Raw genomic sequence first — 115343 nt, forward strand, 5'->3', positions numbered from 1 at the left:
ACCCTATAATCTTAGTAGTATTTTTTGAGCCGCTAATTTATTGAAATCAACCTGCTTATAAACAACTTTTTCAAAGAACTCTTATTTCAACGACATTGATTCACTATTCACTATTCACTATTCACTATTCACTATTCACTATTCACTATTCACTATTCACTATTCACTATTCACTATTCACCATTCCCTATCTTTACCAGTCTCACAAACTTACCGTGTTTGCATTAATTAAAATACATTAAACGATGAAACGAATCTGGCTGGCCTTAATTCTGTGTAATATATGGGTGATGACCTGTGCTCAGACTGTATCAGAAAAAACAAATTCGGCGGTACAAAGTTTGTTGAAAGACGAACAGATGAAGCACGCTTTGATGGCGCTTTACATTGTTGAGACAAAAACAGGCCGGCCAGTATATGCACTGAATGAAGAAACTGGTGTTGCTCCGGCCAGCACGCAAAAAGTAATTACATCAACTGCTGCATTGTCATTGTTAAGCGAGAATTATCAGTATAGTACAGAGGTATTTTATGACGGAAATATCGAACAGGGCATTTTAAACGGCAGTTTGCATATAGTTGGTCACGGCGACCCGACACTTGGCAGTTGGAGATTTAAGGGAAGGAAGGAAAATGATTTTATTGACACGGTAATAGCAACCCTGAAAGCTAAAGGTGTTAAAAGCGTAAGTGGTGGGATATATTGCCACAACGGAGATTTTGAAACACAAACCCTGCCCGGTGGATGGATATGGGATGATATTGGTAATTATTACGGGGCAGGCATTGCCGCCCTTAACTGGCACGAAAACCAGTATGATCTTTATTTAAAGCCGGGAAAAAATGTTGGAGATTCAGTTGGTATTATAAAAACTCAACCGGCATTGTACAATGTTCATCTTACAAGCGAAGCAACAACAGGCTCGGCCGGCAGCGGTGATAATGGGTTTATTTATTTGCCTCCTTATGCCAACGAAGGTTTTGTGCGGGGCACCGTTCCGGCGGGTTCATCGACGTTTACTATTTCCGGCTCAATACCTGATCCTGCGATGTGTTTGGCTTTATTTGTTGCTGAACAATTGAGGAAAAACAATATTGAAGTAAGCGGCGCCGCCCAGGTAACGAAAAGCCAATCACCTGGTAGCAGCATCGGTCAAAAATTACTATCATATTATTCTCCTTCTTTAGATAGCATTGTCTATCACTTCCTGCAAAAAAGCATTAATCTGTACGGGGAAGCTTTGTTGAAAACAATGGCATACATAAAAGATGGAAAGGGCTCTACGGAAAAAGGTATTGAATTACTACAGCAATTCTGGAAGGAAAGGGGCATAGATAAAGATGCGCTGAATATTTTGGACGGCAGTGGGCTGTCTCCACAAAACCGCGTATCAGCAAAAGCGTTGGTTAGTGTGTTGCAATATGCAAAAGATCAGTCCTGGTTTAAAAGTTTTTATGCAGGACTGCCATTGTACAACAATATGAAGATGAAAAGTGGCTCTATAGGTGGTTCACGGGCTTTTACCGGATACCATACTTCCAAACAGGGCACACAATATACCTTTGCGATTGTGATCAATAACTACAGCGGAAGTTCATCTGCAATTGTTCAGAAAATGTATAAGGTGTTAAACCAGATTTTATAAGGTTACATAATCTTGTGGCTTTTAGTTAATAGCTGTCATTTTCAAATAACCATAAACTATTACGATCAGATCCATACCCGGGAGACCTCTCCGATCGTGCGAATGACAGTTGAATTAATAATGTTCTTTTCATTGCCGTTCCGCTTTAGCGAACGGAAAATGGAAATTATGGAATATGGCTTTAGCCATAAATACCAGCATTTGTGGCTAAAGCCATATTTAAGATATCAATTACTATCCGTCAGCTGAAGCAGACGGCAATGAATTGAATCAATAGAGCTCGGCAGATTAAATCTATGCCATTCCGTTTTTGATTGCTCTACCCAATCCCCGTCGATGTTACTATTCCCGCTGTAGAGGTCTCCCAAAATTGACGATGCATGCTTGACTAAACCGCATTGATTGCGTAATCAATAAAGAATTACTGAGATTTAATTTGTTGCAATTGTTCCTTCAAAAATTATCCCGTTATAAATATCATTCAGCGCTAGTGTTACCGGAATGGTCGAAAGCGCTAGCTCCTGTTCAGGCTCTGTCAGTTCTTCCATTTCCCAGGTTCCACCGATTCTTCGTCTGCTAACCTTCACATTCATGCTGTTACTGTCAACAAAAGCCATTTCTTGCAATGAAGGAATCTGCATGTAGATAAATTGTTTCCGGCCCAAATCGTAGTCTGCAGTTCCTTTAGATAATACTTCAATAATGATCTGTGGGTTGAGTAATGTATCAAAAGTTTTATCCAGCATTTGTTCTTTCTGGCAGAGAATTACAAGATCAGGGTAGAAGTAACTTTTTGCGTTTTTTACAGAAAGGCGAAGATCATTGGTGAGAACTTCGCAGGCTTTGTCTTTGAGTTTTACAAAAAGTTCACCTTGTAATTTACTCACCAATCTTACATGTCTTAGCCTTGCTCCAGCCATTGCATACACACCTTCATATGCCCGGTTCATGGGCAACAACTCTCCGTTGATATACTCATGCTTCTCCGTAGCGTTGCGTTCAAATTCAAGATATTCTTCGGGTGTCATAGACTGTTTGTAATAGGCGAGGGCCGGTTCTTTAATTTCCATTGTTAAGGGGTTTATGGGTTAATTGTTATATCAATGTTGCTTTCTTAAGACGTTGTAAAAACTGAGCTTGTCATATCTGCGTGCTTCGTAAATCCTACCTAATTATAAATAAGCTATTGCTGAAAATACGGCGCTAGCTTTTCATGCAGCTTCGGCGGCATATGCGTTTTTTTCCATGTTTTTGTCTCGAGGAAATACAATTTTACATTGCCGGATGTGAGCATTTTTCCACTTTCATTATATACTTCCTGGTGGAATTCAATCTTATGATCAACAGGCATTTCGCGGATCTGCGTTTTGATCGTAATAAGATCATCATATGTAGCAGGGCGCAAATATTTAATGCTTAACTCAATCACCGGCATCATCACGCCTTCATTTTCCATATCCTTATACGTATAACCCAGTTGTCGTATGCTTTCAACCCTTCCCACTTCAAAATACTGCGCATAATTACCATAATAAACGACGTTCATCTGGTCTGTCTCCGCATAACGCACGCGCACCTGGGTAATTGATTCGTACATATAGCTATTAATTCGTGTTGTAAAGATATTTTCTACCTGTTGATCATGCCGTCCACGCTAACTCTGCCCGGTCCGCAAAACAGCAACGTGATCATTGCGGTTAAATAAACCAGCGCCAGCTCAGAATCCATCAACGGCTTGCCTTTATCATGCCCAAATATGATCACCAGGAACATAATGATCAGCGGAATAACCATCATACGGGTAAATAATCCGAGTATGATGAACATACTGCAGAATATTTCTGCAAACAAAACAAGAATAAGAGAAAACCTCGATCCTATTCCCATAAAATTATAAAACTGGTATTGTAATGTAGCAAAGCTCATTAGCTTCGGAAGTCCATGTTTAAGTAATAAACAAAGGCCAAAAGTGAGCCTTACCAACAGCATGCTAAAATTGAAGGCTGCGCTGCTATAGTTGATGCTAAAGAATTTTCTCATCTTACAACATTTGTTTTTCTGCCGGATATAAATTTTTCAAAACTAAAGTAAACTTTTTACTTAAGCTAAGTGGTTGTAACACAACATTTTTATTCTGTCTCAGCCCTTTTCTGCCATTTGTGGATACAAACACATATATAGTTTAACTTTCAAACGTAACAAAAAACATTGCAAACATCTTGCACATTACGAATTGTGCAAAAGTAAGTCATCTTTAAACTTTATCCACATATAAACATGTAATGGCCTTGCTGCCTGCATCCTTGCTACCTTTAGCGCGTTTTTTGCGTTTTATTAAGAATGCCCTTGAAATATTTCATAATCTAATTCGTTCCGTCAGAGTATGATCCAAAGTGTAAAAAAAATCTGTATTGGAAGTGCTTTTGTTGTGTGCGGCTTAACAACGCAGGCGCAATTTACAAAGGCCAACGACGATCCTGATGCCAACTTCAAGCTTGCTAAAGAGTTTTATCAGAAAGATCAGTTTAGTCTTGCGTACCCGTTATTCAAAATGTTGAATGAAAAGGCTGACGCAAACAGCAGCATTCCTGTTACTATCCAGCTCGAATCAAAATATTATTCGCTCGTTTGTGGCTTGCAGCTTAATGACGTTACTGCGGAAGAAAAAGCAAAAGAATTTATTGCAATAGAGCATAATACGCCGCGGATTGAAATGCTGTGCTATCATCTTGCAGAGTACTATTATCGCAAGAAAAAGTTTGCCGAAGCGCTGGATTATTATGAAAAAACAACGCCGGAAAACCTCAGCAACCGTGAGATTGCCAGCATGAAATTTCATAAGGGCTATGCCTATTTTACCATGCAGCGTTTTAACGATGCGAAGCCATTGTTTAATGCAATAAGACAGATCCCTTCCGATCCTAATTATTATGATGCCAATTATTATTATGGTTTTATCTGCTTTAACGAGAAAAACTACAAAGAGGCATTGAGTGCGTTTAAGTTGGTTGATGGTCAGCCGTCTTACCAAAATATTGTTCCATATTACGTTGCAGAGATCCATTACTTTAATGGAGATAGAGATAAAGCCATTGAGTACGGTGAGAAAGCAATTGCAAAGGGCGGCCAGTTTTACGACCTGCGCTTAAGGCAGTTGGTTGGTCACGCTTACTTCGAGAAAAAAGAATTTGCAAAAGCGCTTCCTTATCTTGAAAAATATGTAAGCAGTACTGAAAAAGTAAGCCGTGAGGATTTATATGAATTGTCTTACTGCTACTATGATGCGCAGCAATGGAAAAAATCCATCGCCGGGTTTAAAGAATTAGGTGGCAAAGAAGATTCACTTTCACAGAACAGCATGTATTTGCTGGCTGATGCCTATTTAAAAACAAACCAGAAGGCCAGTGCAAGAAATGCATTTTTGTTTTGCGAATTAAATAGCAGCAATCTTATCCAGAAAGAAATCTCCAAATTCAATTACGGAAAGCTTTCTTACGAACTGGGTTACCAGGATGTTGCGTTGAATGAATTAAGAGAATTTGTTACTACTTATCCTAAAGCTGACAATGCTCCTGAAGCCAAAGAATTATTAGTGAGCTTACTGGCAAATACAAACAATTACAAAGACGCGCTGGAATTGTTCGAAAGCCTGAGTGTGCAAAGCGAAGCAGTTAAGCGCCTGTATCCGCGGATCTTATGCGGAAGGGCAGTTGAACTGATCAATGACCAGCAATTGGCCCAGGCTGATGCGTTGCTGGATAAAGTGCTTACGCTTGCTCCCTACAACCAGAACCAGTTGCCTTTTGTGAATTTCTGGAAAGGCGAGATTGCATACAGAACAAACAAGTATGATGCGGCTATTAACTACATGGAAACATATCTGAACGCATCTTCAAGTTTGGGCGAAGTTACACCTGTAAACGCCCGGTATGTTTTAGGCTACAGCAATCTTAAACAGGAAAATTATTATAAAGCGCTGCAATATTTTCAGCAAATAACTACTTCCGTTTCTGCATCTTCGGATAACATTTCCCAGGATGCTTATGTGCGCAGCGCTGATTGCTATTTCATGGATAAGAAGTTCCCGAAAGCTTTGCAGATGTATGAAACAGTGCTGAACAACAATTTGCCTGCAGCAGACTACGCGCTGTATCAAAAGGCGATTATTTCCGGCGCTTCAAATAAGTATGCTGAAAAAATCAGCCTGATGCAATCACTTGCGCAGCGTTATCCTCAATCCTCCCTGATCGCGGATGCGAATATGGAGATTGCGAATGCGTATATGGCAAATGAAGATTTCCAAAGTGCAATAAGTCCATTGAACAATTTGCTAAAAAATGGCAACGATGCGTATAAACCGCAGGCATATCTGAAGCTGGGCGTGGTGTATTACAATCTGAATAATAGCACTGAAGCACTAAATAATTTCAAAAAGCTGGTTTCTGCTTATCCTAATTCTGATGAAAGTGACGAGGCTGTTGACTATATAAGAGGCATTTTTGTTGACCAGCAAAAGCCATCTGAATATGTTGCATTCATGCGTCAGAATGGAAAGAACGTAAGCTATAGCGAAGAGGATTCGTTAAACTACGTTACGGCTAATATCGCTTACGAAAACAAAAGCTACGAAACTGCTTTAAGCGGATTGACCGGGTACCTGAAACAGTATCCTGATGGGCGTTATGTAATTGACGCAAGTTTCCAGGTTGCAGAGATCTATAATGGCAAAAAGAGCTTTGACAATGCAATAAAATATTATGATGCAGTTGCTGCCAAAGCGCCAAACAGATATGCTGAAGCGAGTGCTTTGCAGGCTGCCCGCATTAGTTATTTTGAGCTGAAGGATTATGAGCGTGCTGAAAAATATTTTACACAACTAAAAGGCCTTGCTGTTACTCCTGAAAATAAACAGGAAAGCATGAAGGGATTGTTACGTTGCCAGTATAAATTATCCAAATGGACAGAAGCTGTTCCTAATGCAGAAGAGTTGTTGAAAGAGAAAGGTACTGCGACAGATGATAGGATGATGGCTAATATGATTCTTGCCAAGAATTACCAGAACAACAACAATCTTGAAGATGCTTCTATTGCTTACAAGCAGGTGATTCAACTGGGTAAATCAGAATATGCGGCAGAAGCCAGGTATCGTGTTGCTGAAATTCTGTTCGCCCAGAATAAATTTCCTGAAGCTGAAAAGGCCGGTTTTGAAGTGATCAATAAGGCGGGTTCGTACGACTACTGGATCACAAAGGCCTATATACTTTTGGGTGATGTGTACTTTAAGCAAAAGGATTACTTCAATGCAGAAGCTACGCTGAAAAGTGTGGCAGAAAACGCAACTGATGCTTCTCTGAAGAAAGAAGCAACCAAATTGCTTGATGATGTAATTGCAGAAAAAAATCAGAACAGTAAGGTAGATCCATCCTGATCATTGAATTTAAAACATTACAATTATTGGGATGAATCAGGTTAAGGTTCATCTGCCAAAAAATAAAAGACAAGGCATGAAAAAGTTTATTATAATCCTACTTCTTATATCAACTTCTGCAACGTTGTTTGCGCAGAAACCCAGGAAAAAATCTTCGAAAGGCAAGGCTCAGACGCATACCCAGGCAAAGAAGAAAACTTCTTCCCAAACCAGCCAGAAACCGGCTGCCCAGCCTGACGTAAAGGAGGACAATTCGCCAAAGAATGTGGTAGTAACTTCCTCTTTTAAACCAACATTGAAAACCGTTTCTAAAATAAATTTTACCGCGGCATCGCCAACGCCTGATACCTCAAGAAAAGTGGCGCCATACGATATTCCTGCGCAAAACTTATTCTTTGCTTATCAGCCTACTCCGCTGAAGCCGTTGGCTGCACATATTGATTCGACAATTGTGTGGGAGAATAAGAACTATATAAAAGCTGGCTACGGCAACTACACAACACCTTACCTGGAAGCCGGCGTTTCGTTGGGTGACGGAACACAATCTGTTGTTAACATACATGCGAAGCACGTTTCATCTAAAGGGAGTCTGCCTTTTCAGGATGCCAGTAAAACATCCGCTGATGTAACGGGTATTTTTAGTTCGGCAAATAACCAGAACGAATGGACAGGTAAGCTGTTTTTTGATAACAATACACAGTATCAGTATGGATTTCAGCCGGACAGCTTAAAATTTCAGAAAGATGATCTGCGCCAGCGGTTTACGCTTTTCGGAGCAAAGATCGGGCTGCGTAATAAAACCGAAAATGCGTACGGTGTTAGCTATAATCCTAATATCTATGCCGATTTCTTCCAGGATAATCATGGTGCAAATGAACAGAATTTTGTGTTGAATGCACCAATCGAAAAATCCATAGGAAAAATTGTTTCTCTGAAACTTGGATTTACCGCAGACTATACCGGTTATAAAAGAGACACTGCAGCCAAAATAAACAATAACCTGTTTTTATTAACTCCCGCGGTGCATTTTAAAACACCCGGTGTTAACATCGTTGCCGGTTTTAATCCAACATGGGATAATACCATATTCCACTGGTTGCCAAACTTTACTGCCGACATTAAGATCAAAGGTGAAAAATTCATTTTGCAGGGGGGATGGATCGGGTACTTTAATAAGACCAACTACCGTACACTTGCGGAAACCAATCCATGGCTGGCTCAGCCTACTTTCCTGAATAATGTGCGCATCAATGAACAATATGCCGGGTTCAAGGGATCGGCAGGCAGTCATTTTACTTACAACGCAAGAGTATCAGCGCTTAAATTCAATAACCAGCCTTTGTTTGTGAACGATTCTATAACCGGTAAAGCGTTTGAGGTGGTTAATGAATCAGAAATGAAGGCTTTACGCGTACATGGAGAAATTGGATATACCGTAGAAGAGAAATTTTCTTTATTGGGTGGTTTAACAATGACTCAGTACAGTAACCTGAAAGACAATGAAAAAGCATGGGGCCTTTTGCCGCTTGAAATAAACGGTGCGCTGCGCTGGCATATAACAAAAGATCTTCAGTTTAAAAGTGATGTATATTTCTGGGACGGAGCCCGATATCGCAATGCGCAGATGGGCGCCGGAAAGCTTGATCCTGCATTTGATTTAAACGCTGGTGTGGAATTTGCTGTAATACCCAAATTGAACGTGTGGTTACAGTTCAATAACATTTTTAACAACAAATATGAGCGTTGGCATCAATATGAAGTATTAGGCTTCAATGTTCTTGCAGGCGTTGTATATTCGTTCGGGCAAAAATAATTTCCATGCGCAACGTTTTGTATAACTATTTGATCTTGAATAACAGATTGGCAATTCCGGGAGTCGGTGTTTTCACGGTGGAACAAGTTCCTGCCAGGCTTGATTTTGTAAATAAAACACTGCTTGCCCCCCTATCAGTTATCAGATTCAGCCTGGAAAATATTAATTCAGCCGACAGGCAGTTTTATCAGTTCCTGGCGCGAACGCTCAGGGTAGATGAAACAACTGCCATTCGCCGTTTCAACGATTTTGCTTTCGATCTGAAAAATGACCTTGCTACAATGGGTGAGGCGGAATTACCAGGAATAGGCAAACTGATCAAAGCCTTTTCGAACACCTACACTTTTCATGCTGAAAATGTGGATGAAGAATTTTTTCCGGAAATAAGCGTTGAACGCGTGATCCGCGAAAAAGCTTCTCACACCATCCTGGTTGGAGAAGCCGAAAAAACTTCTGATGAAATGCTGGAAATTCTTTCAGACCGTTCTGCGAATAACCGTTGGTGGATTTATGCAATCATTCTTGGCGTGCTGGGTATCGGACTCATTACTTATTACTACCTCACGCACAGCGTGAATGTTTAGTTCAAAATTAAACCTATTATAAAAAGCCGGGAACGAAGTTTTCCGGCTTTTTTCTATTATAATTGTCATGCGTGAATGAAGTTATCGTCACTCACTGTTTACATCTGCCTCCGTCTGTAAAACAATAAATACAGTTACACAGAGCTTCACGGAGAACACATAGTTACACAGAGAATTTCATCCAAACATCTCCCAAAGATGGCAATACTTGCTAACTAAGTGAAACACATTGTCAACTGTCAATTTTCAATTGTCAATTAGTGCCCCTAACGTAAGGGTGAATTTTTTTTCAAAAAAATAGTCTATTAAATTGGTGGACTATTTATTTTGTCCTAACATTGCATTGAAATTGATTTAGACATGCCAACTTCTTCTTTTATAATAATGCGATGTTGTTGCGCCTTCCGAATGTGCACTATCTAATGTGCAGGGGGTTTTTCTAATTCCCACAAACCCGTTTATACTTCTGTTTCATCAATTAACACTAAGAAATTATGTCAACTATTATAGCCGGCAGGCAAAAACTACATCCTGTTGATTACGTATCTGCAAGAACCCGTCATTTTGGATATTATCCCTTAATTAAAGGAAACACCATCCCTGGGTTTTATTTACATGCTGAAGATGGTATCGCAAGACACCTGGCTTCAGGTTCACTGGCAAATGAATTGATTATTTCTGTCCAGGATTTCCTGGATTGCCAGCAACCACTGGTGCTTGTTTTTTACAATGCGCAACTGGGAAAAATTCCTGATATCAAAGCCCTGGAAAGTTTGCAGGCAGATGTACAGGTAATGGGGGGAAAGCTTGTAGTATTGACCAATACACCAGCACGTTATTTCAAAAAAGCAATCAGGCATAAAAATTCTCTTACTATTTTCTACGACCGTGATAACGCAATTGCAGAGCAGTTTGGTTTGTATGATGCGTTTAATCCGCTATGGCAATGGGTTTCCGGCGTAGAACACGACGATCTTGCTTTGCCTGCATATTATGTGGTTACACCAGACAGGCAAATAGCTTACCATCATATTGACTACAATCTCACTTCTTTTAAGGAAGGGATTTCGGGTCAGCCTTTTATAAGTGATCTGCTTACAGAAGTATATCGTTCAAGTCAGCAATTCAATTATCAGCCTGTACAGTACAGGTCTGTATCATAAAAGTGCGGCATTGCCGGTTGGCCATAGGAGCGTTTGATTCGCCGGCAATGCTTGTTCATCTGGTATTTGTTTTCAGCAGAATACAATTTTCATTGTCAGCCAGAAATCGAATGGCTGACATTAGCTTCAACATATTTCCAACAGCACAATAATTTCTAATGCACATGCAATTGGATAGTATGCTATTTCCCTATTATATAGTTGCTTCTTCGTTTTTTCGTGTTAATAAGTTTACCCTTAACATTCTTGCATTTGCAGTGCCTTTGTTTATTGGCCTTATGCTGATTGAATTTTTAGTCGCCACACATAAAAAGCTGGCTTATTTCAACCTGCACAATACAATTGCCAACGTTAGTGTTGGTATTGCCGAAAGGCTTTGTGATATATTGGTGACTGCGGGCTTTTTTTTTGTGTATGATTATGTTCAGAAGCATTATGGCCTGTTGAACATAAAACCGGGACTGTTACTTTGGATCTTGTTGCTTTTGTGTACTGATTTTCTCTGGTATTGGTATCACCGTTTGGCGCACGAAATAAATGTATTGTGGGCCGTGCATGTTGTTCATCATCAAAGTGAAGATTTTAATTACAGTGTCTCTGCGCGAATCACGGTTTTCCAGGCATTTGTCCGTACCGGGTTCTGGATCATTCTTCCATTGATTGGCTTTCCTGCCTCAATGATCACCACCATGTTGTTGATTCACGGCATTTATCCATTTTTTATTCATACGAGGTTAATCGGTAAACTTGGTATACTTGAGTATATCCTGGTAACTCCGTCGCATCACCGCGTGCACCATGCGAGTAATGATAAATACCTTGATAAGAACTACGGCGACGTATTTATCATATGGGACAAATTGTTCGGAACATTTCAGAAGGAGGAAGAAGAGCCCGTTTATGGATTAACCAAACCGTTGAATACTTACAGCTTTTTATGGCAGCATTTTCATTTTTATATTGAGCTATGGTTGGGAATGAAGGCGCAAAAAGGTTTTGTAAACAAAATGAAAGTGCTGTTTGGCCGCCCCGAACATTTCGACGCTTCACTAAGAGAGGAAGCGGAAGCAATCTTCCACATAAAGCAGAATACGGAACAAATCACCAGGCCACTCAATCGTTATGTAATATGGCAAATGATCATATTACTGACGAGTCTTTTTGTTTTCATTCTTTTTGAACAATATTTTCCAATCTCTCTTAAAATATTCTTTACCATTTCAGTTGTGCTAACCCTTATCAATTGCGGCGCCATTATGGAACAAAAGCATTGGATCTTTCACGTGGAATTACTAAGATTTACTGCATTGCTCCTCATTCCGCTTTTTTACAATCACTATTACATCGATCTCGTTGCTATGGTGTTATTAACTGCGGTTGTAGTCATTCTTCCCTTAAAATATTACAGCTCGCTGGAGAGCAGGTATTTGCAGATTGTTTATAAGACCGTAAGACCGTAAGACCAAAAAAAGACGTGTAAGATTGTAAGACAGTAAGATCGTAAGATAAGCGGAGTGCAAAAAAAAGAAAACCGCAGATCAATAGGTAGGGTAACCCAATGATCTGCGGTTTTGTTTTTGTGTAAAGTATCAGAACCGAAATAGTAATCACTGTCTCATTCTCAACAGCCCCTCTTACGTGTCTTACTGTCTTACTGTCTTACGGTCTTGATAGCGTCTTAATTGAAGACTTTCTTCAATAAATCTGTCGTCCTCGCTGCAGGATCTTTTCTGATGAGCTTTTCCTGGTCGCCGATTTCGTGGAAGATGCCGTCCATGGCTTTAGATGTAACGTAGGCGGATAGATCCGGATTTAATTTTTCGCCGCCGAAAAAGTTGACTTTGTTGTAAGCATTTACCACATCGGTCCAGTATTTAGTTGCGTCAACCTTACTTAAGGAATTTTCTATAACAGGTTTAAATGCCGCAGTAAGCGGATCTGTTGTTTTTGTTTTAAGATAATGTGTCGCGGAAGTATCACCACCTTTAAGAATACCCCAGGCATCCTGAATGGTCATTTGTTTAACCGCATTCAGGAAAATTGGTGCAGCACTCTTGGTTGCATCTTCTGCTGCACGGTTCATGGACAGGATTGCGTCGTCCACCAGTTTGCCCATCCCAACGCTCCTCAACGTTTTTTCCACTTTTTGTGCTTCAGGAGGTAGCAGAACCTTTATCGCTGCATTTTTAAAAAAGCCATCTGCGGCAGAAAGTTTGTTTGTGCCTGTTTCAATTCCTTTATTCAAGGCTTCTTTTAGACCATCGGATACATCCAGTGTGCTTAAAGAATCCTTACCGGAACCGGTTACTTTTCCCAAAATGGAACCAAGGGAGTTAGAAGAGCTTTTGTTAGTGTCAGAAGATGTTTTAAACAGATCTTTTAATTTTTGCGCCTGAACATTGCTTACAGCCAGGGCTAATAGTAGTACATAGAAAAAATTTCGCATAGAAATAAAATAAAAGCCAAATATAATCAGACAGTTAGCAAACAACTCGTTAATACTGCTGTTGGCAGCAATGCGAGAAAGTCATTTAAGCTTAACGGGCTGTTTTTGTCGCCGAAATGCTCGACCCGTACATTTTTTCATTCGTTAATCATGCTTATCTTTCCGCATGCAAATTTCTATTTGGGAAAAGGAAAGCTTTTTTGCAAACCGCGATATCCTCATTATTGGAGCCGGCCTGGTTGGTTTATGGACGGCTTATGAGATCAAAAAGAGAAATCCATCAATCAATATCCTCATTATTGAAAAAGGAATTGTGCCAACAGGGGCATCCACCCGCAATGCAGGATTTGCCTGCTTTGGCAGTCCGACTGAATTGCTGCATGACTTTGATACCCAGGGCAAGGACGACACTTTGAAAGTTGTTGAAATGCGGTTCAAAGGCATTGAAAAAATCAAACGTCTTTTTGTTCGCGGCGTTATCGACTATGATAATTGTGGTGGCTTTGAATGCCTGGACAATCAAAAAAATGATATTAGCGCCATTAAGAGCAGGCTGCCGGAGCTGAACCTGTTATTAAAAGATGTTACCGGTGCATCAGAAACATATACCTGGGCCGATGAAAAGCTTGATACATTTGGTCTTGCCGGGTTTGATGCCCTCATCGAAAATGGTTTTGAAAGCAGTTTACACAGCGGTAAGTTATTGATGGCATTTGTAAAGTTTGTGCAAAGCATGGGCGTGGATATTTTGCCGGGGGTAGAAGTTGCTGGCTGGACGGAAGTTTCAAAAGGCGTTGAGCTGGAAGCCTCTTATCAGATCAACAACCAAAAAGAGAAGCTTAAATTTTTTGGGCGTAACCTTATCGTATGTTGTAATGCCTTTACAAATAGCCTTTTGCCGGAACTGAAAGTGTCGCCGGAACGCGGACAGGTTATAGTTACCAGTCCAATTCCACATCTTCCGTTACACGGAACATTCCATTATGATGAAGGCTTTTATTATTTCAGAAATATTGGAAACCGCATATTGCTTGGGGGTGCCAGGAACTCTGCTTTTGAGGAAGAACACACGGATCGTTTAACCGAAACTCCCGGTATCCAGAAAAAACTGGAAGATTTTCTGCGGGATCATATCGCCGGCGATTACGAGTATACAATCGATTTCAGATGGAGCGGAATAATGGGCTTTACCCAAAACAAGCAGCCTGTAATTCACCATGTGAGCGATAGGGTACATGCTGTTGTTTCCTGCAATGGTATGGGGGTTGCTTTGTCTCCTGTTGTTGCCGAGAAAGTTGCAGAATCGCTTTTTAAGTAGCGTTGATCGCGCAAAATATATAGTGACCGTTAACATTTACACTTTCTTTTTCCGTATACATTTGTCCGGTGTTTTGGACAAAATTTGTCCGGAGTAAAAATAAATGGATGAAAAACTTAATCAGGTGCATTTTAGTTTCGGGAGTCATTGGTTTGGCCGCTTGCGGTAATGGCACGGAAAGTTCAGATACATCAAAAGACAGTGGAAGCGCTGCTACAAACCCTGTCTCATACGTTCCTCCTGCAATACAATATAATGTTATTAAAGTGTATCCGCATGATACATCTTCTTATACACAGGGGTTGATTTGGTATAATAATACGTTGTATGAAGGAACCGGCCTAAAGGAAAAAAGCAAGTTGCTGAAAGTAGATCTTAACACAGGAAAACAGAATCAGCAGGTAAAACTGGATAATGAATATTTTGGAGAAGGGATCACTATTTTAAATAATAAAATATACCAGCTAACCTGGCAGGAACATAAAGTGTTTGTGTACGATTTGAATACTTTTAAAAAAGTACAGGAGTTTGAATGGCCATATGACGGTTGGGGATTGACGAACAATGGCAAAGAGCTGATAATAAGTACAGGAGGCAATAATTTATATTTTGTAGATCCTGCTACGTTTAAAATACTAAAAACAGTTGGTGTTTCTAATAATTATGGGCCTGTTTCCGACATAAACGAGCTGGAATATGTGAACGGGTTTGTATATGCCAACATTTATGAGACTGACAATATTATAAAAATCAATCCGGAGACGGGTGCTGTGGTTGGGAAATTAGACCTCACTGACATATTAAGCAAAAACGGAGTGGTTTACAATCGTGAGCAGATTGGTCCTAATACAGGCAATGTATTAAACGGAATTGCTTTCGACAGCGCGAAGAACAGTTTTTATGTTACCGGTAAATGCTGGCCGGCATTGTTTGAGATAAAGCTTAACTAAGCTTAAAGCCTAAAGCGCAAAGCTTAAAACCGGCTGTTTATAGTTCAAAGCTGATGATTGTATACGAAAGTCGCAATCGTCAGCTTTTTTATTTTAGCTTAAAGCCCAAAGCGTAACCCCTAAAGCGTAAAGCCTAAAACTGCTGTTGAAAATATAAAGCTGATGACTGTTAGTGAAAGATACGACCATCAGCTTTTTTTATAGCCTAAAGCTCAGTACTTAAAATCGAGTTGAACGAATGAACTTTTTAATATTAACTATTAAGGAAGAAGCATCTGAACAATTAGGTTGTAACAAGTACGGCATCGAATCCAAAATTGAACAGTAGTTCTAAGCTTTAGGCTTTGGGCTTTGAGCTTTCTTAATAACATATATCACCGAACTGCATTTCTTCGCGTCAACCCATGCTTTCCTGTTGGATGCAAGTGCGGTAGAAACAGCGCCAACCATGTTGCTTTTCCCGTTTTTATACTGCTCGCTTAACATGCTCACATAGAAACTGTCGAACCACATGGGTATATAATTGGTGACAGTAAAACCGTGTGATTGCATCAGGCGCTGCATACAATCCGGCGAAAAATGGTACAAATGCCTGGGTACATCATAAGCTGCCCAGTATTGCCCGTATTTTTCCGCATCGTAGCTGGTATAATTGGGTACAGCTATTATTAATGTCCCGTTGGACTCTAAGATTCTGTGAAAGGTGTCAATGTAGCCGTGAAGATCATGAACATGTTCCAATACATGCCACATCGTGATCACATTAAAAGAATTCTCTGGTAAATTATATAGCGTGTCAGGTGTTTGAAGTTGCAAGCCATAATTTTTTAACGCATTCTCGCGCGCAACGTCGTCCGGTTCCAGCGCAGTTACCTGCCAGCCGTCCAATTTCATTGTATTGGCAAAAGCGCCGGTGCCTGCGCCGATATCCAAAAGCGCTCCTTTTGAATTGTTATTGACCTGGTTAAGCAGCTTTTTTTTAGACTGAAGCGTGTAATTTCGCACTATATGGTACAACCTGTTAATGAACCCTTTTTTCACATCCGAATGAGAGATGTAATCATTACTTTTATAGTATGCCCCAATGTCTTCCTGGCCAGGTATATGCTGTGTAAACCTGCCGGAACAGTTGTTGCAATGCCAGATATCAAAGTCTTTTTGGCTAACAGTATTATCTTTAGCAGTTAAAACTTTTATTATATTGTCGCTTTTACAAAAAGGACACGCCGTATATGTGATAATTTCACTCATCGGTGGCAAAGAAAGCAAAGTTTCAGTTAAAAAAAGACTGGCTTTCGGTATCAATTTTTAAACGAACGCATCTTTAGTTAATTTAACCCGGTTAAATGATGAGCAAGGCAAACGGAAATATCAATAGAGGACTTAAGAAGGTTGGATTTTTTCTGCCTTTTACGTGGTATGGTTTCCTGTTTATGGCCGCAGTTTATATCTGTTACCGCTGGCTTGGCACACAACAGCAACAACCGGATTCCTCTTTTGGGGACATTTTTGCACTTTTAATAAAGGTTGCTACCTGGTTTATTGTGGCGGTTCTAACGCTAGCGTTCCTTTCCGTTTTGTTATCCTACCTGTTCTTCCTGTTCAAAAAGAAAAAGCAGCAGGCGGAATTTTCTATTGAAACCGTAGCTGGTAAAACTTCGGGCAGAAGAAGATTGCAAATGCTTCGCATGGTTCTTGAGCCTGTATTAAAGCCGCTGCTCGGCTTTGTAAAATTGAGAATACAGTACGACGAAGAGCATTTTTCAGATAAGTTCTCCCTGGTTGAAAAAGCGTTCAATAAGCTCATCAATACAAGACTGGAGGGCACATACAATTGGCCACTTCCGGAAATAAAGGAATACAAGCTGAAAAATGTAATTATCTACTTTGAAGACTTTTTTCAATTCTTTTCACTGGCGGTTCAACTTCCGGCCAACAGCCGCTTTTATACCCAGCCATTTGAAAAGACTAAAGATATATTTGATGCATCTCCCCGTAAAACAGAGGAGACTAATACCAGAATTGAAGAGATCAAACGAATAGAAGGCGAATATCTTAATTACAAGAATTTTGAGGATAACGATGACGTAAGGCGCATTGTTTGGAAGATCTATGCAAAAAATAAAGAACTGGTAGTTCGTATTCCGGAAATTCTTGATCCTTATGCTTCGCATATGTATCTCTATGCATCCTTCTTCAGCAATTATGATATTGAAGGAAATGATGTAGTTAATATTCCTTTTTTAAACTATTACAAAACAGTATTGTGGAGCGTTTACCAGCAACTTGTTAAGAAAGGATTCGATGTAAAATATATACCGGACCAGGTTTTACCGTTGCATTATTCCACAGATGAGCAGCAAAATGTGCGGTATAATATTAGCACCAGCCGCTGGCAGACAGATAAGGACCTGCTTTCTTTTGTAAAAACGAACGAGGCAGCCATGGTTGTTGTATCATCTCTCAGTAACGCAGAAGAAGTGGCGCAGTTGGCTGAAAGTTATGGAGATGAAATAGTGATCGTCTTCGTAAGATTAAGCAATGGCCTGCGTAAACAATATGTTACGGACTGGTTACAATGGGTATTTATTCAGCAGGAAAAAAATGATCTTGCTGTTTACAGAACACGCTGGAGTGTTTCAACCCTGAAATCAAAAATGCTGAAGAACGAGAAAAAAATAAAGGCTATTCTCGAAAAATATAATAAGCCGGTAACTGTATAGGCATAATGCCTGCGCGGATCAGGTTTGTTAACGATGTAACCAAGGATATTGAATATGAAGGCAATTAAGAAATATAGCTGGAAGAAAGTATTTGCTCAATTATTGTTGCTGGGCCTGCCAACGGTAGCGCTTGCGGTGTATATGCTGTGGGACGTTAACCAGTTCTACAATATTCTTCGCAACGATTATATTAAACAAAGCATCTTTTTTGCTTCTGGCCTGGGCGCAGCCACCGTTTTTTACGGATACCGCTTTCGCTTTTTGCCAACGGCAGTTATTCTGTTTGCCGGTTTGTACTTTGCCTATCAGTATATTAACCGGACTGCTTTTGGTGAATTTGATACCTTCTTTATTACCATTCAATTCTTCATCTTCTGTATACTTTTCTCCATTGGATGGCTTGCCGGTTATGGATTTTCACGAAGCCGGTACTTTACTGTTTTCTGGGCAGTGTTTCTTTTATCGGCCCAGATTGTTATAGTCAGTAAGATAACAGATATCAAAGCCACCACACTTATTAATGCATTCATTCCTATCATGGCTTATGCGGTGTACATTATTTACACGGCTGAGCTGATCAGGAATATGAATGATGATGATAAGTTTTTCGGCTGGTTCCTCGTTAAAAGAATGCTTGGTTTTGCGGTTGTGCTGGCGCTAATGTTGCTTGGTGTGGTAAACATATTCCAACGCGATTTTGCCGGTATTGAAAAAGAATGGGGGAATGCAAAAGGCAACTACGACAAGAACAAGAGCAATAGTGAGAACATGACCAAGGAGAATAAGGATGGCACTATTGGCAATAAAGATCAAACCAAATTAACCGGAAATCTTAACAAGGGAAAGCGGCTTGTTTTTGTGGCGAGGCTGGATAATTTTTTCCGCGATGGAAAAACACCCAATCCATTATATTTTACAGCATACTATTATACAAGGTTTGATACGCTGACGCAGACTTTTGAAATAGATCCGCAAATGCCTGAAAACGACCTGTTCAGGCCCAATCCGTCAAAAATACCGTTATACTTTGCAAAGACAGATTCAACAGTCATCAAGAATACACGGGCAACAAAGAGCAGGAAAGTGGTTACGACAGATGTGTACAAGGTATTGTTGTCGCCGGATGAATACATCGCGCCGGCAACGGCATTTTTCTGCCAGCCGCTCCCGGTTCCTAATGAATATAAAGATCAGTTCAAGAGCGCATACAGAGCTAAAATGTGGGTGAGTGATCTGAACAGTGCATACTTTATTTATAATCCTGCAGGCAATCAAATGCTGGAAGAATTTCAGCAGCAACGTTTTGATGTGTTACGCAGCATAAAAACGCAGGACTATACGCCGTTGGATAAAAAGTTCATGCAGTACTACACTTACATGCCGAATGATGAAGAGTATGCAAAGATCAGGTCGCTGGCCGCGGAAATAACAAAAGATGCAAAGACTCCGGTTGATAAGATGATTGCTATTCGCAATTACTTTTTAGGTAAAGATGAATTCGGCCAACCACTTTTTAAATATTCGGATAATCCGGGTATTCCGGGCTTGCCGAGTGCCAATAAATTGACCTATTTCTTATTAGAAAACAGGAAAGGATACTGTGCATATTTTGCCGGAGCAACCTTGTTCCTGCTTCGCTCATTGGGTATTCCTTCACGTGTGGCTGCCGGTTTTTTAACTGTTGACAGAAGCAGTAAAAATCCGGGTTGGTATTGGTTCTACGAAGATCAGGCGCACGCATGGGTACAGGTGTATTTTCCCGGTTATGGTTGGGTAGATTTTGATACCACTGTTCCGGATGCAAATACACAGCAATCGCCTCAGCCGGATGGTACGCCGCCGCTCAATATGCAGCAGGCTTATCTTGTTGCTGACGGAAATGTGGTAAGTGTAGATACTGTTACCAAAAAAGTGGTGATGGATGTAAACCAGTTGTTGTATCATGACGAAAGCTATGCCGTTAAAAATCCTGAGCGTGTTGAGTTTGATGCCTCCGTTGCAACTGTATCAAGAGATACAGGCACTGTGCGTCTTTCTGCGTTAACGAAGGATATGCATATTACCGCGGCATCGTTTGCTGAAGCATTAAAAGAATTGAAACCGGGATCGAATGATAGTATGCGATCCATTCTCAAAAAAGTGCCGAATCCGGTTCCTGTCGATGAGATAAAGATCATAGATCCTGAAGCTGAAGCAAAACAGAAAAAGAAAGAACAGGCTATTCAAACACAGCCGGTGGACTGGATGAATGTTTTGTGGTTAACATTGATCGTTATTGGAGGTTTGGCTTTACTGGTAATTATAACTCCATACTTAATCTGGCAGTATTTATATGCAAAAGCTAAAGGTGCAAAAGATCCTTCTGCAAAAGCGTATAGTAGCTATCGTGCGGCGCTGTATTATACCAACCAGCTGGGGTACAGCAGAACCAATCAATCGCCTGAACAATTTGCAAGGCATATTGATCAGTCTTTCGGTACAGGCTTTGTGCCATTCAGCAGGATCTATCAGAAATTGAAATACAGTGGCATGCCGTTAACGGCAACTGAGCAGGAAACCGTGAACAGTTTCATTGTTCCGTTTGTAAAAAATGTGAGAGAGAAAATTCCGTTTAAAACAAGATTTAGCAGGTTCGTGAACATTTATAACACAATACAATACTTTCAGCAACCCAAAATAGGTTAAGCATGGAGCAAATCATACAAATAGATGAAGCGTTGGCCAATATTGATAAATTGGTGAACAATATTGAAAGAGTAATTCGTGGCAAGCACAGACAAATTCAGTTTGTACTTACTGCGCTGCTGGCAAAGGGGCATGTACTTATGGAGGACAATCCCGGTACCGGCAAAACCGTGATGGCAAAAACGCTTGCACAAAGTATTGCGAGCCGCCACAGTGAGCATGGCGTTAACTTCAAACGTATTCAGTTTACGCCTGACTTGTTGCCGATGGATCTCCTCGGTTCTCATATTTACGACGAAGATCAAAAGGAGTTTATCTTCAAAAAAGGTCCTTTGTTCTGTAATGTATTGCTGGCGGATGAGATCAACCGTGCTTCTCCCAAAGTGCAATCAGCATTGCTGGAGTGTATGGCTGAAAACCAGATCACCATCGGTGAAACGACTTTTCCTCTGGAAAAATTATTCTTTACGATAGCCACGCAGAACCCGGTTGAGATGGAAGGAACCTATCCATTGCCTGCCGCACAGCTCGATCGTTTTTACATCAAGCTGACGTTTGGCTATGTGGATGAGGATACCGAGCTGGACATCTACAAAGATTATTTAGGCATACAAAACAATCTGCAACATATTGAGCAGGTGTTAAGCATGGAAGAGATCCTGTTCCTGCAGGAAGAAGCTTCAAAAGTGTATGTTCATGATGAAATAATTGCAACAGCCCGCAATATTGTGTGGGATACAAGAAGACACCCGGATATTACTTTAGGTGCTTCTACGCGTAGTGGTATTACCTTGCTGAAATGCTTAAAAGCTTATGCACTGGTAAAGGGACGCACATTTGTAACAGAAGATGATCTGCAACAATTGGTTGGACCAGTTTTGGATCATCGCCTTATTTACAGAAACAGAGACGCAAAACATAAGGCCCTTCCTTCAATCCTTGACAAGGAACTGAGCCGGCTGAGTAAGTTGAAGTTGCAAGCGACGGTTTAATTATCAATTGAAAATTGATAATTGACAATTGAAAATGGGAAGTCGCTTATGCAGTGCTTAAGCCGATGGTTTATGCGATGTAATAGTTTGGGGGTAAATAGCTAATAGCTGAAAGCTGACTGCTGAAAGCTCATTAAAGATGCAACAAAAGATTAGAAATATAATGGTCCGAATAAAGGCTGGAAATGTTTGCATGATTTGTTGTTATGCGATGTTAACCTTATGCCTTGGCATTCAGTTTTCTTATGGGCAGGGTAATGATGCTGCACGTTATGAAATTGATGCGAAGCGTATTGGTGTGAGTATGACTGATAAAGACGCGTTGCCACGCAGCCGCGAGTTCATCCGGCTGGATAGCACTTATTATGTCGGCTGGATGTATGAAGGCGTTTACAAATATGACAGAAGTGCTGATTACGCTGGCTACAAAAACGCCATACCTGCTTTGCAAAAGGCGTTGCATTTAATGGATAAGGACTTTGGTAGTACACTGAAGAACATGTATTCCTCTATCGTATTCTTTGCATCCAATGTTCAGCGCTACCAGGATCTGTTCGCTATTACAAATGCATTACAGGCCTGCTACGACAACCTGGAAATGCCTGATTCTGTAATGGCACTTTTGGATAAGATCGATTCTTATCGTTTCCGTAAAGATTATTTTGGTGTGTATTACCACCGCGCCTGGACGTATCACCGCAATCGTTTTTATACTGCAAAAGATCATCCTTTTTTAGAAAACTCCATCGAAGCAAACGAGAAGAAAGCTTTTGACTGGTGTTACAGAGGCTTTGGATTTATAAGCCGGTATAAGGACGAGAATGATCAGTGGTTCGGTCCGATGCAGGCACAAAACGATAAGCAGGTAATTTATCACTATCTCGCTTTATTGCATTGCTATAATAAGAACTACGACAGCAGTGAATATTATTATCGTAAGCTGGAAGAGGGTGGGGGCATTAGCTATAATAACTACGCCAATATGCAGCATGAGATAGGAAAATTTGCAAACGCTATTCAGTATTTCAATATGGATCTGAATAAAAGCTACCTGCGAATGCTGCGTGAGCCTTATTATTATTTGCCCGAACTACACGTTTATGGCGGCCGCACAAAAGAAGCCATTGGCATGTGCCAACAAATTATTCAGAACGTTGGATCGACACCCGGATTCGGATGGTATAATATCGCTTTAGGAAGAAGTTATTTGTATGATGGCCAGTTAGACAGTTGTGAAATAGCACTGGATAAAGCAGCCAACTTTAAAGAAATGCATATTGGTACAACACTTACACAAAGCCAGTATGATTTTTCAATCAACTTGTTAAAAGTTGAGTTGATAGACAGAAAGATCTCCCAGATCAAATTTTTAGATAAAGGTTGGTGGTATTCTCCTGCTGCTTTGTATAAGATTGCTGCGTTGAAAGTTGAAAAGATGATGGCTGAGTATGTAGTGGTGAACGAACTGGCTTATAACCCTGAACGCAACAGGCTGGTATATGATCTGTTTTGCGGTGAAGCTACGACTAGTTACGATGAAGCCTGGTACCTGCTGAAAGAGTTTAGTCCTAAGTATTTTCAAAAGAAATATGAAACGTACCAGCAACAGGATCCAAGAGCGAATGTGCAACGTTACTTTAAATTGTTTACCGCCAACTTCAAATGGGAGGGAGGTAATAAGCAAGGCGCAAAAGACGATTACGAAAATTTACTGCGAACAACTGTCGCAGATACAGCCAACGAAAAGTTGTTTGTCGGGCGATTATATGAAGGTCTAAGCAAAGCCTTTAAGAAAGATGGCCGGGCAAGTACATATAGCCTGTACCGTAATGGCATGGTTGAGAATTATCCGCAACTGGTTCCATTTTCGGGTGTAACAATGAATATGATACTAAACACAAACGGGGAAAATGATGCGGTTACGCAACAAATAATAAAAGATATTAAGAATACTGATATCAATTGGGTAACCCAAAGCGATGGTTACACACCTTCAGCTACAGTTACCTTCAACAAGAAAGGAAACAAATATGAGGCTGTTATCAATGTTCGCAGTTCTTCCGGTAAAGCTGTTGTAACCAATGAACGATTGATCTTTGGAAAAGCTGACGGAGTGGGAAGTGAGCTTGCGCTTCGTTTTTTTGGCAAAGGAGGAAGCCTGGTATTTGAACCGCCTGTAATGCCGGAGAAAAAATCGTAATAATACTCACTGAACAGAAATACAATAAAAACCTGATGTTGCTATAAGGCAGCACCAGGTTTTTTAGTTGGTGCAATAAGGGTGATATTGATACTTGAATTGAAGAGGATGTCGAAATCTTTATTTAAACCGCTTTATTTCTGCTCAACCAAAGCGGTTGATTCTTGCAGGGCGTTACTCACCATCTCATGCAGCGTGCTGATGTCAAACGGCTTTTGTAAAAAATGATCGGCTGTCGCTTCCCTCGCAAGGTTTTCTATATTGTTGTTAGCACTAAAAAAGATCACGGGAATGTGCTTCGTCTCTTTATCGGCTTTAATCAATTGCGTTGCCTTGATGCCTCCAATGTCCGGAATCCAGTTATCCATAAGTATAACATCCGGTTGAAATGTTTTTACCTTCTGAAGTATATCTATACAATTTGTCTGGGTAATTATGTCAAACCCTTTGCTTTTCAATATGATGGCACAAACCTCCAGTATATCAGGATCGTCATCAAAAATTGCCACTCGTTTACGCATAAATGATCTAGTTTGTTACAGGAATACGATATATATGTGGTTTTTTTTCCACATAAGCAGTATTTTCTAAACCACATATTATGTATGAGCATCAGAGATTTGAGTTTTTAAAGCGCCGTGTGACGGTATATAAATACCTCTAATGTCTCTTTTTTTTAATGCTGCCAACTATAAAAGGGTGTTTAGTAATGTATATTCCACAAATATTATGCAGCATTCTCAGGTCAACTTTCGAACAGGTAAAAAATAGGTGAAAGAAATAGTATAGCCTGTGGTATTTTCTAAAGTACCCTGAAAGCGTATTCGCGGAAAGCAGTACGCTAAAATCCAGTATTTATAAGGACATTCCGCCATCAACCGTAATAACCTGGCCGGTAATAAACGTGTTGGTCATAAGCTGAATAATAATTTTCGCTATATCATTTGCCGTTCCAATCCGGCCAACCGGCGATGATTCCGCATATTGATTGAAGGTTGCGATTCTGACCTCTTCGGGCAAAAAGTTCCACCATGGCGTATCAATCACCCCGGGTGACACCGCATTTACTCTCGTCGGCTTCAGTTCTTTGGCAAGAATGGGAACAACAGCTTCCAGGGCAGCATTGATAGCCGCGAGGCCCGCGACTCCTGGCACACGTGCATGCGCACTTACTGCCGTAATAAAACATACACTGCCGCCTGGTACAAGGTGTGGCAAGGCAGCTTTTAGCGTTTGCAGTTGGGGAAATAGTTTTTCTTCAAAACCTGCACGTAACTGCGAAAGGTCAAGATCTTTAAAAAATCCGCCGCCTTTGGCTCCGCTTAATGCAAGCAAAAGGTGGTCGATGTTGCCCGTCGTTTCCATAAATGATTTCAATGAGTTCCCGTCAGAAGAATCTATAGCGCTTCCCTTTACAGTTTCCGGGAGTTGAGACAGCGCTGCTTTCAATTTTTCTTCATTACGACCTGTAATAATAACTTCAACATTGCCTTCCGCAAGCATCTTCGCGGTTGCAAATCCAATTCCGGATGTGCCGCCTGCAATAACTACTTTCATATTTATTTGATTTATAGCGTAAAACTAGCCGGCATGCTCCGGTAGGATTGTGCATTTCTTGCTGTTCGTTTTGCAATTCTTGCTATACAGGTTGAATGCCTATACAGATAGTCCGGTAATGTTGAGCATAGGGTTTGGAAGGAGTTATTCCGCTAAATTGCTCAAACCCGGGTATGCCTTGTATAATTTGATAGCCGCTGTCTTTCACCCACTTTTTCTTTACATACATGGCGTAGTCTGTTAACACCTTATAATTTCCCAATACGGGGATTTGTGCTATGGTGACTCCTCCAAGATTGTTGCAGACTTTGTCTTTTACCGGCCTGCTAACGCGGATGCCTGCCATATAGCGGCATTTGTCAAGCGGCGTTGAAAAAGGAGAGTCAAGAAAAACGCCGTAATATTCGGGATGCCTGTATGAAAGTTCGTTTGCAAAAGCCCAGTTATGTAATTGATGAAAAGTTTTGATAATACCTTCCTCGTCATTCAGAAGTATAATTTCACCTGCGATTGCGAGCGGCGGTAATCTTGTTATTGAAACGGGATATTGTTGAACGTCCGGAGCGTATTCGTTGGTTCTGTCCTGTATGATTTGCAATGCTTGCTTACGGTATTCTGCTGCGGATGTATTGTACTTTGATTTGAAGGAGCGTGCAAAAACAGATTGGGAACTAAAGCCGCAGTCTATTGCAATTGCATAAATGGACTTGTCCGGATAAAACAAAAGCTCTTTGGTAGATTGTTCAAGGCGCAGGCGGATCAAATATTGCAGGGGTGGCTCACCAACATGCTCTTTGAATAACCTGTGAAAATGATACGGTGAGTAATGGGCTTCGGCTGCAAGTTTTTCTAATGAAAGATTTTCTGTAAAGTGCTTGTGAATATAATGTAGTATATGTTTAATCGCTTCCACTAATAACAAATATAGGATGTTATTGGTGGAAGCGACTGGTATTGAACTGATCTTGTGTATTAACTTATCTGGCTGTTATTGAGAAACTTCTTTATACAAGCCAATCTCACTGATTGTTGGATTCAATCTTGCGCCGGTTATTTTGAAACGTAACTTTTGTGCAGACAGTGCATCAAATTTGATGATACGTTTATAACCGATAGTTGTTCCTTTTGCAACAGTTTTCCATTCGTTGTTAATAAATGCTTCCAGTTCGAATGATTCAACTCTTTGTCCTATTGCAATATTTTCCTGCAACTGTAGTAAGTTAAATTCTTTTGCAGCAGGAAGGCTGATTTCAAAAATTGCGGTTGATTGATTTTTGTCTGCCTGCCAGTAAGTATCATACTTACTATCAGTAATGCTTTTTACCTGTTTGCCATTAACGCTCACAGCAGCTCCCTTTAGAATATTATTGCCGAAGCTTTTATCTCTTAATGCTTTCCAGCCTTGAAGATTCTTGACATCGCTGTCGCTTAGCAATCCTCTTTTGTCAGGGGGAATATTCAGCAGCAATACGCCATTACGTCCAACAGATGCGTAATAGATATCCATCAGTTTTTCAGGTGACTTTACTTTGCTGTCTTCGTTTTCATGATAGAACCAACCTGGCCTGATCGAAACATCTGTTTCCGCAGGGTACCAAACCAATCCTTTTGCTTTGGTGATCTTGTCCCTGCCGCCAATGTCATCGCCGGTCATATCCCCGGAAGGTTTAAATGCAAGGTCTTTTTGAGAACCCGCACTAATGGCGCTTTGGTCGAGATTGTTAGCAGGCACTACGCTCCATTCTGTTTCACGACCGTAGCCGGATTCTGTGCCAACCCATCTTACATCCGGTCCCATAATAGCAATTACTGCTTGTGGCTGCAGTTTACGAATGAGGTTATACCATCTGTCAAAATCATATACCTGCTTTTTGCCGTTAGGACCTTCGCCATTTGCTCCATCAAACCAAACTTCGTCAACCCGCCCATAGTTAGTGAGTAATTCAGTGAGCTGGTTTACAAAATAAGTGTTGTACTCTTCAGTTCCATATTTGGGATTGTTTCTGTCCCATGGTGATAAATAAACACCGAAGCCAATGCCGTATTGTTTGCATGCATCGGAGACTTCTTTAACCACATCTCCCTTGCCATTTTTCCAGGGACTGCTTTTTACGGAGTGATCCGTGTATTTGCTTGGCCACAAGCAAAATCCATCATGATGTTTTGCAGTGATGATCACTTGTTTAATGCCGGCCTCTTTGCAAGTGCGAACCCATTGTTTGGCATCCAGTTGAGTAGGATTAAATATTGCCGGGTCTTCTTTTCCATCGCCCCATTCCCTTCCTGTAAATGTATTTACGCCGAAGTGGAAGAATGCTGTCAGTTCAAGTTGTTGCCAACGGAGCTGCCTTGCCGTAGGAATTACATTGGCAGCCTTTGATACGATTTGTTCTTCTGTGTCTGTGGGCTGAATGATGGCATAATTTGATTTTGATTGCGAAATAGCCGCAGTAGTCATTATACTACATAAAGCAATGCCCGTAATAATTTTACTTGTTTGCATTATTGTTTTTCTTTTTAAATCAGGTCTAAAATGCTGTTGCGACTTGCAGTTAAATTGCTTTATCACATGGCCGCGCGTTCGACAAAATAAGAAGAATAAAACATTCCCCAGTTGCTCGATTTTAGCAAAGAATTGGTGATAAGTGAGAATGTCGCAAATAAAAAGACCGCCTCAATTGCTGAGACGGTCATGTTTTTTCTCGCGGTAATGTTTCACGCAATTAGGTAAAAGTTTCACGCAACGAACGCCAAGAAGCAACGACGCAACGCCGGATATCCAAATGTTTAAAGTCTTATCGTCGCGCCGCCGCCCCGCCGCGCCCGCTGCGAGAAAAGAAAAAGGTTTCACGCAACGAACGCCAAGAAGCAGCGACGCAGCGATATTTATTAAGTTGAAACGTCTAAAAACTTATCGTCGCGCCGCCGCCCCGCCGCGCCCGCCGCGAGAAAAGAAAAGGTTTCACGCAACGACCGCAAAGGAGCAACGACGCAACGCCAACTATTTGAATTAATGCACTTAAAGTTTCGCTGCGCCGCCGCCCCGCCGCGAGAAAAGAAAAAGGTTTCACGCAACGAACGCAAAGGAGCAACGACGCAACGCCAACTATTTGAGTTGATGCACTTAAAGTTTCGCTGCGCCGCCGCCCCGCTGTGCCCGCCGCGAGAAAAGAAGAAGGTTTCACGCAACGATCGCCAAGGAGCAACGACGCAACGCCAACTATTTGAATTAATGCACTTAAAGTTTCGCTGCGCCGCCGCCCCGCCGCGCCCGCCGCGAGAAAAGAAGAAAATTTCACGCAACGATCGCTAAGAAGCAGCGACGCAACGATATTTATTAAGTTGAAACGTCTAAGAACTTATCGCTGCGCCGCCGCCCCGCCGTGCCAGTCGCGAGAAAAGAAAAAGGTTTCACTCAACGATCGCCAAGAAGCAGCGACGCAACGGTATTTATTAAGTTGAAACTTCTAAAAACTTATCGCCGCGCCGCCGCCTCGCCGTGCCCGCCGCGAGAAAAGAAGAAAATTTCACGCAACGATCGCCAAGAAGCAGCGACGCAATGGTATTTATTAAGTTGAAACGTCTAAGAACTTATCGCCGCGCCGCCGCCCTGCCGCGTCCGCTGCGTGAAACAACAGACGCCCAGGCGTGAAATACTAATGCAGTGTAGGGTCAAAGCTTCCGCCCCAGTCTACATTCTGTTGAAGGTTTTGGTTTTTTACCAAAACGCTCTGTGGAATAGGGAAGAAGTAATACTTATCTGGCAATGAATTCACTTTTACGCCGGCCTGTGGTGCCTGCAATATGGAATATTTGAAATTGCTTTCAGTAAGCGTGTTATTATCAGCCGCTGTCTTAGCCTCAGTTAATGGCATTTCAGCACCATTGGCCTCAATTGCAATCGCTTCAACACCGTGTTTGGTTCCATTGTCGAGCACACTGAACATGCGCCAGCGTCTCAGATCCCAAAAACGGAAGCCTTCAAAGCAAAGCTCAATATTGCGTTCATCCACAATCGCCTGGCGCATTTGCTGTCTGTTGGCTGCAGAAATGCCATAGTTGCCGTCTGCTCCGGGTTCAATGCCAGCCCTGCTTCTTATTTGTTTAAGAATATCCATTGCATCAGCCAAATGTCCTGTTTCATTTGCCGCTTCGGCATAGTTAAGCATCACTTCTGCAAAGCGCATTAGCACAAAATCCACATCATATTGCTGCACCTGTGCCTGCGTGAGCACTTGCTTGGAGCCCTTCAGAATAAAAAAGCCTGTATACCGGTCGTTATTGGTTGATTTGTCCGAAGAGTTTGGATTGATGCCATAATTGTCCAACGCATTGGCTATGCCAACCGAAGTATATTGTCTGTAACCGACAGTTGTGCCGGCTACGGGGTATTGTTTGGCGTTCCAAACGGCTGACTTTTCAAAACGGGGATCCCTGTTCTGCCAGTAAGATTGAAGCAGCTGGTCTTCTGACTTATAATATTTGCCGGATGGATCATTGAATTGTTTGCCATCTTTCATCGGAAATGCTCTTACGAGTTCCCATGTAGGACAGGTGGATGCATTGCCACGGCTTAAAGATCCCGGTCTTATCGTTTCATCCCATGCTGCTACTTTATTCGGATACAGATTGATCACAGAAAACACCACTTCGCTATTGCGCTCATTAAGAAAAATTCCCGAATAGTCGTCTGTAAGTTTATATCCCTGGGCAGTCAGATCATCGTATGCTTTTTTGTTTGCAGTATAGGCATTGGTCCAATAAGTGTTATCCCAGGGGTTGGAAGGGTTGAACTGTGGAGAGGCCATATACAATAATACTTTTGCCTTAAACGCAGTAGCAAAATTTCCGTCAATTTTACCCCAGTCTGCAGATGCCGGCAAAATGTGTTTTGGAAGCAATGCAATTGCTGAATCAATATCTTTCACCATCAGATCAAAACACTCTTTGGTAGAGTTACGGGGAACAGCAAGTGTATCAGTGTACCTGTCCTGGGGCTTTGTAAGATAAGGCACACCACCATAAGCTCTTACCATCCCAAAATAAGTATATGCACGCAGAAAATAAGCCTGGCCCATTATCTGGTCCTTTACATTTTTAGCTAAAGAACCGTTGGGTACATCAACGATCGCCTGGTTGATTAAACGCATGGTTGTATAATTCCAGCCGCTGTATGCATCACCTATTACCGAGCTGGCACTGTTGGTGATTGTAATGGCGTCCGGTGGAAAAACAATGCCGGATAACTGGTCGCTTGTTCTGTCAGCAGAAGCTCTCCAGTTACCAAATACCGGATAAATATTGGCAAGGTATGCATTGGCAAGATTGGCATCATTCCAAACCTGGTCCGGACTGTAGTTGTTAAGATCTTCTACATCCAGAACTTTGGAACAGCTTGTTGCTATTGCGATTGTATAAAGGAAGAAAATAATTTTTTTCATCGTAGAAATTTTAGTGTTATTCTTAACCGTACTTATCAAAACCTGATGTTTGCACCAATAGTGAATGTTTTCATGATCGGATAAGAATCATAGTTGTCCTGTTCGGGATCCTGGAACTCTTTCATTTTAGAGAACGTGAGCAGGTTGGTTCCGTTAATAAAGAATTGAGTCTGTAAAACTTTTATGCGTGAGAGCCATTTTGCCGGGAGGTTATACGCAATATTCAGGTTACGTAGCCTAAGATATCCGCCGTTCCTTATCCAAAAAGAAGAACCATCTCCACCGGCTTCAGCCCAGTTCTGGCCTACAACACGCGGGTATTTTCCGTTGGGATTTTCAGGTGTCCAAACATCCCCGGCCCAGATGGGGTAATATGTTCTGAAGTTGCCTCCCCATTGACGCATACCTGGTCCGTCAAGGTTGCTGATCATGCGATCATAAGCGCTTACACCCTGGAAGTGCGCATCAAATGAAAATCCTTTCCATGACACGTTAAAGCCCATCCCAAAGTTGATGCGTGGAGATCCATTCTTGCTGAGTAGTTGCACGTCATTTGCATCAACCTTTCCGTCTGCACCTGGTTTGTACGCGTCACCTCTCACGTCCTCGAAAAGTAATGCGCCCAAATAAGGTGTTCTTCCAAATTGTTTAAAGTCGCTGTGAAGAAGTTCATCTAACTGATCCTGCGTGCGTATAATGCCTTTGGCTTTATAACCAAAGATCCTGTTGGCGGGTTGACCAACTGCATTGCGGAAGGCCTGTGCGCCGCCGGGTTGATAGTCCGGGCTTTGATCTAATACATCCCAACGGTCAATTGCATAGCCAATGTTACCATAAACAGAATAATTGATTTTGCTTCCTGGAATCATGTCTCTCCATTCAGCAGAAAATTCACCACCACGGAATGATCTTGCAGCATAGTTTTCCGGGGCAAGAGTCTGACCATAGTTGTCCGGCAATGTAACGGTACGTGCACCAAGGATGTTCGTCATTTTGTTTACAAACACATCTACCTTACCCGAAAGCCTGTTTTGCAATGTGGCAAAATCAAGACCTATGTTGGCATTGGTGATGGTGGCCCATGTAAGGTTAGGGTTAGGCGTAGCCCCCGGGCCGATACCTGTATATAGGTTGTTGCCCCATATATAAGAGCCGGTGTTCTGATAAGTGTAGCGATAGGAGAATGGCGCAATTTTATTGTTGTTCACATCCAGGTCGTTACCCGTTGTTCCATATGATGCTCTCAGCTTCAACTCATCTACCCAGCTAACGCTATTCTTGAAGAAAGACTCCTGTGATATTCTCCATCCCACAGAAGCTGAAGGGAAGAAGCCCCAGCGTTTCTTTGGAGGGAAAAGCGTATTACCATCATAACGGAAAGAGAACTCGGCTATATAGCGTTTGTCAAAAGAATAGTTAAAGCGGCCAATCCACGATTGCCTTGCACCGTTTTGCTCGTAGCCTGTACCATAGCGATTGGTTGCGTCATTTGAATAAGCAAACATCTGGTCAATAGGTGCAATAGGTTGCTGTGCTTTTGCTGTTGCACTGGTTAGGCCGGTTTCAGCCTGCTCATACACCAATAACCCGTCAACTGAATGTTTCCGGAAATTGCGGTTATAAGTCAGGTAGCCGTCTATCTGATAGTTCCATCCATTCTGCATATTATACTGCATGAAAGGGCTGTTTTGACTAAACGTGAATATGTTTGTCTTATTCGGATCGGGCGGGCCAGGAATAAAACGGTTGCCATCAGGATCAGCAGAAATAAAAACATAGTTGGTCTGATAGGTTAAGAACCATTTACGCATGTAATCATTGGCTTCATAATTTGCCATCACTTTTGCAGCCAGTCCCGGAATTAATTTATGCAGTTTAATATCAAGTGTTGCAATGGTATTCAACTGTCTTCTTCTTGTTTTGATATAACGCTGTCCTTCAACCTGGTCAATTACGTTCCATGCCTGCCAGCTACCCATTGGCGTTTGTACAGGGTAACGGGTAATTTCATTTGCAGGAGAGCCATCTGCATTCAGATAAAATGGATATAACTTAGGCCAGTTGAAAGTAACCCTGTAAAAGTCTCCCACGTTATAATCGTCATCTCCGGTGAAGGGCCAGTAAAAACGATCAGGGTTTTGCTGAGCTGCTGAAACATTCAGGTTAAGCTTTATGTCATCAGAAATTTTTGCTGTAACGTTGGTCCTCAAATTATATTTACCATAATCAAGATTGATGTAAGATCCTTTGTCATTCGTATAGCTTAGCATGGAATAATAAGTGATCTTATCGCTACCGCCATTTACACTCAACATGTATTTCTGTGTTTGAGGATTGCGCCAGATCCAGTCATTTACATTGTAGTTCCGGTTTTTAAAATAGTCAAACTCAGCCTGGCCGTTCGGCAAGGTTGCACTGTTAAACTCAGCAACGCGGTTCTGATAGATCAGTTCATCTGTGGCAGTAGTTTTGTTGGACAACAATTCCTGCGTAGGTTTTCCCGTAGTATAAGAAGCCTGGAAGTTGAACACAGGTTTTCCAATAGTTCCGCTTTTAGTTGTAACCATAATTACACCATTACCTGCGCGTGAACCATATATTGAAGCAGTTGCCGCATCTTTAAGAATGCTCATCTGGTCAATTTCATTTGGATCGAGCGCATCAAAAGCTGTTTTATCTCTCAGTATACCATCAATAACATACAATGGGTCTCCAAAACTTCCCCTGATCCTGATGGCAGATGTTGCACCCGCGAGGCCTGAAGTATTGGTTACGTTAACACCGGGTGCGCGTCCAGCCAAAGCATTGGACAGATTGCTCACGGGAACATCAGTTAACTTACTCATGGTGACTGTTGAAATGGCTCCGGTCACATTTGTTTTTTTCTGAGTACCATAACCAACTACCACTACCTCACCTAATTCGGCACTGCTGCTTTTCAACGCAATGGTTAAGTTGGAGCGCTGAGCTACGATTGATTCTGAATAGCTTATATATCCAACTGACGAGAACAACAATACATCACCGTTATCAGCACTTATTTCGAACTTACCGGCCTCATCGGTAAATACACCACCTGGTTTGTTTTTCAGCGTTACACTAACACCGCTGAGTGGCTTATTGGTTTCATCCGTTACAATACCTTTTATTGTTCTTTCTTCCTTGTAAACAGCCTGAAGTTGCAGATTCGAAAGCCTTTCTGCAGATGTTTTGGTTTGATTTTTTGTCAGGACAATATAGCTGTCGACAACCTCAAAATCAATTTTTAACGGTTTGAACAATGCTGTGAATACTTCTCTAAGTTCTTTGTTTTCAGCACTGTACCATACTTTTTTCTCTTTGTCAAGGACATCGCCTGAATAGGAAAAACTTATGTCAGCAGATTTTTCCAGGATCTTCAGTGCGTCCGGGAGTTTTTCTCCTTTAAAATTTACGGTGATCTTTTGATCAAGAACAGATTGACCCTTTCCTTCCCTGGCAAGAGCAGTGTTTAAAATTGCCAGTATAAAAAAGGTTTTAATCGCTGTGATTCTCATAAGCAAAACGATTGAACAGTTTCGTTTTTTGTTCATACATTTAAGTGATTTTGCAGTGAATAATGGTTTACGCAAATCGGCTTAGACGGCTCCGTACCGCTAAGTAATTAAGGTGGCGAGTGCCGCGAACACCGCCATCTTCTCTTGTTAATTTTTGGTTTAATGAATGCTCATGAATCTTTGTTTTTTGAAGGATGAATAATTATTTGCTTTTGGTAAAAATGATCTTGTTGTCTTCAATTCTATAATTCGCATTCACTGTTTTACTGATAACATGAAGCATGCTTTCAAGACTTTGAGAGGTTAGCAGTGTAATAGTTATGTCGGTACCCTGAAAATCATTTGCTGTGTATTTGATCTCCACATCAAATCTGCGGGCAACAGCATCAAGTAGTGCCGGGACCGTTACCCTGTCAAAGTGCTGGTTTTTTTCTGTGATCGGTTTGATAACAGCATCGTCAGGCGTGGAAAGACTCCTGGTCTCAATTGTATCCAGTATTGCCAGGTAAGAGCATTGTTGCGACGGCAGCAATACTGCTATTGCTGATGGCTTTTGTTCATCTCCTTTTTTATATACCATCACTTTACCTGTTTTAACGCTAACGGTTATGTTCTTGCTGTCAGGCATTGTAACAATGCTAAAACTTGTGCCTACCACACGCGTAACAACAGAGCCGGTATAAACGTAAAAGGGTTTTGAAGCATCTTTAGCCACCTGGAAAAAAGCGTTACCCGTAAGCGTTACCTCGCGTTTATAGCCCGTGAATATTTTCTCAGCCGTGATCGTGCTCTGAGGTGCAAGATTGATTGCAGTGCCGTCACTCAGATGTATTAACCTGAAATGTGTACTTGTATTGGTTATGATTTGTTTTGACTGTATGTCAGCTTTTGTTTCGGCCAATACCGGCGCAGTATTGTTGACAGGGTCTTTTTTAGAAAGAAAGAAAATTGTTGTCGCAAAAATGACAACGGCAGCAGCGACAGCATAGCGATAAATATTAGTCTTGTGTTTGTATTTAATTGTGACCTCCTTTCCGGAGGTCTGTAATTCCTTTTCTATGTTCTGCCACGTAGATTGCAAAATATCTTGCCTTACAGGTGCGTAGTTCTCCTTTTCTGCTTCGTGCAATTCCTGTACAAGTATTGCAGCTTCGTCTGCAACAGGTTTTTCGTGCGGCGATTCCGCAAAATACTGTTTCCAGTATTCCGCATAAACGCCATTGGGATTCAATATCCACGAAACAAATTTTTCGTCTAGAACAAACTTTTCCAGTTCCGGGTTCATAAGCAATTTAGTATGGTCCGGTACATCAGAGCAAAAAAGTTGTAAAACATACTCAGTGTTTTGGAAGTTTTTTTGAAAAAGATGAAAAAGGTGTGAGGCGTAAGGTGTGAGGTATCAGCTGTCAGGTATCAGGTGTTCAAGAGCGTGATGAAGGGGTGAGGAGGGAAAGAATAAAGTTATTCTGACATGCTATTCTTGCTTAATCGTTGTTCGATATATGTTAAGCTGATGAGGAGAAAGAAATCAGACATCCTCAAATCCTACATCAGACATCAAATTCTGCATCAGGCATTCAGAAATATCAGGCAAAAAAAGCAATCAGTCCAATCAGTACCAAAAATGATATCGCTGGGAATTTCACAGCTTCCTGCCTTAATGTTTTCAACGCACGCTGCATAAGGTTAAGGATAGATTGATAATTCATGCCCATTAAAGCGGTCATTTCAACATAAGAAAAGTTATGATAGAAATGGAGGTGGATCGCTTCACGCTGCCTGGAGCTAAGCTTGCTTAACAGGTCCTGGATAATTTTTGTATTGAGGTTGTTCTGCTCCAATTGAATGGCAAGATGCTCGGGCGTTTCGTGACAGGGGTATTCAAAAATCGCCGGGTTGGAATAATTATCGAGAAATAACGGTACTGCATTGCTGTTGCGTAAAATTCTGTGACGAAGCGTTTTAAACAGGTAAAATTTGGGGTGTTTGGCAATGCCGATCGTTTCGCGATATTTCCAGATCTCAATAAATATGTCCTGGATGCTATCCTTTAAAAGGTTAGCATCGCTTGTCAGTTTACTGCCATAGTTGAACAGGTCCGCTGCGTACATCCGGTAAAGATGTTCGAAGGCAGCAGCATCGCTATGTTTGAGTTTTTTCCATAAAGCTTCACCTGGCTGTTGAAAGTTTTGGTTCATGGCAGTTATCCTCAACCCTTAAGGTAACAACATAAATGAAAGATAATTTAATCAAACGTTTGCGTAGTTAAATGGAAAAGAAAAGTAATATATTAACCCGGCTTTTTTTAAACCATATAAGGCATATAAGAAAATATAAGGCTTCGCTATTTTTTAATGCCTTATATACAACTAGTGAATAGTCAATGGTCAAGATCCGAGCTGGATAAGTAAATACATTCTTGTTGTAGTGTTATCATTATCCTGAGCAAAAGTTCTTATATTTTCTTATATGCCTTATATGGTTTAAAAAACTTCGCTTCGGTCAGCTTTAGCCTTTAGGCTTTATCAATTGTTTACAAAGAAACGTTGGCGTGGCCAACAACTTACTTATATGGTTTAAAATGTTTTTATGCCGTTTTCGGCATGGCTGCACAAATGTGCAAGCATGCTTCACGATTACAACCGAAGGTTTTGGTGAATTAATTCTTTGGTTTAAATTTTGGATCGATGAATTCCCATTCTCTGATTACTGCCGTCTGATGTTCTTTTTGTATGATGCTTTCGAATTGTGCAATGATGTCGGCATGATCTGATGCCAGGTTTGTTGTTTCTTTTTCATCATGCAGCATCTCAAACAGTTCCCAATGGCTCTGCTTGTTTTTGATATCACTCTTTACACCTTTCCAGTTTCCCATGCGGATGGCGATCTGTCCGCTCTTTTCAGGATATTCAAAATATAGGTACTCATGTTTTTTTTGTTTGGCCGGCTGCCCGAGTAGTGTTGGCAGAAAAGACAGGCCATCTGTGTGCCAGTTTGTTTTTGTTGACGTAAGCTCTGTGAGCGTGGCCATCAGATCATACTGAGCAGATATAAGATCGGAGACCTGGCCGGCTTTTATCTTGCCTGGCCATCTGGCTATAAATGGCATTCTGATGCCGCCTTCGTACAGGTCCATTTTTCTTCCTCTTAGTCCTGCTGTTAAATTAAAATATTCTGCATTAACTCCTCCTACATTAAAGGTAGTTCCGTTATCGCTGCTAAACATGACGATGGTGTTGTCGTCCAGATGTAATTCCTTTAGGAGCGCCATTATTTTGCCAACCTGCTTGTCTGTATAGCTGATCATTGCAGCGTAAGTAGAAAGAGGGTAACGGCATGGCGCATATCCGTTTTCTCCATAATAAGGTTGTTCATCAAATTGTCCGATATATTCTTTCACTGCATCATCCGGGGCCTGCAGCGATACATGCGGACCAGTATAAGGAAGGTACAAAAAGAACGGTTCATCCTTGTGGGCTTTTATGAAGGCGAATGTTTTTTCTGCCATTTTAGTACCGCTGTATTCATTACCCTTAAACCTATCAAAATCCTGCGGCGATGCATTTTTTGATAAAGGCTGATGAACGTAGATGTATTTGTTGTTGAGTGTATCTTTTTTTCCATTCTCCCATAAGTGTGTGGGATAAAAATTGTGTGCCTGCTTTTGATCAAGATAACCATAGAAATAATCGAAGCCCTGCTTATTCGGATCACCTGTTGAGTTATTCATTCCTAGTCCCCACTTGCCGATAGCGCCTGTTGCATAGCCTGCCTGTTTCATTAACTGCGCAATTGTGAAGGCTCCTTCAGGCAATGCCATTTGACCACCTTCATCTTCATCAGAGAAACCTCCGAACTCATAGTTGCCTCTTATAAAGCAATGGCCTGAATGCTTTCCCGTTAGCAGTCCGGTTCTGGCCGGCGCACATACCGGGAATGTTGTGTAATGCCGTGTAAAACGCATGCCTTCAGCTCCAAGTTGATCAATGTTCGGCGTTTTTATCTTTTGCTGACCATAGCAACCAAGCTCGCCATAGCCCATATCATCAAGGTAAATGAAGATGACGTTGGGTTTGCGTTGAGCTTGTGCTATTGCCGAAAATGAGATGCATGCAAAAAGAAGAATTGCATATATGGATGCAAAAATTGTATTAGAACTTTTAATTCTTAATTTGAAAATATAAAAGGAATTAAGCATATCGTCTTGTAATAGATAAATGCTAATTTCCTGTTTTGTATTTGATCAGGAGTTGATTTTATTCAGTCAAACGTTTGCGGAAGATTTTTGGTATAGGCTGAAGAATTTTTTTAAACCAGATAAGTTAGAGATCGGCCGCGCCAACGTTTCCTGGTAAATAACTGATTAAGCTTAAAGTCCAAAGCCCAAAGCCTAAAGCCCAAAGCCTAAAGCAGACCGAAGCGAAGTTTTTTAAACCATATAAGGCATATAAGAGCAAATAAGCGCTTTTGCTCAGGATAATGATAACACTTAAACGACAATGTATTTACTTAACCAGCTCGAACCTTCACCATTGACCATTCACTATTCACTAGTTGTATAGAAGAAATATAAGCGCAAATAAGCGCTTTTGCTCACGATAATAATAACAATTAAACGACAATGTATTTACTTAACCAGCTCGAGCCTTCACCATTGACCATTCACTATTCACTAGTTGTATAGAAGTAAGGTGTCGGCCACGCCAACGTTTCTTCGTTGACAACTGATAAAGCTTAAAGCCCAAAGCCTAAAGCTGACCGAAGCGAAGTTTTTTGAACCGTTAAAGGTATATAAGGGCGTACAAGAAGTTACACCGGAGGTCCATCATGGCTAGAGCTGCATACATTTACTCAGCCAGTTTGTATCCTTCACCATTGACCATTCACTATTCACTAGTTGTATAGAAGAAATATAAGCGCAAATAAGCGCTTTTGCTCAGGATAATAATAACACTCAAACGAAAATGTATTTACTTAACCAGCTCGAACCTTCACCATTGACCATTCACTATTCACTAGTTGCATAGAAGTATTGAACCTGCTACTCCCTTATATGCCTTATATGGTTTAAAAGAATTACAATTTATGTTCTATATACTCATTCTCCACACTTCCGTCTGCGTATAGTTTCAGTATTGCATATCCGGGCGCTGTTTCCTGGTAATAATAGGGTGCTGCAGATTTTGTGTCGCCCTTACCCCACCAGAAACCACTCATGGCACCATTACAGAAATAATGAACATCGTTATACCATGCCCTGTCGAGTAAATGCTGGTGTCCGCTCAGGCAGACTTTTACTTTGTCTTTATGCTTGTAAAAGAGTTGTTTTAATTGTTTGTGATCTCCGTGCTGACCACCTTCCCATGAACCTGTAACAGTAAGGATGGGGTAGTGGGACATTAATAAAACGGGTGTATTTGCAGCTAAACTATTGAGGTCATTTTCCAGCCATCTGAGTTGTTCTTCATCTAACGTAATACCCTTGTTGTTGCCGTCGAGAACAATAAAGTGCCATCCTTTTTTGGAGAAGCTGTAATAACGGTTAGGAATTTTCAAACGTTTGGTTACATAGTTAACGCCATACATTTCATCTTCTTTAGAAGGAGCCGCCCACCAAATATCGTGATTGCCGATGCAGCTATACATTTCATATTGCTGAATAGGTTTGCAGCAATCGTCCCACAAATCCCACAGTTCTGTTACCCGTTCTCTCTTTACATTGTCATATGATGCATCATGAATTGAGTCCCCACCGTTTAAAATAAAATCAGGCTTGTGTTTCTTAACTGCTTCTAAACACTTTTTGTAGCGTGCAGGCACATCTTCATCCGGACGTATATGCACATCCGTTATGTGTGCCACGGTTAATACTGGTGACGATTTTTTGAAAGATGCTGTCTCAGCAGCCTTGCTTATTTGTGCTGTTGTTATGGCCGCCGTTGTTAGCGACAGGTTCTGTATAAAATTTCTTCTTTTCATGATTACTAAGCATAAAGCTCAAAGCCTAAAGCTTAAAGCTAGAGCGTAGCCTTCATTGTTTGTTTCCAATGTTAGCCACGCTCATTAGTTTAGAAAATTAATTATTTGTGTTTATCCGGATTGTTACCGTTAATTATTAGCTCTAAAGTTTCAGCCACTGGTTCTAAGCTTTGGGCTTTAAGCTTTCAGCTGTTGATGTGTCAAATGATAAGCTTTAAAGTTTCAGCCACTAGTTCTAAGCTTTAGGCTTTGCGCTTTAAGCTTTCCATCTACCATCCATATGGTTGCTTCAACTGTGGATTTAACACCAACTGTGTTTGCGGAATAGGACGATAGTAGTACTTAGGTTCAATAAAATTACGGGGCTGATCCCTGTCAACAGTAAATGCGATATAGCCAGATGTGCCGTTTGTCAGATAAAAGTTATTGTCCTTTCCATTTGCATCTTTCAAATAGAATTTTGACAATTTCTTTTTTACATCATCCGGTAGATTGTTGATCGGACTTTCATCATTTGGTGAGGCAAGTATTGCAATGTCTGGCTGACCATCACCCGTAACATCAATTCCGCCCAATGCACTAACGTACATGCCTTGCTGTGCATCCTGGAGACGCTTGCCGGCATACCAGCGTTGCAGATCATCAAAGCGCTGACCTTCACATGCCAGTTCAACACGACGTTCTCTTCTTATTTCGAGAATTGCACCTTTATTCAGTCCGCTTACATTAGGGTAGTATTGTGCTAAAACAGGATCAATTTCAGCATTTGCTTTTGTCAGCAATAAATGTGGCATTTGAACACGATCCCTGATCAGGTTGATTGTTTTGTCTACGTCTTCTTGTGTAATAGTTCCGGATTCGGCTTTCGCTTCAGCATACACAAGCAGTGCTTCAGCGTAACGGAAGATAGGAAGAGAGGTATAGTCTAAAACCCAACCTTGTCTTTGTGCAGGATCACGAGGATAAAATTTTACCTGGTCATATTCTCCAAGATTTGGTTTGGCTATATAAGGATCTCCATTTGCGCCATTGGTTGAAAAGCCCGGAGGTGCAATGGTTTCAGCCAAACGTGGATCGCGGTTGACAAATACTTCAGTGAAGGTTTTTTTGTCATAGCCAGGAACTGAAGTAAATGGAGTGCCGTCTTTCATCAAAAATGATTCCATCAGGCTGCGGCTTAAGGACCATGTCCAGCCAAGCACAACGTGTGTGTTGTTTCCGCCCCCCAATGCTTTGTCGTAGCTGGCCCATTGAATCATTTCATTGTTTCCTGAAAGACTGGTACTCGCAAACAGATTGCGAAAATCCGTAGCTCCGTTTCCTGTAGAAGTGAGACTGAATTTACCGCTTTGCATCAGCTGCTGGCTTGCCCACACTGCTTTATCAAGGAAGCGTTGGTAATCGTTACTCAATCCTATTTCAGCATGATATTTTCTGTAAGTGCCTTCGTACAAACAGATGCGCGCCATCAATGCAAGTGCACTCCACTGCGTAACTCTTGTTCTATTGCCCTCAGTTGGTTTGATATAGGTTGTTGAGTATGTAAGATCATTCAGCATGGAATCTACAACAACTGCCCTTGGGGTGGCCGGCAGATATAAGCTGCTGTCGCCAGCGGGCATTGCGTGTGAAAACCATGGAACATCAGAATATCTTTTCACTTTGCTGAAATAGAACCAGGCCCGGAAAAACTTGGCAATGCCAATGTAATGGTTGATGGCAGCAGTGTCTCCCTGCGCTTTACCTGCATGATCTAACATGTAGTTGATATTACGCAAGCTGCCCCAATCGCTCCATCCGCCAACATTTGCGGGCGTTATAGAACCGCGCACCAATTGATCTGTTTCTCCGCCACCGCTGTAGCTGGAGATATTGTCAGAGTTCAGATCGTCATAGCCAAACTGCAATTGGCTATAAAAACTGTTGGAATAAGTTTCGAGATCCTGTGGAGTATTGAAAAAAGTTTCTGAAGTCACATTCGATTGTGGAGCCCGCTGCAGAAAATCTTTTTTGCAGGAAAAAAGCCCCGTAGTAACCGATAGTATCGCTGCTATATAAATTGTTTTCTTCATGATGTACGAGGTTAACAATTAGAAATTGAAGTTTAAACCCAATGAATATGTTTTCTGGAAAGGATATACAGTGCCGTCCAATCCTTCGGGATCGAGATTTGCTTTCAGATGTTTGATGGTAAACAAATTCTCTGCACTCACATAAAAGCGGAGCTTGTTTATTTTCCACTTCTGCGTTAATGAAAGCGGCAATGAATAACCAATGGTTAAATTCTTAAGGCGGAGATATGCTGCGTTTTGCAAGTATCTTGTTTGAGGAGCGCCAAGCTCGCTGGCATCTTCCGCTATGTAAGATTTAACTCTTGGGAAATATCCATTAGGTGTTTCCGGTGTCCAATGATCAAGGTTGTGTTCCTGTATGTTGGTCCATGGCTGGGCATAGATCCCCCAGAAATAGTGATTGCTTGGATTCGGATACCAGTCGCGCTTACCAATGCCTTGCGCAAACACGCGAAGATCAAATCCTTTATAGTCTGCGGTGAATTGGAAACTGTAATTATAGTGTGGCGCATTGTTGCCAATTATCTTTTTATCACCGGGGTTGCTTACGGTGTTATTGCCATAATCAACTTTTCCATCATTATTCAGGTCTTTAAACTTCAAGTCTCCCACATAAAATTTATACTGCTGATCATCAGAGCCAACCGCGGTCTGGTCCGCATGTTTCTGAATATCTTCATCATTTTGGAAAAAGCCTTCTGTTGTCAATCCCCAAATTTCACCAATTTGCATGCCTTCATAGTAATCACTTAGAATCTTGTTGGGATTGTCATACTTTGTAATGAAAGCTTTGCTATCACCAAGTGTAAAGCGCAGTGAATACAGGAATGGCGAAGATGCGAGTCTGAATTGATCTCTCCAGCTGGCAGTTAATTCCCATCCTTTGGTTTTTAAGTTAGCTGCATTTGTTTGTGGCTCAGATGCGCCGAAGGTTCCGGGCAGCGTTTTACTTTTAGTAAGCATGCCTTCAGTGTAGCGTGTGTACCAGTCAAAATTCAACTCAAGTTTGTTGTTAAGGAAGGCCATGTCAGTTCCGAAGTTTACCGTCTTTACAGTTTCCCATGTTAACGTTGGCGAAACAACTGCAGGCTGACTTACACCGATAGGTCGCTGTCCATCCAGTACACTTGCGATCTGGCCTGCCGGCATCGACGGAATATATGGATAAACGTAGGCTGGGTTATTGTATTGGTTGGCATTCAAAGCCTGGTTACCCAAAGATCCGTAAGAGGCGCGAAGCTTGAACAGATCCATACGGATAGAACGGCTAATATTACCAAAGAAGTTTTCCTTAGACACTACCCATGCTCCTGATGCTGACGGGAAGAATCCCCATCTGTCATTTGAAGGGAAGCGTGAGGTTCCGTCATAGCGACCATTCAGTTCAACTATATATTTATTGTCAAAGATATAATTGAGGCGATAGAAAAGACCTCTGACAGCCCAGTCGGTAATGGTGCTTCCCTGTGTAATTGTACCTGTAGCAACTTGTGTGTTGGGAATAGAAGTACTGATCAGGTTGTTGCGTTGTACCCAGAAATAATTGCGGTACCAGTATTCCTGGTTAAATCCTGCGAGCGCCTGTAAGAAATGTTTCTGCGCAAAGGTTTTATGAAAATCAGTATAAACGTTATAGACGTTATAGTTTATAGCGCCTTCTTCATTTTTTGCCCATGTTGTGTTACCTCCATCCGCGGAATAAATATAACCCAGCGGTTGGGTAGGTCCATTTCTGTAAGGCACCGGTACGTTAAATCCGTTTGTTGTTGCATTTGTTCTTCTGTAGGAAGCTTCTCCTTTAACGGTCCAGGTGTCTTTTATCAAAGAGATCTCAGCATTGATGTTTGCGAGAACATCATTTGTATTGGTGGTAGTTCTTCCTCCATCCTGCAATGTCCCCAGTAAAGAAGCGCCATCAGCAGTCCATGTACCATCCGGATTTTTAGGGACCGATAAAGAAGGTGTTCTGTTTACGTTGTGAAAATAAAGGTAAGATGAGTTGTAAGTAGGCATGTCGTACTTACTTACGGTGAATGTTGTGTTGGTACCCAGCTTGAACCATTTGGTAACCTGGTAAGTACCGTTTCCACGCAGGTTGTAACGGTTGTATATATCAGTGCCATATCTGAGCAAACCATCCTGTTGATAGTAGCCCGCAGACATGTAATAAGACAGCTTATTTGTTTTTTGTGAAAGACTTACATTACCTGTATAGGCTGGTGCAGACTTGCGGTATGCTTCATTCATCCAGTTGGTTGAACCGTAATAGGCCCATTTGTTGGGATCTGTCGGATCAACAATTACTGCAGGGAGGGAAGGGTCTTTTGATCTTTTAGCTGCATATTCCCTTACTGCATCAGGATACAAATCATACAGAGGTGTGGCTGCGTCATGTTTGTATTGCATCACCGTTAATGGATCTGTTACTATTTTAGGAAGACTACCGGCATCACGTACAGCATAATTGAAATCTGCGCTAACCTGGAGCTTTTCGGATTTAGCAGTTTTCGTCGTGATCAATACAACACCAAAGGCTGCGCGTGCTCCATAAATAGCTGAGGCCGCCGCATCTTTTAATACTGAAACGCTCTCTACATCAGCGGGGTTTAAACGGGTGAGTTCATCAGGTCTTACCGGAACGTTATCAACCAAAATAAATGCATCGCCACCTGTTAAAGATGTATATCCTCTCACATTAAATGCAGGTGCATCGGTAGGTCTTCCACTTACCGGAGTAATGTTCAGGTTGGGGATCAATCCTTCCAATCCTGCGCCAACGCTGTTGATAGGCCTGCTTTCCAACTCTTTGGATGATACAGATTGAACCGCACCACTCAGATTTACTTTTTTCTGCTTGCCGTAACCAACTACAACAATTTCAGAAAGATCGTTATTGGCTTCTTTCAGCTTTACAATGATTGAATTGGTAATGCCCTGCTTAAGTGCATAGTTTTTAATTGCTTTTAATTCATAACCAACATGTGTGAACTGCAGGTTGTACTTTAGCGAAGCATCCAGGTTTTCAAATATAAAAACACCATCTTCATTTGTCTGTGTTGCATGGCTTACATTACCGGCCTTCAATTCAACTGAAACACCATTTAGCGCTTCTCCTTTTTCGCTTTGTATTAAACCCTTTATGGTTGCAGCTTTGTTCTGCCCAAAAACGGGTAAGGTTAAATAACAACTAAGAAACAGAAGCAATAACATGGAAGACGCGCGACCAAGGTACGGCCTCTTCTTGCGCAGTTTGTCTTTTTTCATTTTGTTTTTGTTTTTGCAATGAGTTCGGTTGGCGTTAATTTTTGATAACGCCAAAAGCTAACGGGATTAATTAAGGGATTAGGGCATAGGTATCCTTTACACGTCAGGGCCCGTGCGTGTTTAAGTCTTTTTATGTATTTTGATTACTGATTTTTCTGAAACAGGAAACTGTTTGCGGTCCTGGTTATTGTAAATCCATTTAATAAAGCAATGTTCTGCAGAATGTTTTCCGGCGATTCATTTGGTTCTATCAATCCTGTAAAGTCAAGCGTGTCAATCTCTGCATCTTTATATTGAATAGAAATATTGTATACTTCTTCCAGTTTTTTGAATACGTTTTTCAATGGCTCGTTGGTGAAGTCCATTCCCGTGCTGGTGTTTTGTTGAACTTTGGCAGGTGGTACTTCTGCAACTTTTTCAGACACTATCTTTTCCGGTTCGTCTTTCATGTTTTGAAGAACAGTTTCAAAGGTCTGCATGTTTACTGTAATCTCCTGGCCCGGTACCAGGTAAACATCCTGCATTTGTTTGGCTGCATCTGTTTGTTTAACCACAACCTTACCTGTATATAGTGTCACAGTTACATTCTTATCCTTTCTGTATGCCTTTATTGTGAAGGATGTACCGAGCGCTGTTGTTGATATGTCCTTGCTATACACAATAAAAGGACGCTGTTTGTTTTTTGCAACAGTAAAGAACGCTTCACCTTCCAGGTAGATTTCGCGCTTTACATCATCAAATTTTTCCTTGTACCTGATCAGCGATCCGGGATTTATGTTCACAGCCGATCCATCTGGCAGCGCCACTTTTAAATTTTTTGTACCATCGTTCTTTACAACCTTTAGCTGCGCAATGGTTGGTAGTGTTGCTACTTTTTGAGTCTGCTTTGCTACTTCATGCTCGTGGTTGACCTTCGTGAATAACCAAAATACACCAATTACAAGAATAACTACCGCTGCAGCGGCAACGCGGAATAATATGCTCGGTATGTTGTTATTTTTTTTATATGTTGCCCTTTCAACAGCTTTCAGCATTTCCTCAGCTTCTTTCCCGCTGTGCGTGTTTTGCGGGATTGTTAGATTGTTCCACTCTTCACCTGAAAAATACACATCCATCAATGCCGGGTTTTCACTAAGCATTTTTGTTACATACTCAGCTTCTTCCCTGGTGCATTTGTTTGCAAGAAATTTTTCTATCAGTTCTTTAGACAAGTTCAATGGAATGTGGTGTTTATAATAATACGATTGAAGAAGGCCCTACCCGTAATGGAGGAAAAAATATTTTTTAAACCATATAAGGCCTATAAGAAAATATAAGGTTTTTTAGGAAATGATGAATAAGTCAAAAGTAAAAAGTAGAAAATGTAGAAAAGGCTTCAGTATGCGAAAGACTGCAAAGTGAAAGGCTCTTGGGTCGTTGCTTACATGCTCTTATATGCCTTCTATACAACTAGTGAATAGTGAATGGTCAATGGTGAAGGTCCGAGCTGGTTAAGTAAATATATTGTCGTTTAAGTGTTATTATTATCTTGAGTAAAAGCTCTTATTTGCTCTTATATGCCTTATATGGTTTAAAAAACTTCGCTTCGGTCAGCTTTAGGCTTTAGGCTTTGGGCTTTAAGCTTTATCAATTGTTTACAAAGAAACGTTGGCGCCCGACACCTTACTTATATGGTTCAAAAAATCCCTTATATGGTTCAAAAAAAAGCAGACAATACTTTCCTTAATTGTTTAAGCGCGAGGGAAATATGTTTTTCAACTGTGCGGTCTGAGATCTCCAGTTTACCCGCTATTTGTTTGTATGAAAATCCATGCAGCCTGCTAAGTACAAAGATCTGCTTGCGAACAGGAGGGAGGCTGTTTAGCGCATTTATAATGTTTTTTTCTGTATCAACTTCCGTAACAGGGTGAACAAACTCTTCCTTGCTTTCTTTCAATACATACAACTGCGCTTTTCGTTGCTGTGCTTTTGCACGGAGCGTGTCAATCAACGTAGTTCTGGCTATTCTGAACAATTGCGTTTCCAGTGAAAGGTCTTCGGAGAGTGTATGCCGGTAATCCCAAAGCTTGATAAAAGTGAGTTGTGTAAGCTCTTTGCTCAAAGCTTCGTCCTTTACCTTAAGCATAAAGTATTGGTACGCTTTCGGCTGCCATTGCAGAAAAGTTTCCCGGAATACAACATGATCCCCCGCTTTTATGTAATTAACAATACTCACTCTTTTCAAATAAAATCCAGCGCAATTTGCAACTATCTGTTTGTTCTATGGCATTAAATCATTGTAAACAAAAATCGTTCTGGTCTTTGCTAAAACGCGCCGGCATTGGTATTCAACAGTTAGATTCTGAAACAAATTAGTTGAATAAATCAGATTTTAAAATATCAAACGTTTGCGTAAGTTAATGTGTGCATTGGACACCAGGTAAGTCTCTCATGCATATAAAGTCGCTGTCTTTCTTAAGATCCTTTATAAGCTGATGCAGCCTCTCCTGCATGCATGTGCCCGAATGTCTCTTTATATAAAAAGGAATATTGTATTGCGTGATTTCTGTGAATTCCCACGGATGAAAATAAAGTGACAGGTATCCGTCTTTCTTCAACGTATGGATGGCCATTTTTTTATAAATAGCATAAGGAAGATTTTTGAATGCCAGCCAGAATAACGGGATCCGGAAATTGCTACTTACGGAAACCGGTACATTAACCACACCCAGTTGCTTGTATAGAGTTCTGGGTTTACTGAGGTTGTTATATCTGCCTGGTAGCCATGAAGGGTTTATGGATGAATTATATATGTAACCTGCCTGCTGTACCAGCTCTGGTGATACCGCCTGTAATCTCGGCATACGTAGTCCGATAACTTTTTTGCCTGTAATGTTTTCAAGTGTTATTCTGCTTTCAAGCAAATGCCGTTCTTCGAAGCTTGAATGAAAGAAAGTATGTGATCCTATTTCGTTACTTTCAGATAGCCTCCTGATTTCATCCGGGTATTGGCTGGCAAAATTAGCTGTCGTAAAGAATGTGTATGCCTGATTGTAGATATGTAGCACTTGTTGCAATTTCTTCAAGCCATCATAGCCGGTGTCCATCTGCTCGAGTACAGATATGGCACAACCATATTCAAGCGGAAGATCAAATTCTTCAACATCAAACGTGAGTAGGGTAAACCTGTTCAGTTGCTTCATGCCGGCGATAATTCTTTTTTCAATATTTCTTGCGCGTGTAGAAATTGCCTTTTATGTATCTGCACAATGATAGTAATCCATAGTATGCAGCAAGGCAAAGCTTTTAGCGCGTAGGGTCTTGCGATATGGGTTCTTACCCATGGCGTAAAAATATCGGAATATGAAAAACTTGTTAGCAATAACGCAAATACAAGCATTGCATTAGCCCAGGCGTTCTTCGGTTGCAGAATGTACCAGAGACAAACGGCCGGGAATGCAATAATATAAGTAGGCGATTCTGATCCTGTGCTAAATATTACCGTGAATAGCAATACGGAACACAATATGTATAGTCGCAATGATGTATTGTTAAAGAACCTGTATTGCATGTATTGCGTAGCAAATGCAATTAGCGCTGGAATAATCACAAATGAGTCTTTCAGTGCCGGGAAAAATATTCGCCTGATTAGCCCCATCATCGATATGTCCTGGTAGTCGTTGTGAATATCGAGTCTGATATTCTTTGCTGATTTTTGTATGAGCGCCTGTTTCCAATCACCATAGGATTGCAGGATAAAATCTGCACTCGATATTAGCATTGGAGCGGTAAAAAAAACAATACTCCAAACAATCAGCCACGCAATAAAACGAAGTGGCTTTCCTGAAAAGAAAAAAAATGCCAGCCCTACTATGCCGTATATCTTAATGAATGTTGCTAACAAAAGATAAAATGCAGCATAACCTTCTTTGCCTTTATGCAGCGATGTAAATGTTAGTATGATGCATGCAGCGGTTAATCCGTTTGATTGCAGCCACGATGAGGCAGTCATCATCTCGTGGGAGCTAAGAATGAGGATTGTATTCTGTGCCGTTTTTTCTACTGGAAGATCGCGAATGGCGTAATAAAGCGCACTAACGTTCAGCAATACCCATAATATTACACCAGCCTTATCCGGCAAAAAACTAAATGGAGCCATTACTATGCTGAAGAACGGGCCATAAAGATTGACGTCAGAATACTGCTGTGGGTACTCTATATATAAATTAGTCTGCTGAATGGTGTGCAGATAAACATGTTTGAAGATGATGAAGTTATTGAGTGTATTTCCGCGTACGTTTAGCATAACTGCAATAAGTGACAAACCAAACCATAATGCAATGGCCAGCCCGGTTTTTTTTAGAAATGCTCCCGAGCGAATCCATGCTAAAAACTTATTTATTGTTGTGCTCATCTGTATACTTCTTTAACTATTCAACTGTCTCGGTTTCGCGTGAATGCAAAGTGCTGTTGATATCATATTTTTTGCGATCAGAAATTGTTGTCAGTTTCCGGTTCCTGTTAAACAACAGGTATAAAAAATTTCTGATTTCTGTTTTAATCACACCTGCGTTCATATTTGAGAACTGGATGTTCTCACGCAATGTCAACGGTGCTGGCTTTATGTGCAGACCAAATCTGTACGCTAATTGAACGAATTCGGCGTCTACAAGAAACCTGTTTATGGTTGTGTTTAAAAAAATACTTCTGCCGACGTGATTAAATGCCTTAAGGCCCGATTGTGTGTCTGCAACGGGCAGTCGCAGTAGGAAGCGGTTAAGAAAATTACAGGCTTTGGATATAATGTATCGTTTGAGTGGCAATTTCTTAAAGTATGCCTTATCTCTTTTGCCTACAACAACGTCATATCCTTGCAATAACAGATGGTACATGTCTGCAAGATTGGAATGTACATAAGGAAAATCAAAATCGGTTACTATTACATATTTTCCTCTTGCTGACGCCACGCCTTTTCGCAGGGCATAGCCTTTACCCATGTTGGCGGCGTAAGAAATAAACGAAATATTGCTATGCGATTCTGTAAGTTCCCGGAACTTATATAACAATGATTTGTTCTCAAATCCGTCATTAACAACAATGAACTGAATGTTGAGGCCTGTTAGCTGCATTTTTACCTGCCGGATATTTTTGAGCAGATCATAATGCCAGCTCGACTTAGGTTTGCAGAGGGGTACTACTACACTAAGGTTACAATGTTTCAATTTAAGGGTATTTGCTGCAATTTCCTCAATTTGGATTGAATAGTAAAATTTATATATAAAATTAGCGGAAGAGAGAAAAAAAATAGGTAAAACAGAATAAAAATCAGGTTAGGCGATTATTTCGCTTTTCTTGAGTACCGCCGTGTGCATCAGTTGTAAAAAACGATGCATTTCGTTCATGCCATTCATGTCTTCTGCGATAAGCAGGAAGTTTTTACCGGCCTGCTTTAGACGAGCCCTGTTGGTGCCTGTTTGCAGATAGTGCAATATATTTTTAAAGATGTCTGACTCAAAGTATGGTGAATCATTCTTGTTGATAAAATAGCAACGAAGTGTGTTCTCTTTCAAAGCCATCTTTTCAAAGCCAAGATCTACTGCGAGCCAGCGGCAACGCACGGTAGTGAAAAGATCCTCCACCTGCGGAGGAATAGGGCCAAAACGATCTATCAGCTCATTATGGAAATCCTGCAGATCTTCTTCGTTCTCGCAACTATCCAGTCTTGTGTATAGAGAAAGACGTTCTGTAATGCTCTCTACATAGCTATCGGGAATAAGTATTTCCAGATCTGTATCAATGGTACAATCGCTCACATAATCATCCTGCTTACTGATCTCATCTTTAAAGAGGTCTTTAAATGATGTACGTTTCAATTCGCGGATGGCTTCATCAAGAATTTTCTGATACATTTCAAAACCAATCTCTGCCATAAAGCCGCTCTGATCACCGCCAAGCATATTTCCCGCACCGCGTATATCAAGATCACGCATCGCAATCTGGAAGCCACTTCCAAGATCGCTGAATTGTTCCAATGTCTGCAGGCGTTTACGTGAGTCGGATGGTAATGTACTCATCGGCGGTCCCAATAAATAACAGAACGCTTTCTTGTTGCTTCTGCCCACACGTCCGCGTAACTGGTGAAGATCACTCAATCCAAAATGGTGCGCATTGTTAACGATGATGGTATTAACGTTCGGAATATCCACGCCGCTTTCAACGATGTTTGTACAGATCAGTACGTCATATTTCCGGTCGATAAAATCAAGGATCTTTTCTTCCAGTTCATGGCCTTCCATTTGTCCGTGTGCATATGAAATGCTCAGGTCAGGACATTGCGCCTGGATCAACGCAGCCATCTCTTTCAAACCTTGTACACGGTTATGGATAAAGAAGACCTGTCCGCCGCGTTCTGTTTCATAATAGATCGCATCTCTTATGAATTCCGCGTTGAACACATGAACCTCAGTTTGAATAGGCTGCCTGTTAGGCGGAGGTGTATTGATAATACTTAAGTCACGCGCGCCCATTAATGAGAACTGTAAGGTTCTGGGGATCGGCGTTGCTGTAAGCGTTAAACAGTCAACATTGGTCTTCAGCGTTTTCAGCTTTTCCTTATGCGCCACACCAAACTTCTGCTCCTCATCTATTACCATCAGGCCGAGGTCCTTAAACTTCACTTCCTTGCCCAGCAAACCATGCGTACCTATGATAATATCGATCTTACCTTCTTCAAGTTTCTTTAGTGTTTCCTTTTTCTCTTTAGATGATTTAAAGCGATTGATATAATCCACCGTTACAGGAAAATCTTTCAACCTTTCTTTAAATGTTTTATAGTGCTGAAAAGCAAGGATGGTTGTCGGCACCAAAACGGCAGCCTGTTTGCCATCCACGCATGTTTTGAAAGCTGATCTTATTGCAACCTCAGTTTTACCAAAACCTACATCACCGCACACCAGGCGATCCATCGGTGCGGGCGATTCCATATCTTTCTTTACATCAGCTGTAGCCTTGCTTTGGTCGGGCGTATCTTCATAAATAAAGCTTGCTTCCAGCTCAGTTTGCATATAATTGTCCGGAGTATGTGCAAAGCCTGTCTGCGCCTTGCGCTGAGCGTACAATTTTATCAGGTCGAAGGCAATTTCTTTAACCTTCGTTTTGGTTTTTTCTTTCAGCCTGTTCCAAACGTCACTACCCAGTTTGTTGATCTTGGGCGTTGTGCCCTCTTTACCGGTATACTTGGAGATCTTGTGCAGCGAGTTGATATTCACATACAGAATATCGCCATCCTTATAAATAATGCGGACAGCCTCCTGTAACTTGCCATTCACCTCAAGTTTTTGTAGACCACTATAAGTGCCCACACCGTGATCAATATGCGTTACATAGTCTCCTGGCTGAAGCTCCCGTAATGTACGGATGGTAAGCGCCTTGTTCTTGTTATAAGCCTGCTTAACACGGTATTTGTGGTATCGTTGGAAGATCTGGTGATCCGTATAACAGACAACTTTCAGGTCCTCATCAATAAAGCCTTCGTGAATGCTGGTTGCCAACGGAGTAAATTGGATCTCAGTATTAAGATCAGTAAAAATCGTGTTCAGTCTTTCCAGCTGTTTGGCCTGTTCAGCAAATATGTAAATGCTATAACCTTTGCTTTCGTGATCTTTCAGGTCCTTGATCAGCAGATCAAATTGTCTGTTGAAAGCGGGCTGCGGCCTGGTGTTGAATTCAATTTCACTTGTAGACAACTGAGGCTTGTAGCCAAATTCAACGATGTGACGTTGTTGCACCTGTCTTTCAATAGTTGCAGCCGGAACAAAATCTTCCAGCCTTACTTCTTTGAGAATTTTTGTTTCATCCTCATCATCTTCATAAGTGGGTTTGGACTTATTGCCTACAGTGCTATCCTGCGACAATTTTTCAAGAAACTGTCCAAGATCCATTTCCTCTTCTTCCAACTGTTCCTTAATCACATCCCAATCTTTCAGCCACACGATCGTGTTCTCAGGCAGATATTCCAGCAGTGAAATTTTTTCATTGCTGTCAAACTGCGTTTCAATATTCGGGATGATAGAAACCTGCAACAATTTGCGTTCACTCAACTGTGTCTCGGGATCAAATATGCGGATGCTATCCACTTCATTGCCGAATAACTCAACACGGTATGGCTTCTCATTGCCGAAAGAATAGATATCAAGAATACCTCCGCGTAAAGCAAACTGGCCCGGCTCGTACACAAAATCCGTGCGCACAAAGCCATACATTACAAACAATTCCATGATGCCGTTCAGGTCAATGGTATCGTTTGCTTTTATATGAATGATGTTGCCACTAAGTGTTTTAGGAAGAACTACTTTTTCAAACAATGCTTCGGGATAGGTAACAATAATCTTCTTGTTACCGCCAGCGGAAAGTTTGGTCAGCGCTTCAGTACGAAGCATGACATGGGACGAATTTAGCAGCTTAAAGTTCTTCCTGTTTTTGAAGGAAGATGGAAAATAGAACAGATCGAGCGCGTTCGTCAGGTTTTCCAATGTGTTGTGGAAATAGGCTGCTTCTTCGGCGTCGTTCAGTACTACTAAGTGATTGAGCTGCTGTGTGGAAGCGTGTGTAAATACGCCGGTTACGATAAATTCGGCGCTGCTCCCCTGTAGGTTTTTAAGAAAGATATGCTGGGTATCGGCAAATGTCAGCCTGTCCGCCAATTGAAAAAGGCGGGGGTTCTGTTGATATTTCTCCAGTAACTCGCTTAAATTCATAAAACCGGCCGCAAAGATAATGGATTTGCCGCAAAGGCGCTAAGGCAGAAAGAAGCACAAAGGGATAAACCACGGAGACAATACGGCACAGGTGAAACACAACGATTTAGCCACGAACGCGCTAAGATGGAAGGAAGCACAAAGGGTAAACGACGGAGACAATACGGCACAAAGAGTCACGGCGTATAATTTACGCGGACGTTGCGTCGCCTCTTCTTTGCGTTCGCCGCGAGAAACTTCTCTTCCGCGAGAAAAAAGTTTTAAGCATTAGGCGTTAGGCTTTTCGCTTTCCTCCCTTTTTCTCGAATCAAAGTTTTGACTTTTAACTTTTTAATTTTGACTTTGAGTTTCTTCGCGTCGCCGCTTCTTTCCGTTTCGCCGCGAGAAATCTCTCCTCCGCGGAAAAAAGGTTTTGGGCTTTGAGCTTTAGGCTTTGGGCTTTAAGGTTTCCTCACTTGCTTCGTCAGCTTTAGCGTGAAAAATAAAAGAATTGCCAGTACAATCGCCAGCGTTACCCAAAGCACGCCTTTGTTTAAAAAAACAGAATTTTTCACATCGGATTTAGGCTGTTGAACAGATTTAATTTCTCCGATGGCTAAACGCTTTATTTGAGCGGGAATGCTGTCTTTAAAACTCTGCAGTTCGTATGATGGCGATTGTAGCACGGGATCTCCCATAAAGAGGGAATAGCTTTTCTTCGCATCGAGGTAAGCGATCAGTTCTTTCGCTGACTGATATGTGTGCAAACTTTTAATTACAAGGGGCGGATTGTCTTCGTTCTCAATTTTTATTATAAACTTTTTCGTGTTAAAGGCGGGAATTACAAAGCTGTTGTCGATATTTGATGAAAGCTCAAAGTATTCAGTTGAATTCACATTAGATATCGTAATTTTTCTTTTGAAGAACTTTGGTGCCTCAACCGCGAGCGCGACTTTTTCAATGTGATAAAAATTTTCGTTGGTTACGGTGATATAAGTGTTTTTATCGGAGCTATCTTTTTGAACAAAGGAAAGCTGCGGTGTGGCAATGTAAGCGCCGGTTGTCGGTGTAGCTTTCTCCAGGATCTGCGTTGTGGCTGAAAGTATTTGCAACGGTGCCTCTTTGCCGTTGTTGATGATCAGTTTAAAGTATGCGTATTGGTTTGCGGGGAAACTCAGATCCTGCAGATAGAAATCCTCTTTGCCGGCATTGTCTTTTTTGAAGTTGATATTCTCCAGAATGGTAAACCACTGCTTCTCATCATTACTTCCCCGGAGCGTTGCGTAACGCTGCACATCTGCATTCTTTATCTGAAGTGTCATTTCATTCAACAACGTCCCCGTTCTGTTTTGGATGATGATTTCTGATCTTCCGCTGTCCGTTGTCCTGTTTTGAACAATGGGCATTGGAACACCGGATACATGGGGTTGTTGGGCAAATGTATTCCTGATAAGAAAGGGCACCTGCGTATTGTGATCATCCATGATGCGTATATCACTGAAGTCATTTTTTATATGACTACTCAGTTCGGGCGTAATATTAATCGCGTAGAAGCCGCTGGAATCAATCTTCTGGACAGATGCTTCATATTTAAAATGTTGAGCACTGCTTTGTGCGAACGCAACAAGTGATGCTACAACAATCATAATCGCTTTGAAATGTCCTTTCAATAAATTATTAGACTTCATTTTCTGTTGGTCTGTCATCTAAAATAATTTTCTTTAAACGTTGGTACATAAATGATACTGAAAGAAGCAATATGCCCAGTAAAATAAACGCCGCGATTTTTCCGCCGGGTGAAATATTGCTGAGATCATTTACAAAAAGCTTTAAAATAGTAACACCAAAAATACTGAGCGCTATAACACGCAGCGTTTTGTTGTGATGGCGGAACCCCAGCCAGATAATTATAAAGGATGAAATGCCCAATAAAATGCTTAGTCCGGCTTTAGCAAAAATTCTTTCCGCCACATCTATGGATCCCGGTCCTCTGTAATACAACCACACATACAAATGTTGCATCTCAATGCTCAGAACCAGGATTATTGCAAGTGTTATGACCCAGGTAATAGCACGCATGCTCTTTTTATACGGTTCTTGATCAGCCGAGATATGCCGGATCAGGTTGTTTATAATCAGGCATAAAAAGACAACACTGATAATGTGTGCAACAAAATGTATTTTATGTTGATTTGCAGTTAGCGAGGTTTTCTCCAGATCATATACGCCGGGGATGTTAAAGAGATAAATAAACAGCAAAACGCCCGGAACAACAATGCGCAGGGTATTGGATGTGCTAATGTTAAACCTGCGGAACAAGATGTATAACACCACTGCAAATGCAAAAATATACAACGGAACATAAATGCTGGTTAGTGATACATCAGGGTATCTTTGCGTATACTGATCAACAACTTCAAAAAGACCTGCAAGGAATACAATAATGGATGCAGCTGTTACATAAAATAGCTGTGCAGTTTTATTGGTGACGGGCCGGATATAAAAAGTGTCTATCTGTTTTCTCAATAACAGAAATACGATGAATAATGCCGATGCTACAACTGTTCCGGTAATAAATGCCTTGTTGGTAATTACAGGAACTATGCGGCCGCTTCCATAAACATTCATCCAATCCATTACAAGGCTGATGATAGTAAGAACCGTTATGATGGCAGAAGCTATTTTAAACAGCGGGATCGCCGATCTTTGATGCAGCCAGTATAAAACAACAATTTCTGCTGACCAGAAGAGTGTGATATAGTTACCTTTTAACTGAACGGGGGCAGCAAGCGAAATGAAAGATAATGTGATGCCTATCAGCAGGTAAATAAAATTGCGGTCGGCATTCTGTCTTTTAAATATAGCGTATGATAGAGCGAGATTGATTAATCCCAAACCAGCGGTAAACAATCCCTTGTATTCACTTGTAGATGTCTTTCCTGCCAAAAGATACATGCCCGCTGCATAATAGGCGAGGTTAATGCTCAAGAGCATTATAAAATCAAACGCGTGCAACCTGCCTTTTTTTGCCACATGATAGATCAGGGTCATCACAATGAACATGCAATAGAAGATGGATGCAAAGATGAAGGCACCCACGCGCGGAAGCGTGGATGAGCTTTCATTGATCAGCCAGCCCGCATAAAGAATAACAGTGAAGAAGAATGCAATGAAGTTAAGTGGCCGCCATTGCTTGTAATTTGCCAGCACAATTAATCCGGCATTTAAAATAGCAATATAGGTGAACAGTACAATATAGTTGCCATGACCGGTACTAACCAGAAGCGGCGTAATAAATCCGCCAATTGTAGCGATAACAGCCAGCTCCAGGCGGTTGTAAAGAATGGATAAAATGACGGCAAAAACTGTGATCACCACCATGATTACAAAAGCAACCGTTTGAGAAAATAAATGGTATTGATGAAAGGCGAATGCAATTGTGAAATAGAAAACTGCTAAACCACCACCGGCAAGAACAGAGCTGAATGAGCGGTAATTTTTGCTGAGTTTATGTGCCAGTGCAATTAAAATTCCGCCGCACAAAAGCCCGATACAAACACGGCCGATCTCGTTGATCCAATCCTGGTCAATGGCATATTTTACAAAGAAGGCGATGCCCAGTACAAGAATGGCGATCCCTATTTTGTTGATCAGGTTTTCCCCGATGAATTTCTCAATGTCGGGATTTTTTGCCAGCCAGTTGCTGAAAAAGCCCGGGCGTTCTTCGGCATGTTGAACTGCAGCATGAACCCGAGGTGCAGGAGCACTTTCCCATTCAACAGGAGGAAAGTCAACAACGGACGATTCCGCTTCTGCCACTGGCTCTGGTATTATTGTAAGTGCGGGTGTTATTGGTTCTTCTATGATTGAAACCGGAGAAGGTGGAACCGTTGCTTCAGTCTCCGGTTGTACCGTTTGAGGAATATTGCTATCCTGCGCGGGGGCCGGAACAAACTTATCTTTCAGTTGTACGATTTCTTTCTCGAGAGATCTCAGATGTTGTTTCAGATCTGTTGTGAGATCTTTTTGTGCCGACACTTTTGATAATAAAATGCCGATCATTACGAGCAATACTATCAGGAGAAATATTTCCATTGGTTGTGGGTTTGTTTTTGGGCGCTAAATAAGGGTTCTCTTAAAACTTGAAAAGTAAGGGAAAAAATTGATGTTGTAAAACGATGAGATTTCCATAAGCGAGGCAGGTGGCCTTTCATTACTTAAGCCTCGCTGCGCCGCCGCTTCGTTGCATTCGCCGCGTGAAACCTCATCCCTCGCGCGAACAGTTTTAAGCTTTAGGCTTTGGGCTTTAAGCTTTAACCTTCCTCCATCCTTCTTATTTTTGCCGGGAAAAATGTAACTTAAGAAAAATTATAACTATGCTTGAACCATGGAGAACAGGCAAGGTCATCAGGATTGAAGATATTACTCCCATTACCAAAAGGTTCTGGATTGCAGTAGATGATCTGGAGCGTTTTGATTTTAAGCCCGGACAATTTGTAACACTTGATCTGCCAATTGATGAAAAACGCAATAAAAGATGGAGAAGCTATTCCATTGCTTCCTGGCCCGATGGTACGAATGTGATTGAACTGGTGATTGTATTGCTGGAAGGAGGACGCGGTACCCACTATTTGTTCAATGAAGTGAGCGAAGGGAGTGAGCTGACATTACGCGGTCCGCAGGGTGTTTTTACGTTGCCGGAATCGCTTGAAAAGGACATGTTTCTGATTTGCACCGGAACAGGCATTGCGCCGTTCAGATCCATGGTTAATTATATTCACCAGCATAATGTTCCGCACAGGGATATTCACCTCATTTTTGGCTGTCGCAGAACAATGGATTGTCTTTATGGTGTTGAAATGAAAGCGCTTGAAAAAGAACTGGAGGGCTTCTCCTACATCCCGACTTTTTCCCGCGAGCATGACAATCCCGCCGACATCCGCAAAGGGTACGTACATGCGGTTTACGAAGAAATTGTTACAAAGAATCAACTGGCTCCCGCATCATTCTATCTCTGCGGCTGGAAAGACATGATCGATCAGGCGAAGGAGAAGATCCTGAGTTTTGGGTATGATAAGCATGATATTCATTTGGAGTTGTATGGGTAGACAGCTGTCAGCTATTAGCTATCAGCTGTCAGCTGGTGTTGTCGCCAGAAAATGAATTGAAGCATATTGAATAAAGTAAAAGAGGAAACAATAATTTGTCTCCTCTTTTTTATACGTGTTATTTCGGCAGGCGTCAGGCTGGCAATTAATAGCTATCAGTAAGCGTTATCGCAGAATATCTAACTCTTGACACAGCTAAAAATAAAAAGAGGAAACAACGATCGGTTTCCTCTTTTTTATAAGCCAATATTTTCATCCGGCGTCATAGCTAAGCTAATAGCTCATAGCTGAAAGCTGACAGCTAAAGCGTAATCAGATCCAGCACCTTCGCCTTAATCTCACTAATATGTATCCTTTCCTGCTGCATGCTGTCGCGGTGGCGGATGGTAACGGTTTGATCTTCTTTTGTCTGGTGGTCTACAGTAATGCAGAATGGCGTACCGATTGCATCCTGTCTGCGGTAGCGTTTACCAATTGCATCTTTTTCTTCGTAGAAACAACGGAAATGAGGTTTGCAGGTATTCATAATTTCCCTTGCAATTTCCGGTAGGCCATCTTTCTTGGTTAATGGCATAATGCCCAGCTTAATTGGCGCGATAGCCGGAGGCAAATGCAATACAACACGGCTGTCTGGGCTACCATCTTCTTTGGTCCAGGTTTCTTCCTCATAAGCGTGAGAAAGGATCAGCAGGAACATCCTGTCAAGACCAATAGAAGTTTCAATTACATAAGGCACATAATGCTGGTTGATCTCGGTATCAAAATACGTCAGTTTTTTACCGCTGTATTTCTGGTGATTGCCCAGGTCAAAGTCAGTACGTGAGTGAATACCCTCCACTTCTTTAAAGCCGATCGGGAATTCATATTCAATATCAAGCGCCGCATCAGCGTAGTGCGCTAATTTAACGTGATCGTGAAAACGGTATTTGTCAGCCGGAATGCCCAGGCTTAAATGCCATTTCAAACGGGTTTCTTTCCAGTAGTCGTACCATTCCTTTTGCGTGCCAGGCTTAATGAAGAATTGCATTTCCATCTGCTCAAACTCACGCATACGGAAAATAAACTGGCGTGCAACGATCTCGTTACGGAAAGCCTTACCAATCTGTGCAATACCAAAAGGAATTTTCATCCTCGCAGTTTTCTGCACATTCAGAAAGTTTACGAAGATGCCCTGCGCTGTTTCTGGTCGCAGGTAAATGGTATCAGCTTCATCAGAAACAGAACCTATTTGGGTCGAGAACATCAGGTTAAACTGACGGATCTCTGTCCAGTTGCTGGTTTCGCTTACAGCACAAACAATTTTGTTGTCTTCTATCAATTTTTTCAGTCCGGCAAAATCATCATTTGCCAGCAGCTGATCCATGGTTGCCAGCAGTTCATCGGCCTGCTTTTCGCCATCAGCGCCTTTTTCTTTCAGTTTATCAGCATGAGCTTCAATCAGGTGATCAACGCGGTAGCGTTTTTTGCTATCCTTGTTGTCAATCATCGGATCGCTGAAATTATCAACGTGACCGCTTGCTTTCCAGGTAGTTGGATGCATGAAAATGGCAGCATCAATACCCACAATGTTCTCGTGCATCTGGGTCATGCTTTTCCACCAATAGTCGCGGATGTTCTTTTTTAATTCGCTTCCATGGGGACCGTAATCATACACGGCACTCAATCCATCGTAAATTTCACTACTTGGAAAAACAAAGCCATACTCCTTGGCATGGGATATAATTGATTGAAATCTATTGTTGTCTTGTACGCTCATAGGGCGCAAAGATAGGGGGTAGGCAGCATTCATGTTTCACGCAAAAAGGCGAAAGTTTCACGAAAAGTTCGCGCGGACGGTGTTGTTTCACGCGGCGGACGCAAAGAAGCAGCGGCGCAGCGACGGTTGCGACTGCCCTCAGAACTTAACGAAATTCGGCAGTCATAACAACCTCGCACAAAAAAAGCTGAAGATCTCTTGTCTTCAGCTTGTATAAAGAAAATGTATTAAATGTAATTGTTCTCGTTTCTGGCCGCCTTCTCGCTTTTTCGTTCTCAAAAAAACTTTGTGCTTCTTCGCGCTTTTGTGCCGTCGTGTTTTTAATCTCCGTGCCTCGCCTGTGCGACTCTGTCTCCGTGGTTTATCCCTTTGTGCTGCTTTGCGCCTTAGCGCCTTTGTGGCAACAAAATCGTGTCTCGCCTGTGCCGCCCTGTCTCCGTGGTTCAAAACCCGCGCGTCAGCGCTATTCTTCCAATCTGTCTCTCTCTTCCATTTTCTTGTAAGCCATGATGAATACGGCACCCAGGTTTTTGTATGGTGGCACGTAATCATCAAACAGCGTATTGTGCGCGAATCTTTTTTCCAGGTTGCTCCACATGCCCGGCCAGTCGAGGTCCTTGCCCTGGCGCAGCGTTTCCACTATCGCGCTGATCATCGGCATATTAATAAGTCCGCTACCTGTTTGCTTACTCGAAATAATCTGGGCGGTAGGGCAAGTGTTAAGCACTGTGCTCAGGCTCTGGTATCCGCCACAGCTACCCAGCAACACAACCTTGGCAGACGGCGCCAGTTGCTGTAATGTGGAAATAAGGTAATAGCTATGCCCGCGGTGAATGACCATTGTCGGATCAAGCCCTTTATCTGTAAGGTATTGGCCAAGTGCAGCCTGCGCATCAGCATCAAGTCCTTTGGTTTCATCCAGTGGCCTGTTAGAATAGATAGAAATAGGTGTTCCTTTTGTGGAGCGCACTTCCACCCATTTCGCAGAAGGAATTATTTTCCAGTTGCCGTTGCTCATGTTGCTAAGAAAGCTATTAAATACGTTCGTGCCGTCTTTATCGCCGTAGAAGAACTGCTGAATAATAATTCTTCCTGTGCCATCCTTCATCATGGCATTCGGCATGGAGTATACCGGCGGAATACCCAGTGTGGCGGTCAAATCAATCTTGTTGTTCGGATCAATTGACTGGAAGATGGTATTTAATATTCCGTAAATGCGCGTAGCTTTTACATTCTTGGTCTTTTGTGCCTGCTCCAGGTTATATTGTACCTGGCTCAGGATAAGTCTTTTGATGGCGGGATCTTTAATGCTTGAATAAGAGTTGGCCACATCCACCGCATCTTCCAGGTTCTGCGTTTTATCAAGACCGCGCACAAACGCCACCATTAGCATTTCTGCGTTCTGCTTATCCATTCTACCTAAAAAGTTATCTAATGTGTTATAGTTGGCAGCCATCTTGATCCACTTTTTAAAGTGATCGAAATACACGCTCATCAACAGGCTGTCACCTTTCTGCATCTTGCCTTTCCAGATACGAGGATAAACACCATTTACATAGCTGGATGTATAAATTTCTTCTTCTCCTAAAACTGCCATGTAATAAAGTTCCTGCGGGGTAAGCTTTTCAATGCTTTTAAAGCGGATGTTGTCTGGTTTTTCATGCAGACCATTGATCTCATTGATATACACTTCTTTGGCTTTAAAGCGCAAACGGTTCGTGAGCGTTTGCATGGCCATCGGAGTATCTCTTTTAATTACACGCGATGCATAATCCAGTTCAGTTCTGACAAGCAGGCTATAATACTTTTCATCATTATCCATCACACTCTCAATCTCTTCAAAGGTCGTCTTTCCTTTATACAGATTGTCCAGGAAGGGGAAATACTGACGGCCGGTTTTCATCTTGGCCATCTTGTAAATAATCTTCACTAACGGATCATTCACGCTGCCTATTTTTCCGGCAAATGAATTGGTTGCCGCGGCATAGGTGTACAGATTTTCCTGTTGTGTGCGGGCTGCTTTTATAATTAAACTGTCAGCAAAAGGCAGGTTTGGCTTTTCGCTTAAAGTCGGCAATATGCGTTCCGGGTATTTGGACAGATATTTTGCCATCAGGTCGTTTCTGCAGGCTTGTGCATCAACATTGTCTTTAAACGCGATGCTATTTATCAGCATATTACCTGTTTCATAAGCATTTTTCTGAATGAGGGGTAATATGCTTTGGTGCTGCATTTCAAGATCCATGGCTGATTTAAAATCCTTAACCAGTTGTGGCAATGCATTGCCTTTTACCTGTTTTTGCCTGTATTGCGAAATATAGGCCGTAAGCACTTCATTCAATCCGCGAAGAAATTTGATCTTGGTATTCGCGTCAGTTGAAGCATTGCCTTCTATTTCATTCTGTAAATTATCGATGCCTACCGTGGCTGCGTAGGTTATCTGGTTGTTTAGATCATCATCAGAAGAAGGGGCAAATTTGTCGTCCTGTTTACCGTCCAGTGTGAAAAGTGTTCTTTGTGACTGGTTGATATTTTCATGAAACATCTTCCTCATCAAAGGTATATCCTGTCCTGTGGTACCGGTTGTCTGGGCAGAAGCAAAAAAATTAATAAAGACTACAAAACCTGATAATAAAAGTACTCTCATCCTGTCGGTTAAATTTTTTGTACAAATGCAAAAATACTACCAATTATTTGTTTAGGCGGGCATTAGCGCGGTGTGCCGCTTCAGGAAAAATAGTGTTATTTTAGTTAACAATAATATAATGAAGCATTGGCTAAGCATCAAGCCTGTAAAATTATTTTTGTGTAAACATATTGTTAAATGGAAAACAAAGCAAAAAAGGTATTGATAGCAGATGATGAGCGTGATATTCTGGAAATTATCAGTTACAATTTAAGCAAGGAGGGATATGAGCTTTATACTGCAAAAGATGGGAATGAGGCGATTGAAAAAGCTAAGCAGATCAATCCCGATCTGATTATCCTGGATATTATGATGCCTTATAAAACAGGCGTTGAGGTTTGTGAGATCCTGCGTGCCCAACCCGCTTTTCAAAACACATTAATAATATTTCTTACTGCGCTTAGCGATGAAGCATCTCAGATTAAAGGACTTGAGACCGGTGCCGATGACTATGTGAGCAAACCCATTAGCCCGAAGGTGCTTGTGAGTCGGGTTAACGCAATATTTCGCCGTTTAAACAAGGAGGAAAGCGGCAAGGCGATCACCGTTGGTGATATAACAATTGATCCGATCAGGTTTGTGGTTTCTATCAACGGAAATGATGTTATTCTTGCCAAGAAGGAGTTTGAACTGCTGCATTTGCTTGCATCGCGCCCTGGCCGGGTGTTTCTGAGAAATGAGATTCTGAGCCAGGTTTGGGGAGCTGATGTGATTGTGGGTGACAGGACTATTGATGTTCATATAAGAAAGATCAGACAAAAATTAGGCATAGATTGTATCACAACCGTGAAAGGTGTAGGGTATAAATTTGAATTATAGTCTTATATTCGATGGTTGCATGCCCTCGTAGAGTATTCATGCAACCATACCGAATATAAAACAATGTGCCTCTTTTACTATGTTTACAGCTAAGAACTTTTCACCCAACCAGTTATCTGCATTAACGGCCCTTCTTCTTTCCGTCCCGATTGGTATAGCATTTTACGTAATTCACAATAAGATCTGGATCGCGGTAATTGCACTGCTTATTATCTTTTTAGGAAGCTACATGTTGATTCGATCTGTACTGGAAAAGTTTATATATCGCAAAATAAAGCTCATTTATAAGTTTATTTATCAGACCAAAGCCAGTAAGAAAGAAGAGATGTACTACAAATACATTCTTCCTAAGAAAAGCATTGATGAGGTAAGGGCAGATGTGGAAAAATGGGCTGAGCAACGCAAAAATGAAATTGAAATACTCCGCAGTAATGAAGCCTACCGCAAAGAGTTTTTACAGAACCTCGCGCACGAGTTCAAGACGCCCATTTTTGCAATACAGGGTTACGTAGATACCTTGTTGAACGGTGCACTTGAAAATCCGGATGTGAATGTTCGCTTCCTGGAAAATGCTTCGCGGAACATTGACAGAATGGTGAACCTTGTAAGCGATCTTGATGAAATATCCAAACTGGAAAGCGGGGAACAACCTTTATACAAACAGAATTTTGTAATACAGGACCTCGTTAAAGAAGTTGTAGAATCACTTACTATTAAGCTGGCTGAGCGCAATATCAAATTCAGCATTAAGAAGGGATGCGAATTGCCCGTGACTGTTTTTGCTGACAAAGAAAAGATTCGCCAGGTATTGATCAACCTGATTGAAAATGCCGCAAAATATGGTAAGCAGAACGGCAATATTGTAGCCAGTATTTATAATACTGATGAAAAGCATGTGCTGGTTGAAATAAGCGACGACGGAATTGGTATTGCCGAAGAACATTTACCCCGCATTTTTGAACGATTCTACAGAACAGACAGGGGACGTAGCCGCGACGTTGGTGGCACCGGCCTTGGTCTTGCCATTTGCAAACACATTATTGAAGCGCACGACCAAAGCATGCATGTACGGAGCAAGCTTGACGTAGGAACAACTATAGGCTTTACGCTTGACGGCAGACAGGGAACAAAAGTGAATGGCGAGCAGGTGGAGAGGCAGAAGGCGTAGAAAGTTGTACGTTATAAGTTATACGTTTTACGTTGAAGGTGAGGGATAGGTTTAAGGTGTGAGGCGTGAGGAATGAAGTTAGAATTCTGGGTCAAATTGAAAATATCCAGTGATGAGAATGAGCAAACAGGTGCGGAGGTGCCAAAGCTGATAGCTCAAAGCTGATGGCTAATAGCTGTATGTCAACAATCCATTCCAACGCATCCACTGAAATCGACAAGTATATTGATGAAATGCCTGCCTTCGCAAAGGCTATCTGCGACAAGCTGCGAACAATAATTTTAAAGGCTGATAAGGAAATTGTTGAAGACTGGAAGTGGGGACCAAACTACCAGTTAAATGGAATGCTTTGCGGCTACGGTGCTTTTAAAGCGCATGTAAAGTTCACCTTCTTCAACGGTTGTGCGATGAAGGATGAAAACAGACTGTTTAACCACTGCGTGGACAATGAATTCAGCCGCTCTATTAAATACACTGATGTAAGTGAAGTTGACGCGAAACTGATCACTGCTTATGTAAAAGATTCTATCGCTGTTAATAAAGAGGGATTTAAACGACAGGTAACTCAAAAAGAAATAGAAACACCCGCCGATCTGCAAAAGGCACTTGATAAAAACAAAGCTGCAAAAAAATACTTCGAAGATCTTTCCTACGGATACAAAAAAGAATATGTTGAACACATTAATTCCGCCAAACGCGAAGAAACCCGAAATGAACGGATAGTTAAGGTAGTTGCATTGTGTGGAGAGGGGAGGACGTTGAATGATAAGTATAAGAAGTGATACTTGTAAGTTTTACGTAATACGTTGATTGGAGCGAAGGTGTATCCGCTAATACGGTGCAATGCCCTACTTTTGCTGTTTGCAATTTTCACTATTCACTATTCACCATTGACTTGTAATGACCGCGATACATTGCAGTTGTACGTTATAAGTTGATTAGAGCGAAGATGTCACCACTGCTGGTCGCTATGCCTTACTTTTGCTGTTTCAATTTTCACTATTCACTTTTCACCATTGACTTAAATGCCCAATCATTTTTTCAAATTCAAACAATTCACCGTTTACCAGGATAAGTGTGCAATGAAAGTGTGTACCGATGCGTGTCTGTTTGGTGGTTGGTTGGCGAATAAAGCTGATCTTGCTTCTGGGAAACATGTGTTGGATATTGGTGCGGGAACAGGATTGCTATCGTTAATGCTTGCGCAGAAATTGCAGGAAGCGAAGATTGATGCGGTTGAAATTGATTTGCATGCGGCGGAGCAGGCAAGGGAAAATTTTGGCGGATCAGATTGGTCTGCAAGGTTGAATTTGATAAATATGCCGGTACAAGAATTAAAGCCGGAAATAAAATATGACTTGATTATCTCCAATCCCCCCTTTTTTGAAAACGATCTGAAAAGCAATGATCATAAACGCAACCTGGCCCTGCACAGCACGGCTTTAGGCTTGGATGAGTTATTTGATTTTGTAAATGGCCACCTGGATGACAATGGTTCTTTTGCTGTATTGATCCCATATCATAGAACGCAAGAATGTCTTCATTTGGCCAGCCAGCGCAGCTTTCATTTAGCAGAAAGTGTACTAGTGAAACAAACTCCCAGACATGATTTCTTCCGAAGTATGTTATTGTTTAGAAAACAACCATCCGAAGCAGTAGAAAACGTGATTGTTATTAAGGATGCGAGCAATGCTTATACTGATGAGTTTGTAGGGTTGCTAAAAAACTATTATCTGCATTTATAAACAGTTTTTTTACCACAGAGTACACAGAGTTTTTTTCACTGAGTTGCACTGAGATGCTCTGTGCAACTCAGTGTCATAACTCCTTTACCTCTGTGGTTAAAAAAACTCTTGCACATTTTCAATTGTCAACTAATGCAACGCGTAGTCGCTTAAGTATTCAAAGTGCTCCGTCAACTTCCCCTTCCTCAAAATCGTCGCTTTCTCAATTATTTCATTCCCATCCCTTACCAGATCGCCCAGCACATGTTTAATCAATTGTTCTCCAAAATACCTGCTTGCATCACGAGGCAACTCATTCGGTAAATTTCCTACAGCCATTACATCCACGCTTTCGGGTAAATAAGGCGCGGTTTTTTCGAAAGTTTGTCTGTTCACACCATAAACCGGATCGCTGATCACTGCGTCGCCAAGATTGCAGGGAACACTTCCATTTTTATCATCAGTAATATCCGCTATCGTGCTGATCCGGAAGGATTTATCTTTTAATGCTTCCATCTCAAACAACCGCGGCATGTTTGGCGTCCAGTAAATGCCATTCATAAGAATATCAGCTTGCGAATAGTAATTTTCAAACAGGCAATCGTATTCCTCTGGATGATTGTGAAAATGCTCCCGGTTATATTTTCCGGTTGCACGATGCCGGTATAGACCGGCTCCCTTTAAATGCACATAAACCGGGTAGGCAAACTCTTTACTTAAAAAATCATCCTCTTCAACATCCTGCACATCCATCAGGTTCATGATCTCTAATATACCGTGTGCCACACGACCACTGCCCGTCACGACAATTTTTATATTGGGTAACTTTAAACCAAAATAAGTATGGATGAGTGCACGGTAGTCCTTGCTTTTGTACACCCTGCCGAGCGAAAACTGACCCGTGCGATTGCCGTACGCCATAATACCATTGTGTGCACCCACAATTCCAGCAAAAAAGCCAAAGCCAATGATCCGCTGACCGTCCTCATGTTCCAGGCATTCATAATCAATCAGCGTAATATTTTTATCCATCATTGCATGCATCAACGCCTGGTTATATGATTGTTTCTTTTTGGTGTGCGAAAAGAAAACATAGGTTTTATCGGGAATTAACATGCTAACGGGCACTTCCTTTATGCCGAACATAATATCGCAATCACTCACATCTTCCTGAACGGTAATGCCGGCGAGTTCGTATTCCTTATCCGTAAAGCACCTTGTAGCGCTGCTTTGCACGGTAATAGTACATCCCGGTAAATTCTTCTGCAGCCATTTGCATTGGGCGGGCGTAAGAGCCACACGTTCGTCCGACGGAGTTTTTCCTTCTCTGATAAGCGCAATAGCTGGCATTGGCATAATTTTGTTCTAAAGTAATCGATATTTTTTATCAGGCGAATACGCTCAGGGGAATATTGTAATGAATAACACTATGAATTATTTTGAATTATTTGAACTGCCGGTAAACCTTAAACCCGAAAAGGCGCATGTAAAAAAGAAGTTTTATGAACTAAGCAGGCAGTACCATCCGGATTTTTTTACTAATGAAAATGAGGAGGCCCAGGCCGAAGCGCTTGAAAAGTCATCTTTGGTAAACAAAGCTTTCAAAACTTTTCAGAATGAGGATGAAACCATTAAATATGTACTTCAGATAAAAGGTCTGCTGGAAGAAGATGAAAAATTTCAGCTTCCCAACGATTTTTTAATGGAAATGATGGACCTGAATGAAAGTGTAATGGACGCTGAAATTGAAGGAAACATAGGCCAGATGGCCGCTGCGGAGGCGCAGATTGAGCAATTTAAAAATGAAATATATGAACCTGTTCAGCAAATTGTGGAGGATTATAAGGAAGGTGTTACTACCGAAAAAGAGCTGTTGCAAGTAAAAACTTATTATTATAAGAAAAAATATCTTAACAGGATTTTGGCCGGATTAAGATGATGCACTAATATTGCAGCCCGTTTCGGAGGTCCGGTTACCGGAAAGAGCCGAAAATGGTAGTAAAGCCCAGATGGCGGAATTGGTAGACGCGCTAGACTCAAAATCTGGTTCTCGCAAGGGAGTGCAGGTTCGATTCCTGTTCTGGGCACGGTAAAAAGCCTGTAATCATAGATTTCAGGCTTTTTTATTTGCGCTGTTTTTCAAGGGGCGAACCGTTGCCGAAATATATCAAAAGGCTGTTTGCATGAACTTTACTCAAACTGTCTTTAAAACCAATGTTTTCAGGGATAATATTAAATCTGGCAAGATTACATCCTACGATCTGATTGATGAGGATCAGCCATAAAATCTGCGATCAACAGATTAGCAACAACCTGTGCTGCCCGGCTATCTCCTTTGGTGCACGGTGAACACATGGAAGAACCTGACTTTCGGGATGGTCAACCGCCAGGCGCCACAGATTACCAAGGCCTAAGATTATCGGACGAGCACCGGGTTTTGCCTGGTAGTGCAAGTCAAAGAAATGGTCGCTTAAGAATAATTCAAAATCCTCCTCCGCTCCATGATATAGCTTTTTGAGTTCTTCACGTATCTCAGGAATAAGTACTTTCTGTTGAGCCTGTGCATTGGGCAATATCTCACTTGACGAGCCGTAGTAGGTGCACAAAATGGTATCGGTTGGTATGGGCGAACGATCTACATGAAAGGAATAGACATCGGTCGGGAAAAATGGGTAGCTATCGTCCCGATCATAATGTTTGATCACATTAAGAACGGGCGATGCACCGCGCGCTTTCAATAGTTTCAGGTCATTTAAAAGAATCTCACGGGCGAGTTGTCCCTGTTGGCTTAGCTGAAGCTCAAGAAGCTCCTCTGGTTCAATTTCCGTTATGTTTCCGCTTAGCGCTACTTTTCCCACGATCTCAGAAAAATCACCCATTAGTTGACGAGTCCAGCAAATCGCGTTTACCGATTTATTAAATGGCGTAGCAACAAAGTCTTGAAAATTTGAGACGTAGAGAACCTGTTCCCCGGCATGAGATGAATATGTCATAACAGGCAATGTAAAAATAAATGCGCAAAGCTTAGATAACGACGAATGTTTATGTCTGAAATCAATTCATTGTATTAGTCCGTAGGACTTTAAGTTTAATAGAAACCCCAAAAAAACAGGCCTATCTTGTCCGTAGGACATTAACCTCTTTTATTTGATTAAAGTCATAAGGGGTCAGGATGTTCTCAATTTGGATATTTCTATTAAGCTTAATTCCCCACGGGAAAAACTGTCACTATTGTGAAATTTGTCATTGGCACGATAGAAGATGTCTCCCCGAATATTTGGACTAGTGGTGATGGTTTATAAGTGCTTGTATTCGAAAACCCATTAAATAAATGGATCGAGTTAAAATTTCTTCTTAATTTTACATAACTAGTTATGTAATCAATTATATTATTATGAATTTATTTGAAAGGACCGGTAAAATGGCATTGGGAAGTCGACTGCGTCTTCTTACAGCAAGAATAACCGCCGATGCGGCCAAAATTTACGAGTTGTATGATAACGAGTTTTCTCCGAAGTGGTTTCCGGTGTTTTTTGTTCTTTACCAGGATGGTGAAAAAACAATTACAGAAATAGCAGATGAAATTGGCCACTCGCAGCCATCAGTAACCAAAATAATTAAGGAAATGGAGGTGGCTGGCCTGGTTTTTACCAATATTGAATCGAAAGACAAACGTAGAAACCTGGTGGGACTTACCGCAAAAGGAACAACGCTTTCTGCAAGAATCAAGATTCAAACTGCCGACATAGATATTGCAATTGAAGAGATTACCAAAGAAGCTTCACACGACCTTTGGGAAGCTTTAGCAGAATGGGAATTTTTGCTTGATAAAAAGTCGCTACTGAAAAGAGTTCAGGAACAAAAGAAGCTGCGTGAGAGTAAAGACGTGCGCATTGTTGATTACACACCGCAATACAAAACTGCATTCAAGGCCCTTAATGAAGAATGGATATCCGCCTACTTTGAAATGGAGGAAGCTGACTACAAAGCACTGGATAATCCAGAAGAGTATATCTTAAATAGGGGAGGAAGAATTTTTGTAGCGCTTTACAAAGACGAGCCGCTTGGGGTTTGTGCTTTAATAAAAACGGATGATCCTGGTTACGATTTTGAACTGGCAAAAATGGCTGTTTCTCCTAAAGGCCAGGGTAAAAGCATTGGTTATTTGCTCGGAAAAGAAGCTATCAATAAAGCCAGGGAACTCAGAGCCTCAAAAATCTACCTCGAAAGCAATACTATTCTAAAGCCCGCTATTAACCTTTATTACAAATTAGGTTTTCAAAAAATAGCAGGCCGTACAACACCATACAAACGTTGCAATATTCAGATGGAATTAGATTTAAAAGGGTAGACTATGGACAATGAAAACTTGTAAATCCTTCTTGGCGCAAGCATGCAGTCGCGATATTTGCGCGGCCTACTTATGCTGAATGCATCCAGTTTGCTAAGATTTATTTATACCCCCTTGGTATTGCACATTTAGGCCGACCGCCGTTGTTGGTGTGTCGGGCTGGCGATGAGTGCGTGCACACCAGCAACAATTTTCGGTGTTCACCTTTTTTGTGCAAGTAAAGTGCAAGAAGCCGAGCAAGAATACTACTCCGCACTGAATGCTGTCGTTTTTTTGTGCTGAGCAAAAAATGCCTTTGTAAATAATAAAAGTCCTTTGCGACAGATAATAATCATTCGCCAAATTGGTGCTATGCCTGAATTAGCTAATGTTATTGAAGATGTGTTGCAACCTGCTTATGTTGTTGGTACGCTTTCACACTTTTCCTTCGCTGCATACCAACAACGGCGATCGGCTTAAATGTGCAACAAGACCAAGGAGATGATGTAGAATAAAGAACTTGCGGTTGTAATGAATTAGGACATCCATCTTGGTGCAAGCATGCAGTAGAGCTATGTGCGTTGCGTACTTTCTATCCATGTTGGTATCGAATATGTAGACTGACCGCAGTTTCTACTCCCCTGGTATTGCACACTTAGGCTGACCGCCGTTGTTGCGTGTGTCGGGCTGGCGATGAGTGTGTGCACACCAACAACAGGTTTCGGTGTTTACTTTTTTTGTGCAAGTAAACAGCAAGAAGCCGACCAAGATAACTACCCCGCACTAATTGCATTCGTTTTTTTGTGGGGAGCAAAGAATGCCTTTGTAGATAATAAAAAGACATTTTGCCAAACATATAATCATTCGCCAAATTAGTGCAATGCTTTCGCCAATACAGTTAAATATGTGTTGCAACCTACTTATGTTGTTGGTACGCTTTCACACTTTTCCTTTGCTGCATACCAACAACGGCGATCTGCGTGGACGTGTAACAAGATCAATTCTAAAGACTTCCCCTTACTTGTGCCAAGTCAATCCATTGGTCCAGGGTTTTTTGAAGGGAACTTTTACAAAAGGAAGGAATTAAAAGACACTATTTCAATGATGCAGCTCAGTTTCAACAGCCTCTGTCAACTACTTTAATTTATCCAATATCTTCTGCAGCAATTCTACTTTTTCTTTTTCAGCCTGCAATAATCTTTCATACAGCTTTCTGTTTTCCGTTACTTCTTCTTGCCATTTGTCAAACGGGTTGAAATTGCATTTATAGTTTTGTGCATATGCAACGGCTTCATCACTAAACGTGTTCGAAATAATATTCACCGCAGCCCCTTCATCAAGATTTTGAATGGCCTGTACGGGTACTTTTAGCACTGCAGCCACCTGTTTCAATAGATCTTCCTCAATCACTTCCTTTTGTTCCAGAAGCGATATTTTACGCTGGTTCCAATCGTCACCAAGTTCCATTGCCAACCCTTCCTGCTTAAGGCCGAGCATTTCTCTAAAATGCCTTATGTTACGGCCCTGGTGTATTGTTTTTTCCATTTTAATAAGTGCTGATATGGGCAAATATAATAAAAGCTTATAAGGTAAAATAGCTGATAAAGAACCGGTAATTCAACGCTTTCTCTTTATAAAATTTTATTGACTATTAAAACACCAGGTTGATGGCTATTCAAATAAATCAACCTGCCCTGTAGATGCCTGCACTGCTTTCCATTGAAAACTTTCAGGATCCATAGATTTTTTGCGGCTGGTTAAAAGTTCAATAGGCACGTGTATAAATCTGTCATGCATGTATCCTATCACCAACCCTGTTTTTCCCGCCATTGCTGCGTGAACAGCGTTACGGGCAAACATATCGCAGAGTATAGCGTCTTCCGAATTGGCCGCGCTGCTGCGAATAATATAACTGGGATCAATGTAGCGCATCACTATCGGACTGTTTTCGCTTTTAAAATATTGTTCGATAGCACCCTTCAGGAATAGTCCTATATCTTTAGACTTAACATTTCCGGAGTCATCTTTTTTCAATTCATCCGCGGCAAATAAATCCTGTCCGGCTCCTTCGGCCACTACGACCAATGCATGTGAGCGATCAATAATCCGTTCTTTTAATGCAGCAAGAAATCCATCCAGTTTAAAAGACGCTTCAGGAAGAAGGGCAAAGTTTACGTCCTGGCAGGAAACCGTTGCACCGGCGGCCACAAAACCTGCATGTCTTCCCATAAGTTTTACCAACGCAATGCCATTCTCTACACTGATTGCCTCGTTGTGTGCATTACTCAAAACTCTACTTGCTTCCGAAACCGCTGTCATATAGCCGAAAGTTCTGGTAACAAAAGCCACATCATTATCAATTGTCTTTGGAACGCCCACTACTGCAAGCGGGTAACCTCTTTTTTTTGCTTCCTGGAATAATGCATTACCGCCTCGCTGGGTGCCATCACCACCTACGGTAAAAATTATATTTACTCCCCGTTGAATAAGATTATCTACTGCAACAGGAATATCCACCGGGCCTCTCGAAGTGCCTAAAACTGTTCCCCCTTCTTTGTGAATGTTATGAACAAATTCCGGTGTAAGCACAATAGGTTCCTTTCCTTTTGCGGGATCCAAACCCTGGTACCCACCACGAAAACCAAGTACCTCTTTTATTCCATAGGCGTGATGCAGCTCCAGGAATAATGATCTGATCACATTGTTTAAGCCGGGACAAAGGCCGCCACAGGTAATAATGCCGGCGCGCGTATGCTTCGGATCAAAAAATAATTTGGAACGGGGGCCAGCCAATTCGAATGTCAACGCTTCTTTTGCAGTTGAGGTTGGATCTATTACTATATTCTCAGGAATTCGAAGACTATCGCTAATGCTATGACCTATCGGAGATTCAAATGTTGCTTCACCCAAAACAGTTATATTCATTGTTTCAATAGATTTAATTTTATAAAGGTGCTTTCTGGCTAACCAGAAAATGCGAAGCCAATAAAATTTTATTCAAAACTTCGGGGCTGAAATTTCTTCCGCCCAATTCAGTAATAACAGTGAATCATAAATTTTGTTCCGCATTTGCGGGTAAAGATCGATTTGAAATTCGGTTCTTCGCCAGGCCTGGAACATTGCACAATGTATTATCGAAAACCACTCTATCAGGCTTCAAACCTATGACTTAAACTAATTGGAAGTAACCAATTTAAAACTAATAAACTTACGTTGAAAGGCCTAATTCAGGGTTAAAAATTATGTTATCATAACATCTGAAAATAAGCGCATTAAAAAACTGCTATACACATTAACTCCGCAATAAGTAAAGTCGTGACGCTTCCGGGAAAAAAGCCAAATCTCCTAAGATTTGATGCATTTCACAGCATGTGAGGAAATTGAATTGAAATATTCTTTCACTGCAGTAAGAACAAGGAAATATTATCTTTAATCTTTCTTCCTTTTAAAACTACCGGTTATGCTCAATCAAATTAAAACCTTCCAGGGAAATGCGCTTGCGCTCGAGTTAACAGAAACATTTACTGAAGCCGACGCCCAGTTAATAAAACAACTTTTTGAAGAAAAATTAAACGCGGGTTATGAACATGTGAACATATTGATCAAGGTAAAAGACATGTCCGTTATGAGACATATGGATCTAAAAGCCTTTTTAGAAGGCGAGTTATGGGGATTCAGACACTTTCGCAAAATAGGACGTTGTGCCGTGGTTGCACATTCTGATTTTATAAGGTCTGTAGTGAAAATTGAAAACAAAGTTCTTCATTTGGCTAATCCAGCTCTTGAAGAAAAGTACTTTGATACGGAGGAATTAGATGAAGCACTGAAATTTATAAGTGCAGAGGAATGATAGTAATTCCTGTCTGCGCAGGATAAAAAAACCGCAAGTTTAGTTTTGCGGTTTTTTGCATTTACACGAATAACGAGGTTCTAAAGAATATTATTTCCTGGTAAAAGATTTTGGTATTTACTACAATTCAATCACTTCACCTTCCCTTGCCGCATCTTTCTTGGTATATGAAACACCATCAATCTTAAGTCCTTTATTGTTTAGCAACGTGATAGTGCCGCCTTCATTAGATAATTGCGCACCATTTCCGTTCAATCGTACCTTTAAGGTTTCACCTGCTTCTATGATTACATTGCCCAGACTTTGCGTTTTTTTCTGCCTGTCTGATATTTTCCAGCCTGACAGATTTATGTCGTTGCGGCTCTTGTTCAGGAGTATGACAAATTCTTTTCCCTTGTCACCGCCAACCGGATTTATCATGGCCCCAATAATTCTTACCAGAGAAGTATTTTCAGGATGGTCGTCACCGCCACCCGGTATATCGTTAAGGGAATCGCCTGTTTGATCACTGGTATGGAAAGACTGGGATTGAAATGCTGTAAAAACTGCTGCCCATTGATTTCTAGAGGCATAGTGAAAGATAAGGCCGCCATCCTGGTACACACCATTATCTTTCTTGTACTTGCCTGATCTGTTTCCCTGGTTCATGTGTATGTCATGAATGCCGGTGCTTGGATTTATCTCTTTGAAATATTGATCGGCTCCTTTTTTATCTTGCCAATGTTGTCCGAAAGCATAAATAATTGCCGTTTCATCTTTTATGGCTCGTTGCACAAAGAAATCAACACGTTCATTCAGATCATTGTCAGCTCCCGGTATATTTGATGCGAGCGGCTTCATTTGCTTGATATCAAAAAGATTGCTTCTGACAAAATCGAGCGCCAACCCTTCCGGTTTTGATTTTAAGGGCGTAAAGCCGTCAGCGAGATTTGCCTGTTCAATTTCGTCGGTAATGTTATGATGAAAATTATCATTTGCATAAAACAACACCTGGCTCGGTGCCTCGCTCGATTTTGTATTAATAGCTATTCTATGTGGTTCATTTCCTCTGTTGACGAGAATTTGAAAATGCTCGTTGCGTGCGGTGGCGAGGATGCGATCTATCGCTTTGCCTTTTAGTACGCCATAATTTTGAATGGGCATGATGAAAATTTTTATTGGTATTTAGTTGATAAGTATTTTCTTCTCCTCGGTTTCAATGCCTGTAGCTGCTAACAGGCGCACTACCTTTCAGCAATCATGTCCGGTTGGCAAAAGGATGCAAAAAATCATCAGTATTCTTAGTCAGATCAATTTTCTGTGTCTGGAATGCTGATAAAATTTGCAGGCATGGGGTGTGTTTTGAATCGGGATAAGGATGTTCATAATGTTAAAAGATTACAGGTTGAAAGAGTGCTGTAAACTTATAACTGTATTTGTTTATTGTCAATGGGAAAAAACACAGTGGTTCTCGGTTTTTTGTCTTTATTTTTAAAATATTTTCATTCAATTGGTTTCTTCATAGTTATATATGATATTAATGCCAAATCATTTTTTTAATCCTCAGTTTGGTTAAGCCTAAAAAAAAAGCCTGTAATCATTAATTACAGGCTTTTTTGTGCTATTCCAGATTGGATTCATGCTAACGCCATATCAACCGAAAATCGTTATAATTTGATTTAGAAAAAGGCGACAGGATTGCACTTCATCGTTTTGAATTTTGACTTTTTACTTTTGACTTAATTCAAGATTTCGAACCTAATCTTGCGCCACGTAAGTCTGTGCTATAACTCCTTTCGGAAAAGCCTTTACCTCTGCCAATTTCAGGTAAAGCGGAATTTGCAAACCGGTGAAGATTGGCAGTCCCGAACCTAATGCGACAGGATGGATGGCCATGTGGTATTCGTCAATAAGACCTGTTGCTATCAGGCTCTGCATAAATCCCGCACCGCCAATCGCTACGATCGGTTTGCCTGAGTCGGCTTTAAGTTTCGTGATCGTTTCAGCAAGATCGCCATCAAAAACCTGCGCTTTGGCCCAGGATGCTATGGCTGGCGATTGTTCACCTTTAGCCGTTTGCAGGCAATCGGCGGGTTTAAATCCATTCTTTGTAAAAACGGCCTTCGGGATCTCGTTCATCGGTGCAGCAAAAGGTCCGGTCGCAGTCGGCCAGTAAGGCGCCATATTCTCAAACGATTTCCTTCCCATGATAATCAGTCCAGCCTGCCGGATTTGGTCCACACTCCAGGCCGCTGACTCTTCGTCCCCGGTCTTAAAAATCCAATCATTCTTGCCATCGGGAACAGCTACGAAACCGTCGAGCGAGACGGACATTTTCATGATCAACTTTCGCATATTAACTGATTTGTGTTTTACAAATGTACCGGGCTTCCTATCAAAACAAAATGGGCTGCAACGACAATCTAAAGGGGTGATTACGACCATCTCTTTCGTTTGTTGAATAGATTTAATGTAACCACTTTAAGGATGGGATAAAATGGCTCAGCAGTCTTTAACAGAATTTCTTGTAATCCGTCGATGTCTAGCGAAGCTAACATCAGGTACAGTAAAAAAGACAGTAATTGCCAATCACATGCTTTTGCGATTTGTCGAAATTAGGTCTGCGAAAATCAAATGGCGTCGACATTATTTCCCTGAAAATGTAAAAACTATCTCAAAATAAAGACTCCCCGCTTGGGAGGGGCATGATAGATAAAGCTTCCTAAAACAATTTGTAGAACCGGTTTGCTTGTATAATCGTGGTAGCACTTTGGAGAGGCGATGGCATGGCAAAACGCCCGGAGGGTTCGTGTTTGCCTTGAATTTTCTTTGTTACTTTCTTTTTTTCAAGAAAAAGAAAGTAAAAGACAATCACTAATGCTCTAAGTCAATAGTAGAATAAAATGGACAAAACTGTCTCGTGACTGGTTCAGATCAGGTCACCAAATTATCATGAAAATCACCAATGCCTGGCACATTAAAAAAGCCTGCAATCATCAATTACAGGCTTTTATATACTAACTTGTTGATGTGCGAATTTGCACGCGGCTCTCTACCAAATCTTCAACCTCGCCGAATCTGCCAAATACATTTTATCCCCCGGTTGTACATGGAATGCATCGTAGAAATGTGTTGAATTCATGAGCGGGCCATTTACGCGCCACATGGGTGGTGAGTGCGGATTGTTGTTGATCCACAAACGGAGGAATTCATCTTTCATCTTCACACGCCAGATGCGCGCAACAGAGATGAAAAACCGCTGGTCGGGAGTGAAGCCACCGATGGTTGCAGTATCCTGACCTTGTTTGGTTAATTTAAAAGCATCATATGCAATAGCTACGCCGCCTACATCTGCAGTATTTTCACCAACTGTTAATGCCCCTTTTATATGCAATGTGTCCAGCACGGTAAATGAACTATAAAGATTGATTACCTGTTGTGTTTTGGCTTTGAACTTTGCGTAATCATCCTTCGTCCACCAGTTGGTTACGTTGCCATTTTTGTCAAACTGCGCGCCCTGGTCGTCAAAAGCGTGGGTCATTTCATGTCCTATTACCATGCCGATGCCACCATAATTGAGTGCATCATCGGCAGCGTCGTCAAAATAAGGTGTCTGTAAAATGCCCGCAGGAAAAACAATCTCATTTGCAAACGGATTGTAATACGCGGTGACTGTCGGAGGTGTGGTAAACCATTCAGTTTTGTCAACAGGCTTATTCAGTTTAGCTAATTGATATTGATAGCTGTTGGCAGCAGCCGAAACAATATTTTCAAAGTATTTATCGCGGGCAATAGTCACTTTGCTGTAGTCTTTCCATTTGTCAGGATAGCCAATTTTTTTCGTGATGGCATACAGCTTTTCTTTCGCTTTTGTTTTGGTGCTGTCGCTCATCCAGTCGAGCTTATTGATTCTCGCTTCAAATGCTTTCTGCAGATTGTTCACCAATTCAAGCATGCGCTTCTTTGCATCTTCGGTAAAATATTTTTTTACATACAATTGAGCAAGCGCTTCACCAAGTGATTGATCAACCGCATCAGCTATTATTTCACCACGTGATTTTTGTACAGCCTGTCCCGAGATCACTTTGGTAAATTCAAACGCGGCATCAACAAAAGGTTTGCTTAACACATTTGCATACGTGTTGATAGAATATGCTTTCAGGTAAGTTTTCCAGTCGGTGATGGGAATGGATTTCAGCAATACATTGAGCTTGTTATAATAAGCTGGTTGCGACACGTCAATAGAATCCGTTTTGGCGCCGAGGTTGTCCAGTAAACTTATCCAGCCAATATCCGGATGTTTTTTTGCCAAATCAGCAACAGGTATTTTATTGTAATTGGCATTTACATCGCGCAGTTCAATATTCGTTCTGTGTGAAGATGCCAATTGCTTGTCGATGCCATAAACAACATCCGCATTTTTCTTTGCGGTTGCGGCATCGGTTCCCGTTAGTTCAAACAAAGTGGCGAGATATTGTTTGTATGCTGCCTGTATGCTAAGGCTTGATGGATCTGTTTTGAAATAATAATCCCGCTCAGGTAAACCAATACCGGCTTGCGAAACATGCCCGATATTCATGCTGCTGTTTTTATTATCGGGACCTACACCGAAAGAGATAATAGAAACATTGTTAACTTTTGCTTCGTCTGCTACAAACTTCATCAAAGAAGGAACGTCGGTAATGCCGTCGATACGTGTGAGCACTGGCTTAATTGGATCATTACCACGTTTGTTGACGGTTGTAGTATCCATACCTGATGCATAAAAGTCACCCACTTTTTGCTCAATGCTTCCGTCAGTGTTTTTGGCTTTTGAAACGCTGTCAAGGATGCCTTGCAGGCGCAATCGTTGTGGATAATTCATAAACATATACGCGCCCACGCCGGCCTGGGAACCGGGGATCTGCGCTGTATCATACCACTTGCCATTCACGTACCTGAAAAAATCATTGCCAGGTTTTATCGTTGAATCTATTCCTTTTATGTCGACAAATGCTTTGTTGGCACTCTTTTCAGAAGCATTGTTGCATGCTCCCAGAAACAAGATTGCCGCAAGGGGAAGCGACCATTTTTTCATAATTAAAAATTAGTTATGTATAAAGATAATCATCTTCGTTGTGACAAGAATAATGAATATACTACCGACTAATCCCGAAGCCCGTTCTGTCAGGCGGGCTTCGGGATTGGCTTGATTTTATTCTAAACGCATTCTCTACAAAATGTTGCATCAATCCATTTATCTTTAACGGCATCGCATTTATGTACACGCAAAGTTGAATCATGGAATTAATTGTAATTACTCCTCCAACAGATATTAAAGACGAAGTTGCATCTGTAAAAGAAATGCTTGAAAGCGGATTAGATAGGCTTCATCTGCGAAAAGAAAATTCAGATATTGATGCATATAGAAATTATCTTCATCAAATACCTGCTGTTTTTCATACGCAGGTTTCTATTCACGAGTATCCTGAACTGTTAAATGAATTTCCTTTGATTGGGTTTCATTGTAAAGCAATTGTATGGAAGGATGAAAAGAAATTAAAAGAAGTGCTTTCTTGTTCTTCGTCCTCAACAATATCAGCTTCTTTTCATTCATGGGAAGAAGTAATGCAAGCGCCATACGATTTCGATTATGGCTTTGTAAGCCCGGTGTTTGATAGTATCTCTAAATCAGACTATCCTGCAAATATTGATATAACAAAATTGAAGGCGACAAGACAGTATCTAAGTAGCAATCAAAAGAACGCTCCCAAAATATTTGCCTTAGGTGGTATAGATGCTGCCAAAATAGCACAGTTAGACCATACTGGTTTTGACGGAGTAGCAATCTTGGGGATAGTTTGGCGGTCTGATAATTGTTTAGCTGCATTTGAAACTATACATCGTCAAATAAAGGGTTTGCAGTAGTATTTATTCCTGAAATTCCATTTTCTAAACTGTACACTTCTTTAAAACCATTGTTGACCAATAATTCCATAGCCGTCCGGCTTCTTACACCTGCGGCACAATACAAGACGGTCGTTATCTTGGGATCCATTTGTTGGAAGTTGTCTTTAAAAGTGGACAAAGGAATATTTAATCCGCCGATATTTCTGATTTTGTGTTCTTCTTTTTCCCGCACATCAACAAGTTGAACTATGGAATTTTCTAACACTTCTTTCAATCTTGTAAAACTGATCGCTTCGCCTTTTGAGGAGCAGACCGCAGATTGTTGCCGTAGATGAGTGATATTTTTATTGGAAGGATTTTTACTGAATTGAAGCACTTGCGTTTGCATGGTTGCCACATCCATCACCCATAATTTGCCAGATAGAACTTCTCCGTGTTGGGTAATTATTTTGATTACTTCATTGGCCTGGATAGTTCCGATAATTCCGGGTAAAGATGCAACCACGCCAATGGTAGCACAATTAGGAACTTCATCAACGTTCGGTGCTTCAGGAAACAAGCAGCGATAAGTCGGGCCATCATTGTAATTGAAAACAGCAACCTGCCCCTCAAACTTATAGATCGAGCCGAAAACCAAAGGCTTGTTCAACATCACGCAGGCGTCATTTACCATGTAGCGGGTGGCGAAATTATCCGAGCCATCTACCACTATGTCGTAAGGCTTTATTATCTCTAATGCATTGTCCGAACTAATAAAAACTGTGTGTGCTTCAATTGTTACAAAGGGATTCAATTGTTCAATCCGTGCTTTTGCTACAACGGCTTTGGGCTTGCTGACATCCGCTGATGTATAGAGGATTTGCCTTTGCAAATTGCTTTCCTCCACCACATCGCCATCAACAATGCCAAGGGTTCCTACACCTGCAGCAGCAAGGTATTGCAGAACCGGGCACCCCAATCCGCCGGCGCCAATCACCAATACCTTTGCAGCCTGTAATTTTAGTTGTCCGGGTACTCCAATTTCGGGCAATATTAATTGCCGTTGATATCTTGCCTGCTCTTTTTGTGAAAGCATGATGATGCGCTTTTATTTAGTTACACAAATGACTCCCAATCCTTCCATACAGCTTTGTAACCTTTGCCATGCACCATTTGCACAATTTCTGCCGGGCTCCTGCTGTCGTCAATTTCAAATTGTTCCAAAGATTCTACCTCAGTGACATATCCTCCCGGATTTGTTTTAGATCCTGCACTCATGCTCGTAATTCCTAATTGAATGATATGATCTCTGAATTTTTCATTTTCACGGGTGGAGATAGATAATTCAACTTCTTCATTGAATATGCGCCATGCGCAGATCAATTGTGCCAACTCTCTGTCACTCATTACGACTTTAGGTTCTATCAGGCCTTCTGCCGGTCTTAACCGTGGAAATGAAATACTGTATTTCGTTTGCCAATAAGTTTTCTCCAGGTAATTTAAATGCATTGCTGTAAAAAAGCTATCTGTGCGCCAGTCCTCCAAACCAATCAATACACCCAGGCCTATTTTATGAATACCAGCTTTACCTAAACGGTCAGGCGTTGCGAGGCGGTAACTGAAGTTTGATTTTTTTCCTTTAGTATGATGGATCTTGTAATCAGCTTTGTGATAGGTCTCCTGGTACACCAACACAGCATGTAACCCCGCTTCAATCAGTGCTTCATAATCTTCCTGTTCCATCGGCTGCACTTCTATACTTACCTGTGCGAAATGCGGCTTCAGCAAAGCAATTGCATTCCTGATATAATCAACACCTACCGTTTTGCTGGCCTCACCTGTAACCAATAAAATATGTTTAAAACCCTGCTCTTTCAGATACATGGCCTCCTGCATGATTTCAAATGGTGTTAATGTTTTTCGCTTTAATTTATTATCATAACTAAAGCCACAGTAGGTGCAAATATTTTGGCATTCGTTGGACAGATATAATGGTGCATATAACTGAATTGTTTTGCCAAAACGCTTCTGTGTTAACTTATGACTCAGCTGTGCCATCGGCTCTAAGAAGGCTAAAGCAGCGGGGGAAATAAGCGCTTTGAAATCTTCAAGTGAACGTTTACTTTTTTGCAAAGCCGTTCTTACATCAGCTGCAGTTTTTGTGTAAATGCTTTCCTTAATGCTATTCCAGCACAGCGTATCAAACTGTTCAAGAAACATACACGTACAATTTATAGTTCAGATAAAAATGAAGTAAGCGGGCTGCTTGCATCGGCTGCATTGCGTTCTGCTCCTAAACCGGCGAGATAGCCCGTCCGGCCCGCTGTTACAGCATGCTTAAATGCTTGCGCCATGGCTACAGGATTGGCCGCTACGGCTATGGCTGTATTTACCAATACGGCATCTGCTCCCAATTCCATTGCTGCAGCCGCATGGCTTGGCGCGCCGATGCCAGCGTCGACAATTACAGGAACATTGCTTTGCTCAATAATGATCTCTAAAAAGTCTTTTGTTCTTAATCCTTTGTTGGTGCCAATAGGAGCCCCCAGCGGCATTACCGCTGCCACGCCAACCTCTTCAAGCCGTTTGCATAAAACAGGATCGGCATGTATGTAAGGCAATACTATAAAACCCAGTTTCACCAGTTCTTCCGCTGCCTTTAAAGTCTCCACCGGGTCCGGTAATAAATATTTTGGATCGGGATGGATCTCCAGTTTCAACCAGTTTGTCTGCAAAGCCTCCCTTGCCAGTTGGGCTGCAAATACCGCTTCTTTTGCATTTCTTACGCCGGATGTATTGGGCAACAATGCAATCGATCCGGGTTGTAAGTAAGAGAGAATATCCTCTTCTTTGTCTTCGCTGTCTATTCTTTTTAATGCAACGGTAGCCAACTCCGTTCCGCTCGCTGTCAATGCATGTTGCATTAATTGATGGTCGCCAAATTTTCCGGTGCCTGTAAAAAGGCGGCTATTGAATTTCTTACCGGCTATGATAAGCGTATCGTTCATTGTTTTTCCTTTAAGTTGGGGTTAAACATTTGTGAGGCTGACTGCATAGAAGCTTTTTACTTAGCCTGTTTAATTTTGACTTACATTAAGCCGCACACAGATCAACGAATTTTTGCGCTGTTCCCTGGATATCTTTTTCATTTGCAATGGCACCAGATACAGCCACGCCATACAATCCTGTTTGGAATAAGGCTGGTATGTCTTCAGCTTCAATTCCTCCAATACCTATTACAGGTGGAATCACAATATTTTTTTGTTTCAGTGAATTGAAAATGTCCTGATAACCTTCAAGTCCAAGTATCGGGCTCAATTTCTTTTTGGTGACAGTAAAACGATATGGACCTAAGCCAATGTAGTCTGCCTGAGATTGCGCCGCAATAGCAATGATGTCTTCCATTGTATTCGCAGTACAACCAATAATAAAATCATTTCCTAATAAGGCCCTTGCTTCATTCAAAGGCATATCTTCTTTTCCTATATGAATGCCATCAGCTTTAATCTCCAGCGCCAGTTCCACGTTATCATCAATAATCAATTTGGCGCCATAATGTTTGCAAACCTGTTGAACTTTTAATGCTTCGGTTTTATATGCCTCGTGACTAACATTTTTTAATCGCAGTTGCACCCATCGTACACCGCCGCTACAAGCTTGTTCTGCTAATGCTACAGTTGTAGTTATAAATTGAAGTTTTTCTATCATGGTAAGAATGAATGTTATTGATAATGGTTCTTTACATTTCATTGTTGTCCGGCTAAAGTTGAACAAGTTGATCAAGATCCTTGTCGAATAATAGTCGCACGAATTTTTATCAGGCTAATCCCGAAGCCCGCCTGACCGGACGGGCAGGGGATGGAATTATTAGAACGGCATACAATCCTGTATTTAAAACCCAAATGGTTGACATTTTATAATGCCACCCCGTCGGGGTTAGAATAAATAGAGTGGGCATTTGCTATAATAATTTCATCCCCTGCCCGTCCGGTCAGGCGGGCTTCGGGATTATACAAATCGTGTCTAGTGTCTTAATAAACTAAACTCAATTGACGCGATCAAGTCAAATAAAATGCCCTTGCAAATTTTTAGTCGGTTACTTTTCAAGATAATGTGTGCATTCCGGCTATGTTTCTTAGACTGCTGCAAAAAATGAACGTGCCGGAAACAGGGTACTTCGTACTTCGTAATTCGTACTTCGTAATTCGTACTTGAGCTCCCCTAGCTGTAAATTTCCGCGCCCTGTTCTCTAAACTCTTTTGCTTTTTCCAACATGCCTTCAGCTAACTCCTTTGTTTGCTGCTCGCTATATTCCCGGATGTCCTGTGTAATTTTCATGGAACAGAAATGTGGTCCGCACATGGAACAGAAATGTGCAATTTTCGCGCCTTCTGCAGGCAATGTTTCATCGTGGAAGGAACGGGCTGTATCGGGGTCTAGCGATAAATTAAACTGGTCTTCCCATCTAAACTCAAACCTGGCTTTACTTAAAGCATTGTCGCGGTATTGTGCGCCCGGATGTCCTTTCGCAAGATCTGCGGCATGTGCCGCAATTTTGTAAGCAATAACACCATCCTTCACATCTTTTTTATTAGGTAAGCCCAAATGTTCCTTTGGCGTTACATAGCAAAGCATGGCAGTACCATACCAGCCGATCATGGCCGCGCCAATGGCTGAAGTTATATGGTCATAGCCCGGTGCTATATCAGTAGTTAAAGGACCTAATGTGTAGAAGGGCGCTTCATGACATTCCTTCAATTGCTTATCCATATTTTCTTTTATCAGGTGCATAGGGACATGGCCGGGACCTTCAATCATTACCTGTACATCATGCTTCCACGCAATTTTGGTAAGTTCACCCAGCGTTTCCAGTTCTGCGAATTGAGCCGCGTCATTGGCATCGGCAATTGAGCCGGGACGCAAGCCGTCGCCTAATGAAAAACTTACATCATAAGCTTTCATTATTTCGCAGATCTCTTCAAAATGCGTATACAAGAAATTCTCTTTATGATGAGCCAGGCACCATTTTGCCATAATGCTTCCGCCTCTTGAAACAATGCCTGTTGTACGTTTTGCAGTAAGTGGAATATAGCGGAGTAAAACGCCGGCATGAATAGTAAAATAATCAACGCCTTGTTCAGCCTGTTCAATCAATGTATCCTTAAAGATCTCCCATGTAAGGTCTTCTGCTTTGCCATTCACTTTTTCCAATGCCTGGTAAATGGGTACAGTGCCAACAGGAACCGGGCAATTGCGGATAATCCATTCCCTGGTTTCATGAATATTCTTTCCGGTCGATAAATCCATTAGTGTATCTCCACCCCAACGGCAGCTCCATACAGCTTTATCCACTTCTTCTTCAATGGAAGAGGTAACAACAGAGTTACCAATATTCGTATTGATCTTCACCAAAAAATTACGGCCAATGATCATTGGTTCGCTCTCCGGATGGTTGATGTTAGAAGGGATGATGGCTCTTCCCGCAGCTACTTCGTCACGCACAAATTCAGGTGTAATTTTTTTTAAGGGGGTGTTGGCGCCAAAGCTATTGCCTGGATGCTGTTGGCTTAGCGATTCATCGGATAACGCTTCTATTTGTTGATTTTCACGAATGGCAATGTATTCCATTTCAGGCGTGATGATGCCTTTCCGTGCATAATGCAATTGCGTTACATTTTTTCCCGACTTTGCTTTATATGGTTTTTGAATGTGCTCAAATTGTAACGGCTTAAGTTTTTCATCATTCAACCGTTTATTGCTGTATCCGGAGGAAAATCCGGATAGTTTTTCTACATCACCTCTTTGTACAATCCATTCTTCGCGAAGCCTTGTCAGTCCTTTCTTTAAATCTATGCCAACATCCGGGTCAGTGTAAGGGCCACTGGTATCGTACACAGTGACGGGTACGTTAGGTACTACTTCTTCTTTTATGGAAGAAATGCGAACGCTGTCGCCCAATGCAATTTCCCGCATGGCCACTTTGATGTTATGCAACTTGCCTGTTATGTATATTTTCCTCGAACCGGTAAGCGGTGCACGCATTTCCATGTTCTCGTAAGAAGATGGTATTTTATCTTTTTGCATATTGTATAAGTGTTGTGTAAATGAGAAGGTTAATTGATGAGAAGGTGTCATCCTCCTTGTGATGCCTTTATGATAACCAATGCATCGTTATGCTCCAGTATATAAGATTCCCAATCTTTTTTTGGAATGACAATATTGTTAACGGCGATGGCAACACCATTCAGGGAGTTAATTTGTAAGGCTTGCAGCGCGAGGGAAAGTGTCAGATGGTCGGCAATTTCCTGCGGTTTGCTGTTCAGCAAAATATTCATGGCATCTTGTTTAAGGTGAAAAGAAAAATGAACAATAAACTTTAGGAAATACAAAAACAGAGAACTCAGATGAGCACTTTTCCCTTCGCAGGCATTATCCTGATCAGGTTAAAAAGGGTATAATCTCAGCCGTGTTTACGGCACCCCTAAAGCACTGCGAAAATAGAAGTTTTATTTAAGAAAAAAAGAAATGAGAAAAAAATGGGGGTAGATTATTTTAAAATTATGCTTAAATTGAATTTCTGCTGATTACACTTTGCTGCCTAATCCTTGTGTTGCCTGAACCTGATCAGCTGGTCTTTCGATTTAAATATCTGTATAATTTTTGTTTATGATCAACACTACTGTGTTAAGTAGGGTGCGAATTGCTGTTGCATGTCTATTTGTAATTTCATCATGTAAGCAGTCTGCCCGTTCTTATCAGAAAATCGTTTTAAAAAATTATATAACGGACACAGTTCCTTATGGTGCCAACGGCTTAGTTGTGCATTTTAATGAACGCGGTGATGGAGTGAAATTTTCGTCTATTAACACAATAGATTCAGTAAAAGTTGGCACAGTTCAGTTACAGGATTTGTCAGGCATTTCGTCTTCAATAAACGAGAAAACGGAGTTGAACAGTTCATTTAAAGTTGCTTTAATTTATGGATCAAAATATAAGTGGATCTGTTTTGATACTGACAATGATGGGAATTTCGAAAACGAAGAATTGCAGCGCTTGGACACTTTTAAAAACTCTGTTGTAATAAAAAATGTGGATTTGTATGATGGAGAAATTCATCGGAAGCGTGATGTTATTGCTAAGTATGCAATTACACCAATTAACACTGACGGGATAGTTGTTTTTCCTTATTATCACGTTGGAAATTTTATAGTTGACAGCATTGAATTCAAGTTTGCTTTATGCGCTTCTTTTTTTGCAGCTGAGTATAATCGTGAATCCGCAATTTTGTTTATAAATAATGCAAATGAGCCATTTAAAAATCCAAAAGAGCATCCGGTAAAATACAAGGTTGGAGACACTATTTATTTCTCATCTAAATCCTTTCGTTTTGCTGTAGTTTCAAAAGGCGGCGATACAATAAGCCTGGAAGAACTTACAGATAACGCCCTACACTATGGTATTGAGCCTGGGCAATATGCATTTCCAATACAGGCGACTGACATTTCTAATGGTCGTACTTTCACTATAGGGAAGAGTGGAAAGTATACATTGATTGATTTCTGGGGTACCTGGTGCGGACCTTGCAAAGAAATAATGCCCGAATTAAAAGCATTGTATAGACAGGCAGCAGAAAAGAACTTTGATATAGTTAGCGTTGCATTTGATAGTTCGATGAAAGACGTAGCAAACTATATTCAGGATGAAAACGTAAAATGGATAAATCTGTTTGACGACAGGAATAATAGTGTGATTTGCAAGAAATTTAAGATAGAAGCCTTTCCTACTTTGATTTTATTAGATGAAAGTGGAAAGATTGTTTTCCGCGAAATAGGTAATCAAAAAGGAATGGAAATGGCCCGGCGCATTTTGCTGAGATAACTAAATCTGCAATTATTTCTTATAATTTGAATATTCATTCGAAGTAATTATTTCTGCGTTACGCCCCAGTATTCTAATACTCATCGTGGTTTCTTCTTGTAAGGGGAGATACTGATCAGTTTTTTCAATGTAGATATAAGTAGTATTTACCATCATATAATCGGCTTTGAAGACCTTAACCTTAAAGGGCTCCTCGCTTATGACTTCCGATCGTTCCAATCTTCCATTTTTCTTGTTAATGTAAAGCGTAACGGGGAAGTCTTTCATGAAATTATTGTCTGCCACCAAAGTGGAGGTATCGTAGTGGTAAGATACAATCAGGTAGTCAGCATCGTCTTTTAAAATCCGGTATGAGGTGCTGTCCGGCTTAGCAATAGGAATTTGTTGATTATGTTCCTTATTAAATAGTTTTTTGTCGGTTTTAGATGGAGCTCCGCCGTTCACACTTACAAGTTCCCACCGCTCGGCTGCATTTTTTGCCGGATGATACTTTTCCTCGGTAACTTTTTTTTGACCGCCGGTAATTAATGTCGCATGCACTGTATAAGAATAGTCCGCAGCGTTTTGCTTTGCATTTGAGTCAAGGATTATTGTTGAGATATTATATTTCTTAAATGTCTCGATCACCGCTGACTTTTGCGCGAATATGAAAGATTTGCCCATTAGAAAAGATGAAACCAGTATTAGTTTTTTCATAAAAATTCTATCGGTTAATATACTTTAATCCTGATTTTGTACGGGTTTTGATCAGGTTATATTTATAAAAATATACTTTGATTTGAAAGATAACAGTCCCGCATTGCCGTACTTTTAGCCATTTTCTGTAATTCGTAAATCAATTTCCCTATTTTGAAAACACAATTATACGTGAATCCTAATTTGCAGGCTCAAAAAACAACCGTCACATTTACAGGGCGTTGCTCAAATAAAATCAGTTATTCACGAGATGAAACAATTATTCCTGGGAATCTTTACACTTGCGACTTTTTCTTTGCATGCGCAAAAAAATATTTTTTTCGACCAGTCTTATTGGAAAACAAACCCCGATCTGGCTTCAGTTCAGGCAGAGGTAACAAAAGGCAACAATCCTTCCGAATCCAACAGAATGGGAATGGATGCAGTTGTATACGCCATCAACGCAAAGGCATCGCCTGGTGTCATCAAATACCTGCTGGATCAAAAAGGCAATGAAGTTGATAAGCTTACCCACGATAGCCGTACCTATTTGTTTTGGGCAGCCAGCAAAGGAAATACCGAAGTGATCGAATACCTGATTTCCAAAGGAGCAAAATTGAATGTAGAAGATAGCCACGGTATGACGCCAATTAGTTTTGCTGCAAGTTCCGGACAGGCCGATACAAAAGTTTATGACGCACTTTTAAGGGCTGGAGCAAATGTTAAAGAACGCAATAATGACGGCGCCAGCTTGTTGTTGTTAGCAATACCAAACGACAATGATTTGTCACTGACAAACTATTTTATATCCAAAGGTCTTTCATTGAGCGATGTAGATGCGGCCGGAAACACTGCATTTAACTATGCGGCAAAAGCTGGCAACATCAACCTTATGAAAGCGCTTATTCAAAAAGGTGTAAAGTACAGTGATAATGCAATGATCATGGCTGCACAGGGAACCAGGGCAAGTGCCAACGGAATAGAAGTTTACCAGTTTCTTGAAACTCTGAAAATTAAACCCAATGCAATTAACCGTAACGGTGAGAACGCATTGCATTATGTTGCACGTAAGCCAAAACAGGAAGAGATCATTAAATATTTTATCTCAAAAGGCGTGGATGTAAATCAGGTTGATAAAGATGGCAACACTGCATTTATGAATGCCGCTGCAGCTAACAGAGATACAGCAACACTAGAGTTGCTTGTTTCCCGTGTAAAAAATATCAACCAGGTAAATAAAAAAGGTGTTTCTGCTTTGGATATGGCTGTGCGCGGCAATTCTGCGGATGTTGTTGCCTTGTTGATTGGTAAAGGTGCAGGCATGAACGCTGTTGATGCAGACGGAAATAACCTTGCTTATTATCTTATCCAGTCTTACAATCCGCAAGCATTCGAAAGAGGGGCTGCCAACGGCGGTACAAGGGCAGATGATTTTGGTTTGAAGCTAAAACTGTTGCAGGACAAAGGCTTCAACTTTACCGCTCCGCAAAAAGATGGAAATACATTGTATCATCTCGCAGTAACGAAAAATGACCTGTCGCTTCTTAAGCGTATTGAAAAACTTAATGTGGATGTTAACGCAAAAAATAAAGAAGGGTTGACTCCGCTGCATAAAGCTGCAATGGTTTCCAGGGATAATGAAATTCTGAAATATTTGTTATCAATAGGTGCACAAAAAGAAGCAACGACTGAGTTTAAAGAAACGGCTTACGAGTTGGCAAAGGAGAACGAATCTTTTTCAAAAAATAATGTTTCGGTTGATTTTTTAAAATAGTATAGATGAAGAATTCTTATAAGTTAGTTGTGATCATTGCTGTGTTGTTCTTACAGGTTGTTACAGGATACGGACAAAAGGGTGGGAGTATAAAATATAAATGCATGGTGCAAATGACCAACTATATGGGCGAAGGAGCTTATATAGTTGTGTCCCTCATTGATAGCAAAGGTGCATACGAGAAAACGCTTTATGTAATGGGTTCTGACAAAAAATGGTACAAGAACTTAAAATCATGGCATAAAGCCTTTTCACAGAAACCATCGAACATAAGTGCTGTTACCGGTGCTTCTGTGGCAAGTGGTGATCGTAGTGTGACGATATTAGAAATTGAAAACGCGAAAATAAATGCTGGCTATAAACTGAGATTTGAAACAGCGGTAGAAGATAAAGCTTACAATGAAAAGGACATTGAAGTTCCATTGACTGCCGAAGGATTATCTGTAAAAACTGAAGGAACAGGTTATATACGCTACGTTCGGTTTAGCCCCAATAATTAATTTACAACATGACGATTTCTGTATGGAGATACAGCCACTTTGCCCTGGCTGTATCTTCTTTTATTTTTATAGCCCTTGCAGCAATTACCGGCATTATGCTGGCTTTTGAGCCAGTAGTAGAAAAAGTGCCAACGTACAGGGCTGCTGGTTTTAATAAGATCACCGTTGCGGAAGTCGTTCCTGCAATGAAAAAGTCTTTTGCAGAAGTAACCGAGCTTAAAGTTGATGCCAATCAGTTTGTTCTTGTGAAAGGTGTTGATACAGCCGGGAAAAATATTTTTGTTTATGTAGATCCGAAATCCGGAAAGTTATTGGCTTCAGTTCCTAAAAAAAATGAATTCTTTCAATGGGTAACTGATTTTCACCGCTCTCTTTTCCTGCATGAAACCGGCCGGCTGTTTGTGGGTATTACAGCTTTTTTACTTTTGTTGATCGCTATATCGGGTACGGTTTTGGTAATTCAGCGTCAGCGCGGTGTTAAGCGTTTTTTTTCAAGAGTAGTTAAAGAAAATTTTGCCCAGTATTACCACGTCGTGCTGGGACGCTTGTCACTCATCGTTATTTTGATCATCGCACTAACGGGCACGTATTTGTCATTGGCCCGGTTTCATGTATTTCCTGAGAAGAAAATAGTGCACAAGATCAATTTTAATGAAATAAAGTCAGAGCCGGCAATTCCTGCTGAAGCTTTTGCAATCTTTAAAAACATTCCCCTTTCGGGCGTTCAATCCATTGAGTGGCCTTTTTCAGATGATCCAGAAGATTATTACACGCTTAAGCTAAACGATCGTGAAATAGTGGTCAATCAATTTACAGGGGAGTTGCTTAGTGAGATCCGTTATCCGGTTACAGAGATAATGGCTAATTTTAGCCTTGATCTGCACACCGGCAGAACAAGTGCAGTTTGGGCTATCATATTAGCGATAGCGGCTGGTAATATTCTCTTTTTTATCTATTCCGGATTTGCAATAACATTAAAACGAACTGCAGGAAAGATCAGGAATATGTACAATGCAGAAGAATGCCGTTTCATTATTCTTGTCGGATCTGAAAATGGCAGCACTATGCGTTTTGCAAAAGCGGTGCATCAGCAATTGATAAAAAACGGAGAGACCTCATTTCTTACTGATCTGAACCGCTATAATGTTTTTCCAGGGGCTGAACATATCGTTATTCTTACTTCGACATATGGATTGGGGGATGCACCTGCTAATGCAAAAAAGTTTGCCTCACTTCTTTCAAAACATCCGCAATCTAAGCATGTGAATTTTTCTGTGGTGGGTTTTGGCTCTCATGCATACCCTGACTTTTGCCGCTTTGCATTTGAAGCCAACAACCTGCTGGCGGAACAATCCTGGGCTGCCCCGTTACTCGAGATTCATACGGTAAGTGATAAGTCTCCGGAGCAATTTGGACAGTGGTTTGAAACATGGTCACAACAAGCTGGCTTACCTGATCTCGTATTGCCTGAGAATTTTCAACAAAAACCGGCAGGCTTGCAACGTATGACGGTAATGGAGAAAACTGAACTAACACATAACGGCGGTTCGTTTTTAGTTAAGCTGAAACCATCCTGGCTTGCAAGATTTAATTCGGGTGACCTGTTGGCAGTTTATCCTGCAAATGATCACAGGGAAAGATTTTATTCTATCGGAAAAATTGATAGCTTGATTCAACTTAGTGTGAAGCTGCATGAAGGAGGGGTAGGATCCGGCTATTTGTATGGACTTGTTGAAGGGCAGGAGTTCGAAGCAAAGATTATTTCCAATGCTCATTTTCAATTTCCGCAAAAAGCGAAGAAGGTTGTGATGATATCTAACGGTACCGGCATTGCGCCGTTCCTTGGTATGATTGATCAGAATGGCAAAAAAACGGATTGTCATTTGTACTGCGGATTTCGTGATGCAGCATCTTTCGGGCTTTATAAGGAAAGCCTGGAGAATAATCAGCAAGAGAAAAAACTGGCCGGATTACATGTCGCATATTCCCGGGAAGGAAAAAAACAGTACGTAAAAGATTTACTTGTCCGTGATGCGGAATTTATTGCCAAAGTACTTGCTGATAATGGTGTGCTGATGTTATGTGGATCGCTGGCAATGCAGCACGACGTGATAGCATTTCTGGATGAATTATGCAAAGCAAAAAATGGGAAAAGCATCAGCTTTTATCAGTCGCACGAACAGGTGTTGATGGATTGCTATTAACGCTTTTTCGGCTGACTATAAACGCAGTTTTTTCCTGAGCTTTAAATTTTTAGAAGTGATAACCTGTCCATCGTCGGTGATCATAATGCAACTGTAATCAGGATATTGTTGCAGTAGCGCAAGTCCTTTGTCTTTGCCCAACACCATAAGTGATGTGCTAAAACCATTGGCTGTTTCTGTGCCTGGCCCAAACACCGTTACACTCGAAAGGCCTGTTACCGGATAGCCGGTGGAAGGATTGATGATATGCGAATATCTCCTTCCGTCAAATACTACAAATTTTTCGTAGCTGCCAGACGTTGTTACAGAGCCTTCGCGCAGCGGAACAACTGCGAATAGCTTATCATTGTGAAACGGATTTGTGATACCAATGTTCCAGTCCTTACCATTCGGTTGCTTGCCCCAGGTACTCATATCACCTGATCCATTTACAATACCTGCCTTAATTCCTTTGACAATCATCATTTCCCTGCATTTATCTGCGGCGTAGCCTTCACCCAGGGCGCCAAAACCAATTTTCATACCCGGTAGCTTTAAAAAGATAGTGGAGTTAATACTATCGAGGATGATGTTTTTGTAGCCCACTTTTTCCACTGATTTTTTAACGGCTTCGGGCGAAGGCATTTCCGTCATTGATCCGTCGAATTTCCATATCCTGTCCATTGCTGCAAAGCTTATGTCAAAAGCACCGTTTGTTATTTCGGAAAAATGAATGGCTCTTTTTGCGAGGTCAAAAACTTCTTTGTCCACCTTAACAGGCCGGATGCCGGCGTTACTGTTGACCTGTGAGATCTGTGTTTCGGGCTTCCAATCTGATATGAGGTATTCTATCCTTGTGACTTCACCGATTACAGTGTCGATATAACGTTCTGCAGATAGAGAATCGTTTGCTACGATGGAGATGTCAAAGCGGCTGCCCATCAATTTCACTGTTCTTTTTCGCAAGACCTGAGCGTTGACAGTGCATACAATGCAAAGAAACAAACCTGGCAGAAGATATTTCATAACGGGCGATTGTTGTAACCAATTCGGCGCAAGTTATTGTAAGTGTTGGATTGTGGGATGGCTTTATAATAACTTTTGCGCGATTTTATCAAACACACAACAGAAAGTGGATGTAACAACGGCCATGGATTGATGTAGCCGCAGAATTTGCTGAGTAACAGAAGCTAATTATTATAATGTTTGCACTGCTGGTTGTTGCAAAACCCATGGCTGTGCTTTTTTTGCGATGAAATAAGCCATAATAATATTCGGTACCCAGCATAGCCAGGCTACAAATAGGTAAGCTTTAATGAAGTCATGAAACAACATGGTTAATAATGGAAGATAAATCCGTAGTGTAACCGCCGCAAAACAAGCTGCATAACTATAGATCATCATTTTTTGATGCAGGTTAATGTTGCCGGATCTCACTGATGTGTATGCTATAAGGGTAGTTGTAAACCAAATTGCTCCGAGGCTCATAAATCCGGAAGAGGCTATCATTCCCCCTGTGGCGTATGTTGCTATGTAAATACCTGCAAGCGAACTAAGCAGGACACATGTTACATAAATTTTACCAAGCATACGATGAATCTGCATCCTAGTCAATCGAAGACGCCGGTTAAATTGGGGCCAGCCCGTGAGCAGGGCAATGCCGCCACCAACGATGTGTATGTAAAATCCAACATTGTATAATGCGCTTAACAAAAGCGTATCACTTTTAGATCGCAACAGGCCGAATCTCGTTCCGAAAATAAAATATGCAACCGGGTAAAGGCTGACAATTGTGGCAAGGATGGCAATTGCAATTTTTGAAATTCTGAGTGTCATAGTGCAGCTTAAAGGTTGTGGTGTTGGATAAAGTTACAGAATAATATTTTTTGTGTAGAGGCCGGATTTCGCCATCATGTAATGTCAAAGGTAAAAGCGTCAATTCTGCGCCCTCTGTGAAAATAACTCAATGAGCTTTGTGGTAAAAATCTGTGCTTCCGTGTCTCAGTTGCCACACAAACCCAAAACTCATTTTTAATCTGTACAAAAGTCAAAACGACGTATATTCATGCTAACTGATTGTCTTTCTAAAAACGCATTGCTTTATCATTTGTCAACTTAACCATACAACCAGCATATCATGCAACACAAAACCATTGCCTGCTTTATTTTCCTCTTCACCATATTGTTTAACACACACAAATCCTCCGCGCAGGTTCCTGCAGGTACAAATGTGGATGAGTCGAAAGTAAAACCATATACACTACCCGACCCTTTGCAAATGCAAGATGGAAAAAAAGTAACGAATGTAAATGACTGGAACAACATACAGCGCCCTTATATCTATCATTTATTTGAAGAAAATGTATACGGAAGAATTCCCCGGATAAAATTGACCCAAACATTCCGCGTGCGCGAAACAGGCGATGCAATTGGCGGCTTGGCCACACGCAAACAGATAAGGATTTATTTAAGTACCGCCGATACATCAGCGTTTATTGATCTGCTGTTGTATTTGCCAAAGAGTAAAACAAAAGCTCCTGTGTTTGTCGGTTATAATTTTAACGGTAATCAAACGGTGCAAGCTGATCCGGCGATTTTTATTTCAGAGAACCCATTACGCGACTCCCGGTTAAAAAATGCAGATGGTACAGCAAGTGATTCAACGCGCGGTATAGCTAGCAACAGCTGGGATGTGAAAAATATAATTAAAAATGGTATCGGCTTAGTTACAGCATACTACGGAGATATAGAAGTGGATACAAAAGATGGCTGGCAAACCGGTATAAGAACCAAACTGAAAGATGAGCTGAAAATACAACCGGCTGAGTGGAGCGCAATCAGTGCGTGGGCCTGGGGACTTATGCGTATTATGGACTACCTGGAACAGGATAGTAACATAGATGCTAAACATGTGGCGTTGTTTGGCCATTCCCGGCTGGGTAAGACCGCCTTGTGGACCGGTGCCACTGACCAGCGTTTCGCAATGGTGATCTCCAATGAATCTGGCGAAGGCGGGGCCGCGCTTGCAAGAAGGAATTATGGAGAAACAATAAAAGATCTGAATGAAAGATTCCCGCATTGGTTTGTAGGGAAATACAGGACCTATAACAACAACGCCAGCGCTATGCCTGTTGATCAGCATATGCTGTTGTCGTTAATAGCTCCGAGACCGTTGTATGTTGCAAGTGCAGAAGATGATCAATGGTCCGATCCGAAAGGAGAATTTTTGAGTGCTGTAAATGCGGCGAGTGTTTACGCTTTGTTTGGAAAGAAGGGATTAGGGACTGATAAAATGCCGCCACTAAATACCTCCGTTGGTAATACCATTCGTTATCATGAAAGAACAGGTAAACACGCCGTTACCGAATTCGACTGGCAGCAGTATATTAAGTTTGTGAATGAACAATTCAAATGAGGCTGGATTAATTGATAATTGAAAGTCATTATTGTCCGACTAAAATCGACATAAAATAGCCTGTAACACTTTGCTAGCAAAGGATACAAGGCAAAAAAACAGTATTCAAAAAGCGGGGTAGCACCCCTCTTTTTTTTATGGTGAAAAAGCTATTGATGTTCCGTACATTTTTCTCCATGCTTTATAAGAGTCCTTAATAAATTCGAATAGATCTATATAACTGGTTAAATGTAATCTTATAACGGTAATCATATTAGCGAAAGATTTCTTTGTTGCAGATTTCTTTCTTATAACCACCATCAATAGTTGTGCTATTAGTACACAGTATACCTGCATTTTGATGGCATTAGGACTTTCGCCCCAAAAATACCGCAACGGAAAGTTCTGCTTTAACTGTTTAAAGAGTAATTCAATCAGCCAGCGGTTTTTATAGATTGCTGCAATCTGTTCAGCTTTTGCAGTAAAATTATTAGTAACGAATACATACTCCTTCCCTTCGTCTGTTTTGTAAATGATACGCCTTAGCTTTAAACGACCCAAATTCTTATTTACCTCCTTAACTGCTACCGTAATGTATTGTTCTTTAAGCACGCCTTTAGCCTTCTTTCTCTTTGTTACGTCCTTTAAAACTTTTGTCACATGAAAATCTGCGTTTTCCCTCATGCGTGTAACAAACCATATCTGCAACTCCGTCCATTTTGCATATAGAAGATGTACATTATAGCCTTTATCAAATACCAACCAGCTTTTGGGCCGTAATTTCAAATCATATAGAAATTTACGGTCATTTTCCTTTGCTTCGGTAATTCTTGCAAACTCTGTTACTCCGCTAAATGCATCCATCATTGCATGCACTTTGATGCCTCCTTTTTTACGCGATCCGTCTTTTGGATTGCGGCCTGCCCCCTGAAGCATATCACTAAATAATTGAATAGTAGTGCTATCAATAATTTTCAGATTCCGAATGCTTAATCCCTTTAACCGGCTGTCCGAGATAAAACTATGGTAACGCTTGAGCAATTGCTGATAAATAGTCTCAAAGACCTGATAATGCCGATTCGTATTCGCGTTTGATAATGTGCTACGTGCCGGAGCGTGATCTAACCCTAAATGCGACAGTTTGCCTTCACATCCCAGCAGCCCCTCACAAAGCTCCCGCAAACCATTGCAATAGCTATATACACCATACAACAAGCTTACTAAATGTACACGCAAAGGCAGCTTTTTATAGTATCTGTTAGACCTATGCTTCTTTCCGGCTGCATTAATTAATGACGCTGGAATCAAATCTAATATCTGAGATAAATCGGCTGTCCGACAAATTTTCTAACTTCGCTCATTAGTTAAAGTTTTTGTGTGGTAACTCAAACTTAACTAATCGAGGCGGCTCTTGATGGGCTGCCTTTTTTTTATTTTTTGAGAGATTTTAGTCGGACAATAGTGATTGAAAGTTGAAAATTGATAATGAAGGGAAATCTCTGTGGTTCTCCGTGTCTACTCCTGTATTCCTCTGTGTAACTATTATAGATTTCAAAGACGGCAATTGTAGATTTATTTAACGTGGTTTAATAGCCACTGAGCACTGAAACACGGGATTTATTCGCACATTCGCACATCTGCACATTCGCACATTCATTTTCAACTTTCAATTGAACAAATTTTCTTAACCCTAACATAATACAACCCTAACGTATAAAAGCTGGATTTTTGCGCGGAATTTTACCCGAGAGCAACCATGAGTGACATTGAAGCACTTACACAAAGTGACCAGTCTGTGTTCAACCGGCTGTTTGATGAGCATCACAAACCGTTGTATTATTTCTTTATAAAATATACCGGTTGTGCTGAAGATGCAGAAGATCTTGTTCAGCAGACATTCATCAAAATATGGCAGGGGAGAGCAGGCTTATCCTTACAATATACTTTTTCCCAGCAACTATTTAGTGTGGCCAAAAGCTGCATGATAGATCATTTCCGCAAGCAACAAAAGCAAACTGCGCTGCGTGTTGAATATCTCGCTGATGCCAACACAAAGGAGCCGTCCGTTACCATAACAGACTTCGATCTGGAACATCGCATCGATAAGGCTATCGAGCATTTACCACCCGGTCGTCGCAAGGTCTTTCGCATGAGTCGTATTGAAGGCTTCACTTACCAGGAAATTGCCGACCAGTTATCCCTCTCCGTCAAAACTGTCGAATCGCAGATACACAAGGCGATAAAGCAGTTGAGAAAGGCGTTGAATATTTTTTAGTGAATGGTGAAATAGTGAATGGTCAATAGTCAATAGTCAAATGTGCATCATCATACGCTGATTCGATGCCTTACCAGAAGCGAGCATAAAGCAAAGAATATCAAATGAGATCATAAACGTGTAGGCAAATTCTCCAGCTGCCTGCATCTTTCACCATTCACTATTGACCATTGACTATTGTTACCAAATTGTTACCCGTAAGGGTTCCCCATTTTTTCATCGTAGTACATACAGAAGAGTAACATGATACTTACCAGACAAGCACTAGACCGCTTCTTACAAAATACCTGCAGTGAGCAGGAGGCTGAATACGTTCGGCAATACCTGTCACGCAATCCGGAGATAGCAAAGGTGCTGCTTGAAAAGGAGGGTCCGGAGGTATATGAAGGACGAGAGTTGGAAGAATCTGTAAGTAACAGGATGAAATTGTTTATTCATCAGCAAACAGTTCATCGCGCCAGAGTGAGAAGGCTAGTAAGAATGGCTGGCGCAGTAGCAGCTTCTTTATTGATCATTGTTGCTGGTATGTTCTGGTACAGAACTGCAAATAACGCATCGCCGGTTAATATTGCGGGAAACATTGTGAAAGGGAATCCACTGTTCTACCAAAATCAAACAAACACCACGAAAACCGTTTGGTTGGCAGACAGTACAAGAGTGCTTCTTTATAGTAATGCAACGCTGCAGTTGGATACGGTTTATAATCAAAAAGACAGGCGCATAGAGATGACCGGGGAAGCTGACTTTTTTGTAGCTCATAATAAACAAAAACCTTTTGTGGTGAAGAGTGGCGCGTATACAACAACTGCATTAGGAACAGCTTTTAAAGTTGTTTCGGGCAACGCGCATAAAGCCATGACCGTTAGGTTGTTTAATGGAAAGGTGAAAATTGAGCATATTGATAGTTTGGGCAAAAAGCTTCTTGCGGTACTAAATCCGGGAGAGGAGGTAATGGTTCAGGATGGATTCGCAACAGTAAAAAACAGGAAGATTATTCCTGAAATAAAAAAAAGAACGCAAAGTAGCGTGCCAAACGGAGGATCGATAGTTGCCACCAGGGGGGGCTTCAGTGTAGTTAAGATGGCCTTACCATTGGTGCTGATGAAATTAGAGAAAGAATATCATGCATCGATTCAATTCAATGAAAGAGAACTGGCGGGCATAAGTGTGACAGCAACATTCAGTTCAAAAGAAACTATTACATCAATACTAGAACAGATAACGTTACTAAATAACCTCAATCTCTCTAAAAACGAAACGACCTACTTCATAACAAAAGAGTAATCATGTATTTATTACTATAGCAAAAACTCCTGGGAAGGGAGAGGGCAATGTATTGTCCTAACTAACTCAAGAACCAAACAGAACAATTATGAAACATTGGCTAACCGTCATGCTCTTATGCGTGAGCATGTGGTCTTTTGCCCAGACGCAGCCCCTGTCTGTAACGGGTATTGTAAAAAGCGAACAGGGTGAATTATTGGAAGGCGTTACCGTTGTTGCACGGCAGGGCAATACAGGCGGTAACAAAAGCATTACGACAACTAATGCAAAAGGTTATTTTAAGTTCGCCGGACTTCCACAATCAGCACACTATTCATTTTCCTTCTCTTATGTCGGCTACCAGGCACATGAATTGAATGATTATGAAGTAAAGCAGGGTTCAACGCTTAACCTTATTGTGCAGTTAAAGAAAGGTAATGACAGTCTTACACAGGTTGTTGTTACAGGTTACGGAACCCAGAAGAAAGTAAACACAACCGGTGCCGTTGATCAGATCGGTGCCGAATATTTTGAAGACAGGCCAATGCCTAATATTACGCGCGGCTTGCAGGGTGCTGTTGCCAACCTGAATATTAAAATGACGGATGGTAAGCCTACACGTAGTGCAACATACAATGTTCGCGGTGCTACTTCTATCGGCTCTGGCGGTAGTGCACTGGTGTTGATTGATGGTGTTCCCGGTGATCCTGCTACTTTAAATCCTAATGACGTAGAGAGCGTGTCAGTTTTGAAGGATGCATCATCGGCGGCCATCTATGGTGCAAGAGGTGCGTACGGCGTGGTATTGATTACTACACGTTCTCCTAAAAAAGACAAGATGCAGGTTACTTATAGCGGTAACTATTCTATTAATGAGCGTACAACAACACCAGATCTTGTATCTAATGGTTACGAATGGGCAAAGAACTTCGATGAAGCTTTTTATTCATGGAACGATTATTTGTCTCATCCGCAAACAATCAACTCTCAGCTAGGATTTTCATTGGCATATCTCGATTCACTGAAAGCCCACAATGATAATCCTTCTTTGCCGCAAACAACGATCGATCCGCAAACAGGAAAATATCAATATTTTGCAAATACTGATTGGTTCAAAGAACTGTATAAGGACAACAATCCTTCTACTGAACATGCCATCAGCGTGGGCGGCGGAAGCGACAAGGTGAGTTACCTTGTTAGCGGACGTTATTACCACCAGGATGGGATCTTCCGTTATAACAGCGACAACTTCAACCGCTATAACCTGCGTGTAAAAGGAAGTGCTAAAGTGAACGACTGGCTTACATTAAATAGTAACACAGACTTTAGCAGCTACAACTACCGTTATCCATTGACTTCAGTAGGCGGTGTTAACGCTGTGTGGAGATTGATGGCGGTTACAGCGTTCCCCGTGTCGCCAATGTTGAACCCTGATGGAACCATGTCTATCGTTGGTGCTTATTCCATCGGTGATTTCTACTATGGTAAAAGTTATTCAGAAGCCAGGCAGAATTTTATTCGTAACACGCTGGGCTTTACTGCTAACGTTATTAAAAACAAGTTTACCATCAAAGGCGACTTCTCTTATCTCTTCACAAACACAACAGAGCAACGTAAGTTCTTCACGGTGCCTTATAGCATCAAGCCAAATGAGACCATTACTTCAGGTCTGAATTATCTGTCTAATGGCACGAATAACGAAAACTATTATGTTGCCAACTTGTATGGTGATTACGTACAGTCGTTCGGTAATCATACTATTAAAGTAATTGGTGGTTGGAATCTTGAATACGATCAGATTAAAAACAATTTTGCTCAACGCGATGGTTTGCTGGTTGATAATTTACCAGACTTTAACCTGGCCAGCGGTTTAAACTATAAACTTACCGGTGGTGGTACAGAATGGTCAACAGTTGGTTTGTTCTACAGGGCGAACTATTCTTTTAAAAACCGTTACCTGTTTGAATTGAACGGACGTTATGATGGCTCTTCCAAATTCCCGGAAAGCCAGCGTTTCGGCTTCTTTCCCTCTGCTTCAGCAGGATGGAAAATTTCAGAAGAATCATTTATGCAGTCTACCCGCGGATGGTTGGATAACCTGAAATTACGTGGGTCTTACGGTTCACTCGGTAATGGTAACATTGCTCCTTACTCGTTCATTGAAACCATCGGCGCCTCGACAAGCGGAACGATTGTTAACGGCGTATTCCCCGCGTACATTCAAAAGCCAGGCGTGTTGCCAAATGGTCTTACCTGGGAAAAGTCAACAACACTCAATGGTGGTTTGGATATCGAAGTATTACAGCGCAGGTTGTCACTTAGTGCTGATATCTATCAACGTAAAACAACTGGTATGATCACTGCCGGACAACCTTTACCTGCTGTTTTTGGTGCAGCAGTACCTAAAGGCAACTATGCTGATATGGTTACAAAAGGTTGGGAGCTGACATTGAACTGGACGGACAGAATACAAATGCGCAAACCGTTAACTTATAGCTTGCGTGTTACACTTGCTGACAACGTTGCTACGATCACTAAGTTTTATAACCCCAATAAACTGTTGTCTACCTATTATGAAGGGCAACGCGTAGGGGATATCTGGGGCTTTGAAACAGAAGGCTTCTTTAATTCTTCAGAAGAGATTGCAAAACACGCAGATCAGAGTTATTTCGTTGTGTCAAACAACAACAAACTATTGCCCGGTGACATCAAGTTTGCTGATAGAAATGGAGATGGCAAAGTAAATAACGGAAAGAATACAGTAACTGACCCGGGTGATATGCGTGTGATCGGTAATTCATCAATCCGTTTCCCGTATGGTATTACTGGTGGTGTTGACTGGAATAATTTCTCATTGTCATTTTTCTTCCAGGGTGTAGGACAGAGGGACTGGTATCCTTCAACTGAGGCTGCTTATTTCTGGGGACAGTCTAACAGGCCATACTCATTCCTGCCAACATTTAACCTGAATCGTTGGTCAGAAGAGAAGCCTGATCAAAATGCATATTTCCCCCGTTATCGTGGCTATACAGCATTGTCCGGTACCCGTGAACTTGCTGTGGCACAAACACGCTATCTGCAGAATGCAAGCTATATCAGGTTGAAAACATTAACCATTGGTTACTCTCTTCCTCAATCTGTATTGAAACGCATGCACATGACTATGTTCAGGATTTATGTTACAGGTCAGAATCTTTGGACATACTCACCTATGTACAAGATCACGAAGAACTTCGATCCTGAAGTGATTGAAGGTTCTGATCCTGAGATTAACTCTGGCGGTGGTGATGGTTTCTCTTATCCAATGCAGAAAAGCTATACCATCGGTGTGAATCTTAGCTTCTAGTGGAAAAATAACAGGAAACAAATTGAAACGAAGTCTCTAACCACAGATAAAAATCATCAAATGAAACAACGAATAATAACAGCCCTGCTCGTTTTAATGGCAGGCACATCATGTACAAAATTCCTGGATAAAACACCGTTGGATAAACTCACTCCGGACCAGGCTTTTTCTACTGAGAATAATTTACAGCTCTATATCAATTCCTTTTATACACAAATGTTGCCTGATGGCCCTGCGATCTATAAAGGTGACGTAATGGCTGATATCACAGTGCCCAATACAGTTCCTGCTTATGTTGCGGGAAGAGTAACGCCGATAGAAGCAACAGGTTGGACCTGGGATAACCTGCGTAACGTAAACTATTTCCTTGACCATTATGATAATCCTTCGATCTCAACCAAAGCGAGAAATCACTATGGAGGAATCGCTCACTTCTTTCGCGCATACTTTTACTACAACATGGTAAAACAGTTCGGCGATGTGCCCTGGTACAGCCATGCTTTAGCAGTAGACGATTCAGCGTTATACAAAGCCCGAGATTCACGTGCAGTTGTAATGGATTCAGTGTTGGCTGATCTGAATTTTGCTGTGGCCAACATTTATGATACAAAGGATAATTCTGCAACGCAGGTCACCAAATGGGTAGCACTGGCATATAAAAGCAGGATCTGTTTGTTTGAAGGCACATTCCGCAAATACCATCCTGAGGCAAAATTGAGTTCTTCAGCTGATAAGTTCTTGCAGGAAGCTGCGGATGCTGCATCTCAATTGATGAAAAGTGGTCAGTACAAATTACAGAGTTCGGGGGCAACGGAGAAAGATTATCGTAGCCTGTTTATTAGTGAGAATCCTGTTTCTGCCGAAGTGATCCTTGCAGCAGTATACAATAACTCTTTGAAAAAATGGCATGATGCAGCATGGTGGTACAACAGTGCAACTTTGGGTAATCGTCTGGGTCTCTCCAAGAGTTTTGTAAATACATATCTGGCGTCAGATGGTACTGCATTTACCAACAAAAGTGGTTACGATACTTTGCAGTTCCAGGATGAAGTAAAGAACAGGGATAAGCGTTTACAACAGACCATCCGTATGGGTGATTATAAAAGAACTGATGGATCTCCGGCTCCTCCTGATTTTACTGTAACCTACTCTGGCTACCAGATCCAGAAGTTCTCGCTGGATGACAAGTATTTTGATACCAGGACAGAAAGCTACAACTCAATTCCCATTATACGTTATGCAGAAGTATTGCTGAACTATGCGGAGGCAAAAGCAGAGTTGGGCACATTTACGGCCGATGATTGGAACAACACAGCAGGTGCACTGCGTACACGTGCAGGAGTGAAAAATAACGGACTGCCTGTTGACGTAGATGCTTACATGAAAGCAAACTTCTTCTCTGATATCTCAAGCCCGGTTATTATGGAAATCAGAAGGGAAAGAGGTGTGGAGCTGGCTTGCGAAGGCAACCGCTATGATGATCTGAGAAGATGGAAAGCCGGTAAATTGTTGGAAAGAGTATATGACGGGATCTATGTTCCTGCAAAAGGCCAGTTGCTGGATTTGAACGGAGATGGGAAATATGATGTTTGCTTTGTGGATAAAGTTCCGGCCGACAAAGTAAGCGGCGTCGTATATTTTCAGTTGGATAACAATACTTCTAAATTGTCACAAGGTGATAAAGGCAACCTGATCTGGTTAAGCAATATCACCAAGAAATACGAAGACAAAAAGTATCTCTATCCTATTCCTTATAACGAAATTATTCTCAATCCTAATTTAGTACAAAATCCCGGATGGGAATAACTGTTGGTGCAAGGCATGGCAAAAAGCCATGCCTTTTTTAAGTACGAATGATGAAGTACGAAGTACGCAGGTGCGGTTTCGTAGTTTTTCCTTAATAATTTCCCATTAGCCAGGGTTGAATGCAGATAGCAGACAGTCCATAGCTTAAAAATTCTCTCATGATAAAATCTATTGTTGCTGGCCTTGGCGTGTTGGCTATAAGCTTGCAGTTAAATGCACAGGAAGAAGAGCATTCCCGTAAAATGAACCTGCCCGATGTTCCCGGTTATTATACACTGAAGTGTGATTTTCACATGCATACCGTATTCTCAGACGGACATGTGTGGCCAAGTTTTCGTGTAAATGAAGCGCAGCAGGATGGGCTTGATGCTATTTCGCTGACTGAGCATATTGACTATGAAGGCCATCCCGATGAAATTACAAGAAACTACAATCGCTCTTATGAGATTGCGAGAGCGTCTGCTGCTAAAAGCGGATTGCTGATCGTCAGAGGTGCCGAAATATCTCCAAGGGTGCCTCCTTATCATAACAATGCGCTCTTTCTTTCCGATGCCAACATAATACCATCTCCGTATATGAAAGATTGGAAGAAAAAATTTGTAATGAAAGACAGCATTGCCCACGACGAGCTGATGGCGCCGTTTCTTGCTGTACAAAAGCAGGATGCATTCGTGAGCTATAATCATCCGGGCTACTCGTGGTGGGATAAGAAGGACACAAGCATCTTTACCGCCTTTCACAAAGAACTATTGGAGAAGAAAATTTTAAAAGGCGTTGAAGTAGTTAATTCTGGTGTTTATAACATTATTGCGCACCGCATTGCCATGCAATACAACCTGACCATGTTGTGTAATACGGATGAACATTATGATATGTATGCCCGTTACTATAAATCTCACAGACCAGTTACGCTGGTGTTTGCAAAAGAAAAGACAGAAGCGGCAATTAAGGAAGCACTAGAACAAAAAAGAACTGCCCTGTATTTTGGTGAATACATCATTGCCCGTGAAAAAGAAGCCGAGGCATTTTTCAAAGCGTCTTTAAATGTAAAAACAGAGGCAAAGGTTCGTAACGGAGAGCCTATTGCTATGTTGCGGATCTTTAATAAGTCAGATATTCCATATCGCGTCAAAGCCAGCACAGATTTTAATATAGAAGGATTTCCCTTGGGGCAGGCTGTGTTAACGCCACATGATACGACTACTTTTATCCTGAAGGCGATGTTCTCTTCTCCGGTTTCTACAAAACTTAAGATGGATGTCAATAATATACTTGTTTCACCGGATGAGCCTTTGCATACAAGTTTTGATCTTATCTTAGACGAGAAGAAAAAATAATTGGAAAGGAATTACAGGTAACTGTAATTAAGGTATTGCTAAAAGTAAAATTGTATATCATGATTCGACAGGCAGATCCTTTTTTGAAAAGCGCTTTTATTGGGTTGTTTGCTGTGGTGCTGGCCTCATCCGGCTGTAGTAAAAAACAACATTTGGCAGCATCTTCATCCGGAAGGAACGAATTGCGTGTAATGACTTATAACATTCATCACGCGAATCCGCCCTCAAAAAACGGCTATATAGATGTGGCTGCTGTTGCTAAAGTAATTAAAGAGCAACATCCTGATTTTGTAGCGTTGCAAGAGATTGACGTGAATACCAAAAGAAGTGGTTTGAATGAAGCTGCACAACTGGCGTCTCAAACAGGCATGAATTTCTATTTTGCCAAAGCGATCGATTACGACGGTGGATTGTATGGTGTCGCTGTTCTGTCCAAATTTCCACTATTGGACGGCCGTACAATTTCCTTGCCTACATTACCCGGCACAAAAGGCGAGCCTCGCGTTCTGGCAGTGGCCGAAGCAAGGATTTCAGACAATAAAACAATGTTGTTTGCATCCACACATCTCGATGCACAGAAAGATGATCAGAATAGGTTGGCGCAGATCCGTGTAATTGTTGACAGCCTGTCAAAATTGAACGGGCCAATTATCATCGGTGGCGATTTTAATGCAACGCCGGAAAGCGAGGTCGTAAAAATTCTTGATCAACATTTTACCCGCACATGTGTAACCGGTTGTGGCAACACCATTCCCCAAATCAATCCAAAGAAAACAATTGATTTCATCGCATTCCGCGGTGACGATAAATTGAAGGTAACATCGCACAAGGTGATTGATGAACAATATGCATCAGATCATTTGCCGGTGGTGGCAACGATTGGGTTTTAACCGGTGCGACGCGTAGAGACGTTGCACTGCAACGTCTCCAACGTGATCATGTTTTATATATTTGTTTCTGATGATACGACGAGACGTTGCATTGCGCGGAGACGTTGCATTGCAACGTCTCTATCTGTATTTTAATTTTAATTGTTCCTCCTCCATATCCAGCAACATCAAATATTTCCTGATCACGGCATCATCAATCACAATATCCTCGTTCCATTTGTGCAGCCAATCACGTTGTTTTTCTATCAATTTAAGAGACGCATTTTTAAAATCATCTTGTAATTGGTGGTCCTTGTTCATATCCTCGCCCTGTTTCCATTTCGCTTCAAGGAAATGTAATACAGGATTGGCATTGATCTCTTCTGAATATTCATGTTGCAAAAAACGCCTGCTTTTTTCAGCCAGCCTGCGTGCAACCTCCGCCTCCTGCTCTTCCTCGGATAAAAAATGATCCGGGTCTTCCATTTTCAAAAGGCGTATTAATTTGGGCAAGGTAAGTCCTTGCACGACCAATGTCAGTAATATTACAATAAAGGTGATAAACAATATCAGATTCCTCTGCGGAAAGGGAGCGCTGTTATTTGTAACAATTGGAATTGATAAGGCCGCAGCGAGAGAAACCACGCCACGCATGCCAGCCCACCCAAAAATAAGGGGTGCCTTTAGTCCCGGCCTGGGATCTGCTGTTGTAATAAAGCGACTAATAAAAACGGTGAAGAAAGATGCCCCGATTGCACATAAGATCCTCGCGACCATTAAAATGGCTGTAATTACAACACCGTAACCGATAGCTGCTCTGAGACTAATTCCGTCAAGTCCTTTTATAATAATAGGTAGTTCCAGCCCGATTAATATAAAAACCAGTCCGTTTAGAATAAATCCAAGCGCGGACCAGACACTTGCTCCTTTTAGCCTGCTGCTATGGCTCAAAAAAAGATGCGACTTTGCTGATAAAAATAACCCGCCACTTACTACAGCCAGGACACCTGATACATGAATCATTTCAGCCGTTATATACATAACGTAAGGTGTAATGATAGTTAGCGCAATGTCCGTGTTATCATCGGTTGGCAGTAATTTGTGTATATAGAAGAATAAGTAGCCGATGGCAATTCCAATTGCGATTCCGGCAATAATTACCCAAAAGAAACTTACAACAGCTTCGTGAAATACAAAGCGTCCTGTGCTTACTGCAATCAGAGCAAAGCGAAAAACAATAAGGCTGGATGCGTCGTTCAACAAGCTTTCACCTTCAATGATAGAAGCCATGCGACGTGGAACCTTTACGTATTTTAAAATTGCGGCTGCACTAACGGCATCCGGCGGCGATACAATTCCTCCCAACAAAAATCCCAATGCCAGTGTAAAGCCTGGAATAATGCTGCTTGCAACCAGGGCAACAACCAACGAGGTGACCAACACAATGAGAAATGCAAAACTTCCTATTACTCTCCTCCAGCGCCATAGTTCTTTCCATGATGTGTACCACGCAGCTTCGTACAGCAATGGTGGTAGAAAGATCACAAATATTAATTCGGGATCAATACTAAAGCTGGGAAAGTAAGGTACAAAGCTTACAAGCAGGCCGCATACAATAAGCATAATCGGGTAGGCAATTCTTATTTTGTTTGCCAGCATGATCAGTAATAATGTAAGACCTATAATGCAGATATATTGTAATGCAGTAATTATCATGAAGATTTATTTAAAATGACGATTAATAGGAGCGTTTTGGCGTTTGATGCTTTTTGAACGATTTAATTTACTACAATCATTTTAAATCAAGAAAAATGTGGAACGGTTGAATAATGTGTGGATGATTTAAAAAATGTGTTGAATTGAATTAGGCGGTATTTTTGCGATTGATTGTGGTGACGTTGTAATCCGTAGAGACGTTGCATTGCAACGTCTCTACGGATGGAACGCAATCATACAATTGACAACAATTATTAACCACCCAAACCCCCAACATGAACCCTAAATTCCGCGGCAAATACCGCATCGAATCTGCACGATTAAAAGGCTGGGATTACCGCAACGCCGGCGCTTATTTCATTACCATCTGCACAAAAAAACGCATGCATTATTTTGGAGCCATTGTAGATGGTGTAATGCAATTAAACGATATCGGACGAGCCGCCGAAAAATATTGGGCAGAAATTCCGGATCATTTTTCGGTTGTTGCATTGGGGAATTTTGTGGTGATGCCGAATCATGTGCATGGGGTGTTGATTATTCGGGAATGTGGCGCGGATGTAGAGACGTTGCATTGCAACGTCTCTACGCATTGCAACGTCTCCACGATGTCCACATCAAATAATATCAATGACAAAAACCACCCCATGTCCCAAATATCCCCGTTATCCGGATCCATTTCAACCATCATTCGTTCCTATAAATCAATTGTTTCAAAGATGGTTCGTCAACAATTTGATGCGTCATTTGAATGGCAGGCACGTTTTCACGATCACATCATTCGCGATCAACGCGCCTATGAGGCAATAGAATATTATATTGAAAATAATCCGGCCAATTGGCAGCGCGACACATTAAATAGCGATTGTAAAAAGTAGTGGCTTTAAAAAGTTATGCAGGCAATGCGGATTTTAATGATAAAAAAACATCTACAATAAACCTGCGATTTACAAGAACTGCGGGAGGCAATTTCAAAAGGTACTAACTTCGGCATTCCTTGGAATGCCTATTTGCTTTCCAATTCGATGCCCAATAAATCAAAAATGCCTTTTTGTCCCCTGGCTGTTATAATTAGCTCCCTTGAAAACTGTACTCTTTTAAACCAGTTTTTCTCAAGCATCTTAGCAAGGAGAAGTGCGCCGATTTGTCCCGCAATATGTGGCCGTCTTTCGCTCCAGTCAAGACATTGGCGGGCAACAGGGCGACGTTGGGATGTAATTTCGTCTTTTGCGATATCGAAATCTGCAAGCCATTTCCATCCTTTTGCTGTAACAGTGTAGGAGTCTTCCGACGAGGTAATTAATTTCCGTGATGTTAGTTCCTCTGCAATTTTTACGCCTACATAACCTGCAAGGTGATCATAACAGGTTCTGCAATAGCGAACGCCAGTTGGTGTTTCAGTTTGTTTGGCTTTGCCAGGTAGTTGGTGACTGGCAAGGTTGGCAAGAGATTCAACTGCGTATGCAACTTCTGGTGTTGCAAACGAAAAATAACGGTGCCGCCCTTGTGATTCTGCCTTTAGCAGGTTCGCGTCAAGAAGTTTTGCAAGATGATTACTGGCTGAAGTTGGAGAAATGTCAGCAGCCACGGCTAATTCGCTCGCAGTATATGCTTTACCATCCAGTAGATTCCAGAGCATTCTTGCGCGGCTGGGTTCACAAACCAGCGAAGATAATTCGATAAACTTTTCTTCTACCATCACAATTCAGTTTAAAATGAAATATGAATGTAGCAAAAGTTTTTGTTTTGCATGTAAAGAGTGAAATTATGATCGTAGTAATTTTTGAAGTTGAGCCTGCAAAAGTAAAGTGGGACGAATACATAAATATGGCAGCCGAGCTTTACGATGAGTTAACAGAAGTTGAAGGATTCATTTCTGTTGAAAGATTCAAAAGCATAAGGGATGAGACAAAGCTTCTTTCACTTTCTTTTTGGAAAGATGAAGAAAGTGTAGCCAACTGGCGAAATGCAATTCGTCATCGTGCTGCACAGGAAAAAGGAAGAGTATCTGTTTTTCGAAACTACCGTTTGCGTGTCGCAAATGTGATACGGGATTATGGTATGGAAGAACGAGATGGAGTAGAGACATTGCATTGCAACGTCTCTGCGAGCGATACCACACTATTTCATCATAAATAAAATAGTTAACCATGAAGGATATAGAAATTTTGCTGGAGAATAGTCCGGGACAACTTGCATTATTAGGAGAGACATTAGGTAAGAATAATATTAGTCTTGAAGGAGGTGGCGTGTTTCAAAATGGAGAAAATTCCATTGCGCATTTTCTTGTAGCGGAAGCTGATAAAGCCAAAGAAGTTTTGGCGAAAGAAGGGATAGTTGTAAATAAAATAAACGAAGTAGTGATTCAGAAATTAAGACAAGACGTTCCGGGGCAACTTGGCATGTTTTGCAGAAAGATGGCAAATGCAGGCGTAAATATTCTTGTTCAGTACAGCGATCATTCAAATCAACTAATCATTGTTGTAGATGATATACTTAAAGCGAAAATCGTATCTGATGAATGGAAGAGGCAATGTTAGATGTAGGTTTTTAGATGTACGATGTGCTTGATGTCTGATTTCTTGATGTTCATCTATCGCTTCGATAAAGTTTTAGGCTTTAAGCTTTGGGCTTTAAGCTGACAGACGGAACATGTGACCTCCCTTGCTTCAATACACGTACAACGTACAACTTATAACTTACAACCCAGCTGCTTTGCCCTTTAACCATTAAGCTTTATTTTAGCATTTTAGTAAGGCTAATCAATCTGGCATTATGGAGTTCGGCATAAGTACTTTTGGAGAAATAGAAGCAGATAATCTCTCCGGCAATGCTATCAATGCGGGCCGCCGTGTTCAGCAATTAATTGACGAAGCAAAGCTGGCAGACCGGCTTGGGTTGGATGTCTTTGCATTAGGTGAGCATCACCGGCCGGATTATGTAGTATCTGCACCCGAAATAATTCTTTCTGCTATTGCAAGTGTTACCAAAAACATTAAGCTTACAAGTGCTGTAACGGTTCTAAGCTCGGCAGATCCTGTAAGGGTATTTCAGAATTTCGCAACTTTGGATTTAGTGTCAAATGGCCGTGCAGAAATTATGGCCGGTCGTGGTTCTTTCATCGAATCTTTTCCATTGTTTGGTTTTGACCTGGAAGATTACAATTCTTTGTTTTCAGAGAAGCTCGAACTGTTGTTACAAATAAACAATAACGAGCATGTAACCTGGCACGGGAAGCATCGCTCCGCATTGCAAAATGCCGGAGTTTACCCGCGTCCTTACCAGCAACGCTTGCCAATTTGGATTGCTGTTGGGGGAACACCAGCTTCAGTAATCCGTGCGGGTTCATTTAATTTGCCCGTAACAATTGCCATACTCGGCGGCGAGCCGGAACGATTTGCACCGCTGGTTGACTTATACAGATCTTCCGCCAAAAGAGCCGGATTTGATCCTGCTCAATTACAGCTTTGCATTAATGAGCATACTTATATTGCAGATACCTCAGAACAGGCTTCCGATGAATTCTGGCCCGTCTATGAGACGGTGATGAACCGCGTTGGGAAGGAGAGAGGATGGTCGCCAATAACAAGAGATTATTTTGAATATCTCCGATCGCCGGTTGGTTCTTTGCTGGTGGGCAGTGCAGACGAAGTTGCTGAAAAGCTTATAAAGCAATATTCTATCTTTCACAACACCCGTTTTCTTGCGCAGACGATCATGGGAAATATTGCGCATCAAAAAATGCTTCATTCAATTGAATTGTTCGCTGGTAAAGTAGTACCGGCGGTAAAGGCTGCAATAAAATAACGGACATGGCTTTTTGAAACGATATGATACTTGATTTATCGCTTATTGATTCGGAAGAAAACCAGATTTTGCACTTTATTTCGCGGAAACGCCTCCCCAATCTTCAGGTGCAACGTCTGCTATAGTTTGTGAAAATGTCCAGATATGTCCTCCAATATCAACGGTGGTATATTGACGTTCACCATAAGGAAAATCTGCAGGGGGTAGAACTACCCGCGCACCTTTTTTTACCACATGCTCGTGATGCTTATCCACATCGGTAATGCGCACCATTAATGATTGCGTTTGTGGCTTAGGCTTATGATCTTCTGTTTCTTCCGGAAGTGCACTTATCGCTATGGCCCCATTGTCAAATTCCAGCTGTGCACGATGATTCCCGATGCGCCAGCGTTCTTTAAACCAAAATGTCTGGCAAAGCCATTCAATGGCAGCCTGAACGTCAGTATATCCCAGGACGGGAATGATAGAGCAGTCGGGCATTGATCGATTTTGAAGATATAGATGTGTATTTTTCATTTTTGTGTAGAAGTTATGTTGACTGATAAATAGTATTGCCAAAATCACGGTCAGCGAAAGAATTAGAGAAAGATAGTGCCAGTCATCATTTTTTACAAGTCCTTATTTAGGCAAAACCGAACACGAGTATATCAAAACCGAACACCATTGAAAGCCTGTTCTATAAGAACATGTTGATTATGAATCAAATAAACACTGGCATTTA

84 protein-coding genes, 1 tRNA gene and 1 riboswitch are annotated in these 115343 nt (G+C 41.3%); of the genes, 38 read left to right on the forward strand and 47 right to left on the reverse strand.

From position 1 onward, the window contains the following. The first annotated feature begins 245 nt into the window (after positions 1 to 245). Positions 246 to 1646, forward strand: a complete 1401-nt coding sequence (gene dacB / locus QTN47_RS23650; RefSeq protein WP_369331919.1) for a D-alanyl-D-alanine carboxypeptidase/D-alanyl-D-alanine endopeptidase — start codon at positions 246 to 248, stop codon at positions 1644 to 1646. A gap of 431 nt (positions 1647 to 2077) precedes the next feature. Here the strand turns inward: dacB and QTN47_RS23655 are convergent, their stop codons facing one another. The 3 genes from QTN47_RS23655 to QTN47_RS23665 form a co-directional block, all read right to left on the reverse strand. Further along, a complete protein-coding gene (locus QTN47_RS23655) occupies positions 2078 to 2716 on the reverse strand; it encodes a Uma2 family endonuclease (RefSeq protein WP_369331920.1) in 639 nt (212 codons plus the stop codon). A 113-nt stretch (positions 2717 to 2829) separates the two neighbouring features. Further along, complete coding sequence (locus QTN47_RS23660; RefSeq protein WP_369331921.1) at positions 2830 to 3243, reverse strand: acyl-CoA thioesterase; 414 nt, start codon at positions 3241 to 3243, stop codon at positions 2830 to 2832. A 32-nt stretch (positions 3244 to 3275) separates the two neighbouring features. Continuing rightward, positions 3276 to 3686: a DoxX family protein gene (locus QTN47_RS23665; RefSeq protein WP_369331922.1), complete on the reverse strand. Its 411-nt coding sequence runs from the start codon at positions 3684 to 3686 to the stop codon at positions 3276 to 3278. A gap of 343 nt (positions 3687 to 4029) precedes the next feature. Here QTN47_RS23665 and QTN47_RS23670 point away from each other — a divergent pair, with 343 nt between their 5' ends. From QTN47_RS23670 to QTN47_RS23690, 5 genes are all read left to right on the forward strand, one after another. After that, positions 4030 to 7074: a tetratricopeptide repeat protein gene (locus QTN47_RS23670; protein WP_369331923.1), complete on the forward strand. Its 3045-nt coding sequence runs from the start codon at positions 4030 to 4032 to the stop codon at positions 7072 to 7074. A 76-nt stretch (positions 7075 to 7150) separates the two neighbouring features. Further along, on the forward strand, positions 7151 to 8887 hold the full coding sequence (locus QTN47_RS23675) for a TonB-dependent receptor (protein WP_369331924.1): 1737 nt from the start codon (positions 7151 to 7153) through the stop codon (positions 8885 to 8887). A 5-nt stretch (positions 8888 to 8892) separates the two neighbouring features. Then, positions 8893 to 9471, forward strand: coding sequence for a hypothetical protein (locus QTN47_RS23680; protein ID WP_369331925.1), 579 nt, complete (start codon positions 8893 to 8895; stop codon positions 9469 to 9471). Between the two features lie 494 nt (positions 9472 to 9965). Further along, positions 9966 to 10634: a redoxin domain-containing protein gene (locus QTN47_RS23685; RefSeq protein WP_369331926.1), complete on the forward strand. Its 669-nt coding sequence runs from the start codon at positions 9966 to 9968 to the stop codon at positions 10632 to 10634. Positions 10635 to 10792: 158 nt separating this feature from the next. Next, positions 10793 to 12094: a sterol desaturase family protein gene (locus QTN47_RS23690; protein ID WP_369331927.1), complete on the forward strand. Its 1302-nt coding sequence runs from the start codon at positions 10793 to 10795 to the stop codon at positions 12092 to 12094. A gap of 218 nt (positions 12095 to 12312) precedes the next feature. Here QTN47_RS23690 and QTN47_RS23695 read toward each other — a convergent pair whose 3' ends face one another. After that, positions 12313 to 13080, reverse strand: coding sequence for a DUF4197 domain-containing protein (locus QTN47_RS23695; RefSeq protein ID WP_369331928.1), 768 nt, complete (start codon positions 13078 to 13080; stop codon positions 12313 to 12315). A 166-nt stretch (positions 13081 to 13246) separates the two neighbouring features. On the opposite strand from QTN47_RS23695, the gene QTN47_RS23700 reads away from it, so the two are divergent. Both QTN47_RS23700 and QTN47_RS23705 read left to right on the forward strand, forming a co-directional pair. Further along, on the forward strand, positions 13247 to 14398 hold the full coding sequence (locus QTN47_RS23700; protein ID WP_369331929.1) for an NAD(P)/FAD-dependent oxidoreductase: 1152 nt from the start codon (positions 13247 to 13249) through the stop codon (positions 14396 to 14398). A 107-nt stretch (positions 14399 to 14505) separates the two neighbouring features. After that, positions 14506 to 15348, forward strand: coding sequence for a glutaminyl-peptide cyclotransferase (locus QTN47_RS23705; protein WP_369331930.1), 843 nt, complete (start codon positions 14506 to 14508; stop codon positions 15346 to 15348). A gap of 330 nt (positions 15349 to 15678) precedes the next feature. On the opposite strand, the gene QTN47_RS23710 is transcribed toward QTN47_RS23705, so the two are convergent. Further along, on the reverse strand, positions 15679 to 16599 hold the full coding sequence (locus QTN47_RS23710; RefSeq protein ID WP_369331931.1) for a class I SAM-dependent methyltransferase: 921 nt from the start codon (positions 16597 to 16599) through the stop codon (positions 15679 to 15681). Positions 16600 to 16694: 95 nt separating this feature from the next. On the opposite strand from QTN47_RS23710, the gene QTN47_RS23715 reads away from it, so the two are divergent. From QTN47_RS23715 to QTN47_RS23730, 4 genes are all read left to right on the forward strand, one after another. After that, positions 16695 to 18071: a DUF58 domain-containing protein gene (locus QTN47_RS23715; RefSeq protein WP_369331932.1), complete on the forward strand. Its 1377-nt coding sequence runs from the start codon at positions 16695 to 16697 to the stop codon at positions 18069 to 18071. Between the two features lie 54 nt (positions 18072 to 18125). Further along, a complete protein-coding gene (locus QTN47_RS23720) occupies positions 18126 to 20756 on the forward strand; it encodes a transglutaminase-like domain-containing protein (protein WP_369331933.1) in 2631 nt (876 codons plus the stop codon). Positions 20757 to 20758: 2 nt separating this feature from the next. Further along, positions 20759 to 21748, forward strand: coding sequence for an AAA family ATPase (locus tag QTN47_RS23725; protein ID WP_369331934.1), 990 nt, complete (start codon positions 20759 to 20761; stop codon positions 21746 to 21748). A gap of 139 nt (positions 21749 to 21887) precedes the next feature. Next, a complete protein-coding gene (locus QTN47_RS23730; RefSeq protein WP_369331935.1) occupies positions 21888 to 23948 on the forward strand; it encodes a tetratricopeptide repeat protein in 2061 nt (686 codons plus the stop codon). Positions 23949 to 24082: 134 nt separating this feature from the next. On the opposite strand, the gene QTN47_RS23735 is transcribed toward QTN47_RS23730, so the two are convergent. The 4 genes from QTN47_RS23735 to QTN47_RS23750 form a co-directional block, all read right to left on the reverse strand. Next, on the reverse strand, positions 24083 to 24469 hold the full coding sequence (locus QTN47_RS23735) for a response regulator (RefSeq protein ID WP_369331936.1): 387 nt from the start codon (positions 24467 to 24469) through the stop codon (positions 24083 to 24085). 334 nt (positions 24470 to 24803) lie between these two features. After that, positions 24804 to 25520: an SDR family oxidoreductase gene (locus QTN47_RS23740; protein ID WP_439100195.1), complete on the reverse strand. Its 717-nt coding sequence runs from the start codon at positions 25518 to 25520 to the stop codon at positions 24804 to 24806. Positions 25521 to 25587: 67 nt separating this feature from the next. Then, positions 25588 to 26418, reverse strand: coding sequence for an AraC family transcriptional regulator (locus QTN47_RS23745; protein ID WP_369332072.1), 831 nt, complete (start codon positions 26416 to 26418; stop codon positions 25588 to 25590). Positions 26419 to 26493: 75 nt separating this feature from the next. Next, the gene (locus QTN47_RS23750; RefSeq protein ID WP_369331938.1) at positions 26494 to 28008 is read right to left on the reverse strand and encodes an alpha-L-fucosidase; all 1515 of its coding nucleotides are present in this window, start codon (positions 28006 to 28008) and stop codon (positions 26494 to 26496) included. 510 nt (positions 28009 to 28518) lie between these two features. Between QTN47_RS23750 and QTN47_RS23755 the strand changes: the two genes are divergently transcribed. Then, complete coding sequence (locus QTN47_RS23755) at positions 28519 to 28818, forward strand: hypothetical protein (RefSeq protein ID WP_369331939.1); 300 nt, start codon at positions 28519 to 28521, stop codon at positions 28816 to 28818. 343 nt (positions 28819 to 29161) lie between these two features. Here the strand turns inward: QTN47_RS23755 and QTN47_RS23760 are convergent, their stop codons facing one another. The 16 genes from QTN47_RS23760 to QTN47_RS23835 form a co-directional block, all read right to left on the reverse strand. Then, positions 29162 to 30946 carry a RagB/SusD family nutrient uptake outer membrane protein gene (locus QTN47_RS23760; protein ID WP_369331940.1) on the reverse strand — a complete coding sequence of 595 codons (1785 nt, stop codon included), beginning with the start codon at positions 30944 to 30946 and terminating at the stop codon, positions 29162 to 29164. Positions 30947 to 30981: 35 nt separating this feature from the next. Next, positions 30982 to 34482: a SusC/RagA family TonB-linked outer membrane protein gene (locus QTN47_RS23765; protein WP_369331941.1), complete on the reverse strand. Its 3501-nt coding sequence runs from the start codon at positions 34480 to 34482 to the stop codon at positions 30982 to 30984. 202 nt (positions 34483 to 34684) lie between these two features. Next, positions 34685 to 35767: a FecR family protein gene (locus QTN47_RS23770; RefSeq protein WP_369331942.1), complete on the reverse strand. Its 1083-nt coding sequence runs from the start codon at positions 35765 to 35767 to the stop codon at positions 34685 to 34687. 301 nt (positions 35768 to 36068) lie between these two features. Then, positions 36069 to 36680 (reverse strand): RNA polymerase sigma factor, encoded by a 612-nt coding sequence (locus QTN47_RS23775; RefSeq protein WP_369331943.1) that lies wholly within the window; start codon positions 36678 to 36680, stop codon positions 36069 to 36071. Between the two features lie 461 nt (positions 36681 to 37141). Further along, complete coding sequence (locus tag QTN47_RS23780; RefSeq protein WP_369331944.1) at positions 37142 to 38680, reverse strand: arylsulfatase; 1539 nt, start codon at positions 38678 to 38680, stop codon at positions 37142 to 37144. 878 nt (positions 38681 to 39558) lie between these two features. Then, the gene (locus QTN47_RS23785) at positions 39559 to 40461 is read right to left on the reverse strand and encodes a metallophosphoesterase family protein (RefSeq protein WP_369331945.1); all 903 of its coding nucleotides are present in this window, start codon (positions 40459 to 40461) and stop codon (positions 39559 to 39561) included. A 269-nt stretch (positions 40462 to 40730) separates the two neighbouring features. After that, complete coding sequence (locus QTN47_RS23790) at positions 40731 to 42533, reverse strand: RagB/SusD family nutrient uptake outer membrane protein (RefSeq protein ID WP_369331946.1); 1803 nt, start codon at positions 42531 to 42533, stop codon at positions 40731 to 40733. 18 nt (positions 42534 to 42551) lie between these two features. Beyond that, entirely contained in the window at positions 42552 to 45797 is a 3246-nt protein-coding gene (locus QTN47_RS23795) for a SusC/RagA family TonB-linked outer membrane protein (RefSeq protein WP_369331947.1), read from the reverse strand. A gap of 143 nt (positions 45798 to 45940) precedes the next feature. Then, positions 45941 to 47014 (reverse strand): FecR family protein, encoded by a 1074-nt coding sequence (locus tag QTN47_RS23800; protein WP_369331948.1) that lies wholly within the window; start codon positions 47012 to 47014, stop codon positions 45941 to 45943. A gap of 479 nt (positions 47015 to 47493) precedes the next feature. Then, positions 47494 to 48012: an RNA polymerase sigma factor gene (locus QTN47_RS23805; protein ID WP_369332073.1), complete on the reverse strand. Its 519-nt coding sequence runs from the start codon at positions 48010 to 48012 to the stop codon at positions 47494 to 47496. Positions 48013 to 48193: 181 nt separating this feature from the next. Further along, positions 48194 to 48979, reverse strand: coding sequence for a polysaccharide deacetylase family protein (locus QTN47_RS23810; RefSeq protein WP_369331949.1), 786 nt, complete (start codon positions 48977 to 48979; stop codon positions 48194 to 48196). After that, the gene (locus QTN47_RS23815; RefSeq protein WP_369331950.1) at positions 48976 to 50190 is read right to left on the reverse strand and encodes a glycosyltransferase family 87 protein; all 1215 of its coding nucleotides are present in this window, start codon (positions 50188 to 50190) and stop codon (positions 48976 to 48978) included. Before QTN47_RS23815 ends, QTN47_RS23810 begins: the two co-directional genes overlap by 4 nt. A gap of 16 nt (positions 50191 to 50206) precedes the next feature. Beyond that, on the reverse strand, positions 50207 to 50998 hold the full coding sequence (locus tag QTN47_RS23820) for a glycosyltransferase family 2 protein (RefSeq protein ID WP_369331951.1): 792 nt from the start codon (positions 50996 to 50998) through the stop codon (positions 50207 to 50209). Between the two features lie 108 nt (positions 50999 to 51106). Further along, the gene (gene mfd / locus QTN47_RS23825; RefSeq protein ID WP_369331952.1) at positions 51107 to 54532 is read right to left on the reverse strand and encodes a transcription-repair coupling factor; all 3426 of its coding nucleotides are present in this window, start codon (positions 54530 to 54532) and stop codon (positions 51107 to 51109) included. A gap of 440 nt (positions 54533 to 54972) precedes the next feature. Continuing rightward, positions 54973 to 56217 carry a hypothetical protein gene (locus QTN47_RS23830; protein ID WP_369331953.1) on the reverse strand — a complete coding sequence of 415 codons (1245 nt, stop codon included), beginning with the start codon at positions 56215 to 56217 and terminating at the stop codon, positions 54973 to 54975. Then, positions 56189 to 58606, reverse strand: a complete 2418-nt coding sequence (locus tag QTN47_RS23835; protein WP_369331954.1) for a DUF2339 domain-containing protein — start codon at positions 58604 to 58606, stop codon at positions 56189 to 56191. Before QTN47_RS23835 ends, QTN47_RS23830 begins: the two co-directional genes overlap by 29 nt. Before the next feature lie 281 nt (positions 58607 to 58887). On the opposite strand from QTN47_RS23835, the gene QTN47_RS23840 reads away from it, so the two are divergent. Further along, positions 58888 to 59619, forward strand: a complete 732-nt coding sequence (locus QTN47_RS23840) for a ferredoxin--NADP reductase (protein ID WP_369331955.1) — start codon at positions 58888 to 58890, stop codon at positions 59617 to 59619. 301 nt (positions 59620 to 59920) lie between these two features. Here QTN47_RS23840 and QTN47_RS23845 read toward each other — a convergent pair whose 3' ends face one another. Continuing rightward, entirely contained in the window at positions 59921 to 61375 is a 1455-nt protein-coding gene (locus QTN47_RS23845) for a glycine--tRNA ligase (RefSeq protein WP_369331956.1), read from the reverse strand. Between the two features lie 463 nt (positions 61376 to 61838). Continuing rightward, the gene (locus tag QTN47_RS23850; RefSeq protein WP_369331957.1) at positions 61839 to 64022 is read right to left on the reverse strand and encodes a hypothetical protein; all 2184 of its coding nucleotides are present in this window, start codon (positions 64020 to 64022) and stop codon (positions 61839 to 61841) included. Between the two features lie 177 nt (positions 64023 to 64199). On the opposite strand from QTN47_RS23850, the gene QTN47_RS23855 reads away from it, so the two are divergent. From QTN47_RS23855 to QTN47_RS23870, 4 genes are all read left to right on the forward strand, one after another. Then, complete coding sequence (locus QTN47_RS23855; protein WP_369331958.1) at positions 64200 to 64880, forward strand: response regulator transcription factor; 681 nt, start codon at positions 64200 to 64202, stop codon at positions 64878 to 64880. A gap of 79 nt (positions 64881 to 64959) precedes the next feature. Beyond that, positions 64960 to 66048, forward strand: coding sequence for a sensor histidine kinase (locus QTN47_RS23860; RefSeq protein ID WP_369331959.1), 1089 nt, complete (start codon positions 64960 to 64962; stop codon positions 66046 to 66048). A gap of 179 nt (positions 66049 to 66227) precedes the next feature. Beyond that, positions 66228 to 66830 (forward strand): YdeI/OmpD-associated family protein, encoded by a 603-nt coding sequence (locus QTN47_RS23865; protein ID WP_369331960.1) that lies wholly within the window; start codon positions 66228 to 66230, stop codon positions 66828 to 66830. A gap of 243 nt (positions 66831 to 67073) precedes the next feature. After that, positions 67074 to 67793: a tRNA1(Val) (adenine(37)-N6)-methyltransferase gene (locus QTN47_RS23870; RefSeq protein WP_369331961.1), complete on the forward strand. Its 720-nt coding sequence runs from the start codon at positions 67074 to 67076 to the stop codon at positions 67791 to 67793. 129 nt (positions 67794 to 67922) lie between these two features. Here the strand turns inward: QTN47_RS23870 and QTN47_RS23875 are convergent, their stop codons facing one another. Continuing rightward, on the reverse strand, positions 67923 to 69122 hold the full coding sequence (locus tag QTN47_RS23875; protein ID WP_369331962.1) for an NAD(P)-dependent oxidoreductase: 1200 nt from the start codon (positions 69120 to 69122) through the stop codon (positions 67923 to 67925). Between the two features lie 79 nt (positions 69123 to 69201). Here QTN47_RS23875 and hscB point away from each other — a divergent pair, with 79 nt between their 5' ends. After that, entirely contained in the window at positions 69202 to 69711 is a 510-nt protein-coding gene (gene hscB / locus QTN47_RS23880) for a Fe-S protein assembly co-chaperone HscB (protein ID WP_369331963.1), read from the forward strand. A gap of 64 nt (positions 69712 to 69775) precedes the next feature. Next, a tRNA-Leu gene (locus tag QTN47_RS23885) sits at positions 69776 to 69859 on the forward strand. A 207-nt stretch (positions 69860 to 70066) separates the two neighbouring features. Here QTN47_RS23885 and QTN47_RS23890 read toward each other — a convergent pair. Further along, positions 70067 to 70765, reverse strand: a complete 699-nt coding sequence (locus QTN47_RS23890; protein WP_369331964.1) for a DUF1826 domain-containing protein — start codon at positions 70763 to 70765, stop codon at positions 70067 to 70069. A gap of 401 nt (positions 70766 to 71166) precedes the next feature. Here QTN47_RS23890 and QTN47_RS23895 point away from each other — a divergent pair, with 401 nt between their 5' ends. After that, a complete protein-coding gene (locus tag QTN47_RS23895) occupies positions 71167 to 72123 on the forward strand; it encodes a bifunctional helix-turn-helix transcriptional regulator/GNAT family N-acetyltransferase (protein ID WP_369331965.1) in 957 nt (318 codons plus the stop codon). A gap of 1113 nt (positions 72124 to 73236) precedes the next feature. On the opposite strand, the gene QTN47_RS23900 is transcribed toward QTN47_RS23895, so the two are convergent. Beyond that, a complete protein-coding gene (locus QTN47_RS23900; RefSeq protein WP_369331966.1) occupies positions 73237 to 73647 on the reverse strand; it encodes a helix-turn-helix transcriptional regulator in 411 nt (136 codons plus the stop codon). Positions 73648 to 73773: 126 nt separating this feature from the next. Next, positions 73774 to 75027: an ATP-dependent 6-phosphofructokinase gene (locus QTN47_RS23905; RefSeq protein WP_369331967.1), complete on the reverse strand. Its 1254-nt coding sequence runs from the start codon at positions 75025 to 75027 to the stop codon at positions 73774 to 73776. Positions 75028 to 75562: 535 nt separating this feature from the next. Between QTN47_RS23905 and QTN47_RS23910 the strand changes: the two genes are divergently transcribed. After that, positions 75563 to 75952 carry a SpoIIAA family protein gene (locus QTN47_RS23910; RefSeq protein WP_369331968.1) on the forward strand — a complete coding sequence of 130 codons (390 nt, stop codon included), beginning with the start codon at positions 75563 to 75565 and terminating at the stop codon, positions 75950 to 75952. Positions 75953 to 76072: 120 nt separating this feature from the next. On the opposite strand, the gene QTN47_RS23915 is transcribed toward QTN47_RS23910, so the two are convergent. The 3 genes from QTN47_RS23915 to QTN47_RS23925 form a co-directional block, all read right to left on the reverse strand. Beyond that, positions 76073 to 77095 carry a DUF2278 family protein gene (locus tag QTN47_RS23915; RefSeq protein WP_369331969.1) on the reverse strand — a complete coding sequence of 341 codons (1023 nt, stop codon included), beginning with the start codon at positions 77093 to 77095 and terminating at the stop codon, positions 76073 to 76075. 594 nt (positions 77096 to 77689) lie between these two features. Next, complete coding sequence (locus QTN47_RS23920) at positions 77690 to 78286, reverse strand: dihydrofolate reductase family protein (RefSeq protein ID WP_369331970.1); 597 nt, start codon at positions 78284 to 78286, stop codon at positions 77690 to 77692. Between the two features lie 697 nt (positions 78287 to 78983). After that, the gene (locus QTN47_RS23925) at positions 78984 to 81008 is read right to left on the reverse strand and encodes a M13 family metallopeptidase (protein WP_369331971.1); all 2025 of its coding nucleotides are present in this window, start codon (positions 81006 to 81008) and stop codon (positions 78984 to 78986) included. Positions 81009 to 81211: 203 nt separating this feature from the next. Between QTN47_RS23925 and QTN47_RS23930 the strand changes: the two genes are divergently transcribed. Next, a complete protein-coding gene (locus QTN47_RS23930; RefSeq protein ID WP_369331972.1) occupies positions 81212 to 81838 on the forward strand; it encodes a thiamine phosphate synthase in 627 nt (208 codons plus the stop codon). Here QTN47_RS23930 and moeB read toward each other — a convergent pair. The 6 genes from moeB to thiS form a co-directional block, all read right to left on the reverse strand. Continuing rightward, positions 81807 to 82895: a HesA/MoeB/ThiF family protein gene (moeB, locus tag QTN47_RS23935; protein ID WP_369331973.1), complete on the reverse strand. Its 1089-nt coding sequence runs from the start codon at positions 82893 to 82895 to the stop codon at positions 81807 to 81809. The two genes, QTN47_RS23930 and moeB, sit on opposite strands and share 32 nt — an antisense overlap. 20 nt (positions 82896 to 82915) lie before the next feature. Then, complete coding sequence (thiH, locus tag QTN47_RS23940; RefSeq protein ID WP_369331974.1) at positions 82916 to 84019, reverse strand: 2-iminoacetate synthase ThiH; 1104 nt, start codon at positions 84017 to 84019, stop codon at positions 82916 to 82918. A gap of 11 nt (positions 84020 to 84030) precedes the next feature. Further along, positions 84031 to 84807, reverse strand: coding sequence for a thiazole synthase (locus tag QTN47_RS23945; protein ID WP_369331975.1), 777 nt, complete (start codon positions 84805 to 84807; stop codon positions 84031 to 84033). An 85-nt stretch (positions 84808 to 84892) separates the two neighbouring features. Further along, positions 84893 to 85549, reverse strand: a complete 657-nt coding sequence (locus QTN47_RS23950; RefSeq protein WP_369331976.1) for a thiamine phosphate synthase — start codon at positions 85547 to 85549, stop codon at positions 84893 to 84895. 471 nt (positions 85550 to 86020) lie between these two features. Beyond that, positions 86021 to 87883, reverse strand: coding sequence for a phosphomethylpyrimidine synthase ThiC (gene thiC, locus QTN47_RS23955; protein ID WP_439100194.1), 1863 nt, complete (start codon positions 87881 to 87883; stop codon positions 86021 to 86023). A 47-nt stretch (positions 87884 to 87930) separates the two neighbouring features. After that, on the reverse strand, positions 87931 to 88134 hold the full coding sequence (thiS, locus tag QTN47_RS23960; protein WP_369331977.1) for a sulfur carrier protein ThiS: 204 nt from the start codon (positions 88132 to 88134) through the stop codon (positions 87931 to 87933). 63 nt (positions 88135 to 88197) lie between these two features. After that, a riboswitch (TPP riboswitch) is annotated at positions 88198 to 88292 on the reverse strand. A 173-nt stretch (positions 88293 to 88465) separates the two neighbouring features. Here thiS and QTN47_RS23965 point away from each other — a divergent pair. Then, a complete protein-coding gene (locus QTN47_RS23965; protein ID WP_369331978.1) occupies positions 88466 to 89677 on the forward strand; it encodes a TlpA family protein disulfide reductase in 1212 nt (403 codons plus the stop codon). 12 nt (positions 89678 to 89689) lie between these two features. Here QTN47_RS23965 and QTN47_RS23970 read toward each other — a convergent pair whose 3' ends face one another. After that, the gene (locus tag QTN47_RS23970) at positions 89690 to 90373 is read right to left on the reverse strand and encodes a hypothetical protein (RefSeq protein WP_369331979.1); all 684 of its coding nucleotides are present in this window, start codon (positions 90371 to 90373) and stop codon (positions 89690 to 89692) included. 250 nt (positions 90374 to 90623) lie between these two features. Here QTN47_RS23970 and QTN47_RS23975 point away from each other — a divergent pair, with 250 nt between their 5' ends. Genes QTN47_RS23975 through QTN47_RS23985 form a run of 3 tightly spaced genes read left to right on the forward strand, consistent with a single transcriptional unit; the run spans position 90624 to position 94830 of the window. Then, on the forward strand, positions 90624 to 92126 hold the full coding sequence (locus QTN47_RS23975) for an ankyrin repeat domain-containing protein (protein WP_369331980.1): 1503 nt from the start codon (positions 90624 to 90626) through the stop codon (positions 92124 to 92126). 5 nt (positions 92127 to 92131) lie between these two features. Continuing rightward, positions 92132 to 92626 (forward strand): DUF2271 domain-containing protein, encoded by a 495-nt coding sequence (locus QTN47_RS23980; RefSeq protein WP_369331981.1) that lies wholly within the window; start codon positions 92132 to 92134, stop codon positions 92624 to 92626. A gap of 8 nt (positions 92627 to 92634) precedes the next feature. Continuing rightward, entirely contained in the window at positions 92635 to 94830 is a 2196-nt protein-coding gene (locus QTN47_RS23985) for a PepSY domain-containing protein (RefSeq protein ID WP_369331982.1), read from the forward strand. Positions 94831 to 94845: 15 nt separating this feature from the next. Here QTN47_RS23985 and QTN47_RS23990 read toward each other — a convergent pair whose 3' ends face one another. Continuing rightward, positions 94846 to 95835 carry an FAD:protein FMN transferase gene (locus tag QTN47_RS23990; protein WP_369331983.1) on the reverse strand — a complete coding sequence of 330 codons (990 nt, stop codon included), beginning with the start codon at positions 95833 to 95835 and terminating at the stop codon, positions 94846 to 94848. A gap of 171 nt (positions 95836 to 96006) precedes the next feature. Continuing rightward, positions 96007 to 96645: a DUF2306 domain-containing protein gene (locus tag QTN47_RS23995; protein WP_369331984.1), complete on the reverse strand. Its 639-nt coding sequence runs from the start codon at positions 96643 to 96645 to the stop codon at positions 96007 to 96009. 301 nt (positions 96646 to 96946) lie between these two features. On the opposite strand from QTN47_RS23995, the gene QTN47_RS24000 reads away from it, so the two are divergent. Beyond that, on the forward strand, positions 96947 to 98224 hold the full coding sequence (locus tag QTN47_RS24000) for an alpha/beta hydrolase family protein (protein ID WP_369331985.1): 1278 nt from the start codon (positions 96947 to 96949) through the stop codon (positions 98222 to 98224). Between the two features lie 135 nt (positions 98225 to 98359). Here QTN47_RS24000 and QTN47_RS24005 read toward each other — a convergent pair whose 3' ends face one another. After that, on the reverse strand, positions 98360 to 99547 hold the full coding sequence (locus QTN47_RS24005) for an IS4 family transposase (protein ID WP_369332075.1): 1188 nt from the start codon (positions 99545 to 99547) through the stop codon (positions 98360 to 98362). 412 nt (positions 99548 to 99959) lie between these two features. Here QTN47_RS24005 and QTN47_RS24010 point away from each other — a divergent pair, with 412 nt between their 5' ends. The 6 genes from QTN47_RS24010 to QTN47_RS24035 all read left to right on the forward strand — a co-directional run bounded on the left by QTN47_RS24010 (position 99960) and on the right by QTN47_RS24035 (position 109120). Next, positions 99960 to 100478, forward strand: coding sequence for an RNA polymerase sigma factor (locus QTN47_RS24010; RefSeq protein WP_369331986.1), 519 nt, complete (start codon positions 99960 to 99962; stop codon positions 100476 to 100478). Positions 100479 to 100721: 243 nt separating this feature from the next. Beyond that, on the forward strand, positions 100722 to 101762 hold the full coding sequence (locus QTN47_RS24015) for a FecR family protein (RefSeq protein ID WP_369331987.1): 1041 nt from the start codon (positions 100722 to 100724) through the stop codon (positions 101760 to 101762). A gap of 88 nt (positions 101763 to 101850) precedes the next feature. Beyond that, positions 101851 to 105087 carry a SusC/RagA family TonB-linked outer membrane protein gene (locus QTN47_RS24020; protein ID WP_369331988.1) on the forward strand — a complete coding sequence of 1079 codons (3237 nt, stop codon included), beginning with the start codon at positions 101851 to 101853 and terminating at the stop codon, positions 105085 to 105087. Positions 105088 to 105147: 60 nt separating this feature from the next. Further along, positions 105148 to 106893, forward strand: a complete 1746-nt coding sequence (locus QTN47_RS24025) for a RagB/SusD family nutrient uptake outer membrane protein (RefSeq protein ID WP_369331989.1) — start codon at positions 105148 to 105150, stop codon at positions 106891 to 106893. A gap of 158 nt (positions 106894 to 107051) precedes the next feature. Continuing rightward, positions 107052 to 108230: an Sb-PDE family phosphodiesterase gene (locus QTN47_RS24030; protein WP_369331990.1), complete on the forward strand. Its 1179-nt coding sequence runs from the start codon at positions 107052 to 107054 to the stop codon at positions 108228 to 108230. A 59-nt stretch (positions 108231 to 108289) separates the two neighbouring features. Continuing rightward, positions 108290 to 109120 carry an endonuclease/exonuclease/phosphatase family protein gene (locus QTN47_RS24035; RefSeq protein ID WP_369331991.1) on the forward strand — a complete coding sequence of 277 codons (831 nt, stop codon included), beginning with the start codon at positions 108290 to 108292 and terminating at the stop codon, positions 109118 to 109120. Positions 109121 to 109240: 120 nt separating this feature from the next. Here the strand turns inward: QTN47_RS24035 and QTN47_RS24040 are convergent, their stop codons facing one another. Beyond that, positions 109241 to 110815 carry a Na+/H+ antiporter gene (locus QTN47_RS24040; RefSeq protein WP_369331992.1) on the reverse strand — a complete coding sequence of 525 codons (1575 nt, stop codon included), beginning with the start codon at positions 110813 to 110815 and terminating at the stop codon, positions 109241 to 109243. Between the two features lie 275 nt (positions 110816 to 111090). Here QTN47_RS24040 and QTN47_RS24045 point away from each other — a divergent pair, with 275 nt between their 5' ends. Next, positions 111091 to 111693, forward strand: a complete 603-nt coding sequence (locus QTN47_RS24045) for a transposase (protein ID WP_369331993.1) — start codon at positions 111091 to 111093, stop codon at positions 111691 to 111693. A 128-nt stretch (positions 111694 to 111821) separates the two neighbouring features. Here QTN47_RS24045 and QTN47_RS24050 read toward each other — a convergent pair whose 3' ends face one another. Next, a complete protein-coding gene (locus QTN47_RS24050; protein WP_369331994.1) occupies positions 111822 to 112514 on the reverse strand; it encodes an ArsR/SmtB family transcription factor in 693 nt (230 codons plus the stop codon). 23 nt (positions 112515 to 112537) lie between these two features. Between QTN47_RS24050 and QTN47_RS24055 the strand changes: the two genes are divergently transcribed. From QTN47_RS24055 to QTN47_RS24065, 3 genes are all read left to right on the forward strand, one after another. Continuing rightward, positions 112538 to 112954, forward strand: a complete 417-nt coding sequence (locus QTN47_RS24055) for an antibiotic biosynthesis monooxygenase family protein (protein WP_369331995.1) — start codon at positions 112538 to 112540, stop codon at positions 112952 to 112954. Between the two features lie 11 nt (positions 112955 to 112965). Continuing rightward, positions 112966 to 113355 carry an amino acid-binding protein gene (locus tag QTN47_RS24060; RefSeq protein WP_369331996.1) on the forward strand — a complete coding sequence of 130 codons (390 nt, stop codon included), beginning with the start codon at positions 112966 to 112968 and terminating at the stop codon, positions 113353 to 113355. A gap of 235 nt (positions 113356 to 113590) precedes the next feature. Further along, a complete protein-coding gene (locus QTN47_RS24065; RefSeq protein ID WP_369331997.1) occupies positions 113591 to 114622 on the forward strand; it encodes an LLM class flavin-dependent oxidoreductase in 1032 nt (343 codons plus the stop codon). 75 nt (positions 114623 to 114697) lie between these two features. Here QTN47_RS24065 and QTN47_RS24070 read toward each other — a convergent pair whose 3' ends face one another. Further along, positions 114698 to 115102 carry a VOC family protein gene (locus tag QTN47_RS24070; protein ID WP_369331998.1) on the reverse strand — a complete coding sequence of 135 codons (405 nt, stop codon included), beginning with the start codon at positions 115100 to 115102 and terminating at the stop codon, positions 114698 to 114700. Positions 115103 to 115343: the final 241 nt, after the last annotated feature.

Source organism: Danxiaibacter flavus (genome assembly GCF_041060425.1).
In the GTDB taxonomy this organism is placed as follows: Bacteria; Bacteroidota; Bacteroidia; order Chitinophagales; family Chitinophagaceae; genus Danxiaibacter; species Danxiaibacter flavus.

Bases quoted from the DNA above. Each gene is read 5' to 3' on its own strand.
- dacB (WP_369331919.1), top strand. From the start codon at position 246: ATGAAACGAATCTGGCTGGCCTTAATTCTGTGTAATATATGGGTGATG.
- QTN47_RS23655 (WP_369331920.1), bottom strand. From the start codon at position 2,716: ATGGAAATTAAAGAACCGGCCCTCGCCTATTACAAACAGTCTATGACA.
- QTN47_RS23660 (WP_369331921.1), bottom strand. From the start codon at position 3,243: ATGTACGAATCAATTACCCAGGTGCGCGTGCGTTATGCGGAGACAGAC.
- QTN47_RS23665 (WP_369331922.1), bottom strand. From the start codon at position 3,686: ATGAGAAAATTCTTTAGCATCAACTATAGCAGCGCAGCCTTCAATTTT.
- QTN47_RS23670 (WP_369331923.1), top strand. From the start codon at position 4,030: ATGATCCAAAGTGTAAAAAAAATCTGTATTGGAAGTGCTTTTGTTGTG.
- QTN47_RS23675 (WP_369331924.1), top strand. From the start codon at position 7,151: ATGAAAAAGTTTATTATAATCCTACTTCTTATATCAACTTCTGCAACG.
- QTN47_RS23680 (WP_369331925.1), top strand. From the start codon at position 8,893: ATGCGCAACGTTTTGTATAACTATTTGATCTTGAATAACAGATTGGCA.
- QTN47_RS23685 (WP_369331926.1), top strand. From the start codon at position 9,966: ATGTCAACTATTATAGCCGGCAGGCAAAAACTACATCCTGTTGATTAC.
- QTN47_RS23690 (WP_369331927.1), top strand. From the start codon at position 10,793: ATGCACATGCAATTGGATAGTATGCTATTTCCCTATTATATAGTTGCT.
- QTN47_RS23695 (WP_369331928.1), bottom strand. From the start codon at position 13,080: ATGCGAAATTTTTTCTATGTACTACTATTAGCCCTGGCTGTAAGCAAT.
- QTN47_RS23700 (WP_369331929.1), top strand. From the start codon at position 13,247: ATGCAAATTTCTATTTGGGAAAAGGAAAGCTTTTTTGCAAACCGCGAT.
- QTN47_RS23705 (WP_369331930.1), top strand. From the start codon at position 14,506: ATGAAAAACTTAATCAGGTGCATTTTAGTTTCGGGAGTCATTGGTTTG.
- QTN47_RS23710 (WP_369331931.1), bottom strand. From the start codon at position 16,599: ATGAGTGAAATTATCACATATACGGCGTGTCCTTTTTGTAAAAGCGAC.
- QTN47_RS23715 (WP_369331932.1), top strand. From the start codon at position 16,695: ATGATGAGCAAGGCAAACGGAAATATCAATAGAGGACTTAAGAAGGTT.
- QTN47_RS23720 (WP_369331933.1), top strand. From the start codon at position 18,126: ATGAAGGCAATTAAGAAATATAGCTGGAAGAAAGTATTTGCTCAATTA.
- QTN47_RS23725 (WP_369331934.1), top strand. From the start codon at position 20,759: ATGGAGCAAATCATACAAATAGATGAAGCGTTGGCCAATATTGATAAA.
- QTN47_RS23730 (WP_369331935.1), top strand. From the start codon at position 21,888: ATGCAACAAAAGATTAGAAATATAATGGTCCGAATAAAGGCTGGAAAT.
- QTN47_RS23735 (WP_369331936.1), bottom strand. From the start codon at position 24,469: ATGCGTAAACGAGTGGCAATTTTTGATGACGATCCTGATATACTGGAG.
- QTN47_RS23750 (WP_369331938.1), bottom strand. From the start codon at position 28,008: ATGCAAACAAGTAAAATTATTACGGGCATTGCTTTATGTAGTATAATG.
- QTN47_RS23755 (WP_369331939.1), top strand. From the start codon at position 28,519: ATGCACTTAAAGTTTCGCTGCGCCGCCGCCCCGCCGCGAGAAAAGAAA.
- QTN47_RS23760 (WP_369331940.1), bottom strand. From the start codon at position 30,946: ATGAAAAAAATTATTTTCTTCCTTTATACAATCGCAATAGCAACAAGC.
- QTN47_RS23765 (WP_369331941.1), bottom strand. From the start codon at position 34,482: ATGAGAATCACAGCGATTAAAACCTTTTTTATACTGGCAATTTTAAAC.
- QTN47_RS23770 (WP_369331942.1), bottom strand. From the start codon at position 35,767: ATGAACCCGGAACTGGAAAAGTTTGTTCTAGACGAAAAATTTGTTTCG.
- QTN47_RS23775 (WP_369331943.1), bottom strand. From the start codon at position 36,680: ATGAACCAAAACTTTCAACAGCCAGGTGAAGCTTTATGGAAAAAACTC.
- QTN47_RS23780 (WP_369331944.1), bottom strand. From the start codon at position 38,680: ATGCTTAATTCCTTTTATATTTTCAAATTAAGAATTAAAAGTTCTAAT.
- QTN47_RS23785 (WP_369331945.1), bottom strand. From the start codon at position 40,461: ATGAAAAGAAGAAATTTTATACAGAACCTGTCGCTAACAACGGCGGCC.
- QTN47_RS23790 (WP_369331946.1), bottom strand. From the start codon at position 42,533: ATGAAGAAAACAATTTATATAGCAGCGATACTATCGGTTACTACGGGG.
- QTN47_RS23795 (WP_369331947.1), bottom strand. From the start codon at position 45,797: ATGAAAAAAGACAAACTGCGCAAGAAGAGGCCGTACCTTGGTCGCGCG.
- QTN47_RS23810 (WP_369331949.1), bottom strand. From the start codon at position 48,979: ATGAAGCAACTGAACAGGTTTACCCTACTCACGTTTGATGTTGAAGAA.
- QTN47_RS23815 (WP_369331950.1), bottom strand. From the start codon at position 50,190: ATGAGCACAACAATAAATAAGTTTTTAGCATGGATTCGCTCGGGAGCA.
- mfd (WP_369331952.1), bottom strand. From the start codon at position 54,532: ATGAATTTAAGCGAGTTACTGGAGAAATATCAACAGAACCCCCGCCTT.
- QTN47_RS23830 (WP_369331953.1), bottom strand. From the start codon at position 56,217: ATGACAGACCAACAGAAAATGAAGTCTAATAATTTATTGAAAGGACAT.
- QTN47_RS23835 (WP_369331954.1), bottom strand. From the start codon at position 58,606: ATGGAAATATTTCTCCTGATAGTATTGCTCGTAATGATCGGCATTTTA.
- QTN47_RS23840 (WP_369331955.1), top strand. From the start codon at position 58,888: ATGCTTGAACCATGGAGAACAGGCAAGGTCATCAGGATTGAAGATATT.
- QTN47_RS23845 (WP_369331956.1), bottom strand. From the start codon at position 61,375: ATGAGCGTACAAGACAACAATAGATTTCAATCAATTATATCCCATGCC.
- QTN47_RS23850 (WP_369331957.1), bottom strand. From the start codon at position 64,022: ATGAGAGTACTTTTATTATCAGGTTTTGTAGTCTTTATTAATTTTTTT.
- QTN47_RS23855 (WP_369331958.1), top strand. From the start codon at position 64,200: ATGGAAAACAAAGCAAAAAAGGTATTGATAGCAGATGATGAGCGTGAT.
- QTN47_RS23860 (WP_369331959.1), top strand. From the start codon at position 64,960: ATGTTTACAGCTAAGAACTTTTCACCCAACCAGTTATCTGCATTAACG.
- QTN47_RS23865 (WP_369331960.1), top strand. From the start codon at position 66,228: ATGTCAACAATCCATTCCAACGCATCCACTGAAATCGACAAGTATATT.
- QTN47_RS23870 (WP_369331961.1), top strand. From the start codon at position 67,074: ATGCCCAATCATTTTTTCAAATTCAAACAATTCACCGTTTACCAGGAT.
- QTN47_RS23875 (WP_369331962.1), bottom strand. From the start codon at position 69,122: ATGCCAGCTATTGCGCTTATCAGAGAAGGAAAAACTCCGTCGGACGAA.
- hscB (WP_369331963.1), top strand. From the start codon at position 69,202: ATGAATTATTTTGAATTATTTGAACTGCCGGTAAACCTTAAACCCGAA.
- QTN47_RS23890 (WP_369331964.1), bottom strand. From the start codon at position 70,765: ATGACATATTCATCTCATGCCGGGGAACAGGTTCTCTACGTCTCAAAT.
- QTN47_RS23895 (WP_369331965.1), top strand. From the start codon at position 71,167: ATGAATTTATTTGAAAGGACCGGTAAAATGGCATTGGGAAGTCGACTG.
- QTN47_RS23900 (WP_369331966.1), bottom strand. From the start codon at position 73,647: ATGGAAAAAACAATACACCAGGGCCGTAACATAAGGCATTTTAGAGAA.
- QTN47_RS23905 (WP_369331967.1), bottom strand. From the start codon at position 75,027: ATGAATATAACTGTTTTGGGTGAAGCAACATTTGAATCTCCGATAGGT.
- QTN47_RS23910 (WP_369331968.1), top strand. From the start codon at position 75,563: ATGCTCAATCAAATTAAAACCTTCCAGGGAAATGCGCTTGCGCTCGAG.
- QTN47_RS23915 (WP_369331969.1), bottom strand. From the start codon at position 77,095: ATGCCCATTCAAAATTATGGCGTACTAAAAGGCAAAGCGATAGATCGC.
- QTN47_RS23920 (WP_369331970.1), bottom strand. From the start codon at position 78,286: ATGCGAAAGTTGATCATGAAAATGTCCGTCTCGCTCGACGGTTTCGTA.
- QTN47_RS23925 (WP_369331971.1), bottom strand. From the start codon at position 81,008: ATGAAAAAATGGTCGCTTCCCCTTGCGGCAATCTTGTTTCTGGGAGCA.
- QTN47_RS23930 (WP_369331972.1), top strand. From the start codon at position 81,212: ATGGAATTAATTGTAATTACTCCTCCAACAGATATTAAAGACGAAGTT.
- moeB (WP_369331973.1), bottom strand. From the start codon at position 82,895: ATGCTTTCACAAAAAGAGCAGGCAAGATATCAACGGCAATTAATATTG.
- thiH (WP_369331974.1), bottom strand. From the start codon at position 84,019: ATGTTTCTTGAACAGTTTGATACGCTGTGCTGGAATAGCATTAAGGAA.
- QTN47_RS23945 (WP_369331975.1), bottom strand. From the start codon at position 84,807: ATGAACGATACGCTTATCATAGCCGGTAAGAAATTCAATAGCCGCCTT.
- QTN47_RS23950 (WP_369331976.1), bottom strand. From the start codon at position 85,549: ATGAAATGTAAAGAACCATTATCAATAACATTCATTCTTACCATGATA.
- thiC (WP_439100194.1), bottom strand. From the start codon at position 87,883: ATGCAAAAAGATAAAATACCATCTTCTTACGAGAACATGGAAATGCGT.
- thiS (WP_369331977.1), bottom strand. From the start codon at position 88,134: ATGAATATTTTGCTGAACAGCAAACCGCAGGAAATTGCCGACCATCTG.
- QTN47_RS23965 (WP_369331978.1), top strand. From the start codon at position 88,466: ATGATCAACACTACTGTGTTAAGTAGGGTGCGAATTGCTGTTGCATGT.
- QTN47_RS23970 (WP_369331979.1), bottom strand. From the start codon at position 90,373: ATGAAAAAACTAATACTGGTTTCATCTTTTCTAATGGGCAAATCTTTC.
- QTN47_RS23975 (WP_369331980.1), top strand. From the start codon at position 90,624: ATGAAACAATTATTCCTGGGAATCTTTACACTTGCGACTTTTTCTTTG.
- QTN47_RS23980 (WP_369331981.1), top strand. From the start codon at position 92,132: ATGAAGAATTCTTATAAGTTAGTTGTGATCATTGCTGTGTTGTTCTTA.
- QTN47_RS23985 (WP_369331982.1), top strand. From the start codon at position 92,635: ATGACGATTTCTGTATGGAGATACAGCCACTTTGCCCTGGCTGTATCT.
- QTN47_RS23990 (WP_369331983.1), bottom strand. From the start codon at position 95,835: ATGAAATATCTTCTGCCAGGTTTGTTTCTTTGCATTGTATGCACTGTC.
- QTN47_RS23995 (WP_369331984.1), bottom strand. From the start codon at position 96,645: ATGACACTCAGAATTTCAAAAATTGCAATTGCCATCCTTGCCACAATT.
- QTN47_RS24000 (WP_369331985.1), top strand. From the start codon at position 96,947: ATGCAACACAAAACCATTGCCTGCTTTATTTTCCTCTTCACCATATTG.
- QTN47_RS24010 (WP_369331986.1), top strand. From the start codon at position 99,960: ATGAGTGACATTGAAGCACTTACACAAAGTGACCAGTCTGTGTTCAAC.
- QTN47_RS24015 (WP_369331987.1), top strand. From the start codon at position 100,722: ATGATACTTACCAGACAAGCACTAGACCGCTTCTTACAAAATACCTGC.
- QTN47_RS24020 (WP_369331988.1), top strand. From the start codon at position 101,851: ATGAAACATTGGCTAACCGTCATGCTCTTATGCGTGAGCATGTGGTCT.
- QTN47_RS24025 (WP_369331989.1), top strand. From the start codon at position 105,148: ATGAAACAACGAATAATAACAGCCCTGCTCGTTTTAATGGCAGGCACA.
- QTN47_RS24030 (WP_369331990.1), top strand. From the start codon at position 107,052: ATGATAAAATCTATTGTTGCTGGCCTTGGCGTGTTGGCTATAAGCTTG.
- QTN47_RS24035 (WP_369331991.1), top strand. From the start codon at position 108,290: ATGATTCGACAGGCAGATCCTTTTTTGAAAAGCGCTTTTATTGGGTTG.
- QTN47_RS24040 (WP_369331992.1), bottom strand. From the start codon at position 110,815: ATGATAATTACTGCATTACAATATATCTGCATTATAGGTCTTACATTA.
- QTN47_RS24045 (WP_369331993.1), top strand. From the start codon at position 111,091: ATGAACCCTAAATTCCGCGGCAAATACCGCATCGAATCTGCACGATTA.
- QTN47_RS24050 (WP_369331994.1), bottom strand. From the start codon at position 112,514: ATGGTAGAAGAAAAGTTTATCGAATTATCTTCGCTGGTTTGTGAACCC.
- QTN47_RS24055 (WP_369331995.1), top strand. From the start codon at position 112,538: ATGAATGTAGCAAAAGTTTTTGTTTTGCATGTAAAGAGTGAAATTATG.
- QTN47_RS24060 (WP_369331996.1), top strand. From the start codon at position 112,966: ATGAAGGATATAGAAATTTTGCTGGAGAATAGTCCGGGACAACTTGCA.
- QTN47_RS24065 (WP_369331997.1), top strand. From the start codon at position 113,591: ATGGAGTTCGGCATAAGTACTTTTGGAGAAATAGAAGCAGATAATCTC.
- QTN47_RS24070 (WP_369331998.1), bottom strand. From the start codon at position 115,102: ATGCCCGACTGCTCTATCATTCCCGTCCTGGGATATACTGACGTTCAG.